Origin of the sequence: Neoroseomonas oryzicola, assembly GCF_012163135.1 — a bacterium.
GTDB lineage: Bacteria > Pseudomonadota > Alphaproteobacteria > Acetobacterales > Acetobacteraceae > Neoroseomonas > Neoroseomonas oryzicola.
In genome coordinates, this window is record NZ_JAAVUP010000006.1 from 1 (window position 1) to 114,063 (window position 114,063).

99 protein-coding genes (1 of these 99 only partly in view) are annotated in these 114,063 nt (G+C 71.3%); 47 read left to right on the forward strand and 52 right to left on the reverse strand.

Annotation, left to right across the window (positions count from 1 at the left end; translation table 11 throughout):
• The 14 genes from GWK15_RS18080 to bchF form a co-directional block, all read right to left on the reverse strand.
• Positions 1-466 (reverse strand): aminotransferase class I/II-fold pyridoxal phosphate-dependent enzyme (locus tag GWK15_RS18080; protein WP_168042778.1); only part of this gene is annotated, 466 nt, incomplete at its 3' end.
• Entirely contained in the window at positions 463-1,308 is an 846-nt protein-coding gene (puhE, locus tag GWK15_RS18085; protein WP_168042779.1) for a putative photosynthetic complex assembly protein PuhE, read from the reverse strand. The genes puhE and GWK15_RS18080, both read right to left, overlap by 4 nt.
• Before the next feature lie 6 nt (positions 1,309-1,314).
• Entirely contained in the window at positions 1,315-2,388 is a 1,074-nt protein-coding gene (gene acsF / locus GWK15_RS18090; RefSeq protein WP_168042780.1) for a magnesium-protoporphyrin IX monomethyl ester (oxidative) cyclase, read from the reverse strand.
• Entirely contained in the window at positions 2,385-2,705 is a 321-nt protein-coding gene (locus GWK15_RS18095) for a hypothetical protein (protein ID WP_168042781.1), read from the reverse strand. Before GWK15_RS18095 ends, acsF begins: the two co-directional genes overlap by 4 nt.
• On the reverse strand, positions 2,702-3,145 hold the full coding sequence (gene puhC / locus GWK15_RS18100; protein ID WP_168042782.1) for a photosynthetic complex assembly protein PuhC: 444 nt from the start codon (positions 3,143-3,145) through the stop codon (positions 2,702-2,704). The genes GWK15_RS18095 and puhC overlap by 4 nt, the downstream gene beginning before the upstream one ends.
• A gap of 12 nt (positions 3,146-3,157) precedes the next feature.
• Complete coding sequence (gene puhB, locus GWK15_RS26370; RefSeq protein ID WP_168042783.1) at positions 3,158-3,808, reverse strand: photosynthetic complex putative assembly protein PuhB; 651 nt, start codon at positions 3,806-3,808, stop codon at positions 3,158-3,160.
• Positions 3,805-4,566: a photosynthetic reaction center subunit H gene (gene puhA / locus GWK15_RS18110; RefSeq protein ID WP_168042784.1), complete on the reverse strand. Its 762-nt coding sequence runs from the start codon at positions 4,564-4,566 to the stop codon at positions 3,805-3,807. The genes puhB and puhA overlap by 4 nt, the downstream gene beginning before the upstream one ends.
• Positions 4,567-4,582: 16 nt before the next feature.
• Complete coding sequence (locus GWK15_RS18115; RefSeq protein ID WP_168042785.1) at positions 4,583-6,022, reverse strand: PucC family protein; 1,440 nt, start codon at positions 6,020-6,022, stop codon at positions 4,583-4,585.
• Complete coding sequence (gene bchM / locus GWK15_RS18120; RefSeq protein WP_168042786.1) at positions 6,019-6,702, reverse strand: magnesium protoporphyrin IX methyltransferase; 684 nt, start codon at positions 6,700-6,702, stop codon at positions 6,019-6,021. The genes GWK15_RS18115 and bchM overlap by 4 nt, the downstream gene beginning before the upstream one ends.
• Entirely contained in the window at positions 6,702-7,595 is an 894-nt protein-coding gene (bchL, locus tag GWK15_RS18125; protein ID WP_168042787.1) for a ferredoxin:protochlorophyllide reductase (ATP-dependent) iron-sulfur ATP-binding protein, read from the reverse strand. Before bchL ends, bchM begins: the two co-directional genes overlap by 1 nt.
• Positions 7,592-11,164: a magnesium chelatase subunit H gene (locus tag GWK15_RS18130; protein ID WP_168042788.1), complete on the reverse strand. Its 3,573-nt coding sequence runs from the start codon at positions 11,162-11,164 to the stop codon at positions 7,592-7,594. Before GWK15_RS18130 ends, bchL begins: the two co-directional genes overlap by 4 nt.
• On the reverse strand, positions 11,139-12,677 hold the full coding sequence (gene bchB, locus GWK15_RS18135) for a ferredoxin:protochlorophyllide reductase (ATP-dependent) subunit B (protein WP_168042789.1): 1,539 nt from the start codon (positions 12,675-12,677) through the stop codon (positions 11,139-11,141). The genes GWK15_RS18130 and bchB overlap by 26 nt, the downstream gene beginning before the upstream one ends.
• A 3-nt stretch (positions 12,678-12,680) precedes the next feature.
• On the reverse strand, positions 12,681-13,970 hold the full coding sequence (locus GWK15_RS18140; RefSeq protein WP_168042790.1) for a ferredoxin:protochlorophyllide reductase (ATP-dependent) subunit N: 1,290 nt from the start codon (positions 13,968-13,970) through the stop codon (positions 12,681-12,683).
• Positions 13,967-14,539, reverse strand: a complete 573-nt coding sequence (bchF, locus tag GWK15_RS18145) for a 2-vinyl bacteriochlorophyllide hydratase (RefSeq protein ID WP_168042791.1) — start codon at positions 14,537-14,539, stop codon at positions 13,967-13,969. Before bchF ends, GWK15_RS18140 begins: the two co-directional genes overlap by 4 nt.
• Before the next feature lie 325 nt (positions 14,540-14,864).
• On the opposite strand from bchF, the gene GWK15_RS18150 reads away from it, so the two are divergent.
• From GWK15_RS18150 to hemC, 6 genes are all read left to right on the forward strand, one after another.
• Positions 14,865-15,719 carry a cobalamin B12-binding domain-containing protein gene (locus GWK15_RS18150; RefSeq protein ID WP_168042792.1) on the forward strand — a complete coding sequence of 285 codons (855 nt, stop codon included), beginning with the start codon at positions 14,865-14,867 and terminating at the stop codon, positions 15,717-15,719.
• A gap of 89 nt (positions 15,720-15,808) precedes the next feature.
• Positions 15,809-17,236 carry a transcriptional regulator PpsR gene (ppsR, locus tag GWK15_RS18155; RefSeq protein WP_168042793.1) on the forward strand — a complete coding sequence of 476 codons (1,428 nt, stop codon included), beginning with the start codon at positions 15,809-15,811 and terminating at the stop codon, positions 17,234-17,236.
• Positions 17,237-17,238: 2 nt separating this feature from the next.
• On the forward strand, positions 17,239-18,159 hold the full coding sequence (chlG, locus tag GWK15_RS18160) for a chlorophyll synthase ChlG (protein WP_168042794.1): 921 nt from the start codon (positions 17,239-17,241) through the stop codon (positions 18,157-18,159).
• Entirely contained in the window at positions 18,159-19,460 is a 1,302-nt protein-coding gene (locus GWK15_RS18165; RefSeq protein ID WP_168042795.1) for a BCD family MFS transporter, read from the forward strand. The genes chlG and GWK15_RS18165 overlap by 1 nt, the downstream gene beginning before the upstream one ends.
• Positions 19,461-19,471: 11 nt before the next feature.
• Positions 19,472-20,665, forward strand: a complete 1,194-nt coding sequence (locus tag GWK15_RS18170; RefSeq protein ID WP_168042796.1) for a geranylgeranyl diphosphate reductase — start codon at positions 19,472-19,474, stop codon at positions 20,663-20,665.
• A 26-nt stretch (positions 20,666-20,691) separates the two neighbouring features.
• Positions 20,692-21,729, forward strand: a complete 1,038-nt coding sequence (gene hemC / locus GWK15_RS18175) for a hydroxymethylbilane synthase (RefSeq protein WP_168042797.1) — start codon at positions 20,692-20,694, stop codon at positions 21,727-21,729.
• On the opposite strand, the gene ispH is transcribed toward hemC, so the two are convergent.
• The 3 genes from ispH to GWK15_RS18190 form a co-directional block, all read right to left on the reverse strand.
• Positions 21,730-22,713 carry a 4-hydroxy-3-methylbut-2-enyl diphosphate reductase gene (gene ispH, locus GWK15_RS18180; protein WP_209442286.1) on the reverse strand — a complete coding sequence of 328 codons (984 nt, stop codon included), beginning with the start codon at positions 22,711-22,713 and terminating at the stop codon, positions 21,730-21,732.
• Between the two features lie 12 nt (positions 22,714-22,725).
• A complete protein-coding gene (locus tag GWK15_RS18185) occupies positions 22,726-23,115 on the reverse strand; it encodes a hypothetical protein (RefSeq protein ID WP_168042798.1) in 390 nt (129 codons plus the stop codon).
• A 162-nt stretch (positions 23,116-23,277) separates the two neighbouring features.
• Positions 23,278-23,574 carry a hypothetical protein gene (locus tag GWK15_RS18190; protein ID WP_168042799.1) on the reverse strand — a complete coding sequence of 99 codons (297 nt, stop codon included), beginning with the start codon at positions 23,572-23,574 and terminating at the stop codon, positions 23,278-23,280.
• 51 nt (positions 23,575-23,625) lie between these two features.
• Here GWK15_RS18190 and GWK15_RS18195 point away from each other — a divergent pair, with 51 nt between their 5' ends.
• Positions 23,626-24,018, forward strand: coding sequence for a c-type cytochrome (locus GWK15_RS18195; RefSeq protein WP_168042800.1), 393 nt, complete (start codon positions 23,626-23,628; stop codon positions 24,016-24,018).
• Between the two features lie 6 nt (positions 24,019-24,024).
• Positions 24,025-24,498, forward strand: a complete 474-nt coding sequence (locus tag GWK15_RS18200) for a TspO/MBR family protein (RefSeq protein WP_168042801.1) — start codon at positions 24,025-24,027, stop codon at positions 24,496-24,498.
• A 12-nt stretch (positions 24,499-24,510) separates the two neighbouring features.
• On the opposite strand, the gene GWK15_RS18205 is transcribed toward GWK15_RS18200, so the two are convergent.
• The 3 genes from GWK15_RS18205 to GWK15_RS18215 form a co-directional block, all read right to left on the reverse strand.
• The gene (locus GWK15_RS18205; protein WP_168042802.1) at positions 24,511-26,484 is read right to left on the reverse strand and encodes a hydantoinase B/oxoprolinase family protein; all 1,974 of its coding nucleotides are present in this window, start codon (positions 26,482-26,484) and stop codon (positions 24,511-24,513) included.
• A gap of 5 nt (positions 26,485-26,489) precedes the next feature.
• The gene (locus tag GWK15_RS18210; RefSeq protein ID WP_168042803.1) at positions 26,490-28,532 is read right to left on the reverse strand and encodes a hydantoinase/oxoprolinase family protein; all 2,043 of its coding nucleotides are present in this window, start codon (positions 28,530-28,532) and stop codon (positions 26,490-26,492) included.
• A 90-nt stretch (positions 28,533-28,622) separates the two neighbouring features.
• Positions 28,623-29,543, reverse strand: a complete 921-nt coding sequence (locus GWK15_RS18215) for a LysR family transcriptional regulator (RefSeq protein WP_168042804.1) — start codon at positions 29,541-29,543, stop codon at positions 28,623-28,625.
• Positions 29,544-29,632: 89 nt separating this feature from the next.
• Here GWK15_RS18215 and GWK15_RS18220 point away from each other — a divergent pair, with 89 nt between their 5' ends.
• The 9 genes from GWK15_RS18220 (at position 29,633) to GWK15_RS18260 (ending at position 40,082) form a co-directional block, all read left to right on the forward strand.
• A complete protein-coding gene (locus GWK15_RS18220) occupies positions 29,633-29,932 on the forward strand; it encodes a (2Fe-2S)-binding protein (protein WP_168042805.1) in 300 nt (99 codons plus the stop codon).
• Complete coding sequence (locus tag GWK15_RS18225; protein ID WP_168042806.1) at positions 29,917-31,281, forward strand: NAD(P)/FAD-dependent oxidoreductase; 1,365 nt, start codon at positions 29,917-29,919, stop codon at positions 31,279-31,281. The genes GWK15_RS18220 and GWK15_RS18225 overlap by 16 nt, the downstream gene beginning before the upstream one ends.
• Positions 31,278-32,414, forward strand: coding sequence for an NAD(P)/FAD-dependent oxidoreductase (locus GWK15_RS18230; RefSeq protein WP_168042807.1), 1,137 nt, complete (start codon positions 31,278-31,280; stop codon positions 32,412-32,414). The genes GWK15_RS18225 and GWK15_RS18230 overlap by 4 nt, the downstream gene beginning before the upstream one ends.
• Entirely contained in the window at positions 32,411-33,394 is a 984-nt protein-coding gene (locus GWK15_RS18235; RefSeq protein ID WP_168042808.1) for a Bug family tripartite tricarboxylate transporter substrate binding protein, read from the forward strand. The genes GWK15_RS18230 and GWK15_RS18235 overlap by 4 nt, the downstream gene beginning before the upstream one ends.
• A 129-nt stretch (positions 33,395-33,523) precedes the next feature.
• Positions 33,524-34,816 (forward strand): 4-aminobutyrate--2-oxoglutarate transaminase, encoded by a 1,293-nt coding sequence (gene gabT, locus GWK15_RS18240; RefSeq protein WP_168042809.1) that lies wholly within the window; start codon positions 33,524-33,526, stop codon positions 34,814-34,816.
• A 54-nt stretch (positions 34,817-34,870) separates the two neighbouring features.
• Positions 34,871-36,493 (forward strand): ABC transporter substrate-binding protein, encoded by a 1,623-nt coding sequence (locus GWK15_RS18245; protein ID WP_168042810.1) that lies wholly within the window; start codon positions 34,871-34,873, stop codon positions 36,491-36,493.
• An 18-nt stretch (positions 36,494-36,511) separates the two neighbouring features.
• Positions 36,512-37,456 (forward strand): ABC transporter permease, encoded by a 945-nt coding sequence (locus GWK15_RS18250; RefSeq protein WP_168042811.1) that lies wholly within the window; start codon positions 36,512-36,514, stop codon positions 37,454-37,456.
• Positions 37,453-38,277: an ABC transporter permease gene (locus GWK15_RS18255; protein WP_168042812.1), complete on the forward strand. Its 825-nt coding sequence runs from the start codon at positions 37,453-37,455 to the stop codon at positions 38,275-38,277. Before GWK15_RS18250 ends, GWK15_RS18255 begins: the two co-directional genes overlap by 4 nt.
• Positions 38,277-40,082: an ABC transporter ATP-binding protein gene (locus GWK15_RS18260; protein WP_168042813.1), complete on the forward strand. Its 1,806-nt coding sequence runs from the start codon at positions 38,277-38,279 to the stop codon at positions 40,080-40,082. The genes GWK15_RS18255 and GWK15_RS18260 overlap by 1 nt, the downstream gene beginning before the upstream one ends.
• Here the strand turns inward: GWK15_RS18260 and GWK15_RS18265 are convergent.
• Both GWK15_RS18265 and GWK15_RS18270 read right to left on the reverse strand, forming a co-directional pair.
• Positions 40,063-41,340, reverse strand: coding sequence for an NAD(P)/FAD-dependent oxidoreductase (locus GWK15_RS18265; RefSeq protein WP_168042814.1), 1,278 nt, complete (start codon positions 41,338-41,340; stop codon positions 40,063-40,065). The genes GWK15_RS18260 and GWK15_RS18265 overlap by 20 nt on opposite strands.
• Before the next feature lie 7 nt (positions 41,341-41,347).
• Entirely contained in the window at positions 41,348-42,016 is a 669-nt protein-coding gene (locus tag GWK15_RS18270) for a haloacid dehalogenase type II (protein WP_168042815.1), read from the reverse strand.
• Between the two features lie 219 nt (positions 42,017-42,235).
• On the opposite strand from GWK15_RS18270, the gene GWK15_RS18275 reads away from it, so the two are divergent.
• From GWK15_RS18275 to GWK15_RS18290, 4 genes are all read left to right on the forward strand, one after another.
• On the forward strand, positions 42,236-43,090 hold the full coding sequence (locus GWK15_RS18275; protein ID WP_168042816.1) for a GNAT family N-acetyltransferase: 855 nt from the start codon (positions 42,236-42,238) through the stop codon (positions 43,088-43,090).
• Positions 43,090-44,016: a 2-hydroxyacid dehydrogenase gene (locus GWK15_RS18280; protein ID WP_168042817.1), complete on the forward strand. Its 927-nt coding sequence runs from the start codon at positions 43,090-43,092 to the stop codon at positions 44,014-44,016. Before GWK15_RS18275 ends, GWK15_RS18280 begins: the two co-directional genes overlap by 1 nt.
• A gap of 68 nt (positions 44,017-44,084) precedes the next feature.
• Complete coding sequence (locus GWK15_RS18285; protein WP_168042818.1) at positions 44,085-44,576, forward strand: Lrp/AsnC family transcriptional regulator; 492 nt, start codon at positions 44,085-44,087, stop codon at positions 44,574-44,576.
• Between the two features lie 132 nt (positions 44,577-44,708).
• Positions 44,709-45,425, forward strand: a complete 717-nt coding sequence (locus tag GWK15_RS18290; RefSeq protein WP_168042819.1) for an HAD-IA family hydrolase — start codon at positions 44,709-44,711, stop codon at positions 45,423-45,425.
• Between the two features lie 21 nt (positions 45,426-45,446).
• Here the strand turns inward: GWK15_RS18290 and GWK15_RS18295 are convergent, their stop codons facing one another.
• Complete coding sequence (locus GWK15_RS18295) at positions 45,447-46,730, reverse strand: NAD(P)/FAD-dependent oxidoreductase (RefSeq protein ID WP_168042820.1); 1,284 nt, start codon at positions 46,728-46,730, stop codon at positions 45,447-45,449.
• Between the two features lie 274 nt (positions 46,731-47,004).
• Between GWK15_RS18295 and GWK15_RS18300 the strand changes: the two genes are divergently transcribed.
• Positions 47,005-47,940, forward strand: a complete 936-nt coding sequence (locus GWK15_RS18300; RefSeq protein ID WP_168042821.1) for an NAD(P)H-dependent flavin oxidoreductase — start codon at positions 47,005-47,007, stop codon at positions 47,938-47,940.
• Here the strand turns inward: GWK15_RS18300 and GWK15_RS18305 are convergent.
• From GWK15_RS18305 to GWK15_RS18315, 3 genes are read right to left on the reverse strand one after another with little or no spacing between them, the layout of a single operon-like run.
• Positions 47,937-48,431, reverse strand: coding sequence for a MarR family winged helix-turn-helix transcriptional regulator (locus tag GWK15_RS18305; RefSeq protein WP_168042822.1), 495 nt, complete (start codon positions 48,429-48,431; stop codon positions 47,937-47,939). The two genes, GWK15_RS18300 and GWK15_RS18305, sit on opposite strands and share 4 nt — an antisense overlap.
• Positions 48,428-49,390, reverse strand: a complete 963-nt coding sequence (locus GWK15_RS18310; RefSeq protein WP_168042823.1) for a Bug family tripartite tricarboxylate transporter substrate binding protein — start codon at positions 49,388-49,390, stop codon at positions 48,428-48,430. Before GWK15_RS18310 ends, GWK15_RS18305 begins: the two co-directional genes overlap by 4 nt.
• Before the next feature lie 13 nt (positions 49,391-49,403).
• The gene (locus GWK15_RS18315; RefSeq protein ID WP_209442288.1) at positions 49,404-50,594 is read right to left on the reverse strand and encodes a CaiB/BaiF CoA transferase family protein; all 1,191 of its coding nucleotides are present in this window, start codon (positions 50,592-50,594) and stop codon (positions 49,404-49,406) included.
• Between the two features lie 135 nt (positions 50,595-50,729).
• On the opposite strand from GWK15_RS18315, the gene GWK15_RS18320 reads away from it, so the two are divergent.
• Genes GWK15_RS18320 through GWK15_RS18365 form a run of 10 tightly spaced genes read left to right on the forward strand, consistent with a single transcriptional unit; the run spans position 50,730 to position 60,516 of the window.
• Positions 50,730-51,890 (forward strand): acyl-CoA dehydrogenase family protein, encoded by a 1,161-nt coding sequence (locus GWK15_RS18320; RefSeq protein WP_168042825.1) that lies wholly within the window; start codon positions 50,730-50,732, stop codon positions 51,888-51,890.
• Positions 51,891-51,915: 25 nt separating this feature from the next.
• Entirely contained in the window at positions 51,916-53,100 is a 1,185-nt protein-coding gene (locus tag GWK15_RS18325) for a thiolase C-terminal domain-containing protein (protein WP_168042826.1), read from the forward strand.
• Positions 53,097-53,543, forward strand: coding sequence for a Zn-ribbon domain-containing OB-fold protein (locus GWK15_RS18330; protein ID WP_209442289.1), 447 nt, complete (start codon positions 53,097-53,099; stop codon positions 53,541-53,543). The genes GWK15_RS18325 and GWK15_RS18330 overlap by 4 nt, the downstream gene beginning before the upstream one ends.
• Positions 53,544-53,548: 5 nt before the next feature.
• Positions 53,549-54,001, forward strand: a complete 453-nt coding sequence (locus GWK15_RS18335; protein WP_168042827.1) for a MaoC family dehydratase — start codon at positions 53,549-53,551, stop codon at positions 53,999-54,001.
• Positions 53,998-54,879, forward strand: a complete 882-nt coding sequence (locus tag GWK15_RS18340) for an HpcH/HpaI aldolase/citrate lyase family protein (RefSeq protein WP_168042828.1) — start codon at positions 53,998-54,000, stop codon at positions 54,877-54,879. Before GWK15_RS18335 ends, GWK15_RS18340 begins: the two co-directional genes overlap by 4 nt.
• A gap of 15 nt (positions 54,880-54,894) precedes the next feature.
• Positions 54,895-55,758, forward strand: a complete 864-nt coding sequence (locus GWK15_RS18345; protein WP_168042829.1) for a MaoC/PaaZ C-terminal domain-containing protein — start codon at positions 54,895-54,897, stop codon at positions 55,756-55,758.
• On the forward strand, positions 55,755-57,275 hold the full coding sequence (locus tag GWK15_RS18350) for an acyl-CoA synthetase (RefSeq protein WP_338147283.1): 1,521 nt from the start codon (positions 55,755-55,757) through the stop codon (positions 57,273-57,275). Before GWK15_RS18345 ends, GWK15_RS18350 begins: the two co-directional genes overlap by 4 nt.
• A gap of 39 nt (positions 57,276-57,314) precedes the next feature.
• Positions 57,315-58,298: a Bug family tripartite tricarboxylate transporter substrate binding protein gene (locus tag GWK15_RS18355; RefSeq protein WP_168042830.1), complete on the forward strand. Its 984-nt coding sequence runs from the start codon at positions 57,315-57,317 to the stop codon at positions 58,296-58,298.
• 54 nt (positions 58,299-58,352) lie between these two features.
• Positions 58,353-59,318, forward strand: coding sequence for a tripartite tricarboxylate transporter substrate-binding protein (locus tag GWK15_RS18360; protein ID WP_168042831.1), 966 nt, complete (start codon positions 58,353-58,355; stop codon positions 59,316-59,318).
• A gap of 7 nt (positions 59,319-59,325) precedes the next feature.
• Positions 59,326-60,516, forward strand: coding sequence for a CaiB/BaiF CoA transferase family protein (locus GWK15_RS18365; protein ID WP_168042832.1), 1,191 nt, complete (start codon positions 59,326-59,328; stop codon positions 60,514-60,516).
• Positions 60,517-60,522: 6 nt separating this feature from the next.
• Here the strand turns inward: GWK15_RS18365 and GWK15_RS18370 are convergent, their stop codons facing one another.
• The 9 genes from GWK15_RS18370 to GWK15_RS18410 form a co-directional block, all read right to left on the reverse strand.
• The gene (locus tag GWK15_RS18370; protein WP_168042833.1) at positions 60,523-61,854 is read right to left on the reverse strand and encodes an NAD(P)/FAD-dependent oxidoreductase; all 1,332 of its coding nucleotides are present in this window, start codon (positions 61,852-61,854) and stop codon (positions 60,523-60,525) included.
• Positions 61,855-61,903: 49 nt separating this feature from the next.
• On the reverse strand, positions 61,904-63,418 hold the full coding sequence (locus GWK15_RS18375; RefSeq protein WP_168042834.1) for an ATP-binding protein: 1,515 nt from the start codon (positions 63,416-63,418) through the stop codon (positions 61,904-61,906).
• 125 nt (positions 63,419-63,543) lie between these two features.
• Complete coding sequence (locus GWK15_RS18380; protein WP_168042835.1) at positions 63,544-65,892, reverse strand: penicillin acylase family protein; 2,349 nt, start codon at positions 65,890-65,892, stop codon at positions 63,544-63,546.
• 60 nt (positions 65,893-65,952) lie between these two features.
• A complete protein-coding gene (gene prpF, locus GWK15_RS18385) occupies positions 65,953-67,134 on the reverse strand; it encodes a 2-methylaconitate cis-trans isomerase PrpF (RefSeq protein WP_168042836.1) in 1,182 nt (393 codons plus the stop codon).
• A 30-nt stretch (positions 67,135-67,164) separates the two neighbouring features.
• On the reverse strand, positions 67,165-69,777 hold the full coding sequence (gene acnD / locus GWK15_RS18390; RefSeq protein ID WP_168042837.1) for a Fe/S-dependent 2-methylisocitrate dehydratase AcnD: 2,613 nt from the start codon (positions 69,775-69,777) through the stop codon (positions 67,165-67,167).
• Positions 69,774-70,484: a GntR family transcriptional regulator gene (locus GWK15_RS18395; protein ID WP_168042838.1), complete on the reverse strand. Its 711-nt coding sequence runs from the start codon at positions 70,482-70,484 to the stop codon at positions 69,774-69,776. Before GWK15_RS18395 ends, acnD begins: the two co-directional genes overlap by 4 nt.
• Before the next feature lie 94 nt (positions 70,485-70,578).
• Positions 70,579-72,156, reverse strand: coding sequence for an ABC transporter substrate-binding protein (locus tag GWK15_RS18400; RefSeq protein WP_168042839.1), 1,578 nt, complete (start codon positions 72,154-72,156; stop codon positions 70,579-70,581).
• Positions 72,157-72,187: 31 nt separating this feature from the next.
• Positions 72,188-73,606 carry an amidase gene (locus tag GWK15_RS18405; protein WP_168042840.1) on the reverse strand — a complete coding sequence of 473 codons (1,419 nt, stop codon included), beginning with the start codon at positions 73,604-73,606 and terminating at the stop codon, positions 72,188-72,190.
• Positions 73,607-73,677: 71 nt separating this feature from the next.
• Positions 73,678-75,249 carry an ABC transporter substrate-binding protein gene (locus GWK15_RS18410; protein WP_168042841.1) on the reverse strand — a complete coding sequence of 524 codons (1,572 nt, stop codon included), beginning with the start codon at positions 75,247-75,249 and terminating at the stop codon, positions 73,678-73,680.
• A 103-nt stretch (positions 75,250-75,352) separates the two neighbouring features.
• Here GWK15_RS18410 and GWK15_RS18415 point away from each other — a divergent pair, with 103 nt between their 5' ends.
• Positions 75,353-76,786 (forward strand): amidase, encoded by a 1,434-nt coding sequence (locus GWK15_RS18415; RefSeq protein WP_168042842.1) that lies wholly within the window; start codon positions 75,353-75,355, stop codon positions 76,784-76,786.
• Here the strand turns inward: GWK15_RS18415 and GWK15_RS18420 are convergent.
• Together GWK15_RS18420 and GWK15_RS18425 are read right to left on the reverse strand one after the other, a co-directional pair.
• Complete coding sequence (locus GWK15_RS18420) at positions 76,783-78,027, reverse strand: aminotransferase class III-fold pyridoxal phosphate-dependent enzyme (RefSeq protein WP_168042843.1); 1,245 nt, start codon at positions 78,025-78,027, stop codon at positions 76,783-76,785. The genes GWK15_RS18415 and GWK15_RS18420 overlap by 4 nt on opposite strands.
• 16 nt (positions 78,028-78,043) lie before the next feature.
• On the reverse strand, positions 78,044-78,790 hold the full coding sequence (locus tag GWK15_RS18425) for a GntR family transcriptional regulator (RefSeq protein ID WP_168042844.1): 747 nt from the start codon (positions 78,788-78,790) through the stop codon (positions 78,044-78,046).
• Between the two features lie 80 nt (positions 78,791-78,870).
• On the opposite strand from GWK15_RS18425, the gene GWK15_RS18430 reads away from it, so the two are divergent.
• The 5 genes from GWK15_RS18430 (at position 78,871) to GWK15_RS18450 (ending at position 87,719) form a co-directional block, all read left to right on the forward strand.
• A complete protein-coding gene (locus tag GWK15_RS18430; RefSeq protein WP_168042845.1) occupies positions 78,871-81,180 on the forward strand; it encodes a penicillin acylase family protein in 2,310 nt (769 codons plus the stop codon).
• Positions 81,181-81,236: 56 nt separating this feature from the next.
• Entirely contained in the window at positions 81,237-82,019 is a 783-nt protein-coding gene (locus GWK15_RS18435; protein ID WP_245211740.1) for a protein-L-isoaspartate(D-aspartate) O-methyltransferase, read from the forward strand.
• Positions 82,016-84,397 (forward strand): spermine/spermidine synthase domain-containing protein, encoded by a 2,382-nt coding sequence (locus GWK15_RS18440; protein WP_168042846.1) that lies wholly within the window; start codon positions 82,016-82,018, stop codon positions 84,395-84,397. The genes GWK15_RS18435 and GWK15_RS18440 overlap by 4 nt, the downstream gene beginning before the upstream one ends.
• Before the next feature lie 174 nt (positions 84,398-84,571).
• Positions 84,572-86,137, forward strand: a complete 1,566-nt coding sequence (locus tag GWK15_RS18445; RefSeq protein WP_209442290.1) for an ABC transporter substrate-binding protein — start codon at positions 84,572-84,574, stop codon at positions 86,135-86,137.
• Between the two features lie 4 nt (positions 86,138-86,141).
• Positions 86,142-87,719, forward strand: a complete 1,578-nt coding sequence (locus tag GWK15_RS18450; RefSeq protein WP_168042847.1) for a GMC family oxidoreductase — start codon at positions 86,142-86,144, stop codon at positions 87,717-87,719.
• Here the strand turns inward: GWK15_RS18450 and GWK15_RS18455 are convergent.
• Positions 87,716-88,618: a LysR substrate-binding domain-containing protein gene (locus GWK15_RS18455; RefSeq protein WP_168042848.1), complete on the reverse strand. Its 903-nt coding sequence runs from the start codon at positions 88,616-88,618 to the stop codon at positions 87,716-87,718. The two genes, GWK15_RS18450 and GWK15_RS18455, sit on opposite strands and share 4 nt — an antisense overlap.
• Positions 88,619-88,723: 105 nt before the next feature.
• Between GWK15_RS18455 and GWK15_RS18460 the strand changes: the two genes are divergently transcribed.
• Entirely contained in the window at positions 88,724-90,379 is a 1,656-nt protein-coding gene (locus tag GWK15_RS18460) for a hydantoinase B/oxoprolinase family protein (RefSeq protein WP_168042849.1), read from the forward strand.
• Between the two features lie 5 nt (positions 90,380-90,384).
• The gene (locus tag GWK15_RS18465) at positions 90,385-92,484 is read left to right on the forward strand and encodes a hydantoinase/oxoprolinase family protein (protein WP_168042850.1); all 2,100 of its coding nucleotides are present in this window, start codon (positions 90,385-90,387) and stop codon (positions 92,482-92,484) included.
• Between the two features lie 51 nt (positions 92,485-92,535).
• Here the strand turns inward: GWK15_RS18465 and GWK15_RS18470 are convergent, their stop codons facing one another.
• The 4 genes from GWK15_RS18470 to GWK15_RS18485 are packed head-to-tail and all read right to left on the reverse strand — an operon-like array spanning position 92,536 to position 97,047.
• Complete coding sequence (locus GWK15_RS18470; RefSeq protein WP_168042851.1) at positions 92,536-93,498, reverse strand: tripartite tricarboxylate transporter substrate binding protein; 963 nt, start codon at positions 93,496-93,498, stop codon at positions 92,536-92,538.
• Between the two features lie 41 nt (positions 93,499-93,539).
• Complete coding sequence (locus GWK15_RS18475; RefSeq protein ID WP_168042852.1) at positions 93,540-94,298, reverse strand: SDR family NAD(P)-dependent oxidoreductase; 759 nt, start codon at positions 94,296-94,298, stop codon at positions 93,540-93,542.
• Positions 94,295-95,326 (reverse strand): zinc-dependent alcohol dehydrogenase, encoded by a 1,032-nt coding sequence (locus GWK15_RS18480; protein WP_168042853.1) that lies wholly within the window; start codon positions 95,324-95,326, stop codon positions 94,295-94,297. The genes GWK15_RS18475 and GWK15_RS18480 overlap by 4 nt, the downstream gene beginning before the upstream one ends.
• A 2-nt stretch (positions 95,327-95,328) precedes the next feature.
• On the reverse strand, positions 95,329-97,047 hold the full coding sequence (locus GWK15_RS18485; protein WP_168042854.1) for an acetolactate synthase catalytic subunit: 1,719 nt from the start codon (positions 97,045-97,047) through the stop codon (positions 95,329-95,331).
• A gap of 87 nt (positions 97,048-97,134) precedes the next feature.
• Here GWK15_RS18485 and GWK15_RS18490 point away from each other — a divergent pair, with 87 nt between their 5' ends.
• The gene (locus tag GWK15_RS18490; protein ID WP_168042855.1) at positions 97,135-97,815 is read left to right on the forward strand and encodes a GntR family transcriptional regulator; all 681 of its coding nucleotides are present in this window, start codon (positions 97,135-97,137) and stop codon (positions 97,813-97,815) included.
• Here GWK15_RS18490 and GWK15_RS18495 read toward each other — a convergent pair.
• Entirely contained in the window at positions 97,810-98,856 is a 1,047-nt protein-coding gene (locus tag GWK15_RS18495) for an L-idonate 5-dehydrogenase (RefSeq protein ID WP_168042856.1), read from the reverse strand. The two genes, GWK15_RS18490 and GWK15_RS18495, sit on opposite strands and share 6 nt — an antisense overlap.
• 196 nt (positions 98,857-99,052) lie before the next feature.
• Here GWK15_RS18495 and GWK15_RS18500 point away from each other — a divergent pair, with 196 nt between their 5' ends.
• Both GWK15_RS18500 and GWK15_RS18505 read left to right on the forward strand, forming a co-directional pair.
• On the forward strand, positions 99,053-99,640 hold the full coding sequence (locus GWK15_RS18500) for a PadR family transcriptional regulator (protein ID WP_168042857.1): 588 nt from the start codon (positions 99,053-99,055) through the stop codon (positions 99,638-99,640).
• Positions 99,640-99,933 carry a DUF2218 domain-containing protein gene (locus GWK15_RS18505; protein ID WP_168042858.1) on the forward strand — a complete coding sequence of 98 codons (294 nt, stop codon included), beginning with the start codon at positions 99,640-99,642 and terminating at the stop codon, positions 99,931-99,933. The genes GWK15_RS18500 and GWK15_RS18505 overlap by 1 nt, the downstream gene beginning before the upstream one ends.
• A gap of 6 nt (positions 99,934-99,939) precedes the next feature.
• On the opposite strand, the gene GWK15_RS18510 is transcribed toward GWK15_RS18505, so the two are convergent.
• Positions 99,940-100,725 (reverse strand): IclR family transcriptional regulator domain-containing protein, encoded by a 786-nt coding sequence (locus GWK15_RS18510; RefSeq protein WP_168042859.1) that lies wholly within the window; start codon positions 100,723-100,725, stop codon positions 99,940-99,942.
• Positions 100,725-101,708, reverse strand: coding sequence for a Bug family tripartite tricarboxylate transporter substrate binding protein (locus tag GWK15_RS18515; protein WP_168042860.1), 984 nt, complete (start codon positions 101,706-101,708; stop codon positions 100,725-100,727). Before GWK15_RS18515 ends, GWK15_RS18510 begins: the two co-directional genes overlap by 1 nt.
• A gap of 134 nt (positions 101,709-101,842) precedes the next feature.
• On the opposite strand from GWK15_RS18515, the gene GWK15_RS18520 reads away from it, so the two are divergent.
• From GWK15_RS18520 to GWK15_RS18535, 4 genes are read left to right on the forward strand one after another with little or no spacing between them, the layout of a single operon-like run.
• The gene (locus GWK15_RS18520) at positions 101,843-103,009 is read left to right on the forward strand and encodes an acyl-CoA dehydrogenase family protein (protein WP_168042861.1); all 1,167 of its coding nucleotides are present in this window, start codon (positions 101,843-101,845) and stop codon (positions 103,007-103,009) included.
• The gene (locus tag GWK15_RS18525) at positions 103,010-104,275 is read left to right on the forward strand and encodes an acetyl-CoA hydrolase/transferase family protein (RefSeq protein WP_338147284.1); all 1,266 of its coding nucleotides are present in this window, start codon (positions 103,010-103,012) and stop codon (positions 104,273-104,275) included.
• On the forward strand, positions 104,272-105,504 hold the full coding sequence (locus GWK15_RS26055) for a CaiB/BaiF CoA transferase family protein (RefSeq protein ID WP_211843984.1): 1,233 nt from the start codon (positions 104,272-104,274) through the stop codon (positions 105,502-105,504). Before GWK15_RS18525 ends, GWK15_RS26055 begins: the two co-directional genes overlap by 4 nt.
• On the forward strand, positions 105,501-106,673 hold the full coding sequence (locus GWK15_RS18535; RefSeq protein WP_211843985.1) for a CaiB/BaiF CoA transferase family protein: 1,173 nt from the start codon (positions 105,501-105,503) through the stop codon (positions 106,671-106,673). Before GWK15_RS26055 ends, GWK15_RS18535 begins: the two co-directional genes overlap by 4 nt.
• Here GWK15_RS18535 and GWK15_RS18540 read toward each other — a convergent pair.
• The 7 genes in view from GWK15_RS18540 to GWK15_RS18570 are tightly spaced (at most 42 nt apart) and all read right to left on the reverse strand, a layout consistent with a single transcriptional unit that may run on beyond the window.
• Positions 106,642-107,589, reverse strand: coding sequence for a Bug family tripartite tricarboxylate transporter substrate binding protein (locus tag GWK15_RS18540; RefSeq protein ID WP_209442291.1), 948 nt, complete (start codon positions 107,587-107,589; stop codon positions 106,642-106,644). The two genes, GWK15_RS18535 and GWK15_RS18540, sit on opposite strands and share 32 nt — an antisense overlap.
• Positions 107,590-107,630: 41 nt before the next feature.
• Positions 107,631-109,466 carry a CocE/NonD family hydrolase gene (locus GWK15_RS18545; protein ID WP_168042862.1) on the reverse strand — a complete coding sequence of 612 codons (1,836 nt, stop codon included), beginning with the start codon at positions 109,464-109,466 and terminating at the stop codon, positions 107,631-107,633.
• A 42-nt stretch (positions 109,467-109,508) separates the two neighbouring features.
• On the reverse strand, positions 109,509-110,477 hold the full coding sequence (locus GWK15_RS18550) for an ABC transporter ATP-binding protein (protein WP_168042863.1): 969 nt from the start codon (positions 110,475-110,477) through the stop codon (positions 109,509-109,511).
• Entirely contained in the window at positions 110,470-111,348 is an 879-nt protein-coding gene (locus GWK15_RS18555; RefSeq protein ID WP_168042864.1) for an ABC transporter permease, read from the reverse strand. Before GWK15_RS18555 ends, GWK15_RS18550 begins: the two co-directional genes overlap by 8 nt.
• Positions 111,345-112,286, reverse strand: coding sequence for an ABC transporter permease (locus GWK15_RS18560; protein ID WP_168042865.1), 942 nt, complete (start codon positions 112,284-112,286; stop codon positions 111,345-111,347). Before GWK15_RS18560 ends, GWK15_RS18555 begins: the two co-directional genes overlap by 4 nt.
• Positions 112,287-112,305: 19 nt before the next feature.
• Positions 112,306-113,847 (reverse strand): ABC transporter substrate-binding protein, encoded by a 1,542-nt coding sequence (locus GWK15_RS18565; protein ID WP_168042866.1) that lies wholly within the window; start codon positions 113,845-113,847, stop codon positions 112,306-112,308.
• Positions 113,848-113,867: 20 nt separating this feature from the next.
• On the reverse strand, positions 113,868-114,063 hold the end of the coding sequence (locus GWK15_RS18570; protein ID WP_245211741.1) for an ABC transporter ATP-binding protein. The gene runs 824 nt beyond the window's last position; only the last 196 of its 1,020 coding nucleotides appear in the window; the start codon falls outside the window, past its right edge; it ends in the stop codon at positions 113,868-113,870.

Here is a 114,063-nt window from a genome sequence, read left to right on the forward strand (position 1 = left end):
GGCGGTCGGCGCGGGAATGGCGCATCCCCTCGATCATCGAGGCGTGGTTCATCTCGTCCGAGACGATGACGCAGCCGGGGATGCGGGAGGCGAGCGTCGACAGTGTCGCCCAGTTGGACATGTAGCCCGAGTTGAACAGCAGGGCGGATTCGGTGCCGTGCAGCGCGGCGAGGTCGCGTTCGAGCAGGACGTGCTCGTGGTTGGTGCCGGAGATGTTGCGCGTCCCGCCCGCCCCGGCGCCGTAGCGATCCAGCGCGGCATGCATCGCGGCGAGCACCTTGGGGTGCTGCCCCATGCCGAGATAGTCGTTGGAGCACCAGACGGTGACCTCGCGCGCCGCGCCGGCATCGTGGCGGATCGCGCGCGGGTACTGCCCGGCCTGGCGCTCGATGTCGGCAAAGACACGGTAGCGGCCCTCGCGGCGCAGGCCATCGAGCTGCGAACGAAAATAGGCTTCGTAGTTCATGGCCTGCTCCCGTGGGGCTTGGAGACGGCGGCACGCGGCACGACGCCGCGCGACGGCACATGGAGGTCATCCGGAAAGGCAACCGGCCGCGCCGGAAGGATTCGTCGGTAGAGCGCCTCGGGCGGCACCGGCAGCACCATGAAGGCGTGCTCCAGCACCCCGAGCGCAATGAGGCTCGCCAGCAATGTATGGCCGGTCGCGGTCACCACGTCGCTTCCCGGCGCAGCCGCGGTGGCGATCAGGCCGACGCAGGCCGCGGTGCCACCCAGAACGGAGAACGGAAAGAGCGCGTTCATCCGGCGCCGCGCGAAATAGGTCTCGAGGTAGCGGAGATGCTCCGGCAGCATGGCCTCGCCGAAGTTGCGCACCCCGAGGAAGAGGTTGAGCTTCGCGCTCAAACGCATCGCCGCCAGGGCGAGAAAGGCCACCCCGCCATAGGGGTTCGGCGCGTCCAGCGTGATCAGCGCCACGACGACGCCGACGGCGACGATCGCCAGTTCATGCCACAGGATGACCGCGATCGCCGCCCGCAGGCGCACCCAGCCGCGCGCCTCCGGCGGGCAGGCCACGCGCCGCGGCCCCGTGACGAAGCCGGTCAGGAAGGCGATCTCTATCCACCCCCAGGCCAGGATCGCCGAGACGAGGCCGAGATAGACCGCGGCCAGGCTTCTCTCCTGCGCGCTCCAGGCGAGGCCGGCGACACCCGCCGCCAGCAGCGCCGTCGCGCCAAGCATCGTCCACCGGAAGGTGGCGCGCGGCAGCCAGTCGAGGCGCAGGATCAGGCCCGTGCTCCCCCACCAGAGGGCCACCGCGAACACCACCGGCAGAAGGTGCTCGACCATCGCGCGCTACCAGGTCGGCGCCAGGCGCACATCGGCCGGCAGCGCCTTGTGCCGGCCGGGCATCACCAGGAGCTGCAGGAACTGCGCCGCGGCACGCACGCCAAGGCCCGCACGCCGCACCGCGCCGCCGATGCCCTTGGCGCTCTTGGCCTCGAGCATCAGGTCGCTCGTCCGGCGCAGGCGCTCCATGCGCTTCAGGAAGGCCGGGTTGTCGACGTCGAGCGTGATGGGGAAGACCTGCTCGCAGATCTTCGCGGTTGTGCGGAAGACCCGCATGTCGTAGTCGGTCGGATCCATCCCCAGCGCCTCGTGGAAGGCCGGGCGCTGGTGGTCGCGCACGAACATCGTCGCGAAGACCGCGAGCTGGAAGAACTTGGCCCAGTACTTGTTCACGCCCTTCAGCAAGGAGGGGTTCGCGTGCATCAGCAGCGCGAAGGCCTCGCCGTGGCGGAACTCGTCGTTGCACCACTTCTCGAACCAATTGAAGATCGGGTGGAAGCGGCGTTCCGGATGGCGCTCGAACTGCCGGAAGATCGTGATGTAGCGCGCGTAGCCGATCTTCTCGGACAGGTAAGTCGCGTAGAAGATGAACTTCGGCCGGAAGTAGTGGTACTTCTTCGCCTTCGTCAGGAAGCCGAGATCCACGCCGATCCCGATATCCTTCAGGCTGTCGTTGATGAAGCCTGCATGGCGCGCCTCGTCGCGGCTCATGTAGCCGAACAGGTCCTTCATGTCCTGGTTCGTCACGCGCTTGCGGATCTCGGCATAAAGCACGCAGCCGGAGAATTCCGCGGTCACCGAGCTCACCAGGAACTCCAGCAACTCCTTCTGCAGCGGCTCGGGCAGCGCCTTCAGGTCGAAGTCGTCGAAGGCCTCGGTGCGGACGAAATGGCCCTTGTTCGGGTCGGAGCGGAACTCCTCCATCAGCGCGTCCCACTGGGCGCGCACCGGGCCGACGTCGATCGCGTCCATCGCCTTGAAGTCGGTGGTGTAGAAGCGCGGGGACAGGACCGTCTCGGTCAGCGCGTGCTGCGTCGCGGCGTTGACCGGGGCGCGGGGCGTGGGGGACACGGCGTTCATGTGGCCTCCTTGGGCTCGAAGCCGCAGTGATAGAGTTCGGTGAGTTCGAACAGCGCCTGGACCTCGGTCCACAGGCGCTCCAGTCCGTTCGCGCGGATCACGGTCGCGCGGCAGGTCAGGTGGCGTGTCTCGCCGAAGCCCACCTCGGTCGGGGCGCCGTGGACGATGACGCGATCGCCGGGGCGCAGGTCGATGCCCTCGGGGATGGCGTGGGCGTGCAGGCTGTCGAAGCTCTGCTCGATGTCCACGCTGCAGGTGATCTCGATCCGCCGGCGGCCGCCGAGGCCAAGCCGGGACAGGAGGCCCTCGCTGCTCATGGCTGGTTTCCTTCGCGGGTGAGGAGACGGGCAAAGGCCTCGGTCTGGCTCGGACCGAAGGCCTTGATGTCGATGCGCCGGCCGGTGGCCGGGTCATCCAGCGTCATCCGGCCATCCTGCCAGGTGACCAGGCGGAACGGCACTTCCGGCCCCTGCGCCTCGCGCATCCGTTCACGTGCCAGGCCACGCAGCGCGGCCCGCATGAAGCCGTTGGTGCCAGGCTCGAGCACGGCGAAGGGCGCGGTCGCCTGCGCATCGCGCACCGTCACCGCGCCGTCGGCGCGATCCTCGAAGACCAGGTCACGCTGCTGCACTGCCACGCCACGTTCGGGCGCCGGCGACGCGCCGATGAAGGCGACGCCGACGGTGACGCCCAGCAGGCCCGCCACGCCCAGCAGCGGGAGCCTCGGGAAGGTTCGGTCCGTGGCGTGGTGGGTCATGCTCGCTTCCTCCTAGGCTGCCGCGGCCGCTTCGGGCGCGGCCGCGCCGCCGGGGCTGTCGCTTGCGGCATGCAGCGCACGGGCCGGCATCGCGGCGGAAGCCGAGAGCGCCCGCGACAGGGCCTGCGCCGCGGCCTCGGCATCCGGCAGCGCGCGCAGGACGGGTGCGGGCTGACCGATCCGCCACATGCGCACATGCGGCCAGAGAGCGACGTAGGAGACACGGTGGCCCGGCAGCAGGCGCAGCAGGATGTCCCCGCTCCGGTCGCCCGCCAGGCGCAGGTCGGCGCTGCGGATCGCGGCGAAGGGGATGTTCACCGTCATCGGCAGCGCGACGCCGACGCGCATCACGATGCGGCGGTTGGTGATGGTGTAGAGCGTCGTGCGGCAGATGAAGCGCGACAGGACCGCGAGCACGACGAGCGCCACCATCCCGAAGGCCAGGATCCGCGCCGCGCCGAAGATGGCGAGGGTGGTGTCGACGCCCCATCCTTCCGCCAGGTGCCAGGCCGCGAGCAGGCCGAAGTAGAGCGCGAGCCACGGCAGGCGGAACCCGTGCAGGACGAAGCCGCGCCAAGCCGGTGCGCCCTGCCAGAGGATCGTCTCCCCCTCCGGCAGGAGCTCCGGCAGGCCGGGCACCGGCTCGTTGTCGTGCTCCCTCACAGCACCGGCCCCAGCCGCAGCGGCGTGGCGTAGAGATGGCCGGAGGCGAAGTAGGCCGAGATCCGGTCCTCCTCGCGCAGCGTGATCTGCTCGGGCTCGCGCGTCGTCGGCGCGGCGGCGAGCTGCCCGGCGGTCACCGAGGCGAGGTTCACGCGACCGCGGCGATGGTCGATGCGCGCAAGCGTCATGGGCACCAGGACACGGCGGCCGCCCTCCACCTCGACCTCGAGGTAGCGCAGCAGCATGTCCGACCGGTCGATCCAGGCATCGACGACCTTGCCGCCCGACGTGCGGTCGATGCCATAGACCGGCATGCCGCGCGGATCGGGATCCTCCGGCTCGAGCGAATAGGCCGGGGCGACGCGCAGCGGCACGATCTTCGGCACCGGGTCGTCGAACATCAGGTCCGGATGGTCGTCACGCATCGCATAGGCCGCGGGACCGACGCCGTCCTGCATCGGATCGCCGGTCGGCTCGAGCGGCGCGCCCGGGAAGCCCGCGACGGGCCGCGCGGCCGGCGGCGGCTCGGTCTCCGCGCGCGGCACCTGGATGCTGTGGCCGTTCGCCAGCTTGAATGTCTTGGGCGACGGCACGGCAGGGAAGCCCTGCACGGTCACGCGCTCGCCGCGGTCGGACTGCAGCGGGTAGCCTTCCCGCTTGTCCTCCCGGCGCAGGTAGAAGATCAGCCCGGCAAAGAAGATCCAGAACGCGTAGAGCGTGATCTGGGCCAGGTCGATGGAGCCGACGACGTTCCGCATGGCGTCCTCCTCGGTGTCACGTCACCGTCGGCGACTCGGCGAGGCCGAGCCGCGACGGATGTCCCGACCGGTTCTCTCGTGCCCAGCGCACGAGCGGACCGACCGCGATCAGGGTTGCAAACAGAAGCACGATCTCGATCAGGTAGACGGCGCCGTAGCCCGTGGCCGGGGAGGCGAGCGCCTCCCCCAGCGTCCCGTTGCGCGCCATGGCGCCGATGCCGTCGCGCAGCAGGCCGCCGAATGCGACGGCCGCGCCCGCGGTGGTCGCCTGCACGGCGCCCCAGGCGCCGAGGGCAAGGCCGACCTGCCCCTGCGGCGCCGCTTCCATGCAGGCCGTCAGCGTCGCATGGGCGAACAGCCCTGCGCCCATGCCGATGCCGAGCGTCGCCGCGCCGAAGACCGGCGCGCTGTCGAGCGGCGCGGCGAAGATCACCAGCGCGAAGGCCACCGCGCCGAGCAGCGCACCGCTGCCCGCGACGCGATAGGCATCCGCCCCCTGCCCGAGCACGCGCGCGCCCCACAGGAACCCCACCACGCCGCCGAAGGCGAGCAGCGCCGTCAGCACCGTGGTGGCCGCGACGCCCAGGCCGAGCACCTCTCCGCCATAGGGTTCGAGCAGCACGTCCTGCATCGCGAAGCCCGCCGTGCCGAAGGCGACGGCAACCAGGCGGCGCACCCACGGGCCATTGCCACGCAGATGCCGCCAGCTCTCGCGGAAGCCCGGCGCATCACCCCGGCCGCGCGTGCGCGACGGATCCCGCGCTTCCTGCTTCCACAGGGCGACGATGTTCAGCACCATGGAGGCGACCGCGGCCCCCTGGATCACCTGGATCAGCCGCAGCTGGCTGAACTGCGCGAGCAGCGCCCCGAAGACGAGGCCAGCGGCCAGCATCCCGACCAGCAGCATCACCGACAGCAGCGCCACGACGCGCGGCAGGCTGCGCGGCGGGGCGAGGTCCGCGGCCAGCGCCAGGCCGACCGTCTGCACCACATGCATCCCGACGCCCACCAGCAGGAAGGCCAGCGCCGCCGCGACATGCCCCGCCCAGACCGGCCCGTTGCTGTCGCCCGAGAGGATGATCAGCGCGAAGGGCATGATGGCGAGCCCGCCGAACTGCAGCAGCGCCCCGAACCACAGATACGGCACCCGCCGCCAGCCCAGCACCGAGCGATGGTTGTCCGAGCGGAAGCCGATCAGGGCGCGGAAGGGCGCAAACAGCAGCGGCAGCGCCACCATCGCCGCGACCAGCCCGGCGGGGACGTGCAGTTCCACGATCATCACGCGGTTCAGCGTGCCGATCAGCAGCGCCGCCGCGATCCCGACCGAGACCTGGAACAGCGACAGCCGCAGCAACCGGCCGGCCGGAAGCTCCGGCGTCACCGCATCGGCGAAGGGCAGGAACCGCGGGCCGAGCCGCGTCCAGGCCTGCGCGATGGCGATGCGCCGTCCGCTCATGCCGCCCGCACCTCCAGCCCCTGGGAGATGTAGAAGCCGCGCGCCACGCGGTGGCTGCGCCCAAGGCGATGCTTCGTCAGCAGGCCGGACAACCGCGCGTGGGAGACGGGCTCGATCGCGGGGGCACGGTTGCCGCGCGGGAACAACCGTCCGGCGGCGTGCATCGCGCTCAGCAGCGGCGTGCGCGGGGCGAATGTGAAGACCACCGATCCGTCGGCGCGGGCAGCGAGCTGCGCCACCGCCTCGGCCATGTCCTCGGCGCGGTAGTGGATCAGGCTGTCCATCGCGACCACGTGGTCGAAGCGGCCGAGCGCAGGATCGAGCATGTCGCCCACCAGGAAGCGCACGCTGCCCGCGCCATGCCGGCCGGCCGAACGTTCCTCGGCCAGCGCGACCAGCGTGGGCGAGATGTCCACCGCGACAACCGAAGCCCCGCGACGCGCAGCCTCCACCGCCAGCGCCCCGGTGCCGCAGCCGGCATCGAGCAGCCGCGCCCCGCGCAGGTCCTGCGGCAGCCACGACAGCAGCGTGTCGCGCATCTCCGTCCGGCCGGCACGCACCGTGGCGCGGATGCCATTGAGCGGTGCGTCGGAGGTCAGCCGCTTCCAGGCCTCGGCCGCGGTGCGGTCGAAATAGGTCTCGAGCTCGCCGCGGCGGGCGGTGTAGCTGGACGAGCGCATCAGTCGAACCCCAGCAGGTCGAAGATCTCGCGATCCTTGAGGGAGGTCGCCTCGATCGTCTCGGTACCCTCCCACAGGGAGGTCGCGAGGCGGATGTACTCCGCCTGGGCGGCCAGCACCTCGGGCGTCTCCTCCATCTCGAACAGCGTCGCCTTCTTCAGCCGCGAGCGGCGGATGGCGTCGAGGTCGGGGAAATGCGCCAGCGTCTTCATGCCGGTGGCGCGGTTGAAGCGCTCCACCTGGTCGGTGCCGGCGCTGCGGTTGACGATCACGCCGCCGAGCCGCACCGGGTAGTTCTTCTCCTTCGTCTTGATCGCCGCGACGATGCGGTTCATCGCGAAGATCGAATCGAAGTCGTTGGCCGCAACGACCAGCCCGCGATCGGCGTGCAGCAGCGGGGAAGCGAAGCCCCCGCACACCACGTCGCCCAGCACGTCGAAGATGACGATGTCGGTCTCGTCGAGGAGGTGATGCTCCTTCAGCAGCTTCACCGTCTGCCCGACGACATAGCCGCCGCAGCCCGTCCCCGCCGGCGGCCCGCCGGCCTCGACGCAGAGCACGCCGCCATAGCCCTCGAAGACGAAGTCCTCGCGGCGCAGCTCGTCCGAATGGAAGTCCACCGCCTCGAGCGCGTCGATCACCGTCGGCGCCAGGCGCTTGGTCAGCGTGAAGGTGGAATCGTGCTTGGGGTCGCAGCCGATCTGCAGCACGCGCTTGCCGATGCGGCTGAAGGCGACCGACAGGTTGGACGACGTCGTGCTCTTGCCGATCCCGCCCTTGCCGTAGATCGCGAAGACCCGCGCGCCGTCGATGCGCGAGGCAGGATCGAGATGGACCTGCAGGCTGCCCTCGCCATCGCCCATGCCGGGACGGGGCCGCATGACGACGCTCATGTGGCGGCTCCTTCGGCAATGCCTTCGAGGCGGTCCTCGATCTCGTCGCAGGCGCGGCGCAACGCCTCCATCATGGAGGCGTCGGGCTGCCAGTAGCGGCGCTCATGTGCCTCGATCAGGCGGTTGGCGATGCGCGCGGAGGCGGTCGGGTTCAGCGCGGCGAGGCGGCGGCGCATCTCCTCGTCGCACATGTAGGTCTGCGCCAGGTGCTGGTAGACCCAGGGTGCCACCGCGCCGGTCGTGGCCGACCAGCCCATGGTGTTGGTCACCTGCGCCTCGATGTGGCGCACGCCCTCATGGCCGTGGGCGAGCAGCGCCTCGAACCACTTGGGATTGAGCGCGCGGGTGCGGGTCTCGAGCGCGACCTGCTCGGCGACGGTGCGCACCTTGCCCTCGCCGCGGGTCTGGTCGCCGACGTAGGCGCTGGCCGCCTGGCCGCGAACCGACTGCACCGCGCGGCTGATGCCGCCCAGCGTGTCGAAGTAGTGATCGATGGTGGTGATGCCGAGCTCCACGGAATCGAGGTTCTGGTAGGTCGCTTCCACGGTGCCGAGCATGTGCGTCAGCACCGCGTCATGGCGCGCGGGGCGGCCGTTGAGGCCATAGGCGAAGCCCTTGCGCCGTCGCCAGGCCTCGCCGAGTTCGGCTTCGTCGGACCACGATCCGTTCTCGAGGATCATGTTGACGTTGGCGCCATAGGCGCCCTCGGCATTGCCGAAGACGCGCAGGCTCGCTTCCTCGATTGTGCCGCCATGCTGGGCCTGGAAGGCGAGCGCGTGCTTGCGCACGAAGTTCATCGCGGCAGGCTCGTCGGCCGAAGCGGCAAGGAAGGCGGCCTCCGCCAGCAGCTTGGTCTGCAGCGGCAGCAGGTCGCGGAAGATGCCCGACAGCGTGACCATCACGTCGATGCGCGGCCGCCCCAGCCGTTCCAGCGGCACCAGCCGCGCGCCGGAGAGGCGCCCGTAGCTGTCATGCCGCGGCTCGGCGCCCATCAGCCACAGCACCTGGGCGATCGGCCCGCCCTCGGTCTTGAGATTGTCGGTGCCCCAGAGCACGACGGCGATCGTCTCGGGCAGCGCGCCCCCGTCCTCGCGATGGCGGGCCAGCAGGCGCTCGGCCTGGCGGGCGCCGTCCTCGACCGCGAAGGCGGAGGGGATGCGGAAGGGATCGAAGCCGTGCAGGTTGCGCCCGGTCGGCAGCACGTCGGTGTTGCGCAGCAGGTCGCCGCCCGGTGCCGGACGGACATAGCCGCCGTCGAGCGCATGCAGCAGGCCCGGGATCTCATGGTCCTCGGCCATCAGCCGGTCGAGCGCCGCGCGCCGCTGTGGGTCGGTGACGCCGGCCGCGTCCAGCGTCTCGGCCCGCTGCGCCGCATCCGGCGGCGCGCCGACGACATGCAGCCCGTGCGGGATCAGCGTGTATTCCAGTTCCAGCAGCGTGTCGCCGAGACGCTCGATGGCGGCCTCTGCCTCCTCGCCCCAGGGCGGTTCCGCCGTGGCGAGGTCCACCGCCGCCGCCTGGGCCTGGATGAGGCCGGCCAGCGCCACGCGGGCCATCGGATCGGCACCGGGATCCATCGCACGCCACCGGTCGCGCGACGCCTTGAGTTCCATCAGCCCGCGATACAGCCCCGCCTGCGCCACCGGCGGCGTCAGGTAGCTGACCAGCGTCGCCCCGGCGCGCCGCTTCGCGAGCGAGCCCTCGGACGGGTTGTTCGACGCATAGAGATAGATGTTCGGCAGGTCGCCGATCAGCCGGTCGGGCCAGCAGGCGCCCGACAGCCCCGCCTGCTTGCCCGGCATGAATTCCAGCGCGCCATGCGTGCCGAAATGGAGCACCGCATGGGCGCCGAAATCCTCGCGGATCCAGCGGTAGAAGTTGGAGAAGGCGTGCGTCGGGGCAAAGCCGTGCTCGAAGAGCAGGCGCATCGGGTCGCCTTCCCAGCCGAAGGCCGGCTGGATGCCGACGAAAACGTTGCCGAAGCGCGCGCCGAGCACCATCAGCCCGCCGCCGTCGCTGTCATGCCGTCCCGGGGCCGGGCCCCATTGGCGCTCGATCTCGGCGAGGTGCGGCTCGCGGCGCACGATGTCATCGGCCGGGATGCGCGCGGCGACATTCGCGGCCGTGCCATGGCGGGCGGCGTTGCCTTCAAGGACGGCGGCGCGCAGCGCGTCCACGCTGTCGGGCACATCCACGGCATATCCGGCCTCGGCCATGCCGCGCAGCGTCCGGTGCAGGGATTCGAACACCGACAGATAGGCCGCCGTTCCCGTCGCCCCGGCATTGGGCGGGAAGTTGAACAGCACGATGGCGACGCGACGTTCAGCCCGCCGCGACCGCCGCAGCGCCACCAGGCGAGCCACGCGGCCCGCGAGGCGCGCGACGCGTTCCCCATGCGCCGCCATCTGCCCGTCCGCGCCCCGGCCCCCGAAGGTGAGCGGCGAGGTCGCGCCGTCGAGTTCCGGGATCGCGACCATCATCGTGGCCTCGACCGGCGTCAGGCCGCGCGTGTCGGAATCCCATTGCTGCAGCGTCTGGAATTCCAGCGCATGCGCGGCGATGTAGGGCACGTCGAGCCTCGCCAGCAGCTCCTCCGCCGCCCGCGCGTCGTTATAGGCCGGGCCGCCGACCAGCGAGAACCCGGTCAGCGACACCACGGCGTCGACGCTGGGCCGGCCATCTCGCAAGAAGAAGCGTTCCACCGCGGGGCGGGCGTCGAGGCCGCTCGCGAAGGCCGGCACGACGCGCAGGCCCTTGGCCTCGAGTGCGGCGATCACCCCGTCGTAATGCGCGACGTTCTCGGCGAGCACGTAGGAACGCATGACCAGCAGCCCGACGGTGCCCGTCGCCCCGGCCGCGGGCAGCGCCTCGATGCGCTCGGCGATGCGGCCCTTCGCGCGCGGGTGATAGAGCCCGACATCCGGATACTGCACCGGCGCCGCCACCTTCAGCCGGCCGGCGGTCTCGGCCACGTATCGGTTAGCCAGCATCCGGACCAGGTTCGCGATGTTGTCCGCGGTCCCGGCCAGCCAGTACTGCAGCGCCAGGAAGTACGCGCGCACATCCTGCGCCGTGCCGGGGATGAAGCGCAGCAGGCGCGGGATCTCCCGCAGCATCCGCATCTGGTCGCGGCCGGAGGAATGCGCGCCCTCCTTCCGCTTGCCGCGCAGCCGCTTCAGCAGCCCGGCGATGCCGCGCGCCTCGGCCGACATGTCGAAGCGGCCGAGCCGCGTCAGCCGCATCACCTCCCCGGCCGAGAGGCAGCACAGCATGGCCGCGCAGCCGTCCCGCCGCGCGGTCAGCGCCGGCAGCACTGCCCGGATGTGGTCCTCGAGGAACATCATCGTCGCGATGACCAGGTCCGCGCGGCCGATATCGGCGATGCAGGCCTCGAGCGCCGCCTCGTCCGACGCCCAGCGGTCGGCCGCGTGCATCGCCAGCGTCAGCCCCGGCATGTCCCGCCGTAGCGCCGCCTCCGCGTCCTGCACAACGCGCGCAAGGTGGCTGTCCATCGTCACCAGGACGACGCGCAGCGGGCGAGGCTCAGCGAGCGAAATGCGCTTTGGCATCGTAGAGCGTCTCGATGGTGATGGTCGCGAGGCCGCGTTCCGCGGCGAAGGCCTCCGTGTTGCGCCGCGCCTTGCCGCGGACGAAGAAGGGGATCTTGCGGAGTTCGCTCTCCGCGTCCTGCGCCCAGCGCACCACTTCGACGGCGGCCGGCACAGGCACCGGTGCGGCTACCGGCACGGGCGCCGGCGCGGCGGCCGCGCCGAGATGCGAGGCGCCGGCGTCGTCATGGAACTCGAAATCGTCGCGGAACATCCGCAGCAGGTGTTCCTCGAGGCCCATCATCAGCGGATGGACCCAGGTGTCGAACAGGACGTTCGCGCCCTCGAAGCCCATCTGCGGGGAATGGCGCGCCGGGAAGTCCTGCACATGCACTGGCGCCGAGATGACAGCACAGGGAATGCCGAGCTTCTTCGCGATGTGGCGTTCCATCTGCGTGCCGAGCACGAGCTCGGGCTGCGCCGCGGCGATCGCAGCTTCCACCGCCAGGTAGTCGTCGCTGATCAGCGCCTCGAGCCCGTACTCCCGCGCCGCCGCGCGCACGTAGCGCGCCTGTTCGCGGGAATAGGTGCCGAGGCCGACCACCTCGAAGGCGAGTTCCTTCGCCGCCACCCGCGCCGCGGCGATGGCATGCGTCGCATCGCCGAAGACGAAGACCCGCTTGCCCGTCAGGTAGTTCGAATCGACCGAGCGCGAATACCAGGGCAGCCGCGACGATTCGGCCGCGAGGATCGGCCCCGCGTCGACGCCGGCGAGGCCCGCCACCTCCGCGATGAAGTCCCGCGTGGCGCCGACGCCGATCGGCACCACCGTCGTCGCCTTCTGGCCGAAGGTGCGCGCCAGCCATTCCGCGGCGACGCCGGCGGTCTCGGGATAGAGCACGACGTTGAAGTCGGCCTCACCGAGCCGCGTGAGATCGGCCGGCGTCGCGCCCAGCGGCGCCACCACATTCACATCCACGCCGAGCCGCGCGAGCAGCCCGCGGATCTCGACCAGGTCGTCGCGATGGCGGAAGCCGAGCGCCGTCGGCCCGAGGATGTTGCAGGTCGGGCGATCGCCGCGCGGCGTGCTGCGCGGCTGCGCGAAGGCGCGGACCAGGCGGTACAGCGTCTCCGCCGCGCCCCAGTTCTCCTTGCGCTGGTAGGACGGCAGCTCGATCGGCACCACCGGCACCGGCAGGCCGAGCGTGCGGGCGAGGCCGCCGGGATCGTCCTGGATCAGCTCCGCCGTGCAAGAGGCCCCGACCAGCAGGGCCTGCGGCTGGAAGCGCGCGACCGCGTCGAGTGCCGCCGCCTTCAGCAGTTCCGCCGTGTCCCCGCCCAGGTCACGCGCCTGGAAGGTGGTGTAGGTGACGGGCGGGCGCCGGTCCCGCCGCTCGATCATGGTGAAGAGCAGATCCGCGTAGGTGTCGCCCTGCGGTGCGTGCAGGACGTAGTGCAGCCCCTCCATTGCGGTGGCGACGCGCATCGCCCCCACATGCGGCGGCCCCTCATACGTCCAGACCGCGAGCTGCATCGCCTAGACCTCCAGCCGCGCGCGGCGCGCGAGGGGGCGGACGAACAGCTCGGCCAGGTCGCCGGCCTGCTCGTAGCCCTGGATGGGGGAGAAGACGAGCTCGATCGACCACTTGGTCGCGAGCCCCTCGGCCTCCAGCGGATTGGCCAGGCCCAGGCCGCAGACCGTCAGGTCCGGCCGCTCGGCGCGGAAGCGGTCGAGCTGGTTCTCCACATGCTGCCCCTCGACGATGCGCGTGCCCGTCGGCAGCAGCGCGATCTCCGGCGCCATGTGGTCCCGATGGAGGTAGGGCGTGCCGATCTCGGTCGGCACCATGCCGAGCTCTCGCGCAAGAAAACGCGCGAGCGGCACCTCGAGCTGCGAGTCGGGGAAGAACCCCACTCGCAGCCCGTGGAGCCGCTCGCGCCGGGCAGACAGCGCGCGCTTGGCGCGTTGCTCCCCGAAGGCAGTGGCCTCGTGGAAGGCGCGGGGAGTTACGCCCCAGTCATCGGCCGCTGCGCGGAGCCAAAGCGTCGTCCCCTCGGCGCCGAGGGGGAAAGGTGCAGGGATGAGCCGGGCGCCGCGCTCCTCGAGCGCGCGGGCCGTCCCGGCGAGGAAGGGCTGGGCCATCAGGAAGCGCGTCCCGGGCCCGACCGCCGGCAGTTCCGTCGACAGGCGCGGCGGCAGGAAGCCGACCGGCCCGATGCCCATGGCGGCGAACAGGCGGCGGAACTGGTCCTCCACCACCTCGGCCAGCGCACCGACCACCATCAGGGCGGGCGCATCGTCCCGCGCGGCCGGCAGCTCCGGCACCAGCGCGGCGAGGCAGGCGTCCTCGCCCTCGGTGAAGGTCGTCTCGATGCCGCTGCCGGAATAGTGCAGCACGCGCACCTGCGGCAGGTGCCGCCGCGTCAGCCGACGTGCCGCCTCGGCGAGGTCGAGCTTGATGACCTCGGACGGGCAGGATCCCACCAGGAACAGCATCCGGATGTCGGGCCGGCGCGCGAGCAGCGTCCCGACGATCTGCTCGAGCGCCTCATTCGCGTCGGCGAGGCCGGCCAGGTCGCGTTCCTCGATGATGGCGGTGGCGAAGCGCGGCTCGGCGAAGATCATCACGCCGGCGGCCGACTGCAGGAGGTGCGCGCAGGTGCGGCTGCCGACGACGAGGAAGAAGGCGTCCTGGATCTTGCGATGCAGCCAGACGATGCCGGTCAGGCCGCAGAACACCTCGCGCTGGCCCCGCTCCCGCACCACGGCGGGCTCGCCGCAGCCCGCGGCGCCTGGCGACGCGGGCGATGCGGCGGCAACCGTCATGTCGCGCTGCCGAAGGATGCGGCGCTGGAGGGCGCCTCGCGCCGCGCCGCGCGCATCTTCAACAGGAACTGCGCCGCGTTGATCGCGTAGGCCGCATAGGCGGCGAGCGCGAGCAGCATCTGGCCATGCGCGCCGCCGATGCCGCCCAGCACCGCGCCGAGATAGGCGGTGTGCAGCGCGATCACCAGCATGCTGAACATGTCTTCCCAGTAGAAGGCGCGGGCGAAGAGGTAGCGGCCGAAGACCTCCTTCTCCCAGATCGCGCCGGTCACCATGATCGCGTAGAGCGCGAAGGTCTTGACGCAGACCGACACGGTGGCGGCGACGAAGCCCTCCCCGGTCGACAGGAAGCGCAGCACCAGCCCGAGGCTCACGAGGAACACCGCGAACTGGGCGATCGCCAGCACGCCCTGCACCCGCGTCCAGGGCGAGAGGTCCCGTCGCCGCCGCTGTTCGGGCGTGTAGACGGGCTGCCGGTCCCGATGGCGGGCGTAGCGACCGCTGCTGCAGGCCCAGGGGCTGCAGTCCAGGGCGTTGATGATCGGGTCAAGGAAACGAGTTGTAAGCATTGCTTGACAATGCTCCGTCAAAGGCGTCCGCTCGGACCGAAACGACCGGACGGCTCATTGGAGCGTCCGGCACGGGGGAAGAGATGCTCCGGGAGCTTCAAGTCTCCGCTGCGGCTCATTCCGCCCCTCCCCACGCTATCTGCGTTGAACCGACGCTAGGCCCCTCGGCAGCGAAGTGTCAAGCGAGATAGACGTTCGAAAATCTTGACACCGATCCGCGCCGGGTTTGAAGTCGCAACGGGAGGATGGAATGACCGAGAAGGCGTCAGCCGCGTTGCAGACCATCTCCACGGAGGATGGACCCCTGGAGGATCGCTCGCGCCCGATGGACTGGCCCACGGAGTCCGGGTTCGACGCCTTCCGTGCCTGCCTCACCCCCGATGCCGTCTCCCAGGCCCGCCGCTCGAGCGGCGTGCTGGCCCTGGCCGACATCATCGAGCGCGAGGTCATTCCGCGCCTGGTGCTCGCCCATCGGACCGCCCCGGCCTATGTCGACCGCGCCCCCGCCGCGCTGCCGACCGAGGAGGAGGTGACCACGCTGACCGCGCTCTCGGTGCGCGGCAACGCGGTCGACATCGCCGCCTATGTCGAGGGGATCCTCGGCCGCGACGTGCCGCTCGAACGCGTCTACCTCGACCTCCTCGCCCCCGTGGCGCGGCGTCTCGGCGCGATGTGGGAAGCGGATGCCTGCGACTTCGCGACCGTCACCATGGGGCTCTGCGCGCTGCAGCAGATCGTGCTCGACACCGGGCGCCGTGCCCGCGAGCCCTTCCATCGCCCGCGCGCCGACCGGCGCGCCGTGCTCGCCCCCGTGCCGGGGGAGCAGCATGGCTTCGGCCTGCTGCTGGTCGCCGAGTTCTTCCGCCGCTCCGGCTGGGAAGTCTGGAGCGGCACGGGCGCAGGCGAAGGCGAGATCGCCGCCAAGGTACGGGGCGAGAACTTCGCCATCGCCGGCTTCACCCTGTCCAGCGAGGACCGGGTGGGCGCGCTGGCCCAGTTGATCCTCGTCGTGCGGCGGGTCTCGATGAACCGCCGGATCGGCATCCTCGTGGGTGGAACGATCTTCCAGGGGCGCCCCGGCCTGGTGGCCGATGTGGGGGCCGATGCGACGGCTGCGGACGGGGCGGAGGCTGCCCTCCAGGCCGAAACCCTGATCGCCATGCGGGGCCTGCGGGCGTGAGTCCGTCAAGCGCCCCGAACACATGGAGTTGACCTTTGGGAGGAACGGATCGTCTAAGGAGTCCTCTGGCATGAAGGACGGGACGCAGAGTGAAGTCGTTCAAGGCTCCGAAGACTGCCCTGGGTCCGCTCGACGCGGAGGCAACGGCTGCGCTGGTCGCCGCCGCCGCGGACGTCGCCCTCGTGCTTGACGAGTCGGGTACCATCCGGGACGTCGCCTTCAGCAATGACGAGCTCTTCGGGGAGTTCGGCCGCGGCGAACGCTGGCTCGGCCGACCCTGGATCGAAACGGTCGCCCGCGACAGCCGCCCCAAGGTCGAGGACATGCTGCGCGACGGCCAGCACCCGGACCGGCCGCGCTGGCGCCACATCAATCAGCTGGGCGCCGGCGGCGTCTCCATACCCCTGCTCTATGCCGCCTGCGCGCTCGGCCAGCCGGGCCGGCGGGTGGTCTTCGGCCGCGACCTTCGTCCCCTGTCGCAGCTGCAGCAGCGCCTGGTCGAGGTGCAGCAATCGGTCGAGCGCGGCTATGCCCAGCTGCGCCAGGCCGAGACGCGCTACCGCCTGCTCTTCCAGACCGCCGAGGACGCGGTGCTGATCGTCGACGGCGACAGCGGCAAGGTGGCCGAGGCCAACCCCGCGGCCCAGCGCCTGTTCGGCCATGCCGCCCGCCGCCTGGTCGGCCGCCCGGTCGCCGAGGCCTTCGCCGCCTCGAGCCGCGAGGCGATCCAGGCCATGCTCGCCGCCCTGCGCAGCCTCGGCCGGGTCGAGGAATTCGAGGCCAGCATCGCCGACTCCACCCCGCTGCGCGTCGCGGCCACCGCCTTCCGCCAGGAAAACGGCCTCGTCTGCCTGCTGCGCCTGTCGCCGTCGGGGGATGCCGCGGAGACCGGCGGCCTGGCCCAGAGCGGCCGGATGCTGCTGCGCGTGGCGGAATCCGCCCCGGACGGCCTCGTCGTGACCGACGCCGACGGGAGCATCCTGACCGCCAACGCCGCCTTCCTCGACATGGCGCAGCTGACCGCCGAGGACCAGCTGCGCGGCATGACGCTGGAACGCTTCCTCGGCCGCCAGGGCCTCGAGGCCGAGGTGCTGGTGAGCAACCTGCGCACCCGCGGCGCCGTGCGTCTCTATGAAACCACGCTGCGCGGCGCGCTCGGCGCCTCGATCGAGGTCGAGATCTCGGCCGTCTCCGTCATGGATGGCGGGGAACGGCGCTTCGGCTTCTCCGTCCGTGACGTCAGCACCCGCCTGCGCCCGCCGCCTTCCGCCCCGGCCGTGCACGGCCGCACGGTGCAGGAACTGACCGACCTGATCGGCAAGGTGCCGCTGAAGGACCTGGTGCGCGAAGCCGCGGACGCGATCGAGCGGCTGTGCATCGAGGCCGCGCTCGAGATCACCCGGGACAACCGCGCCTCGGCGGCCGAGATGCTCGGGCTGAGCCGGCAGAGCCTCTACGCGAAACTCCACCGCTACGGCCTCGGCGACCTCGACGCCGAGACCAAGGACCAGAGGTAGCGATGCCCGCCCCGGCACCGGTTCCGACGGCGCCCGCGCAGCGGCGCGCCCAATGGCCGGCGCCGGCCGCGGTGCTGGAACTGCTCAAGCCCATCACCTGGTTCCCGCCCATCTGGGCCTTCGGCTGCGGCATCGTCGCGTCCGGCGCCGCGCTGTCCGAGGTCTGGCCGCGCGCCCTGCTCGGCCTGGTGCTGGCGGGCCCGCTGGTCTGCGGCATGAGCCAGGCGGTGAACGACTGGTTCGACCGCCATGTGGACGCGGTGAACGAACCGCAGCGTCCGATCCCCTCGGGCCGGCTGCCGGGGCGCTGGGGCCTGTGGATAGCGATCGCCTGGACGCTGCTCTCCCTGGGCGTGGGCTGGGCGCTCGGCCCCTGGGGCTTCGCGGCGACCGCGGTGGGCGTCGCCCTGGCCTGGGCCTACAGCGCGCCGCCGCTGCGCCTGAAGCGGGATGGCTGGCTGGGCAACGCCGCATGCGCGCTCTGCTACGAGACGCTGCCCTGGATCACCGCCGCCGCGGTGCTGTCCGGCGGCGCGCCCGATCCGCGGGTGGTGCTGGTCGCGCTGCTCTACGGGGCCGGCGCGCATGGCATCATGACGCTGAACGACTTCAAGTCGGTCGAGGGGGACCTCCGCTTCGGCATCCGCTCCCTGCCGGTGCAGCTCGGCCCGGATCGCGCCGCGCGGCTCGCCTGCGTGGTGATGGCAGTGCCGCAGGCGGTCGTCGTCGGGCTGCTGATCGCCTGGGGCGCGCCCTTCGCGGCGGCGGCGATCGGCGCCTCGCTGGCGGCGCAGGGCGCCTGCATGGCGCGGATGCTGCGCGACCCGCGCGGCCTCGCGCCCTGGTACAATGCGACCGGCATCAGCCTCTACGTGCTCGGCATGATGGCGAGTGCCGTCGCGCTGCGCGGGGGCGCGCCGTGATGCTCGGCTGGTTCGGCATCGTCCGGCTGGGCCTGGTGCAGACCGCGCTGGGGGCGGTGGTGGTGCTGACCACCTCGGCGCTGAACCGCGTCATGGTGGTGGAATACGCGCTGCCGGCGACGCTGCCCGGCGTGCTGGTCGGGCTGCACTACGCGCTGCAGATGCTGCGGCCGCGCATGGGGCATGGGTCCGATGTCGGGGGGCGGCGCACGCCCTGGATCATCGGCGGCATGGCGGTGCTCTGCCTCGGCGCCGTGCTCGCCGCCATCGCGACCGGGATGATGGGCGGCGCGCTGGTCCCGGCGATCGGGCTCGCGACCTTCGCCTTCCTGCTGGTCGGCGCGGGCGTGGGCGCGGCGGGGACGAACCTGCTCGTGCTGCTCGCCGCGCGGGTGGCGCCGGAACGGCGGCCGGCGGCGGCCTCGCTGGTCTGGATCATGATGATCGCCGGCTTCGTGCTGACCACCGCCATCGCGGGCCGCCTGCTCGATCCCTATTCGCCGGAGCGGCTGGTGACGGTCTCGGCCGGCGTCGCCGGCATCGCCTTCCTGCTCGCGGCCGTCGCGGTGGCCGGGATCGAGGGCCTCGCCGCGGCGGCCGACACGGCGCGCCGCCCGACCGCCTTCCGCGCCGCACTGGCGGAGGTCTGGCAGGAACGCGAGGCGCGGCACTTCACGCTGTTCGTCTTCGTCGCGATGCTCGCCTACAGCGCGCAGGATCTGGTGCTCGAGCCCTTCGCCGGCACCGCCTTCGGCATGTCGCTCGGCGAGTCGACGCGGCTCGCCTCGCTGCAGCATGGTGGCGTCCTGGCGGGGATGGTGCTGATCGCGCTGCTCGGCTCCTGGTGCCATGGGCGGCTCGCGGTGCTGCGCGGGATGATCCTCGGCGGCTGCCTGCTGGCGGCCGCGGTGCTGGCCGTCCTGGCCGGCGCCGGCTTCGCGCCGGAAGGCTTTCCGCTGCGCGCGGCCTATGCGGCGCTCGGCCTCGGCAACGGCATCTTCGCCGCGGCGGCCATCGCCGCGATGATGCAGCTCGCCTCGCGCGGCGCGCCGGGCCGGGACGGCGTGCGCATGGGCCTGTTCGGCGCCGCGCAGGCCATCGCCTTCGGCCTTGGCGGGCTCGCCGGGACGGTGATGCTCGATCTCGGGCGGCTCGCCACCGGCAGCGCGATCGGCGGCTATGCCGCGGTGTTCCTGGCCGATGCCGCGCTCTTCGTCGCCGCGGCGGCCATGGCCCCGCGCATCGGCCGCGCGGAGGCGCCGGGCCGTCGCACCTGGCCCAGCGCCGCATCGCCCGCCTGAGGAACCCTGCCATGACCCCGACCGGACTCGATGCGGACATTGTCGTGGTGGGGGGCGGGCCGGCGGGCGCTACCGCCGCGGACGACCTGGCGCGCGCCGGGCGGGCGGTCGTGCTGCTCGACCGCGCGGGGCGCATCAAGCCCTGCGGCGGCGCCATCCCGCCGCGCCTCGTGCGCGACTTCGATATCCCCGCCGATCTGATGGTCGCGCGGATCAGCGCGGCGCGGATGGTTGCGCCCTCGGCCCGCACCGTCGACATGCCCATCACCGACGGCGGCTATGTCGGCATGGTGGACCGCGACGTCTTCGACGAATGGCTGCGCGACCGCGCCGCATCCCACGGCGCCGAACGCCGCACCGGCACCTTCGAACGCATCCTGCACGACGCGGACGGCGCCACCATCGTCGAATACAGCACCAAGGACGGCGAGACCGTCCGGCTGCGCACGCGCTGCGTGATCGGCGCCGACGGCGCCCGCAGCGCGGTCGGCCGCCAATCCGTGCCGGGCGCCGAGCGCGTCCCCTGCGTCTTCGCCTACCACGAGATCCTGCGCACGCCCGACAACGCCCCGGCGCCCTACGATCCGAAGCGCTGCGACGTCTATTACCAGGGCCATCTCTCGCCCGATTTCTACGCCTGGATCTTCCCGCACGGGGAGACGATGAGCATCGGCACCGGCAGCGCACAGAAGGGCTTCTCGCTGCGCGGATCGGTCGGCGCGCTGCGCGCCGCGACGGGGCTCGATACCGCCGAGACCATCCGCCGCGAAGGCGCGCCCATCCCGCTCAAGCCGCTGCGGCGCTGGGACAACGGCCGCGACGTGATCCTCGCCGGCGATGCCGCGGGGGTCGTCGCGCCGGCCTCGGGCGAGGGCATCTACTACGCCATGCTCTGCGGCCGCCTGGTTGCCGAGGCAGCCGAGGAATTCTGCCGCAGCGGCAATCCGCAGGCGCTGCGCAGCGCGCGCAAGCGCTTCATGAAGGCGCATGGCCGCGTCTTCTGGGTGCTCGGGATGATGCAGTACTTCTGGTACTCCTCCGACCGCCGGCGCGAGCGCTTCGTCGCGATCTGCCAGGACAAGGACGTGCAGCGCCTGACCTGGCAGTCCTACATGAACAAGGAACTGGTGCGGCGGGACCCGCTCGCCCATGTCCGCATCTTCTTCAAGGACCTCGCCCACCTGTTCGGCCTCGTGAGGGCCTGAGGGGCGATGCAGGGGAACGCCACGCCATGATCGCCTTTCCCGCCGGCACGACCGAGGTCGCCGACCGTCCCCTCGCCCCGCCTCAGAATGGCGCCATGGTGCGCCCGCATGGTCGGCTGCTGCCGCTGCGCGTGGGCACGCGCGGATCGCCGCTCGCGCTGTGGCAGACGCGCGACTTCCTCGCGCGCATCACCTGCTTCTGCCCGGTGCTGCGCAACGCCCGCGCCTTCGAGGAACACGTCATCGCCACCTCCGGCGACCTCATCCAGGACCGCGCGCTCGCCGAGGTCGGCGGCAAGGGCTTGTTCGCCAAGGAGATCCACGAGGCGCTGCTCGACCGCCGCATCGATTTCGCGGTGCATTCGCTGAAGGACCTCGAGACGGCGCTGCCGCCCGGCATCGTGCTCGCCTGCACGCTGCGGCGGGAGGATCCGCGCGACGCACTGCTGCTCGGCGCGGGGTACGAGGCCGCGGTCGATCCCGCCCACCCCTTCGACGCGCTGCCGCATGGCGCGCTGATCGGCACCTCCTCCGCCCGCCGCCAGGCGCAGCTGCTGCATGCGCGGCCCGACCTGCGCGTCGCGCTGATGCGCGGCAACGTGCAGACGCGGCTCGGCAAGCTCGCGCGCGGGGAGGTCTCGGCGACGCTGCTCGCACTCGCCGGGCTGAAGCGCCTGGGACTCGAGGCGGAGGCCGACATCGCCATCGACGCCGAATGCATGGTGCCCGCAGCCTGCCAGGGCATCGTCGGCGTCACGGTGCGGGAGGACGATGCGGAACTGCGCGAGCTCCTCGCCGCCATCGAGGACCCGGTGGCGCGCGCGGTCTCCTCGGCGGAACGCGCGCTGCTCGCCGCGCTGGACGGATCCTGCCGCACGCCGATCGGCGGCCATGCGGTGCCGCTGCCGGGCGGGCGGCTGCGCCTGACCGGCCTCGTCGCGCGCACCGACGGGTCGTTCCTGCTGCGCCGGACGATCGAAGGCGGCTGGCGCGACGCCGTGGCACTCGGATGCGACCTCGGCGACAGCCTTCGGCGCGATTCCCCCGCCGACCTGTTCTGCTGATCAGGCGAGTCCGGCGGGCAGGCGGAATCGGATATCCTCCGTCACGCCGGCCTGTTCCTCCAGGCTGACCTCGGCCCAGTTCGACAGCGCGGCCGCGACGTCCTGCACCAGGTGCTCGGGGGCCGAGGCGCCGGCCGTGATGCCAACGGAACCGATGCCGGCGAACCATTCGGCGCGCAGCGCAGAGGCATCGGGGATCAGCCGCGTCGGCACGCCGCAATCCTCGCCGATCTCGCGCAGGCGGTTGGAATTGGAACTGTTCGCCGCGCCGATCACGAGCAGCAGCTCGACCTCCGCGGCCAGCGCACGCACCGCCGCCTGCCGGTTCTGCGTCGCATAACAGATGTCGCGCGTCTCGGGCCCGACCACGTCGTCGAAGCGGCCGCGGATGGCAGCGATGGTCGCGCGGGTGTCGTCGACGGAAAGCGTCGTCTGCGTCACGAAGGCGACACGACGGTCGCGCGGCAGTGGCAGGCGCTCCACCGCGGCGGCATCGGCGACGAGGTGCACCTCGCCCGGGATCTGGCCGACCGTACCGATCACCTCCGGATGGCCGGCATGGCCGATCAGCAGGATCGCGCGGCCGTCCGCGGCATAGCGGCGGCCTTCGACATGCACGCGCGTGACCAGCGGGCAGGTGGCGTCGATCACCGGCAGGCCGCGGCGCTGCGCGTCCTGCTCGACATCGCGCGGCACGCCATGGGCGCTGAAGATGGTCACGCGGCCGTCAGGCACCTCGTCGAGCGTCTCGACGAAGACGGCGCCCTGGCGCGCGAGGCTGTCGACGACATGGCGGTTGTGCACGATCTCGTGACGCACATGCACGCCGGGGCCGTGGCGGCGGATGGCGTGCTCGACGATGGCGATGGCGCGCTCAACCCCTGCGCAGAAGCCGCGCGGGCTGGCGAGCAGGACGCGCAGGGACGGCTTCGCGGCGCGGGAGAGTTCCGCGTCCGCCAGCCCGTCGCTGCGCAGATGTGTCATCCCGGCCTGACGTCAGTGCGCCAGGGAGGCGCTCCAGGCGCCCCGCACCGGCATGGCCGGCTGCCGCCGCTGCACCTCGTCGGCCAGCACACGGCGCAGCATGGCGATCTGCCCGTCGCCGAGGCTCGCAAGCCACAGCCGCGTGAAGCTCGCATCGTGCACCGGGTCGAGGACACGGCGCGGCAGGCCCATGCGTTCGGCGTGGTCGCGGATCTCGGCGGCGCAGGCGGGGCTGTCCGCTTCGACCGAGCGCAGCTTCCGCGGGTCGCAGGCGATGGTGGCGACGAAGGCGTCCAGCGCCTCATGCGCACGGGCAAGGGCTTCAGTCCCTGGCGCGCGGGCTGCGTCGTCGATCGCCGTCTTCAGGGCGTCGTAGGTCGACCGGTAGCTGGTCCTGCTCATGGCCGCGGGCCCTCCCCGTACCAGGCGGGCCGACGGGCCCCGACTGGTCCGAACGCGCATCCTCGATGGTGGTATCGAGCGCCGCACACCATCGAATGTCAATTTGAATTTACACGCTTGACGCGGATCATTGACAAACGGGTTCGCGTGCCAAATTCCTCATCAGTCTCGTGACTCCGCGCCAGCGCCGGGAAGCGCGCGAAGCCTTTGATGGAGGTCCGCGACATGCGCGATCAGCGCACCGGCGAGCGAAAGGCCCACCCAGCCCCACCACGCGTCCACCAGGGCCGCGCGCAGCGCGAGCGCGAGCATGACGCCCGGCAGGATCAGCGCGGCCACCTTGGCCATGCCGAGGCCGCGGCCCGTGCGCCACCGCCAGGCCAAAAGCCCGGCCGCTTCAAGCGCAAGGCAGAGCAGCACCAGATCGGCGACCTGCCCGCTGCGGATCAGTTCGGCCATCGGCGCTTCTCCTTCCTCCACTGACACGCAACGTCCACGGAAAAACACAACATGCGCAACGTCACGTCAGCTCTTCTCGCCACCGTCTTCCTCGCCGCCGCGCCGGCGATCGCCCAGGCCCAATCCGCCGGCGACGCCGAGGCTGGCCGCCGGGTCTTCAACCAGTGCCGTGCCTGCCACATCATCGACAACAACGGCCGCAATGCCGTAGGACCCAACCTGTTCGGCGTGGTCGGGCGGCGCGCCGCCTCGATCGAAAACTTCCGCTACTCGGCGAACATGCGCGAACTCGGCGCATCCGGACACGTCTGGACGGTCGAGAATCTTCGCGCCTACATCACCAACCCCAAGGCGGTGGTGCCGCAGGGCATCATGTCCTTCCCCGGGCTCCGGAACGAGACGCAGCTGAATGACCTTCTCGCCTTCCTGCAGACGCAGCACTAGCATCGCATGATGGAGATCGTCGCCCTGCTCGGCTTCATCGCCGCGGTCGCCGCGGTGGCGAGCACGGGCGCGTTCTTCCCGCCGGACAGCTGGTACCAGTCGCTGCGCAAGCCGCGCTGGTGCCCGCCGAACTGGCTGTTCGGGCCGGCCTGGACGATGCTCTACCTGATGATCGCCGTCTCGGGCTGGCTCGTCTGGCGGAAGGCCGGCCTCGCCGGCGCCGCCGGGGCCTTCACGATCTATGCGCTGCAGCTTCTGTTGAACGGCGCATGGTCCGGGATCTTCTTCGGCCTGCGACGGATGGACCTTGCCCTGGCGGAACTCGCGCTGCTGTGGCTCGCCATCCTCGCGACCATCGTGGCCTTCGCGACGCATGACGCGCTCGCCGCCTGGCTGCTGGTGCCATACCTCGCCTGGGTGACCTTCGCCGGCGCGCTCAACGCGGCCTTGCTGCGGGCGAATGCTCCCGCCCGCGGCTAGCAAAGCCGGCGGTCAGGCGTCGAGACCCGGATAGGCCTGCCGCAACCGCCCGAAGGCCTCCCGCACCGCCATGCCGCCCTCCCCGAGCGGGGCGTTCACCATGGCGAAGAGGTGCGTCTTCACGAAGAAGCGCCAATGCGTGGGCAGCGACCGCATGATCTCGGCCATCGCGGCGTAGCCTTCCGCGGTCCAGACCTGCTCATGCGCCTCGCGTTCCGGCCCGAAGTCGAAATGCGCGGCTGTGGTGGGGCAGGCGGCGCGCAGCACGGCGCGCAGGGTCGCGGTGGCCACCGCGTCGATCCCGCCGTCACGCACCACGACGCCGTAGTCCCGTTCGGCCGCCGCCGCCGACACATAGCCGCGCCGGACATCGATCAGCACGCGTTCCGGTTCGCGGTCGAGCGGACAGCCGCGACCACCGCCGCCCGGCGAATGGATGTGCAGCACGTCGCCGGGATCCATCGTCACCAGGTCGATGTTGCCCAGCACCTTCTCCCGCGCCGTGCCCGGATTCAGCACGAAGTCCGACGGCGCGCCCGCCTTGCCGCCCAGGATTCCCCAGGGGCGGAAGCGGCAGCGGTCGCGGTTGCGCGCGGTCACGCGCGAATTCGGCGCGAAGACGGTGAAGTCGAGCGCGGTAGCGAGTCCGCCCCGCCAGCGCCCCGCGCCCCCGGTATCCGGCATCAGCCCGTAGCGCAGGATGCGGATCGGCACCTCCGTCTCGGTGATCTCGACCGGCGTGTTCTTGAGGTAGGCGCTGTCCGCCCCCGACCCGTTGGTCCCATCACGCGTCGGCATGCCGCCGCCGCCGCCGACGATCGGGTTGATCGCCGCCAGCACCGTGCGCCGCGTGCGGTTGTCCGTCGTCATCACGTTCATGATGGAGGACGACCCCGCGGGCGCGGCCGGCATGCGGTCGGGCACGGCAAGGCCGAAGGCGCCGAAGATCAGGCTGCGCAGCCGCGCGCAGGTCAGGCTGCGCATCCCCACCGCGGCCGGGAAGGTCGGGTTCAGCGCCGTGCCCTCCGGCACGATGCAGGTGAAGGGCCGCGTCAGCCCCGCATTCAGCAGGATCTGCGGGTTCAGCGTGTAGAGCACGTAGAACACGCCGACCAGCAGCAGGGTATGCCGCGGATGGTTCCCGGTCGGCACGTTCAGCGCCGAGGTCAGCTGCGGGTCGGTGCCGGTGAAGTCGAGGATTGCCTCCTCGCCCCTGATCACCAGCCGCAGCGCGAGCCGCACCGGATTCCCGTTCGGCCCGTCCTCGTCGCAATAGTCCGAGAAAACGTATTCGCCATCGGGGATGGAGCGCAGCACCTCCCGCGCCTGGTGCTCCGCATAGTCGAGCACCCCGGCCAGGCCCGCGCGGAAGCCGTCCACGCCGAACTTCCGGATCATCGCACGCAGCTTGCGCTCCCCGGTGTTGAGCGCGCCGGTGAAGGCCTTGAGGTCGCCGAGGTTCTGCTCCGGCTTGCGCACGTTGAGCAGCATCACGCGCAGCGCCTCCTCGTTCAGCTCCCCGCGTCGGTACATCTTCATCGGCGGGAAGCGGATGCCCTCCTGGTGCACCTCGGTCAGCGAGCGGGAAAGCGAGGCCGGCACCGCGCCGCCCATGTCGGTGTTGTGGATGTGCCCGCCGGCCCAGGCGAGGATCTCGCCATCCTCGAAGATCGGCTTCCACATGTGCAGGTCGGGCACATGGGTCGCGAGGTAGCCGCTGTAGGGATCGTTGGTGAAGCCGATGTCGCCCGGCTCGTAGTCGTCGATCATGCCGATCGCCGCGCCGTAGTCGATGCCCGGATACCAGGTGGCGCCGAAATCCATCGGCACGGCCGCGACCTTGCCGCCGGGCTCGAGGACCTGGACGGTGAAGTCCTCCGTCTCCTTCACGAAGGTGGAATGCGCCGTGCGATAGAGCGTATAGGCCATGTTCTCGGCCGCGGCGCGCGCGTGGTTGGCGAAGACCTGAAGCGTGACCTTGTCCATGGCGCTCAGCCCTCCGCCACCAGATGGAGATTGCCCTGCGCATCGACCGAGGCGGCGAAGCCGCCGGGGATGCAGGCGGTGGAATCCTCCTGCGCCACGATCGCGGGGCCGTGGAAGGCATGGCCGTGGTGCAGCGCCGCGCGCAGAAAGAGCGGCACCTCCCGCCAGGCGCCGTCGAGCCAGGCGCGCACCATGCGCTCGGGCACGGGCGCGCCGTCGACGCGCGGCTCCTCGGGCCATTCGGGCGGCGTCGTCGCGCCGATCACGACAAGGCGCAGGTTCACCACCTGCACCGGCGCCTCGGCGTCGTGGAAGTCGTAGATGGCGTCGTGCTGACGATGGAAGGCGTCGCGCAGCGCATCGAGGTCGCCGCCCTCGATCCAGGACGGTTCCAGCGGCGCCTCGATCTCGAAGGACTGGCCGCGGTAGCGCATGTCGGCGGTCAGGCGGATCGCGGCGGGGCCGGCGTAATGCTGGTCCTCGCGCAGCCAGCGCTCGCCCTCGGCACGAAGGTCGCGCAGCGCGTCCTGCAGCGCGGGCAGGTTCGCCTCCTCGATGTCGAGGAACAGCGTCCGCACCACGTCGTTCTTCGCATCCGCGATCAGCCCGCCGAGCGCGCTCACCACGCCGGGCCGACGCGGGATCATCACCCGCCCGATGCCAAGCTCTCGCGCCAGCAGGCAGCCCAGCATCGGCCCCGCACCGCCGAAGGGCAGCAGGGTGAAGTCGCGCAGGTCGACGCCGTAGCGCGCGACCAGCTTGTTCACCTCGGCGAACATCGAGGAGATCGCGACATCGACGATCGCCTCACCCGTCTCCTCGGGGCTGCGGCCGAGCTGCACCGCAAGGCGGCCGACGACCTCCGCCGCCTTGGCGCGATCCATCGAGACCGAGGCATAGGCGAGCGGCACATGGCCGAGCAGACCGCAGACCGCCATCGCGTCGGTGATCGTCGCGCGATCCCCGCCGCGCCCGTAGCAGGCGGGGCCCGGTGTCGATCCCGCGCTCTCGGGCCCCACCTTCAGCATGCCGAAGCCGTCGACGGTCGCGATCGACCCACCGCCATCGCCGATGGAGGAGACGGAGACGCTCGGCACATGCAGCGGGAACTCGCCGATCAGTTCGCCGGTGCCGAACTGCGGCTCGCCGTCCAGGATCAGCGCCACGTCGGCGCTGGTGCCGCCGATGTCGAGCGTCAGCGCGCGGTCGATCCCGGCGTTGCGCGCCAGGAAGGCCGCGCCCATCACGCCCGACGCGGTGCCCGACAGCAGCATCGACACGCAGGACGACCGTCCAAGCCCCGCGCGCATGATCCCGCCATTCGACTTGGTGATCATCGGCGTCGCGGCGACGCCGCGCGCCGCCAGCGCGGCCTCGAGCGAGCCGAGGTAGCGATCGACGCGCGGATGGACGTAGCCGTTCAGGATGCCGGTGGTGGTGCGCTCGTATTCGCGGATCACCGGCCAGATCTCGGCGGCGCCGAAGACGAACAGGTCGGGCGCAGCCTCCCGGAGGATCGCCCGCGCCGCGCGCTCATGCGCCGGGTTCCGGTAGGCATGCAGGAAGGAGACGATGATGCCCTCGGCGCCCGCCGCCCGCGCCTTCGCTGCGGCTTCGCGCACCGCGGCTTCGTCGAGCGGCTCGGCCTCGCTGCCGTCCGCCAGGATGCGCCCGCCGACGCCGAAGATGCGGTCGCGCGGGATCAGCTGCTCCGGCCGGGCGCAGAACAGGCTGTACATCTCGGGCATGCGCAGGCGCGCGAGCTCCACCACGTCCTCGAAGCCCGCATTCGTCACCAGCGCGAGCGGCGCGCCCTTGCGCTGGATGACCGTGTTGATGCCGACCGTCGTGCCATGGACGAAGGCGGTGACGGCGGCGGGGTCGAGGCCATGGCGGTCCTGCAGCAGGCCGACGCCTTCCAGCACCTCCCGCCCCGGCTCGTCCGGCGTGGTCAGCACCTTCAGCGTGTGCATGCGCCCCGAGGAGTCCTCGAGCGCGCAGAAATCGATGAAGGTGCCGCCGATGTCGACGCCGATCCGCCAGCCCATGGGCCGAGATGCCTCCGTGATGCCGGTCCAGCACGCCCGCGCGCGGCCGCCCTGTCCAAGAGGAATTCGGCGTCCGGCGATAAGCGGGGCTTATGCCGGGCTCAGCAGCCCCCGCGCCGCGGGCTCGGCGGCATAGGCGGCGAAGGCGGTGCGCAGGCCGCGCCGCAGCCGGTCCTGCTGGTGCGACAGCGGCCGCCGGCTGCCGGTCAGCACCGCGATGGGCAATCGCACCAGCGGGCGGAAGGGTCGCACCACCAGCCCCGGATGGCTCAGCCACGGGATCAGCCCGTCCACCAGCGCCACCCCGATGCCCTGCTGCACGAAGGACAGCGCGATGATGGACACGTCGATCTCGACCTGGGTGCGGTAGGCCAGCCCCGCGCGGCCGAATTCCTGCGCCAGCAGCTGCCCCGGCAGACTGTCCGGGCGGTAGGAGATCAGCGTCTCCTCCGTCAGGTCGGCGGGTCCGATCGCCTTGCGGCGCGCGAGCCGGTGCCCGGCGGGCAGGACGCAGACGGTCTCGACATGGCCGATCGTCTCGGCCTGGACCAGCGGCGTCGCGACGTCGCTCATCGCCACGCCAAGGTCGGCATCGCCGCGCCCGAGCATCTCCGCGGCCACCTGGACCGGCACGACATAGGCGGACAGCCGCACGCCCGGCATGGCGGCGCGGAATTCCGCCAGCGCGCGCGGCAGGAAGGACAACGACGGCGGCGCGGAGGCGACGAGGCGCACCGATCCCGCCACGCCGTCGCGCAGATCCGTCGCGAACCGCCGGAAGCCCTCGATGTCGCGGTGCAGGCGCTCGGCCTCGGGGTAGAGCTGCAGCGCCTCGGGCGTCGGCACCAGGCGGCCGCGCAGCCGGCGGAACAGCTTGTAGCCAAGCCGGTCCTCGGCATGCAGCAGCAGCTGCGACAGCGCCGGCTGGGAGACGTTGAGCGCCTGCGCCGCCCCGGTGAGGGTGCCGAGGCGCATGATGGTGCGGAAGACCTCGATCTGCCGGGCGTTCATGCGCCGATCCTCGGCCCATAGGGCGGGCTTATGCAACAGGACCGATTGCCGATTGGACAGCCGGCGCGCGGCACGACGAGCCTTCCACCATGACAGGACTGCTTCATCGCGTCGGCGAGACGCAGCGGCGCGCCGTCCGCATCCGCGTGGACGGCGCGGAGGTGAGCGCGCTCGAGGGCGACACGCTGCTCGTCGCGCTGCTGACCAGCGGCGCGCGGCTGCGGGAAAGCGAGTTCGGCGACGGCCCGCGCGCCGGCTTCTGCCTGATGGGCGCCTGCCAGGATTGCTGGGTCTGGACCGAGGATGGCGGCCGCCTGCGCGCCTGCTCGACGCCGGTCGCGGAGGGAATGCGCGTGGTCACGCGGGGGGCGCCATGGCCGGCCCCGTGATCGTCGTCGGTGCCGGCCCCGCCGGCATCCGCGCCGCCGAACGCCTGGTCGAGGCCGGGCTGCGGCCCGTGCTGATCGAGGAATCCGCCCGCGACGGCGGCCAGATCTACCGCCGCCAGCCCGAGGGCTTCACCCGCCCGCACGAGGCGCTCTACGGGTCCGAGGCCGCCAAGGCCCGCGCGCTGCACGCGGCGGCCGAAGCGCTGCGCCCGCGCGTCGACTGGCGCCCGGAGACGCTGGTCTGGGCCGCGCGCGACAACGCGCTGCTGGTGAACGCCGCCGGGCGCAGCGAAAGCCTGCCCTACGCGGCCCTGATCCTCGCCACCGGCGCGACGGACCGCGTCATGCCGCTGCCCGGCTGGACGTTGCCCGGCGTCACGACGCTCGGCGGCGCGCAGATCGCGCTCAAGGCGCAGGCCTGCACCATCGGCGCGCGGCCGGTCTTCCTGGGTACCGGGCCGCTGCTCTACCTGGTCGCCTGGCAGTACTTGAAGGCCGGCGCGGCGGTGCAGGCGGTGCTCGACACCAGCCCCTTCATGAAGCGCGTCGAAGCCCTGCCCTGGATGCTGGCGCGGCCGGGCCTCGTCGTGCGGGGCTGGACCTATACGCGCGACCTGCAGAAGGCGGGCGTCCGGATCGCGACGGGCATCATGCCGGTCGCGATCGAAGGCGATGACCGCGCCGCCGCGGTGCGCTGGCGCGACGCGACGGGACAGGACCACCGCACGGAGTGCGATGCGGTCGGCATCGGCTACGGGCTGCGGTCCGAGACGCAACTCGCCGACCTCGCGCGCTGCGCCTTCGCCTTCGACGCCGGGGCGCGGCAATGGCTGCCGGTCGCCGACGAGGACGGGCGGGCGGGCGTGCCCGGCGTCTACCTCGCCGGCGATGGGGCCCAGGTGCGCGGCGCGGATGCCGCGGAACTCGCCGGGCGGCTTGCCGCCTGCGCCGCGCTGCGCGACCTCGGCACCGCGGTGGACGAGATCGAGATGGTCACGCTGCGCCGGCGCCTCGCGCCCATGACGCGCTTCCGCCGCGGGCTGGAACGCGCCTTTCCCTGGCCGGCGAATCTCGCCGCCGCCCTGCCGGACGAAGCGCTGGTCTGCCGCTGCGAGGCGATCACCGCCGGCACGCTGCGCCGCGCCGGCGGCGAATACGGCGCGCCGGAGGTCAACCGCGCCAAGGCCTTCTCGCGCACCGGCATGGGGCGCTGCCAGGGCCGCATGTGCGGCCTCGCGGCAGCCGAGGTCCTGGCCGCGGCGCGCGGCGAACCCATCGAGGCCGTGGGCCGCCTGCGCGGCGCCGCCCCCGTCAAGCCGCTGCCCGTGGCGACGGAGGCCGCGCCATGACCCGCGCCGACGTCATCATCGTGGGCGGCGGGCTCATGGGTGCGGCGACCGCCTTATTCCTCCGCCAGCGCGGGGTCAGCGTCATCCTGCTGGAACGCGACCTGGTCGGCAGCCATGCCAGCGGGACGAATTTCGGCAACGTCCGCCGCCAGGGGCGCTTCCTGCCGCAGCTGCCGCTCGCCAACCGCTCGCGCGAGATCTGGGGCCGCCTGCCCGAGGTCATCGGCGAGGATGCCGAGTTCCTGCCCTCCGGCCATCTGCGCGTTGCCTTCTCCGACGCCGCGATCGGCAAGCTCGAGGCCTATGCGCGGGACGCCCGGCCCTATGGGCTCGAGCTCGAGCTCATCACCGGCAATGCGCTGCGGGCGCGGTTCCCGTTCCTCTCGCCCGAGGCGCGGATGGCGTCCTATTCGCCGCTCGACGGGCATGCCAATCCGCGCCTCGCCGCGCCGGCCTTCGCCCGCGCCGCACGCCGCGCCGGGGCGGAGGTGCAGGAACGGACGGAAGTGCTGTCCATCGCGAAATCCGCCGAGGACTTCCTGGTCGAGACGCCGGCCGGCACGTTCCGTGCGCCGATCCTGCAGGTCTCGTCCGGCGCCTGGGGCGGGCGCATGGCCGAGGCCTTCGGCGAACCGGTGCCGATCACGCCGCGCGGCCCGCAGATGGGCGTGACCGAGCCGGTGCCCTACCGCATTGCCCCCGTGCTCGGCGTCGCGAGCGACGTGACGGAGGAAGGCGTCTACCTCCGCCAGGTCGAGCGGGGGAACATCGTCTTCGGCGGCGGGCTGCGCAGCGAGGCCTCGCTCGATACGAAGCGCGCCAGGCTGGACCCGGTCAACACGCTGCGGCAGCTGCCCTACCTCGCGCGGCTGCTGCCCGCGGTGCGCGCGCTGTCGGTCATCCGCACCTGGAGCGGCGTCGAGGGCTACATGCGCGACGACATCCCGGTGATGGGGCCGAGTGCGAAGGTGCCGGGCCTGTTCTACGCCTTCGGCTTCTGCGGCCATGGCTTCCAGCTCGGTCCCGGCGTCGGCGCCACCATGGCCGAGCTGATCGCGACGGGCAGCCCCGGCGTGCCGATCGATCCCTTCCTGATCTCCCGCTTCGCCGCCTCCGAAGGAGACCCGCGATGACCCCTTTCCGCCGAGGGCTCCTTCTCGCGGCCGCCGCGGCGCCGGCGCTGGTGCGCCCCGCGATGGCGCAGGGCACCTGGCCGTCCCAGCCGGTGCGCATCATCGTCCCCTTCGGCCCCGGCAGCGGCACCGACGTCACCATCCGGCTGCTGGTGCCGAAGATGACGGAGTTCCTCGGCCAGCCGCTGGTGATCGAGAACCGCCCGGGCGCGGGCAGCACCATCGGCACCGACATGGTGGCGAAGGCGCCGCCGGACGGGTCGGTCTTCGTCCATGCGACGCTGTCCTCGACCGGCATCGCCGCCGCGCTGTACCGGCGCCTGCCCTATGATCCGCTGCGCGACCTCGCCCCCGTCGCGGCGACGGTCTTCGTGCCCCTGGTCCTCGCCGTCACAACGCGCGGCTGGGACATCACCAATCCGGGGCAGCTGATCGCGACCCTGCGCGGGGCGCCCGACCGCTACCAGTATGGCAGCAACGGCATCGGCGCGACCGGGCACCTGGCCAGCGCGAACTTCGTCACCCGGATCGGCGCCAAGGCCGTGCACGTGCCCTATCGCAGCGGGGCCGAGACCATCACCGCCCTGGTCGCCGGGCAGATCCAGTTCATGCACGACATCACCGGGCTGCTGCTGCCGCACCACCAGGCGGGCACGGCGCGCTGTCTGTTCGTCACCTCCGAGCAGCGTTCCCCGGTGATGCCCGACGTGCCGACGATGAAGGAGGCCGGGGTGCCCGACTACCCGGCCTATTCCTGGTTCGGCCTGTTCGGCCCGGCCGGCACGCCGCGGCCGATCCAGAACCGGATGTCGGCCGCCGTGCAGCATGCCCTGGCCGACCCGGCGGTGTCGGAGCGCCTCGCCGCCCTCGGCACGCCATCGATGCCTGGCTATGGGCCGGATCGCTTCGCCGCCTATGTGCGGGCCGAGACGGAGCTCTGGGGCCCGCTGGTCCGCGCCTCGGGCGCCGAGGCGGACTGAGCGCGGCAGATGATTCTGCCGGGGAGCCGCCGCACAACACGCAACTCTCCCAAGCACGGCCCCGTTTGAAGCGGATCGCGCCGCAGGCGCCCTCCTAGGCTTGCCGGATCACCCAGGACCGGTGGCACCATGCTCGAGACGCGCGACAGGACCGCAACGCTGATCGAGGAACGCACGCGCCACGTGCCGCGCGGCGTGCTGACGGCCCATCCCATCGTTCTGGAACGCGCGCAGGGCGCCGAGGCCTGGGACGTGGACGGGCGGCGCTACCTCGATTTCGTCGGCGGCATCGGCGTGCTGAACCTCGGCCACAACCACCCGCGCGTGGTGGGCGCGGTGCAGGAACAGCTCGGTCGCATCACCCACGCCGCCTTCCAGGTCGCGGCCTACCCATCCTACCTCGATCTCGCGCGGCGGCTCTCGGCGCTGGTGGGCGGCGGTGAGGCCTATAAGGCGGCCTTCTTCACCTCGGGCGCCGAGGCGGTGGAAAATGCCGTCAAGATCGCGCGCGCCCACACCAATCGGCCGGCGGTCATCGCCTTCCGCGGCGGGTTCCACGGGCGGACGCTGCTCGGCACCACGCTGACCGGCATGAGCGCGCCCTACCGCCAGAATTTCGGCCCCTTCGCGCCGGAGATCTTCCACACGCCCTTCCCCAACCCGTATCGCGGGGTCAACGGCGCGGATGCACTCGCCGCGCTGGAAGACCTCTTCGCGACCGAGGTCGCTCCGGAACGGGTCGCGGCGATCCTCATCGAGCCGGTGCAGGGCGATGGCGGCTTCCTGCCGGCGCCGCCCGGCTTCCTGCAGGCGCTGCAGGATCTCGCGCGCCGGCACGGCATCGTGCTGATCCTGGATGAGATCCAGAGCGGCTTCGGCCGCACCGGCAAGCTGTTCGCCTTCGAACATGCCGGCCTCCGCCCCGACCTGGTGACGGTGGCAAAGAGCCTCGCGGGCGGGCTGCCGCTGTCGGGCGTCGTCGGCCGCGCGGAGATCATGGACGCGCCGACGCCAGGCGGCCTCGGCGGCACCTATGGCGGCAACGGCCTCGCCTGCGCCGCCGCGCTCGGCGTGCTCGACGCCTTCGAGCAGGACGGGCTGCTGGCGCGCGCCGAGGTGCTCGGCACGCGGCTGCGCGCCGGGTTGCAGGCGCTGCAGCAGCGCTACGCCCCGATCGGGGAGGTGCGCGGCCTCGGCTTCATGCTGGCGATGGAGATCGTCGCCGACCGCGCCTCGCGCAAGCCGGACGCCGACATGGCCCAGCGCATCATCGATGCCGCGCGGGACGAAGGGCTGCTCGTGATCAAGTGCGGCGTCCACCGCAACGTGATCCGCTTCCTCGCGCCGCTGGTGACGACGGACGCGCAACTTGACGAAGGGCTGGATCTTCTGGACCGCGCCCTGGCGCGGAGCGCAGCATGAGACCGGGATGACATAACGCACCGGTGGCATACCGCCGGCATTGAGGAGGCAGGGATGACGAAAAGGACTGACGGGCCGCTCGCCATGCTGGGCGCGGCGGATGAGGCGCGGGTGCTCGATGCGGTGCGCCGCGGAGCGTCGCGGCGCGAGATGCTGGCGATGCTCGGCGCGGGGGGCATGGCGGCGGCGACGGCCGGCGGCATCCTCGGCGCGGCGGGCCAGGCCGTGGCGCAGGAACCACGGCGCGGGGGGCGCATCCGGGTCTCGGGGACATCGACCTCGACCTCCGACACGCTCGATCCGGCGAAGCAGTCGCTGTCGACCGACTATGCCCGCTGCAACATGTTCTACAACGGGCTGACGACCTTCGACGGCAGCCTGACGCCGCAGCCGGCGCTGGCGGAATCCTGGGAGCAGGACCGCGCGACGGTCTGGACCTTCAAGCTGCGTCGCGGCGTCACCTTCCATGACGGCAAGCCGCTGACCTCCGAGGACGTCGTCTTCTCGCTGAACCGGCACAAGGATCCGGCCACCGCCTCGCGCGCGCGTTCGCTCGCGATGCCGATGCAGGAGATCGTCGCGACCGGCCCGAACGAGGTGAGGATCACCCTCGACGCGCCGAACGCCGACCTGCCGGTGGTGCTGGCGACCTTCCACTTCCACATCATCAAGGCGGGCACGACCGACTTCGCCACCGCCATCGGCACCGGCCCCTTCCTCTGCCGCGAGTTCCAGCCCGGCGTGCGTTCCATCGGGGTTCGCAACCCGAACTACTGGCGGGAGAACAAGCCCTATCTCGACGAGGTCGAGTTCATCGGCATCCCCGACGAACAGGCGCGCGTGAACGCGCTGCTGTCGGGTGACGTGCAGCTGATCGGCGGCGTCGATCCGCGTTCGGTCCGCCGCATCCAGCAGACCCAGGGCTATTCGGTCTTCGAGACCAAGTCCGGCTACTACACCAATCTCATCATGCGGCTGAACGAGGCGCCGGGGAACAACCCGGACTTCGTGCTGGCCATGAAGTACATGTTCGACCGGGCGCAGATGCGCACCGCGATCCTGCGCAACTACGGCGTCATCGGCAACGACCAGCCGATCGACCCGACCAACCGCTTCTACTTCCCCGGCCTGCCGCAGCGGCCCTTCGACCTCGACCGCGCACGCTTCCATTTCCAGAAGTCGGGCGTGGGCAGCACGACGCTGCCGGTGGTGTGCTCCCCGGCGGCGCCGAACTCGGTCGACATGGCGCAAGTGCTGCAGCAGACCGGCCAGCGCATCGGCATGAACCTCGAGGTGCGGCGCGTGCCGTCGGACGGCTACTGGTCGAACCACTGGTTCAAGCACCCGATCGGCTTCGGGTCGATCAACCCGCGGCCCTCGGCCGACATCCTGCTCACGCTCTTCTTCAAGTCCGACGCGGCCTGGAACGAGAGCGCCTGGCGCAACCCGCAGTTCGACCAGCTGCTGGGCGCCGCGCGGGCCGAGACGGACGAGGCGAAGCGGCGCCAGATGTATGCCGACATGCAGGTGATGATCCACAACGAGTCCGGCATCGGCATCCCGGTCTTCCAGAGCCTGCTCGACGGCCATTCGTCGAAGCTCAAGGGCCTCGGTGCGATCCCGGTCGGCAACCTGATGGGCTTCGACTTCGCCCAGCATGTCTGGCTGGAGTCCTGAGGTGACGGGCGCGCGGCCATGCTGAGGCTGGTCGCGGCGCGGCTCGGCCTCGGCATCGTCTCGCTCTTGCTGGTCTCGCTCGCGATCTTCGCGATCACCAGCCTGCTGCCGGGCGATGCCGCCGAGGAGCTGCTCGGACAGTATGCGACGCGCGAGACGGTGGCCGGGCTGCGCGCGCAGCTCGGCCTCGATCTGCCCGGCCATGTCCGCTACCTGCACTGGCTCGGCGGGCTCATCACCGGGGATTTCGGGCGCTCGCTCGCGAACGGCGTGCCGGTGGCGCAGCTGATCGGGTCGCGGCTGCCGAATTCGCTGATGCTGGCGGCGGCGACGGCGGCGGTCTCGGTTCCGCTCGCGCTGACGATCGGCATCACCGCGGCGATGTGGCGGGGCGGCGCCTATGACCGCGCCGTGTCGATGCTGACGCTGTCGGTCGTCTCGGTGCCGGAATTCCTCGTCGCCACCGCGGCGGTGATCGTCTTCGCGGTACACCTGCGCTGGCTCTCGGCGCTGTCGGCGGCAACCGACATCACCTCGGTCGCGCAGTTCTTCCGCGTCTTCGCGCTGCCGGTCTTCTCATTGTGCTGCGTCATCATCGCGCAGATGGTGCGCATGACGCGCGCGGCGATCATCGACCAGCTCCGCGCGCCCTATGTCGAGATGGCGGTGCTGAAGGGCGTCGGGCCGTTCCGCGTCGTGCTGCGCCACGCCCTGCCGAATGCGATCGGGCCGATCGCCAATGCCGTGGCGCTCAGCCTGTCCTACCTGCTCGGCGGCGTCATCATCGTCGAGACGATCTTCAACTACCCGGGCATCGCCAAGCTGATGGTCGACGGCGTCGCGACGCGCGACCTGCCGGTGGTCCAGGCCTGCGCCATGATCTTCTGCGCGGCCTACCTGGTCCTGGTGACCACGGCCGACGTCGTCGCGATCCTCGCCAATCCGCGGTTGCGCCACCGATGACGGGGATCCTCCGCCGCCTCTCCATCGGGGGCATCGTCGGCCTCGTCATCCTGGGCTTCTGGGTGGCGATGGCGGTCTTCGGCCCGGCGGTCGCGCCGCACGAGGCCGGTGCCATCGTCGACATGGACGTCTTCCTGCCGGTCAGCGCCGAGTATCCCTTCGGCACCGACTATCTCGGCCGGGACATGTTCAGCCGGGTCCTGCACGGGGCGCGCTACACCGTCGGCGTCGCCCTGGTCGCCGCGCTGATCGCGAGCGGATCGGGCCTGCTGCTCGGCATGTGCGCGGCCGTCTGGGGCGGGCTGGTGGACGGGTTCATCAGCCGGGCGCTCGACACGCTCATCTCCATCCCGAGCAAGATGTTCGCCCTCGTCGTCGTCGCCGCCTTCGGATCGTCCGTGCCGGTGCTGATCCTGATGGCGGGCATCATCTACACGCCGGGCGCCTATCGCATCGCGCGGTCGCTCGCCGTCACGGTCAATGCGCAGGACTTCGTCACCGTCGCCCGCGCGCGGGGCGAAGGAACGCTCTACCTGGTGCGGGAGGAAGTGCTGCCGAACATCATCGGTCCCGTGCTGGCCGATTTCGGGCTGCGATTCGTCTACATCGTCCTGCTGCTGGCGGGGATGAGCTTCCTCGGCCTGGGCGTGCAGCCCCCGAATGCCGACTGGGGATCGCTGGTGCGGGAGAACATGGCCGGCCTGCACGAAGGCGCCCCGGCGGTGCTGATGCCCGCCTTCGCCATCGCCTCGCTCACCATCGGCGTGAACCTCGCCATCGACGTGCTGAGCGGCGGCCGCCGCGCCGGCGAGGCCGGCTGATGGCCCCGCAGCTGGAGGTCCGGGACCTCGAGGTCCGCGCCCGCAACGCGGCGGGGGAGGAGGTGCCGATCGTCCGCGGCGCCTCCTTCGCGCTCGAGAAGGGGGAAGTCCTCGCGCTCATCGGTGAATCGGGCTCGGGCAAGACGACGATCGCGCTGTCCCTGCTCGGCTATGCGCGGCCGGGCTGCCGCATCGCCGGCGGCAGCATCCGGCTCGGCGAGACCGACGTGCTCGCCCTGTCCCGCCGTGAGCTGCGGCACTTCCGCGGCCGTCGCGTCTCCTATGTCGCGCAGAGCGCGGCGGCCGCCTTCAACCCCTCCCGCACCGTCATGGCGCAGGTGACGGAGATGGCGCTGCTGCACGGCGTCGCGAGCCGGGAAGCCGCGGAGAGACGCGCCGTCGATCTCTTCCGCGCCCTCGCGCTGCCGGACCCGGAGGGCATCGGCGCGCGCTACCCGCACCAGGTCTCCGGCGGGCAGCTGCAGCGCCTGATGGCGGCGATGGCGCTGATCGCCGAGCCCGAGCTGGTGGTGCTGGACGAACCGACCACGGCACTCGACGTCACCACGCAGATCGAGGTGCTGCGCGCCTTCAAGCAGGTGGTGAAGGGCAGCGGCACGACGGCGGTCTATGTCTCCCACGACCTCGCGGTCGTCGCGCAGATGGCCGACCGCATCCTGGTCCTGCGCAACGGGGAGATGCAGGAGACGGGCCCGACGGCGCGCATCCTCGCGGCGCCCGAGAACGCGTACACGCAAAGCCTGCTCGCCGCCGCCGACCCGGTGCCCCGCGGCGCCGAGGCGCCCCCCGAGACGGAACCGCTGCTGACGGTGCGCGGCCTGTCGGCCGGTTACGGGCGCACCGGCGCCGACGGCATGCCCGCCGTGCCCGTGCTGCGCGACATCGACTTCACCATCCGCCGCGGCTCCTCCCTCGGCGTGATCGGCGAATCCGGCAGCGGCAAGAGCACGCTCGCGCGCGTCATCGCCGGCCTGCTGCCCGCCGCGCGGGGGGAGGTGCTGCTCGACGGCCAGGCGCTGCCGCCGGCGCTCGCGCAGCGCACGCCGTCGCATCTGCGGCGCATCCAGCTGGTGTTCCAGAGCGCCGATACCGCGCTCAACCCGCGCCGCAGCGTCGCGGGCATCCTCGGCCGCCCCATCGAGTTCTTCCACGGGGCGCGGGGGGCGGACCGCGACCGCCGCGTGCGCCGCCTGCTGGACCTGGTGCAGTTGCCCGCCGCCCTGGCCGACCGCCATCCGGGCGAACTTTCCGGCGGGCAGAAGCAGCGGGTGAACCTCGCCCGCGCCCTCGCCGCCGAGCCGGACCTGATCCTCTGCGACGAGGTCACCTCCGCGCTCGACACCGTGGTGGGCGCGGCGATCCTCGACCTGATGGACGAGCTGCGGCGCGAACTGGGCCTGTCGACCATGTTCATCAGCCACGACCTGCACACGGTGCGGTCGGTCTGCGACGAGGTGATGGTGCTCTATGCCGGGGAACGCGTGGAGGCCGGCAGCCGCCGCGCGATCCAGGAAGCGCCCTGGCATCCCTACACCGAGTTGCTGATCTCCTCGGTGCCCGAGCTGCGCCAGGGCTGGCTCGAGGAACGCGGCAGCGTGCGCGGACCGGAGGTGACGGAGACTTCCAAGCCCGCCTGCGCCTTCTTCCCGCGCTGCGGCCTTGCGATCCCGGGCACCTGCGACCTCGTCGCCCCGCCGCGGCGGATGCTCTCGAAGGGGGCGGAGATCCTGTGCCACCGGGAAGAGGCGGACCTCCTCCGCGCGGCTATTCCAGCCGGTCCTTGAGGCTGTACCAGGCGCCGACCAGCGGCAGGAACCATGGCGTTCCGTAGTTGAAGGCGATCGCCGGCCAGTCGAGGGCGCGGAACGGATTGGCCTCGCGCTCGCCGGCCATCACCTTCGCCATCTGCTGGCCCAGATGCACCGACATCTGCGCGCCGTGGCCCGACATGCCCATGGCGTAGAACAGCCCGTCCTGCTCGCCGGCGCGCGGCAGCCTGTCCTCGGTCATGTCGACCAGGCCGCCCCAGCAATAGTCGAGCCGCACGTCCTTCAGCTGCGGGAAGGCGGCGCGCAGCTGGGCGCGCAGCACCTCGCCGCTCTTTGCATCCTCGGTGGGATTGGACATCGCGAAGCGCGCGCGACCGCCCCAGATCAGCCGGTCGTCGGGCGAGATGCGGAAGTAGTTGCCGATGTGCTTCGTCGTCGTCGCGGTGCGCCGCGTCGGCATGATGCTGTCGAGCATCGCGGGCGGCAGCGGCTCCGTCACGACGATGAAGGACCCGACCGGCACGATGCGGCGGCGGAACCAGGCGAAGGGGCCCTGACGGCTCGGCCCCGTCGCGACGAGCACCTGCGCGGCTTCGATCGTGCCGCTCGGCGTCGTGACGCGGTGCGCGGCGCCGCTGAGGCGCTGCAACGCCGTGACCGGCGCCTCCTCGAAGATCCGCGCCCCGGCCCGTACTGCGGCATCGGCGATGCCGGCGCCGAAGCGGCCCATGTGCATCATCGCGCTCTTGCGATAGAGCAGCCCGCCGAAGAAGGCGTCGGAGCCGACCTCGTCGCGGATCCGCTCGCGCGGCACCAGCTCGGTCTGCGGGTCGCAGTCGCGGTTCAGCACCTCGAAGCTGCGGGCGAGCTTGTCGTAGTGCGCCGGCTTGGCCGCGAGCTTGATCTTGCCGCTGCGGCGGAAGTCGCACTGGATCTGCTCCTCCCGCACGATGCGCTCGACCGTGTCGACCGCGTCGTCGAAGGCGCGATAGAGCGCGCGGGCCTGCTCCACCCCGAGGCTCGCCGCCAATCCCGCGTAGTCGTGGGAGGTGCCGTTGTTGACGTGCCCGCCGTTGCGCCCCGAGGCGCCCGCCGCGACCCGCCCCGCTTCCAGCACGACGACCGAGGCGCCGCGGCGCGCCAGCGCCAGCGCCGCGGACAGCCCGGTGAAGCCGCCGCCGATCACCGCGACGTCGGCGCGCCCCTCCACCGGCCCCGCCGCCGCGCCGGCGAAGGGCGTCGAGGATTCGAGCCAGTAGGAGGCGAGCTTCATGGCGCCCTCACACGCCGATCAGCTGCGCGAGGCCCTCGATGCTCGTCGCCTGGTGGGCGCCGTAATAGGGGATCTCGGGCTCGTAGCCGCGGTTGATGTACAGCTTGTGCGTCACGCCAAGACCGTAGGCCGGGATCAGGTCGTAGCGGTAGCTCGCCGAGACGTGCAGCACGTCCTCAGGCCCGCAGCCGAGCATGTCGAACATGTACTCGAAGGCCTGCATGCGCGGCTTGTAGGCCTGCGCCTGCTGCGCCGTGTAGACCTTGTGGAAGGGCGCTTCGAGCAGCGCGACATTCTTCAGGATCTGGTCGTCCGAGGCATTGGACAGCACCACCAGCGGAACGCGCGCGGCGACGCGCTTCAGTGGCTCCGGCACGTCCGGATGCGGGCCCCAGGTCGGGACCGCGTCGTAGATCGCCTGGCCATCGGCCTCGCGGAACGGGACGCCGTGGCGCTTGCAGGTTCGCTCCAGCGAGGCCTTGAGCACGTCGACGTACGGCTTCCAGGCGCCCAGCACCTCGTCGAAGCGGTACCAGCCGAAATCCTTCAGGAAGGCGTCCATGCGCTCCGCCGGGACGCGGTCGGCCATGAGGCCGCGCGTGACGTCGCCGACCCGGAACCAGGTCAGCGTCCCATAGCAGTCGAAGGTCACGAACTTCGGCCGGATCACGCTCATCGCGGGCACTCCCAGGTCTCTGCATCGCCATGCTATGCGGCCCGCGGGCGCAGGGAAGTCGCTGCATGCGCCCGCGCGGCGCAGATCATGCCGTTTGCGCGTGGCCGCACGGCAGCGGCTGCCTGCGCGGCGAAGTGGAAAATCCCGAATCGCGACGACATTCGGAAGCCCATGCTTCGCAGGGCGGTCCAGCCTCGCGGTGCCGGACGGAGGATGAGGATGAAGGCGAAGGTGGCACTGCAGCCGCTGATGCGGGCGCTGGTCCCGGGGGATCTCGTGGCGGCGCAGGGCTTGTCGGCCGCCGTCGCCTGGCCCCACCGCGTCGAGGACTGGCACTTCGCCCTCGCCCTCGGGGAGGGCTTCGCGCTCGAGGCCGGCGGCCGCCTGGTGGGCACCGCGATGTGCTGGCCCTTCGGGCCGGACTGGGGAACGCTCGGCATGGTCATCGTCGCGCCGGACCTGCAGGGACGCGGCCTGGGCGGGCGGCTGATGGATGCGGTGATGGCCGGCCTCGGCGCGCGGGGCATCCAGTTGCACGCCACCCCGGCGGGCGAACCGCTCTACGCGCGGCTCGGCTTCGCGCCGACCGCCACGATCCGCCAGCACCAGGGCGCCGCCTTCAGCGTCGGCTTCCATGCCCCGCGCGCGGGGGAACGCCTGCGCCCGGCGGGGCGCGCCGACCTCGCGGTGCTCGCCGCGCTCGACACCGCCGCGACCGGCATGGCGCGCGGCCAGCTGCTCGCCGCCCTGGTCGAGGATGCGGAAGGCATCGTGCTCGACCGCGACGGGGTGGCGAGCGGCTTCGCCATGCTGCGCCGCTTCGGCCGCGGCAAGGTGATCGGCCCGGTGATCGCGCCGGACCCGGAGGCCGCGCGGCTGCTGGTGGCGCACTGGCTCGGCCACCGGCAGGGCGAGTTCATCCGCATCGACGTGACCGAGGATTCCCTGCTCTCCCCCTGGCTCCAGGATGTCGGCCTGCCGGAGGTCGACACCGTCACGCGCATGGTCCGCGGCCGCCCGCCGGCGCCGGCGGCCGTGCGCTCCTTCGCCCTCGTCAGCCAGGCGCTCGGCTGATGGCGTTCCTCTACAAGGCGGACCCGGTCCTCGGCCGCGAATGGGCGCGGCTTTTCGCCGAACGCCGGCCCGACCTGCCCTTCCACATCTGGCCCGAGACCGGCAATCCGGCCGCGATCCGCTACATGGCGGCCTGGGTGCCGCAGCCCGACGTCGCGACGCGCTTCCCGAACCTCGAGGTGATGTTCTCGACCGGCGCGGGTGTCGACCAGTTCGACCTCTCGACGCTGCCGCCCGGCGTGCCGCTGGTGCGCATGATCGAACCCGGCATCATCGACGCCATGGTCGAATACGCGACCATGGCCGTGCTCGCGATCCATCGCGACATGCCCGACTACCTCAACCACCAGCGCGAGGGTGCCTGGCGGAAGATCCGCGTGCGGCGCGCGGCGACGCGGCGGGTCGGCATCCTGGGCCTGGGCGAGCTCGGCCGCGCGGTGCTGGCGGCGCTGGCCCCCTTCGGCTTCGCGCTGTCGGGCTGGAGCCGGTCCCCGCGCGCGGTGCCGGGCGTCACCTGCCACGCGGGCGCCGCGGCGCTGCCGGGCTTCCTGGCCGGTTGCGACATCCTGGTCTGCCTACTGCCGCTGACGGACCAGACACGCGGCATCCTGAACCGGGACCTGTTCGCGCGGCTGCCGAAGGGCGCCGCGCTGGTGAACACCGGGCGCGGGGGACATCTGGTGCAGCAGGATCTGCTGGCGGCGCTCGACTCCGGGCAGCTGTCCAGCGCCATCCTCGACGTGACCGACCCCGAGCCGCTGCCGCAGGGCCACCCCTTCTGGACCCATCCGCGCATCTGGCTGACGCCGCACATCGCCAGCATGACCCAGCCCGAGACGGCGGTGGAGGCGGTGCTCGCCAACCTCGAACGCCATGAGCGCGGCGAACCCATGGCCGGCGTGGTCGACCCGGCCCGCGGCTACTGACCCTGCGGCGGTGCTTGTCATCGCGCCGCCGCAGATCCTACCGTCCGGTCCAGGGAGATTTCACCGCGATGGACCCGGGCCTGCCGAAGCTGGACCGCATCGACCTGCGCATCCTCGCGCATCTGCAGAAGAATGCGCGGGTGACGAATGTCGAGCTCGCGGACGCGGTGGGCCTGTCCGCGAGCCCCTGCCTGGTGCGCGTCAAGCGGCTCGAGAAGGCGGGCTACATCCTCGGCTACGGCGCCGACATCTCGATGCGGAAGCTGGGCGACACCACCTCGATCTTCACCGAGGTGACGCTCGCCGACCACCGGATGCAGGATTTCTCCCGCTTCGAGACGGCAATCCGCGGCGTCGACGAAGTGCTCGAATGCCATCTGGTCAGCGGCGGCTACGACTATATGCTGAAGTTCCTCACCCGCAGCATCCAGCACTACCAGGAGATCATCGAGGAGCTGCTGGCGCGCAACATCGGCATCGAGAAGTACTTCAGCTACGTCGTCATCAAGTCGGTCTTCGTGAAGCGGCACTACCCGCTGGAGAAGTTCTTCGACACCTGACCGCAGGGGATCCTGCCGCGGCCGGGCCGCGATACGGGATCATGCGCCGCCGCGGTCCCCGCTTCGCGCCGGCGCTGCCGCCGGGCGGCGCGCAGAGTGACGACATCGTATCCAGGAACGAGGAAGCATCCCATGGCGGAGCGTGAACCGAAGGTCCTGACCTTCGACGTGGTCGGCACCATCATCGACTTCGAGGCGGGGCTGCTCGCCTATCTGCGTGGCGCCTGCGGCGCTGCGGCGGAAAAGGTGACCGACGCCGCCATCCTCGACGCCTATCGCCTGTCGCGCGGGTCGAAGGAGGCCTGGCGCTTCCCCGACGACCTCGAACGGGTCTACGGGGAGATCGCGCCGCAGTTCGGCCTGCCGGCCGATGCGGCCATCGCCAAGGGCTTCGCGCAATCGGCCCGCGACTGGCCGCCCTTCGCGGATTCGATCGAGGCGCTGCAGCGTCTCGGCCGGCGCTACAAGCTCGTCGCCATGACCAATGCGGCACGCTGGGCGCTGGACCTGATGTCCGCGCGGCTGGGCCATCCCTTCCACGACACGGTCACGGCGGACGAGGCGCTCTGCGAGAAGCCCGACCCGCAATACTTCGCCTTCACCCGCGGGCGGCTGAGCCGCGACGGCTTCACGCAGGCCGACATCCTGCATGTCGCGCAGAGCCAGTACCACGACATCGGCGTGGCCAGGCGCCTCGGCTACACGGTGTGCTGGATCGAACGGCGCATGGGCATGAAGGGGGCCGGCGGCACCATCGCCGCGGAACGCACCGAGCCGCACTATCACTTCGCGACGCTGCGGGAACTCGCCGACCATGCCGAGGCCGGACGGCTGGTGATGCGGACCTAGAGCCGTTTCCGTTCGCCTGCGCTACAGACCCAGGCGATCCCGGATCCGCCCTTCCATCACCTTCGCCATGACGCCCATGCGCCAGAAGCGATGGAAGGCGATGGGGCGGATCCCGGTGACCGGCATCGCGATGTCGCCCGCCGGCGTGCCGGAGACGAGCCGCGCGATCTCCCCGCCCATGGCCGTCGCCAGCGCGACGCCGCGCCCGTTGTAGCCGAGGCACGCATAAAGACCCGGCGCCGGCGCGTGGATGTGCGGATAATGGTCCTTCGTCATGGCCAGCTGGCCGTTCCACCCATGCGTCCACGTCGCGCCGCGCAGCTGCGGCCAGAGCGTTTCCGCATAGTCGATCAGGTATTGCACCGACCGGTGGTCGGCGATCGGCCGCTGCGGGCCGCGCCCGCCGATCAGCAGCCGTCCTGCCTGGTCGACCCGCAGATACACGGTGATGTGCCCGCTTTCGTAGAGCGATCCGCGGTGCGGCATGATGCCCGCCACGATCCCGGGGTCGAGCGGCGCGGTCGCGGCGATCGAGCTGAACACCGGCACCACTGATTCCCGCAACCCCGGCCACAGCCCGTCCGTGTAGCCGTTGGTGGCGAGCACGACATGGTCGGCGCGCACCGTCCCCGTCGGGGTGGTGGCGTGCCAGGACCCCGCCTCGCGCCGCAGCGAGGTGACGCGCGTGTGGCCATGCACGATCGCGCCGGCGCGCTGCGCGGCCCCGGCCAGGCCGCGCGCATAGTCGAGCGGCTGGACGTCGCCCCCGCTCGCATCCAGCATCACCGCGAGGTAGCGGTCATGCCCGGTCGCGGCGCGGGCCGCCTCCCCTTCCAGCAGCGTCACCGGCATGCCGCGCCGGATGCCCTGCTCGGCGGATCGCCGCACGCCATCCGCATGGCGGGGCTGATAGGCGGCGCGCATCGTCCCGCCCTGCCGCGCATCACAGGCGATCTGCCAGCGGCGGATCAGCCCGAAGGTGGTCTCCGGCGCACCCCAGGCGAAGCGGACCATGCGCGCGCCGAGCTCCGGCCCGAAGTCGCGCTCGACCTCGTCCGGATCGAACTTCAGGCCAGGGTTCACCTGCCCGCCATTGCGCCCCGAGGCACCCCAGCCCGGCTCCGCGGCCTCGAGCACCATGGTGCGCGTGCCTGCCTCGGCCAGGTGCAGCGCGGTGGACAGCCCGGTGAAGCCCGCGCCGACCACCAGCACATCGACCGAGGCATCGCCGTCGAGCGGCGGCGTATGGGGCGCCGGGCGCGCGGTCGCGGCATAGAGGCTCGGCGGCAGGGTCGGTGCGGTCATCGGTCAGCCCGTCGGCAAGGCGTTCACACGGAGCACGCGCGTCACCATGCCCGCAGCCTCGGAGGATGCGGCACGGCCGGTCGCCGCGAAAGTCCCGGTCTCTGCTGTCCCGCCGCAGATCGCCCGCTGGCTCCTTCCGGCCCGGCGCTGCGTGCGCCGCCGGTCCACCGGTTCCCCACCGAATCGCGATCGCCTAGGCTCGGCTTCCAGAGGAAACGGTGCAGGCGGGCTGTCGCAGGACACGCCTTCCGCGCGACAGGAGAACGGAACGCCGATGCCCATTCCCGCGATCTTCGAGGGCCGCCTGTCCGTGCCCGTCGTCGCCTCGCCGCAATTCCTCGTCTCGGGGCCCGACTATGTGGTGGAGGCCTGCCGGGCCGGGGTAGTCGGCACCTTCCCCGCCCTGAACCAGCGCACCACCGAGGGCTACGACGCCTGGCTCGCGCAGATCGGAGAGCGCCTCGCCGCCATCCCGCGTGCCGCGCCCTTCGGCATCAACCTGATCGTCCACAAGTCCAACGCGCGCCTCAAGGACGACCTCGCCGCGACGGTGCGGCACAAGGTGCCGCTGGTGATCACCTCCCTCGGCATCGTGCCCGAGGTGATCGCCGCGGTGCAGTCCTATGGCGGCCTGGTCTTCCACGACGTGACCAACATGCGCCACGCGGTGAAGGCGATCGAAGGCGGGGTGGACGGGCTGATCGCGGTCTGCGCCGGTGCCGGCGGCCATGCCGGGCGGCTCAGCCCCTTCGCGCTGCTGCCGGAACTGCGCGCGATCTACGCGGGCCCGCTGCTGATGGGGGGCGCGATCTCGACCGGGCGGCACATCGCCGCGGCGCTCATGCTCGGCGCCGACATGGCCTATATGGGCACGCGCTTCATCGCGGTGCGCGAAAGCATGGCCGTGCAGGCGCACAAGGACATGGTGGTGCAGGCGAAGGCCGCCGACATTGTCTACACGCCCGCCATCAGCGGGGTGCACGCCAACTTCCTTCGCGCGAGCATCGCAGCCGCGGGCCTCGATCCCGACAACCTGCCCGAGGCCGCCGGCACCCATGTCGGCGACCATGACAAGCGCCCGTGGAAGAACATCTGGTCGGCCGGGCAGGGCGTTGGCGCGATCGAGGACGTGCCCTCGATCGCCGAACTCGTCGCCCGGCTCGGCGCGGAGTATCGCGCCGCGCTGCGCGAGGCCGCCGCCGCGGCCTAGAGGCTTTCCCCGCGCAGCCTGGCGCCGAGCCGGCTGCGCAGCGCGGTGAGGACGCGATCCGCGGCCTCGACATCCTCGCGCGGCAGGCCGCGCAGCAAGGTCTCGTTCAGTTCGCGCCCGACCGCGATCATGCGGTCGAGCACGCGCCCGCCCCGCGCGGTGAGATAGACGCGGTTCAGCCGCCGGTCCGAGGCATCCGGCCGGCGGGACACCAGGCCCGCCGCCTCGAGCCTTGCGGCCATCGCGCCAGCGGCCACCTTGCCCAGCCCCAGCACGCGCGCGAGTTCCGCCTGCGTCATGCCGCCCGCCGGGTCATGCCGCGTGAGCTGCGCCAGCGCCCACCACTGCGCGCGCGTGACGCCATGCGGCTTCATCGCCTGGTCGAACACGGTCTGCCGCAAACGGGAGACATCGTGCACCAGGAAGCCGATGCGGAACTCGCTGCTGCCGCGCGTGGCGCGGATCCGGGGCGCGTCGGCCGCGCGGCTCATTCGCGCGGAAGGCCCGCGGCCTGGGCGATGCGGCCCCATTGCTCGATCTCGCGGGCCTGGAAGCGCGCGAGATCCTCCGGCGTACCGGTCGAGGAGACGAGACCAAGGCCGAGCGAGTACCGGCGGCCCTCCTCGCTGTCGAGCACGGCGCGGATCTCGCGGTTCAGTCGGGTGATCGCCGCCTCCGGGCTGCGCGACGGCAGGAAGACCGCGACCCAGGAGGCAAAGTCGTAGCCGGGCACGCCGGCTTCCTGCAGCGTCGGAACGTCAGGCAACATCGGGATGCGCTGCGCCGGCGTGACGCCGAGCGCGCGCAGCGTGCCCGCGCGGACATGCTCGCCCGCCGAGGCCAGGTCGCTCACCATGAAGTGCAGCCGGCCCGCGAGCAGGTCGGTCACCGCCGCGGGCGTGCCGCGATAGGAGATACGTTCCGCCGAGATGCCCGTGATGCTGATCAGTAGCTGCGCCGCGGCCAGGCTGCCGATGTTGCCGGTCCCGTAGTTGAGGCTGTTCCCCCGCGCCTTGGCCTCCGTGATGAAGCCCGCCACGTCGGTCGCCGGAAAGTCGGCCCGGACCATCAGCACCAGCGGGGCGATGCTGGTCAGAGTCACCGGCGCGAAGTCGCGGACCGGATCGTAGCCGGGCTCGCGCATCAGGTGCACGGCCGCGGCATGGGTCGAGTTGGTGGCGAAGAGGAAGCTGTGCCCGTCCGGCGCCGCGCGCGCGGCCTGCCGCGCGGCGATGGCGCCGTTGCCGCCCGTGACGTTCTCGACGACGACCGGCTGGCCCAGGCTGCGCGAGATGCGCTCCGCGACGAAGCGCGCCACGCCATCCGTCGCGCTGCCGGGCGGAAAGGGAACGATGGCGCGCAGGGGTCGCGTGGGGAAGGCGTCGCCGCCCTGCGCCTGAGCGGCGAAGGGCAGCAAGGGCGTGGCGAGGACGAGCCTTCGTCCGATCATCGGGACCTTCCTCTCACGACGTGCCGAGCGCGCCGGCGGCGCGCAGCCCGGCGATCTCGTCTGCACCGAAACCATAGGATGCCAGGGCCTCGGCCGAATGCTGGCCGAGCATCGGCGGCGGCGATCCGACTGTCCGCTTCCTGCCGTCGAACTGGATCGGCTGCGCCATCGTCTTCAGTGGGCCGAGCTGCGGGTGGTCGTAGTCCATGACCATGCCGCGCGCGGCCATGTGCGGATGCGCCAGCATGTCGGCGATGGTGTTCACCGCCGCGCAGGGGATGCCGATGCGCAGGCAGAACTCCACCCAGTCATCGGCACGGCGCGTGGCGACGATCGCCTGCAGGACGGCCACGGTCTCGGCGAAGTTGGCCACCCGGTCGGCATTGGTGCGGAAGCGTGGATCCTCGGCCAGTTCCGGACGCTCGACGCCGGCGGTGAAGCGGCGCCAGAGATTGTCGTTGGCGATGCCGATCAGCACCGGCCGGTCGGCCGCGTCGAAGGCCTGGTACGGGCAGAGAGATTCATGGCCGGACCCGCACTTCTCCGGCAGGCTCCCCTTCTCCCAGAAGATCTGGAAGTTGTAGCCGAGCAGCGCCGCGGCGGTCTCGAACAGCGAGACCTCGAGCCGGCATCCCTGTCCGGTGCGATGGCGTTCCAGCAGCGCGGCGAGAATGCCGGAGAAGGCATTCATCCCCGTCGACTGGTCGATCGGGGAGAAGGGGCTGCGCGCCGGGCCGCCGCCGCGCTCACCCGTCATCGCCATGATGCCGCTGAAGGCCTGTAGGATGACGTCGTAGCCGAGCCCGTCCTTCAGCGGCCCGGTCCGCCCGAAGCCGGAGATGGAGCAGTAGACCAGGCGCGGGTTCAGCGCGCGCATCTCCTCCGCCCCGATGCCCAGGCGGTCGGCGACGCCCGTCGCATAGGATTCGATCAGCACATCCGCCTGCGCGGCCATGCGGCGTGCGGCGTCGCGCCCCGCCTCGGTCTTGAGGTCGAGCGCGAGCGACTTCTTGTTGCGGTTCGCGCTGAGGAACACCGCGCCGACACCGCCGCGGAAGGGTGGCCAGCCGCGCGTGTCGTCGCCGCCGCGCGGCGGCTCGATCTTCGTCACCTCGGCACCGAGATCGCCCAGCCACTGCGCACAGAGCGGCCCCGCCAGCACCTTGGAGAAATCCAGGACGCGGATCCCTGCGAGCGGCGTCACGCGCGGCACCCTGCGGCAAAGGCTCGCGTGCCGAGCGAAAGGCCCAACTCCATGCGCTTCCCCCGCGACTGCTTGCACGATGATCGTACGCATGCTTACCATTTGCAAGCGAACGAGAACGATCGAGGAAACGGCATGCTGGACCGGCCCCGCACGGTGCTGAGCCCGGATCACGAGATGTTCCGCACCTCCGTGCGCCGCTTCGTGGAGTCCGAGTTGGTTCCCCATGCCCTGGCTTGGGACGAGGCCGGCATAGTCCCGCGCGAAGCCTGGCTCAAGGCCGGCGAGGCGGGACTGCTGTGCTGCGACGTCGCGCCCGACTATGGTGGTCCCGGCGGCGATTTCGGCCACTGCGCGGTGGTGACCGAGGAACTAGCGCGCGCAAACCTCTCCGGCCCCGGCTTCGTCGTGCATTCGGACATGGTCGCGACCTACCTCGCGAAGTTCGGGTCCGAGGCGCAGAAGCGCCGCTGGCTGCCGGGCATGGTCGATGGCTCGCTGATCGGCGCCATCGCGATGACCGAACCCGATGCGGGCAGCGACCTCAAGGGCATGCGCACACGGGCCGTGGCGGATGGCGACCACTACGTTATTCGCGGGCAGAAGACCTACATCTCGAACGGCCAGAACGCCGACATCGTCATCACCGCCTGCAAGACGGACGCGAATGCCGGTGCGCATGGCGTCAGCCTGATCGTGATCGAGACGAAGACGCCCGGCTTCCGGCGCGGCCGTAACCTCGCCAAGATCGGCATGAAGGCGCAGGACACCTCGGAACTGTTCTTCGACGAGGTACGCGTGCCGATGGAGAACCGCCTCGGCGCCGAGGGCCAGGGCTTCGGCATGCTGATGACGAACCTCGCGCGCGAACGCCTGGTGCAGGCGGTGCGCGGCACGGTGCTGGCCGAGGAAGCGATCCGCTGGACCATCGATTACACCCGCGACCGCAAGGCCTTCGGCCGCACCATCGCCGACTTCCAGAACACCCGCTTCGTGCTGGCGGAACTCGCCACCAAGACCGCCGCAGCGCGCGCACTGACCGACCGGCTGATCGGACTACAGATGGACGGCACGCTCGACCCGGTCGAGGCCGGCATGGCGAAGCTGTTCTGCACCGACCTGCAATGCGAGGTGCTGGACCGCTGCCTGCAACTGTTCGGCGGCGCGGGCTACATGGTGGAAACGCCGATCGCGCGGGCCTGGGCGGATGCGCGCGTGACGCGCATCGCCGGCGGCGCGGCGGAAGTCATGAAGGAGATCATCGGCCGGCGCCTGTTCCAGGATGCCGCCCGATGACGCAGGATCGGAGGACAAGGCGCCGATGAGCGAGCGCACATTGCGCGGCAAGGTGGCGATCGCCGGCATCGGCGAGACCACCTACTACAAGCACGGGCAATCCCCCGATGCGGAGTTCAAGCTGGCGCTGCAGGCGATCCTCGCCGCATGCGACGACGCCGGCATCGACCCGAAGGAAGTCGACGGCTTCGCCTCCTATGGCGACGATCGCTCGGACGCGCCGCGACTGGCGGCCGCACTGGGCATCAAGGAACTGCGCTTCTCCAACATGCATTGGGGCGGCGGGGGTGGCGGCGTCGCGGCCTCGGTCGCCAATGCCGCGGCGGCGGTGCATTCGGGCATGGCGAATTGCGTCATCGCCTTCCGCTCGCTCGCGCAGGGGCAGTTCGCGCGCTACGGCCGCAGCCGGCTCGGTGCGGCGGCGATGGGGGATGACGCCTTCCTCGCGCCCTATGGCCTGATCTCCCCGGCGCAGCGTTTCGCCATGAAGATCACCCGCTTCATGAGCGACCATGGCATCCGGCACGAGGCGCTGCGCGCCATCGCCATGGCCTCCTACCACCATGCCCAGTCCAACCCGCGCGCGGTGATGTACGGACGGCCTCTGACGGAGGAGAAGTACGACGCCTCCCGCTGGATCATCGAGCCCTTCCATCGCCTTTTCGACTGCTGCCAGGAGAATGACGGCGCCGGCGCGGTGCTGGTGGTGCCGGCCGATCGCGCGAAGGACCTGCCGCACAAGCCGACCTATCTGCTCGGCACCGCGCAGGGCGGGCACCACCGCAGCGCGGCGCCGGTGCACAACGCGCCGGACTATGCGTCTGCGCACTTCCCCACCGTCGCGAAGAACATGTGGGCCATGGCGAAGCTCGGCCCGCAGGATGTCGACGTCGTGCAGGCCTATGAGAACTTCACCGGCGGCGTGCTGCTCTCCCTGGTAGAGCACGGCTTCGTCGACCCGAAGAAGGCGAACGAGTTCCTGGTGCTCGAGAACCTGCTCGCGCCGAGCGGGAAGATGCCGATGAACACCAGCGGCGGGAATCTCGCCGAGTGCTACATGCACGGGCTCGAGATGGTGAACGAGGCCGTCCGCCAATTGCGCGGCACCGCCAACAACCAGGTCGCCGGCGCCGAGGTCGTCGCCGTCCTCGGCGGCCCGATGGTGACGCCCGTCAGCAGCCTGGTCCTCGGCACGGAGGCGACCCTGTGAGCACGACCACGAAGCGCGCCCTGCCCGATGGCCTGCCCGCGCCCGACCAGCCGCCGCTGACCAAGCCCTATTGGGACGGCACGCGCGCCGGCAAGCTGGTGATCCAGCGCTGCAAGGGTTGCGGCGCGCATCAATGGGGGCCCGAATGGGTCTGCCATCGCTGCCACTCCTTCGACCTCGGTTGGGAGGAAGTGGCGCCGACCGGCCGCATCTGGTCCTGGCAGCGGCCGCATCACCCCGTCCACCAGGCGCTGACGGGCTTCGGACCCTACACCATCGTGCTGGTGGAACTGCCCCATGCCGGCAATGTCCGCATGGTCGGCAACCTGATCTGTGAACCGACCGCGCCCGTGGAGATCGGCGCAGAGGTCGAAGCGGTGTTTGAACCGCATGACGAAGCGGACCCGCCCTATACGCTGGTCCAGTGGCGCCTGAAGGACTGAGGACGATGGCAGGACTGTATTTCGAGGAGTTCGAGGTCAGGCAGGTGTTCCGGCACGCGATCCGCCGGACGATCACCGAGACCGACAATGTCTGGTTCTCGGCGATCACGCACAACCCGGCGGCGCTGCATCTCGACGAGGAATACGCGAAGGGCACCGAATTCGGCACGCGCATCGTCAATTCCTGCTTCACGCTGGGGCTGATGGTCGGCATCTCGGTGGGCGACACGACGCTCGGCACCACCGTCGCCAATCTCGGCTGGGACGAGGTGCGCTTCCCGAAGCCGCTGTTCCACGGCGACACCATCCGCGTGGAATCCGAGGTGCTGTCGAAGCGCCCGAGCAAGTCGCGTCCTGGCCAGGGCATCGTCGAGTTCATGCACCGCGCCTACAACCAGCATGACGTGCTGGTGGCCCACTGCCGCCGCCAGGCGCTGATGCTGAGCAAGCCGGCATGATCCGCTCCTGGCTCTTTGTCCCGGCGGACAGCGAGCGCAAGCTCGCCAAGGGCGGGGAGAGCGGCGCGGATGCGCTGATCCTGGACCTCGAGGATTCCGTCGCCGCCACGCGGCGCCCCGTCGCGCGGGGCATGGTGGTGGACTACCTCGCGGCACATGCGGGTGCCGCGCGGCGGCCGCAGCTCTGGGTACGCATCAATCCCCTCGACGGCGAGGGCCTGACCGACGCAGCGGCCGTGGTGCGTGCGGCGCCGGATGGCCTCGTCGTGCCGAAGGTGAACGGGCCGGACGATCTGCTGCGCCTGTCGCATTGGCTGGACGCGCTGGAAGCGCGCGACGGTCTCGCTCTCGGTGGCATCAAGCTGCTCGCGGTGGCGACCGAAACCGCGGCCGCCGTGCTGCGCCTGTCCGAATACGCGAAGGTCGCGGTGCCGCGCCTCGCCGCGCTGACCTGGGGGGCGGAGGACCTGCCCGCCGCGCTCGGCGCCAGCACCAACCAGGATCCCGCGGGCGGCTATGCGCTGACCTATCGTCTCGCGCGCTCGGCCTGCCTGCTCGCGGCGGTGGCCGCCAATGTGCAGCCGATCGACACGCTCGAGGTGGACTTCCGCGACGAGGCCGCGCTGCGCGCCGCCTGCGCCGATGGCCGCCAGCAGGGCTTCACCGGCAAGATCGCCATCCACCCCGCGCAGGTCGGCCCGATCAACGAAGGCTTCCGCCCGACGGCCGAGGAGGTCGCCCATGCGCGTCGTGTCGTCGCGGCCTTCGCGGCGAATCCCGGCATCGGCACGGTGGGGCTCGACGGGAAGATGATCGACATGCCGCATCTGCGCCAGGCGCAGCGCGTGCTCGCCGCCGATGCGGCGTTCCAGGCCTGACGGGGGAAGCGACGCATGGCGATCGACTACGACAAGCTGAAGAACCGGAGCTTCGCCGATATCGAGCAGGCCTACGGCATCAAGGACACGATGCTCTACGCGCTCGGCCTGGGCCTCGGGCAGGACCCGATGGATCCGAAGCAGCTGCGCCATGTCTATGAGGAAGACCTCGTCGCCCTGCCCACCATGGGCGTGGTGCTGGCGACACCAGGGTTCTGGGTGAAGGAACCCGATACCGGCGTCGACTGGCCCAAGGTGCTGCACGGCGAACAGGGGCTGACCATCCACAAGCCCTTGCCGCCGCAGGGCCGGGTCGTCAGCAGGTTCCGCATCGACGAGATCATCGACAAGGGCGCCGGCAAGGGCGCGCTGATGTACACGACGCGCGAACTGCGCGACGTCGCGACCGGCGAGTTGCTCTGCAGCCTCACCAGCACCTCCTTCCTGCGCGGCGATGGCGGCTTCGGCGGTCCGAGCGGCCCGATCCGCCAGCCGCATCCCGTGCCCGAGGGCACGCCCGATGCATCCTTCGACTGGACGGTCGGCCGCCACGCCGCGCTGCTCTACCGCCTGAACGGCGACTACAACCCCGTCCATGCCGACCCGAAGGCCGCCGCGAAGGGTGGCTTCGCGCAGCCGATCCTGCACGGGCTCTGCTCCTACGGCGTTGCCGGCTGGGCCGTGATGAATCTGGTCTGCGACGGCGACGCATCGCGGCTCCGGCGCTTCGACCTGCGCTTCACCGCGCCGGTCTACCCGGGCGAGACGCTGCGCACGGAGGTCTGGAATCAAGGCCCAGGTGTGGCCGCCTTCCGCGTGCGCGTCCCGGCACGGGACGTCATCGCGCTGAACAACGGCCGGGCGGAATACCTGCCGTGACGGCGCCGGCGGTCATCGTCAGCGGTGACCGCCAGGTCACCCGCGACGCGCTGATGGCCCGCGTTCGGCGTGCGGCGACGGGGTTCTCGGCGCTCGGCGTCGGTCCCGGCGACTGCGTCGCGCTGCTGCTGCGCAACGACTTCTCCTTCCTCGAGGCGAGCCTCGCCGCGACGACACTCGGCGGCTACGCGGTGCCGATCAACTGGCACTGGAAGCCGGACGAGGTCGCCTACCTCCTGCGCGACTGCGAGGCGCGCATCGTCGTCGTGCACGCCGACCTCGCGCACCTGCTGTCGGAAGCCCCGGAGGGGCTGACGATCCTCGTCGTTCCCACGCCGCCCGAGGCCGCCGCCGCCTACGGCATCCCGCCCGGGCAGCACCCCGCGCCCGGCGAGGACTGGGACGCCTTCATCGCCCGCCACGCCGAATGGGACCGTCCGCCCCAGCCGGCGCGGGAGAGCATGATCTACACCTCCGGCACGACCGGCCGGCCGAAAGGCGTGCGCCGCCAGCCGCCGACGCCCGAACAGGCCGCTGCCACCGCGCGCAACCGCGCGCAGATCTATGGCCTGGTTCCCGGCATCCGCGCGCTGGTGCCGGGGCCGATGTATCACTCGGCGCCGAACGGCTTCGGCCTGCGCGCCGTGCCGTTGTCCGAAGTGCTGGTGCTGATGCCGCGCTTCGACCCGGAGGAGACGCTCGCGCTGATCGAGCGCCACCGCATCACCACCGTCTTCCTCGTCCCCACCATGATGGTGCGCCTGCTCCGCCTGCCGGAGGAGGTGAAGCGCCGCTACGACCTCTCCTCGCTGCGCCACGTCACCCATGCGGCCGCACCCTGTCCGCCCGAGGTGAAGCAGGCGATGCTCGACTGGTGGGGCCCGGTCATCCACGAGTTCTACGGCGCGACCGACCTCGGCGCGCCGACCGCCTGCACGCCGGAGCAATGGCTCGCGAAGCCGGGCACCGTCGGCACGCTGACCGAAGGCGCGATCGTGAAGATCCTCGGCGCGAATGGCGAGGAATGCCCCGTCGGCGTGCCCGGCGAGATCTTCGCCAGCGTCGCCTACATGCCGGACTTCACCTACAACAAGCGCGACGGCGAACGGCGCGCGGTGGAACTCGGCGGGCTGATCACCGTCGGCGATGTCGGCTACTTCGACGCGGACGGCTACCTGTTCCTCTGCGACCGCAAGCGGGACATGGTCATCTCCGGCGGCGTGAACATCTACCCCGCCGAGATCGAGGCCGTGATGATCGGCATCCCAGGCGTGCTCGACTGCGCCGTCTTCGGCATTCCGGATGCGGAGTATGGCGAGAGCCTCTGTGCCGCGGTGCGCGCCGCGCCGGGCACCACGGAAGCCACGATCCGCGAGGCGCTGAAGGCGAAGCTCGCCAACTTCAAGGTACCGCGCGTCATCGACTTCCACGACGAATTGCCGCGCGACGATTCCGGCAAGCTGCTCAAGCGCAAGCTGCGCGAACCCTACTGGCAGGGAGCCGGCCGCGCCATCTGACGACACCGCGCCGGGAGCGCGCGAACAGGGAGGTCCAGCATGAACCGCATCGCCACCCCACGCCGCGCCCTGCTTGCCGCGGGCCTCGCGCCGCTGCTCGCCCCGCGCCTCGGCCGCGCGCAATCCGCCTTTCCCGGCACCAGGCCTGTCAGCCTGATCATCCCCTATGCCGCCGGCGGCATCCCCGACGTCTTCGGCAATGCCGTCAACCAGGGGCTGCAGGAACGGCTCGGCGGCACCTTCGTCATGGATCACAAGCCGGGGGCGAGCACGACGCTCGGCACCCGCCAGGCCGCCCGCGCACGGCCGGACGGCTACACCATGGTCTTCGCGGGGAACGCGACCTTCACCATCACGCCCTTCGTGCTGCGCAGCGCGGGCTACGATCCGTCAAAGGACTTCACCTGGCTCGGCATGACCGGCATCGCCGTCTACCTGTTCGTCGCGCATCCGCGCTGGGAGAGCCTCGATCAGCTTCTCGCCGCCGCGAAGCGCCGGCCGAACGAGATCTCCTATGCCACCTGGGGCGTCGGCTCCTCGGCGCATCTCGGCACCTTCGACCTCGCGCGGCGCGCGGGGGTCGAGATGATCCACGTCCCCTACAACGGCACCGCCGCCGCGCTGGTCGACGTGTCGAGCGGCCGGGTCGACTTCATGCTCAGCACCCTCGCCCCGGCGCGGCCGCACATGGAGGCGGGGCGCGTGCGCGCGCTCGGCATCGCGACGGCGCAGCGCTTCCGTCCCCTGCCCAACCTGCCGACCGTCGCGGAACAGGGCTATCCCGGCTACGTCGTGCCCAACTGGACCGGCATCGCCGCACCCGCGGGCCTGCCCGACGGCATCGCGACGCAGCTCGAAACGGCCCTCGCGCAGACCTTCTCGGACGAGGCGCTTCTCACGCGGCTGGAACCGCTCGGCATCACCGCCTCGCCGACCGGCGCGCGGGCCATGCGGGAACAGGTCGCGAAGGACCTCGCGGAGAATGCGGAACTGGTGCGTCGCGCCGGGATCACCCCGGAATAGACGGACCGCGGCGGACGGACGTAGCCTGCGCCCGCCATCCGGGGAGGACTCATCGTGAAGATCACGCGACGCAACGCGCTCGCCGCCGCCACACTGGCCCTTCCCACCGCTGCGCTGGCCCAGCCGCGCACCTGGCCGAACCGCCCGGTGCGCATCATCATCCCCTACGCGCCTGGCGGGCCGGTGGAGATCCCCGGCCGCTTCCTCGCCGAACACCTCTCGGCACGGCTCGGCCAGCCCTTCATCGTCGAGACGCGCCCCGGCGCCGGCGGTGCGGTCGGCACCAAGCAGGTCATCGCCACCACGGACCAGCACACCCTGGCCATGGTGACCGGCGCCGTCGCCATCCAGCCGGCCGTGCAGCCCGACATCGGCTACGACCCGGTGAACGACCTCCTACCCATCTCCCTCGTCTCGGAAGCGAGCATGGGCTTCATGGTGCGCCCCAACGCGGCCTTCCGCGACCTGCCGGCGCTGATCGCCGCGGCGAAGGCCGCGCCGGGGCGGATCACCTACGGTTCCTCGGGCAACGGCACCACCACGCACATGGCGGCGGCATTGTTCGGCGCGCGGGCCGGCATCAACTGGCAGCACGTGCCCTATCGCGGCGGCGGGCAGCTCATCAGCGGCTTCCTCGCGGGCGACGTGGACGTGATGAGCGGCGACCTCGCGACGCTGCTGCCGCATGTGCAGGAAGGACGCGGCGTGCTGCTCGGCGTGACCTCGCCGGATCGCGTGCCCGTGGTGCCGAACGTGCCTTCGATCGCCGAGGTCGTACCCGGCACTGGCATCACCATCTGGTTCGCGCTCTTCGCCCCGCGCAACTTCCCCGAGGAGGCGACGGCGCGCCTCGTCGCCGAATTCGCGCCGCTGCGCAGCGGTTCGCCGCTCGGCGAACGCATGGCCGCGACCGGCGGACGCCTGCTGCTGACCGGACCTGCGGAACTCTCCGAACGCCTGCGCCGCGAACTCCCGCTCTGGCGCCAGGTCGTCGCCGAGGCCGGCATCCGCCCCGAGTGACGCATCCATGATTCCGCTTCTGCCCGGCCTTCGCGTCCTCGACCTCACCAGCGTCATCTACGGCCCGCTGATCGGGCAGGTGCTCGGCGACCTCGGTGCCGAGGTCATCAAGGTCGAGGGACCGGAAGGCGACCTCGCGCGCGGCATCCAGCCCCGCGGCCCGCAGGGCGACAGCGCGATGTTCGTCTGCAACAACCGCAACAAGCGCAGCGTCGTGCTCGACCTCAAGACCCCCGCGGGATGCGAGGTCTTCAGCCGTCTGCTGCGCTGGGCCGAGGTCTTCGTCCACAACATGCGCCCCGCCGCGATCGAGCGGCTGGGCTTCGGCTTCGACAAGGTCGCGGCGATCAATCCGCAGATCATCTACTGCGCCGCCGTCGGCTTCGGCAGCGGCGGCCGCTATGCCGGGCGGCCGGCCTTCGACGACGTGATCCAGGCGGCCGGCGGCATCGCCGCGCTGCCCTCCTATCGCGGGCAGGACCCCGCCTATGTGCCCGGCGTGATGGCGGACAAGGTCGCCGCACTGACCGCGACCTATGGCGTGATGGCCGCGATCGCCGCGCGCGGCCGCGGCATGGCGGGCCCGATCGAGGTCGAGGCCGCGATGTTCGAATCGGTCGCCGCCTTCGTGCTGAACGAACACCTGGCCGCCGCCGCCTTCGGCGGCCCGCCCGAGATCGCCGGCTATCACCGCATGTTCGCCGCCGATCGCCGGCCCTACCGCACGCAGGATGGCTGGATCGCGGCCCTTCCGTACACCGAGCAGCAATGGCGCCGCCTGCTGGACTTCACCGGCCGGCGCGACGTGCTCGAGGCGCCGTGGTTCGCCGATCCCGGCGAGCGCAGCGCCCATATCGCCGAGCTCTACACCGTGCTGGCCGAGGAGATGACCCGCCGCAGCACCGCCGACTGGCTGCAGGCGCTGCAGGACCTCGACATCCCGCATGCGCGCGTCAACCGGCTCGAGGACCTGCTGACCGATCCGCACCTGCAGGACGTGGATTTCTTCGCACCCAACGGCAGCGGCCTCGCGCGATCGGCGCGACAGCCGGTGTCCTACCCCGGCCTCGCCGCGCAGCCGGATCGTCCGGCACCCGTACTGGGCGCGGATACCGAAGAGGTCGCGCAGATGCTCGGCTACGACGCATCCGCTGTTGCCGCGCTGCGCGCCGCCGGCGCCTTCGGGAAGGCAGGCTGACCGCGATCAGCCGACATCCTTCACCCGCCAGCCATCCAGGCGGTCGCGCAGCTGGTAGGCGGTGCCCACCAGCGGCATGAACCACGGATTGCCGGTGTAGAAGGGCCGCGTCGGAAAGGTCAGGCGGGTGAAGGCGGACACGCTGTTCCCGCCCCCCATGATCTGCTGCGCCGCGACGCGCCCGAAATGCGTCATCGCGACCACGCCGCTGCCGTTGCAGCCCATCGCGTAGCGGATGCCGTCATGCACGCCGACATGCGGCATCATGTCGAAGGCGAAGGCGACATTGCCGAACCAGCCATGGGTGATGCGCACGCCGGCGAGGTCCGGGATGAGGTCCACCATGAAGCGGTGCAGCCGCACGGAGGCACGGCGCGCATCGTTGTCCACGAAGCTCGCCCGGCCGCCGAACAGGATGCGCGTGTGGTCCGGCGAGGGCCGGAAGTAGTAGAGGATCTTCTTGGTGTCGCCATAGACGCGCAGCTTCGGCAGCGCGGCGCGGACGCGCTCCTCCCCGATCGGCTCGCTCGCGATCATGTAGCTCGCGACCGGGATCAGGCGGCGGCGATGCCACGGCGCAGCCGGACCTGTGTAGCCGTTCGTCGCCATCATCAGGTGCCGCGCGCGCAGCCTGCCGCGGTTCGTCTCGACCACGAAGGCGCCATCCGCCTGCCGTGTGGCGCCGCGGTACTCCACGCCGCCGATCAGCATCGCACCAGCCCGCGCCGCGGCCTGCGCGAGCGACCGTACATACTTCCCCGGATGCACCGAGGCCGCGCGGAGCAGCAGCATCCCGCCATGGTAGCGATCGGTCGCGATCTCCTCGCGCACGCGCCCGCGGGGCAGCAGGAAGGCTTCCTCGCTGCCGGTCGCGTTGATCATCTCGGCGCGGCGCTTCAGCGCCTCCATCGCCTTGGGCGCGTGCGCGCCGACGAAGCGGCCGCAGCGCACGTATTGGCAGTCGAGGCCCTCGCGCGCGACCAGCGCCTCGAAATCCTCGAAGGCCTGCTCGCCCTCGGCCGCGAGTTCCGCGACGAAGGTCGCGCCGAAGGTCTCGACCAGGTCGGATCGGACCTTGCCCAGGCTGCCCGCCCCGCTCAGCGCCCCGCCATTGCGCGAGGACGCGCCCCAGCCGATCGCCTCCCGGTCGATCACCAGCGCCTTCACGCCGTTGCGCCCGAGCTCGAGTGCCGTCGCCAGCCCAGCGATGCCGCCGCCGACGACCAGCACCTCCACGGCATCCGGCAACGGCGCCTGGGCCGGCGTGGGCGGCGCCTCCTCCCACCAATAGGGGCGTTCGACGAAGCCGGGGGCGAAGGGATCGGATGCGGTGCTCATGCCGCCGCCAGCCTGCCACAGCCGGGCGGCGCTGCATCCTGCCTTTCGGTCAGGCGGCGCGGATGCCGTCGGACGGCGCGTTCGGATCGCCCGGCGCGGTCTCCCAGCCGAGGCCCACGATCGCCACCACACGCCGTCCGCCACGGTCCGCGCGACAGACGATGCAGGATTGCTCCTCGAGCCAGGTCAGCAGCCGCCGCGCGCGTCCGGCCGATCGGCTGCCATAGGCGAGCGCGATGGCACCGTCCGGCGGGCAGGGCTCGCCCGCCAGCGCGGTGCGCGCGAGCAGCAGGTACACACCCTGCGCGTCCTCGGGCAGCGCCTCCGCGCGCTCGACCGCGCGCGGCCAGTCGGTGCCATCCATCGCGCGCATGTCGACACCCGCGCGCGCGATCGCGAGCATCCGGCGGAAGGCCGGCAAGTCGGGCGGCGGCCCGCCGATCTCCTGAATCCGGCAGCGCACCTGGAAATCCTGGTAGAGCACCGCCGAAGGACGGAACGGCGCCTCGGGATCGGCGAGGATCTGCCGCAGCACCTCGGTCAGCACCTTCTCGCGCTCCGCGGCTTCCTCGGGCGTCGGCGGCGGGGCCTCCGGCGCCTTGGCGCCGCGCGCCTGCGGCGGCTGGAACTGCGCGAGCTGCTGCAGGATGTCCGGCGCGGGCGCCCGCGGCTGGCGACGCGGGCGCGGCGGCAGCGCCGCCTCGGCCTCCGGCATGCGCAGGATCATGTCGCGCGCTTCCTCCAGCGCGGTCGCATCCGGCGGCGGCACCAGGCGCGGGCCGCCGCTGCGCGAGCTCGTCTCGACGGCCCCGATCCGCACCGGCAGCGGCCGCCGCGACACTGCCGGCCCGAGCGCGATGAAGTTCCCGCGCGGCAGGTCGCGGAACATCTCCGCCTGGCGCCGCTCCATGCCGAGCAGATCGGCCGCGCGCGCCATGTCGATGTCGAGGAAGGTGCGCCCCATCATGAAGTTCGAGGCCTCGGCCGCCACGTTCTTCGCGAGCTTCGCCAGGCGCTGCGTCGCGATGACGCCCGCGAGGCCGCGCTTGCGGCCGCGGCACATCAGGTTCGTCATCGCACCGAGCGAAAGCCGCCGCGCCTCATCCGACACGTCGCCGCCCGAGGCAGGGGCAAACAACTGCGCCTCGTCCACCACCACCATCGCCGGCGTCCAGGCGTCGCGCTCCGCGTTGAACAGCCCGGACAGGAAGGCTGCGGCCAAGCGCAGCTGTTCCTCCACCTCCACATGCTCGAGGTTGAGGACGACCGAGACGCGATGCTGGCGCACCACCTCCGCCGAACGCTGCAGGGATGCCTCGGTATGCTCCGCGACGTCGACGACGAGATGGCCAAAACGCTCGGCGAGAGTGACGAAATCCCCTTCCGGATCGACCACGACCTGCTGGACCCAGGGCGCGCTCTGTTCCAGCAGGCGCCGCAGCAGATGCGACTTGCCCGATCCGGAATTGCCCTGCACCAGAAGGCGCGTGGAAAGCAGTTCCTCCAGGTCGAGGACCACCGCCTCCCCGGCGGTGCCGAGGCCCATGTCGACACTGATCGTCATTCACACACCCGGCGCGTCATTCGACCCGATTCCCGCCGACGCGCGGCGGGCAGCGATGGATGGTCCTATCGTCGTTTGAACGGCGGATAAAGCGGGCCGAGTCGCTTGTCGGCAGGCCCGGCCGGTCAAGCCGCTTTCAGCACCCCGGGCAGCAGCCTGATGCGCGATTCGGTCGCCGCCTCCACCGCCGCGCGGCTGTAGAGCATCGGTACGTAACGATCCTCTGCCCAGAGCCGGAACAGGTCGCAATAATGCGGGCTCGCGGGATCGCCGGACTGGCCGGGCGCGTTGATCGTCCAGCTCGCATCCCAGTTGCCGACGTCGAGCACCATCCGCCAGGACACGCCCGACATGACCCGGAAGTCGCTGCCGCGATAGCCGTTATTGTTGATCGTCAGGTTCGATCCGGCCTTCGGCGCCGGTCCGACATCGAGCCGCGCCGCGAGCTCCGGCGGTGCCAGGCGCGACAGCGGATGGCTGAAATAACCCTGATGGATGCGGCCCCAGCTCCAGCCTCCGGTGTCCTCCCCCATGCGCTGCCGCGCCTCGGCCCATGCGGCGGCGAGGGTGTCGAGCAGCAGCGCATCGCGCGCCGCCTTGGGATCGGCGCCGAAGCCCGGATCCGTCGCGGCCTCGAGCAGCTCCAGATAGAGCTGCGTGTCCGGCACGCTCACCAGCGGCGCGAGGCCCGCGGGCCCCAGCCGCTTCGGGATGCCGGGCATGAGATGGTTGGTGAACCAGATCTCGAACAGCGCCGCCGGGCCGCTGCCGGCCGTGAGGCGATGGTCCCAGCCCGCGAGGAAGGCGCGCGCCTCCGCCGCCGCCTCGCCCCGCGCCGCGGTGAGCAGCGCGCCGAGCCGCCGCGCCGGCACGCTCAGCACGTCGGTCTGCAGCGCCAGCGTCTCCTCGACCGACCAGCGCTTCTCGCCCGTGAGCGACTCCGACAGGCGCGCATAGCGGGCGACGTCGGTCCATTCGAAGCCGGTCTTGTGGCGCCTGTAGTCGAATTCGGGCGGCAGGTTCATCTGGTTGGCGGACCCGACCCAGCCGGCGGCCGGATCGTTGGTGCCCGGCAGGGTCGAGGCCTGGATCGTCCCCGCCCACTCGTACCGCCCGTCGCCCGGCACGGGCAGCAGCCCGTCCCAGTTCGGGCGCACGGGAATCTTCGCCGCCGCCTGCCAGGCGATATGCCCGTCGACATCGGCGACGACATGATTCGTCGAGGGCGCGCCCCAGCCTTCGAGGGCGTCGCGATACTCCGCGACGTTGCGCGCGGTGAGGTAGGCGAGGCTCGCCATATAGGCCGCCGTGCCGGGCTCCCACCACACGCTGCGCAGCGCATAGGCGCGGCGCGCCGCGCGATCGACATGCAGCACCGGGCCGTGGCGCGTGATGCGCAGTTCCGTCGCCACCGCGTCCCCGTCGCGTACCGGGATGTGCTCCGTGACCACGCGCATCCGCTCCCATCCCTCGCCGTAGCGATAGAGATCGGGATCCGCCTCGTTCAGCTCATAGACGTAGAGGTCTTCCTGGTCCGACGGATGGATGGTCAGCGAGAAGGCCAGCCGGTCGTTGTGCCCGAGGCTGACGCCCGGGATCGCCGGTTCCCCTGCCCCGATCACGTCGAGCCCCGGCGCCGAGAGATGCGCGACGTAGCGCAGCGAAGGCTGGTCGTGCACGCGATGCGGATCGCTCGCGAGGATGGCGCGGCCGGTCGTCGTGCGCGACGGCGCCAGCGCCCAGTTGTTGCTGCCCCACTCGCCGGCCTCCGCCAGCATCTGCGCCGGATCCGCACCATCGATCGGATGCGGTTCGCAGCCGAGCAGATAGGTGCGCAGCACCTCGGGCGGAATGGCGTGCGGTTCGAAGCCGTCGGGAAGCTGCAGCCGCCATTCCGGCTGCAGCCCCTTGTGCAGGCGGTCGGCCTCGATGCCGAAGCGCGCGATGATGTTCGCTCGCGTCACCTCGGAATCGAGGTTGCGGACGCGGGCATGGGCGCGGCATCGCACCACGTCCTCCGGCGCCCAGCGTGCGGGCCGTGTGCCGAGCAGGCGGAACTCCAGCGGCAGGCGCGAAGGCTCGCGCTCCACCAGGTCGACATAGGCGTTGATGCCGGCGACGAACGCCGCGGTGCGCGCCTCCGCCTCGGCGCCATAGCAGGCCCATTCGGCCGCCATGTCGCCGCGATACAGCAGCAGCCGCGCGGCGCGGTCGCGCTCGACATAGGCCGGGCCGAGATCGCCCGCCATCAACCCGAGTCCGCGCTTGCGCCACAGGTCGATCTGCCAAAGCCGGTCGCGTGCGGCGTTGAAGCCCTGCACGAAGAAGGCATCGCGCTGGGACGCGGCGTAGATGTGCGGGATGCCCCAGCGATCCACCAGGATCTCGGCTTCCGCGCCCAGGCCGGGGAGCGTCAGCGTTTCGCTCGCCGCGGACCGCTGCCCATCCCCAAGGTCAGCGACGGATCCGGTCATGTCACGCATATCCCCTGCACGGCGAAACCCAGTCGTGCAGGGGCGGCGGCGCCGCGTCAATCACCCCGCGAAGGGGACGTGCACGCGGCCTTCCATCAGCACGCGCGCGCTGCGGCTCATGATCGCCTTGGTGACGGTCCATTGGCCGTTCACCTGCTGCGCCTTGGACCCCACGCGCAAGGTGCCGGACGGATGGCCGAAGCGCACCGCCTCGCGCTCGCCGCCGCCGGCCGCGAGGTTCACCAGCGTGCCCGGCACGCAGCCCGCGGTCGCGATGGCGACGGACGCCGTGCCCATCATCGCGTGGTGCAGCTTGCCCATCGACATCGCCCGCACCAGCAGGTCCACATCGCCGGCGCCGATCGCCTTGCCGCTGGAGGCAACATAATCCTTCGGCGGAGCGACCCAGGCGACCTTCGGCGTGTGCTGACGCCCGGCGGCCTCCTCGACCGACTTGATCAGGCCCATGCGCACCGCGCCATGCGCGCGGATCGTCTCGAGCTTCGCGAGCAGCGCCGCGTCGCCGTTGATGTCGTCCTGCAGTTCCGTGCCGGTGAAGCCCAGTGCATCCGCGTTGAGGAAGATCGTCGGGATGCCGGAATTGATCATGGTCGCCTGGAAGGTCCCGACGCCCGGCACCTCCAGCGTGTCCACCAGGTTGCCGGTGGGGAACATCGACCCGCCATCGCTGTCGTCGGCCGGGTCCATGAACTCCAGCTGGACCTCGGCGGCGGGGAAGGTCACGCCATCGAGCTCGAAGTCGCCGGTCTCCTGCACCTCGCCATTGGTCATCGGCACGTGGGAGACGATGGTCTTGCCGATATTCGCCTGCCAGATGCGCACGATCGCGGTGCCGTCGCGCGGGATGCGCGCGGGATCGACCAGGCCGTTGCGGATCGCGAAGGGCCCGACCGCGGCCGAGAGATTGCCGCAATTGCCCGACCAGTCGACGAAGGGCTTGTCGATCGACACCTGACCGAACAGGTAGTCGACGTCATGGTCCGGCCGCGTGCTGCGGCTGAGGATGACGGTCTTGCTCGTGCTCGACGTCGCCGCCCCCATGCCGTCGGTCTGCTTGCCATAGGGATCGGGGCTGCCGATCACGCGCAGCAGCAGCCGGTCGCGTGCGGGACCGGGAACGCGCGCCACCTCGGGCAGGTCCTCGAGCACGAAGAACACGCCCTTGCTGGTGCCGCCGCGCATGTAGGTGGCAGGGATCTTGATCTGCGGTGTGAAACCCATGGTCGTTTCCTGCGATCTCGGCGTTCGGGGTCAGCTCGCCTGGCGGCCCTGCGGCGCCGCCTCGGCTTCCAGGAAGTCCTGCGCGAAGCGCTGCAGCACGCCGCCGGCCTCGTAGATCGAAACCTCCTCGGCGGTGTCGAGCCGGCAGGTGACCGGCACCTGCGTCGTCGTGCCGTCGCGGCGATGGATCACGAGCGTGAGGTCCGCGCGCGGCGTGCGCGCGCCCGTCACGTCATAGGTCTCGGTGCCGTCGAGGCCGAGCGTGAGCCGGGTGGTGCCCGGCTTGAACTCCAGCGGCAGCACGCCCATGCCGATGAGGTTGGTGCGGTGGATGCGCTCGAAGCCCTCGGCGACGATGGCTTCCACGCCCGCAAGCCGCACGCCCTTCGCCGCCCAGTCGCGCGAGGAGCCCTGGCCGTAATCGGCCCCCGCCACGATGATCAGCGGCTGGCGGCGTTCCATGTAGGTCTCGATCGCTTCCCACATGCGCATGACCTTGCCGTCCGGCTCGACGCGCGCGAGGGATCCCTTGCGCACGCTGCCGTCCTCCTTGCGCACCATCTCGTTCATCAGCGTCGGGTTGGCGAAGGTCGCGCGCTGCGCCGTCAGGTGGTCGCCGCGATGGGTGGCGTAGGAATTAAAATCCTCCTCCGGTAGGCCCATGCGTGCCAGGTACTCGCCCGCCGCGCTGTCCAGCAGGATGGCGTTCGACGGCGAGAGATGGTCGGTGGTGATGTTGTCGCCGAGCACCGCGAGCGGGCGCATGCCGCGCAGCGTGCGTTCCCCTGCCAGCGCGCCTTCCCAATAGGGCGGGCGGCGGATGTAGGTGCTCTGCGGCCGCCAGTCATAGAGCGGGCTGACCTTCCGCCGCGCGCCCTTGTTGCCGAACATCGGCGCGTAAACCTTGCGGAACATCTCCGGCTTCACGGCCGCGGCGACGACGGCGTCGATCTCCGCATCGCTCGGCCAGATGTCCTTGAGCCGGGTCTCCTTGCCGTTCGCATCCACGCCGAGAACGTCGCGCTCGATGTCGAAGCGGATGGTCCCCGCGATGGCATAGGCCACGACCAGCGGCGGCGAGGCCAGGAACGCCTGCTTCGCGTAGGGATGGATGCGCCCGTCGAAGTTGCGGTTCCCCGACAGCACCGCGGTCGCATAGAGGTCGCGGTCGATGATCTCCTGCTGGATCTTCGGATCCAGCGCACCCGACATGCCGTTGCAGGTTGTGCAGGCGAAGGCGACGACGCCGAAGCCGAGCGCCTCCAGGTCCTCGGTCAGCCCAGCCTCATCGAGGTACAGCGCCACCGCCTTGGACCCCGGCGCGAGCGAGGACTTCACCCAGGGCTTGCGCGTCAGTCCCGCGCGGCGGGCGTTGCGCGCCAGCAGGCCAGCCGCAATCACATTGCGCGGGTTGGACGTGTTGGTGCAGGAAGTGATGGCCGCGATGATCACCGCGCCATCCGGCATCAGGCTGCCTTCCTGCGTCACCGGCGCCGCGATTCCGCGCGCCGCGAGGTCCGAGACCGGCAGGCGGCGATGCGGGTTCGACGGCCCGGCCAGGGTGCGCACCACGGTGGACAGGTCAAAGCGCAGCACGCGTTCATACAGCGCCTTGGCCAGCGTGTCGGACCACAACCCGGCGGCCTTGGCGTAGGTCTCCACCAGCTTCACCTGCGCGTCCTCGCGCCCGGTCAGACGCAAATAGTCGATGGTCTGCTGGTCAATGGAGAACATAGCGGCGGTCGCACCGTATTCCGGCGCCATGTTCGAGATCGTCGCGCGATCGCCAAGCGTCAGGCTCGACGCGCCGGGCCCGTAGAATTCCAGATAGGCGCCGACGACCTTTTCCTTGCGCAGGAACTCGGTCAGCGTCAGCACGATATCGGTCGCCGTGATGCCGGGCTGCGCCTTGCCGGTCAGCTCCACGCCCACGATGTCCGGCAGCCGCATCCAGGACGCCCGGCCGAGCATGACGTTCTCGGCCTCGAGCCCGCCGACGCCGATGGCGATGACGCCGAGCGCATCGACATGCGGCGTGTGGCTGTCGGTGCCGACCAGCGTGTCGGGGAAGGCGACGCCGTCCTGCGTGTAGATGACCGGCGACATCCGCTCCAGGTTGATCTGGTGCATGATGCCGTTGCCGGGCGGGACGATCTCCATGTTCTCGAAGGCGTGGCGCGTCCACTCGATGAAGTGGAAGCGGTCCTCGTTGCGGCGATCCTCGATGGCGCGGTTCTTCGTGAAGGCGTCCTTCTCGAAGCCGGCATGCTCGACGGCGAGCGAGTGGTCGACGATCAGCTGCACGGGCACGACCGGGTTCACCTTGGACGGGTCGCCGCCCTTCTCAGCGATCGCGTCGCGCAGGCCCGCCAGGTCCACCAGCGCCGTCTGGCCGAGGATGTCGTGGCAGACCACGCGCGCGGGATACCAGGGGAAGTCGACGTCGCGCTTGCGCTCGATCAGCTGCTTCAACGCATCGGTCAGCAGCCCCGGCTCGCAGCGGCGCACCAGGTTCTCCGCCAGCACGCGGGAGGTATAGGGCAGCCCATCATAGGAGCCGGGCGCGATCGCCTCGACGGCGGCGCGCGCGTCGAACCAGTCGAGGCCCGTTCCGGGCAGGGGCTTGCGGTATTGCGTGTTCATGGCTCGCTCCCCGCCGGGCTGGCCCCGGCGATCTGTCGTTCGATGTTGAGGCGGGATGCGCGGATGTGCCGGCGCATCAGCATCTCGGCCAGTTCGCCGTCGCGCTCGGCGATGGCGTCCAGGATGCGGTGGTGCTCGGCGAAGGCCTGGCGCGGCCGGTTCGGCAAGGTCGAGTACTGGATGCGGTACATGCGCGCGAGCTGGTAGAGCTCGTCGCACAGCAGCCGGATCAGCATCCCGTTTCCGCTGCCCTGCACGATCCGGTAGTGGAAGTCGTAGTCGCCTTCCTGCTGGTAGTAGCCGCGCCCAGCCTGGAAGGCCTCGTCGCGCTCATGCGCCTGCAGCACGTTGCGCAAATCCTGGATCTGCTCCGGGCGCATGCGTTCGGCCGCCAGGCGGCAGGCGCTGCCTTCCAACGCCTCACGGATCTCATACAGCTCGCTCAGTTCCTGCAGGCTCAGCGAGACGACGCGCGCGCCCGCATGGGGCACCCGGACCAGCAGCTTCTGCCCTTCGAGGCGGTGCAGCGCCTCCCGCAGCGGCCCTCGGCTGATGCCATAGGCGCGCGCGAGCTCGGGCTCGGAGATCTTGCTGCCCGGGGCGATGTCACCCCGGACGATGGCCGACTGCAGCTGGCGAAAGGCATGGTCCGAGAGCGTCTCGCCCTCGGCCGCAGCCTCGATCGGCAGTGTCAGCGCCTTGTTCATGTGTCGACAATCCGGCGGGATCGACCCGAAACCGGGCCGCAGATGACCCCTTCAGGGCCAGATTGTCAACAATAAGTCCCCGAGGGGCGCCGCCTCACCCCTTCCGGATGTTGTGGAACAGCGGGAAGCCGTTGAGCATTCCGGTGATGCTCCGCCGGAAGGCGAAGGGCTGCATCCAGGCGCCGGTCGGGATGTAGGGCACGTCCTCCCAGGCCTGGACCTGGATGTCGCGGGTGATGCGTTGTTGCGCCTCGAGCGTGCCGGCATCCATGAACTCGTCGCGCAGCGCCTCGATGCGCGCGGAGGTCGGCCAGCCGAAGGGCCCGTTGCGGCCAAGGCCGCGCACATAGGATTGCGTCGCCGGCGAGGTCGCGATGATGCCGGGGATGTAGTTGCACCACACGCTCCAGCCGCCGCGGTCCAGGCCCTCGCGATTGTTCAGCCGCGGCAGCACCGTGCCCCAGTCGAGCGCCTGGTAGTCGAGGTTGATGCCGACCTTGCGGAACATGTCGGCGGCGAGCTGGCTCATCGCATTCAGCGACGGCAGGTCGGTCGGCACGACGAAGACGACGCGCTCGCCCTTGTAGCCCGCGGCCTCGAGGTCCCGCTTCACCTTGTCGAAGCTCCGCGGGCCGGCCATCACCTCGAGCCCCGCCTCGGTCGCGAGCGGGCTGCCGGGCAGGAAGAAGCCGCAGCGGTCGTTCCACAGCGACCGCTCCTCCCCCATCACGGCCTGCATGTATTCGGTCTGGTTCACGCCGGCGAGAAAGGCGCGGCGGATCGCCGGATTGTCGAAGGGCGGCACCAGGTGGTTGAAGCGGATCATGCCCATCAGGCCGCCGCGTTCCTTCGCCTCGACCAGGATGTTGCGGTTGCGGCGCAGCAGCGGCAGCAGGTCGGGCTGCGGCTGCTCCCACCAGTCCACCTCGCCCGATTGCAGTGCGGCGGCGGCGGTCGCGGCGTCGGGCAGCGTCACCCACTCCACGCGGTCGACGTAGGCGATCTTGGGTCCGGCCGCGAAGCTCGGCGTGCCGGAGGATCGCGGGACGTAGCCGGTGAACTTCTCATAGACGTTGCGCGCGCCGGCGACACGCTCGCCGGCGATGTAGCGGAACGGCCCGCTGCCCACCATCTCCGTGACCTGCACGTTGACCGGCGTGGAGGCCAGACGTTCCGGCATCACCGGACAGAAGGCGGACGGCTTGGCGAGCGCCGACGGCAGCAGCGGGAAGGGCTTCTTCAGCCGGAACTGGATCACCTTGTCCGACGGCGCGCTCAACTCCTCGGTCGCCGCGCGCAGCGTCTGCCCGAAGGCGTCGGTCTGCATCCAGCGATTGATGCTGGCCACCGCGTCGCGCGCCAGCACCGGCGTGCCGTCGTGGAAGCGCAGCCCCTCGCGCAGCGTCAGCTTCCAGGTCTTGCCGTCATTCTCGATGACATGCCCCTCGACCATCTGCGGCTGCGGCATGAAGCTGTCGTCGAGGCCGTAGAGCTGGTCGAAGACGAGGAAGCCATGGTTCCGCGTGACCAGGCCGGTCGTGAAGACCGGGTCGAGCAGCGCGAGATCCGCCTGCGGCACGAAGCGCACCGTGGTGCGCTGCTGCGCGCCCGCCGGGGCGGAGAGCGAGGCGGCACCAGCCGCGGCGGTGGCAAGGAAGTCGCGACGCTTCATGGCACTCACTCTCCGCTGTTGGCTGAAGGTTCTATTGCGCGAGGGGCGGCCTGTGCTGCGCCCAGGGGCGGGCTTCCTCGAAGGCGGCGGATGCCTGCAGCACGCCGAGGTCGTCGAAGCGCCGCCCGACGATCTGCAGCCCGACCGGCAGGCCGGCGGGCGTGAATCCGCAGGGCACGCTCGCCGCCGGGCTGCCGGACCAGTTGAAGGGGTAGGAGAACTCCGCCCACATCAGCCAGTCCCATTCATGCTGCGGCCAGTGCTCGGGCTGCAGCCGGTCGGCGGGGAAGGCGGCGACGCTCACCGCCGGTGAGAGCAGGAAATCGTAGCCCTCCATGAATTCGTGGATCTTCTGGATGTAGTCGAAGCGGCGCAGGCGCATCTGCATGAACTGCGACGCGGAGAAGCCCGAGGCGTATTTGATCATCGCTACGAAGCCAGGATCCATGCGGCTCTCGAACTCCGGCAGGCTGGCGATGCGGCCCGAGAAGGTGGCCGGCCAGAAGAAGCGCACCAGCTCGGGGCCGAGCGGGCCCCAGGACGGCGTCACCTCCTCGATCTCAGCGCCCATCTCCGCGAAGACCTTGACCGCGCGTTCGACGACCTCGGCGACCTCCGGGTCGACGCGCGCATGCCCCAGGTCGCGGGTGTAGGCGATCCGCCTGCCCTTCATGCTCGCGCCCCTGAGCGCGCCCGCATAATCCTGCGGTGGCGTCTCGAGCGAGGTGCAGTCCCAGGGATGCGGCCCCGCCATCGCCTGGGTCATCAGCGCCGCGTCCTCGACCGTGCGCGTCAGCGGGCCGATATGGGTGGCGAGGTCGTTGTTCGACATCGGCCAGTTGGGCACGCGCCCATGCGTCGGCTTCAGCCCATAGACGCCGGAGAAATGCGCCGGCATCCGGATCGACCCCGCCCCATCGCCGCCCTGGTGCAGCGGCCCGTAGCCGCAGGCCGCCGCGACACCAGCGCCAGAGGACGACGCGCCGGCATTCAGCCCCTTGCCCCAGGGATTGTGCGTGATGCCCGAGATCTGCGCCTGGCTGACGCCCTTCCAGCCCCATTCACCGGCCGAGGTCGTCTTGCCCATCATCATGCCGCCGGCCGCGAGCAGCCGACTGACGCAGGGCGCATCCACGTCCGGGATGGTGCCCTGCAGGATGGCGGTGCCGAAATCCGTCTGCACGCCCTTGGTGTGCTGCAGGTCCTTGATGGTGACGGGAATGCCTTCGAGCAGCCGCGGCGCGTCGCATTGCATGAAGACCTGTTCCGAGCGCCGCGCCGCCGCCAGGGCATGGTCCGGCGTCAGGCGCATCATGGCGTTCACGCGCGGCTCGATCGTCTCCATGCGCGCGAGGACGGCCTTGGCCACCTCCACCGGCGAGAGCTTGCGCGCCCGGTACAGCGCGCCGAGGTCCCGCACGCCGAGATAGCCGATCTCATCCAGGTCCATGGTCCAGCCTCACTTGCGCGCGGAGATGTTCGGCCCGCAACCGCCGGTCCGGCAAGTCACGGCCTGGCGCGTCACGCCTTCTCGACGTTCCAGAACATCGGGAAGGAGGATTCGATCAGCCCGCTCAAGGACGACCGATAGGCCGCCGGGATGGTGAACTGCCCCCACATCACCGCCGGCGTCAGCGCATAGGACAGGCGCTGGATCTCCGCCGCGATGCGCTTGCGGTCATCGGCGGCTTCGGTGTCGACGAACTGCCGCATCAGCGCAGGGATGCGGTCGTCGCACGACCAGCCAGGATAATCGGCGCAGGTGTTCGCGGTGTAGAAGTGCGTCAGCGGGGACATCATGTCGACGCCGTTCGAGTAGACCGAGAACATGCTCCATCCATCGCGCCGCGCGCGCCGGGCGAGCACCGTGCCCCAGTCCATCACCTGCTCGTCCACCGTGAAGCCCGCCTGCTTCATGTTCTGGATCAGCACCGCCGCCGCGACCTGGGAGATGGACCCGCCGACGCCGAGGAAGATGACCGGCTGCCCGCGATAGGAGGTGCGCGCGAGCTCCGCCTTGGCCTGCTCGACCGACAGCCGCGCGAGCTCCGCCCCCGCATCGGTCGTCAGCGGCGTGCCGCACATCCAGAAGGAATTGCACGCCGTGCGGAAACGCGGCGGGATGCCGATCGCCTGCAGCGCGCCGTCCTGGTCCGCGAGCTTCCACAGCACCCGCCGCACCTCCGGATCGTCGAAGGGCGCGAAGGCGTGGTTGAGGCGATAATTGCCCTGGAACTGGTGCAGCCCGCCCAGCGAGAGCAGCCGAACGTTCCGCGCCCGCTCCAGCCGGTCGATCATGTCGAAGGGCACGTATTGCTGGTAGTCGATCTCGCCGGCGATCAGCGCGGTCGCCGCGGTCACCTGGTCCGGCATGACGCGCAGCGCGATGCTGTCGATCTTCACGCGCTTGCCGCCGGCGAGGAAGTCCGGCGCTTCCTCGCGCGGCACGTAGCCGGCGAAGCGATCGAGCACCATGACGTTGCCCGGCCGCCAGAGATCAGGGCGGAAGCGGAAGGGCCCGGACCCGACGATCTCGGTGATGCGCTGGTCGGCCGGCGTGCGCGCGATCCGCTCGGGCAGGATGAAGGGCACCGGCGCATTCGGCTTTCCCAGGATCTCGAGCACCAGCGGGAAGGGGCGCTTCAGCGTCAGCTCGATCGTGCGCGCATCCTTGGCCACGAGCCCGGCCTGCGCGTCGCGCAGCATCCGCCCCAGCGCGTCCTTCGGCATCCAGCGTTCCAGCGAAGCGACGACATCGGTCGCCGTGACCGGCTGGTTGTCGTGGAACTTCAGTCCGGGGCGCAGCGTGAAGGTCCAGGTCAGGCGGTCGGCGGATACCGTGTGCCCTTCGGCCATCTGCGGTTGGATGCGACCCTGGCCGTCCATCGCGAACAGCGTGTCGAAGATGTGGAAGCCGAAGGTCCGCGTTATCGCTGCGGTGGTCATGTAGGGGTCGAGGATGACCACCTCGGATTCCAGCACCACGTTAAGCTGGCGTTCTGCGCGCGCCTCGCGCGGGCGGATGATGCCGGAGGCAGTGATCGCGGCGCCGCCCGCAAGGACCCCGCGGCGGCTGGTTTCCATGACGGACATTCTTCCTTCCTCTCCGCGGCGGCGGGTCGGTGCCTCGCCTTTCGATATATCCTATGCCAGCCTGCACCCTGACATTGGCACGGCGCAAGGAGGATTCGCGACCATGGCCGACACCGAACTGCTCTTCATGCCGGCCACGCGTGCCGCCGCGCTGATCAGCCGCAAGGCGCTCTCGCCCGTGGAACTGACCCGCGCCGTGCTCGGCGCGATCGACCGCGAGCAGCCGCGGATCAACGCCTTCGTCACCGTGCTGCACGACCAGGCGATGGACGCCGCGCGCAAGGCGGAACAGGCGGTGATGGACGGCGCGCCGCTCGGCCCGCTGCACGGCGTTCCCGTGCATGTGAAGGACCAGGTCGACACGGCCGGCGTCCGGACCACGCATGGTTCGGCGATCTTCGCCGACAACGTTCCGGCCCGCGACGACGTCACAGTGACGCGGCTGCGGGAGGCGGGATCGATCCTGCTCGGCAAGACCACCATGTCGGAGTTCGGCCACAAGGGCCTGACCGACGGGCCCGCCTTCGGCACCACGCGCAACCCCTGGGACCTGTCGCGCACCACCGGCGGGTCCTCGGGCGGCGCGGCGGCCGCGGTGGCGGCGGGGCTGGGGCCGCTCGGCCTCGGCACCGACGGTGCGGGATCGGTGCGCATCCCGGCAGCCTGCTGCGGCGTCGTCGGGCACAAGGCGACGCTCGGCAGCGTGCCGTGGGAAGCCTCCGCCGACACCTTCGCGAACAACGTCTATGCCGGGCCGCTGACGCGCACGGTGACGGATGCGGCGGTGATGCTCTCGGTCATCGCGGGGCCCAGCGGGCGCGACGCGCAGAGCCTCCGCGGGCCTGGCCTCGCGCCCGTCTCGCCATCATGGATCGGCGGCGACCTGCACGGGCTGCGCATCGGCTACATCCCGCGCGCCTGCAATGCCCGCGTGCAGATGGAGATGGCGGCGAACACCATCGCCTCGCTCGAAGCCTTCGTCGCGCGCGGCGCGCTCGTCGAGGAAGTCACCGACGCCATCGACTGGATGGAGTTCCCCGGCCGCATCATGTACCAGGCCGGCTTCGCGGTTTCCTGCGCGCAATACCTGCCGGAATGGCACAACCGGATGGACCCGGTGCTGCTCGCCTTCATGGAACGCGGCGGCACGTTCTCGCTCAAGGAATTCCGCGAGGCACAATTCGCCCGCACCCGCCTGTTCCGCGCCATCCAGGCCCTGTTCGACCGCTACGACGTCCTCGTCACGCCGACGCTGACGCGCACCGCCCTGCCCGCGGATTTCGACGCCGCCAATGACGAGGTCGTGGTCGAGGGCGAGAAATGCGGCATCACCCGCCAGGGCTGGTCCAGCTACATGTATCCCTTCAACCTCACCGGCCATCCGGCGCTGTCGGTGCCCTCAGGCTTCGCCGCAGACGGCCTGCCGACCGCGGTGCAGATCGTCGGCCCCTGGGGGCGGGACATGGACGTGCTGCGCCTCGGCGCCCTGCTGGAACAGGACCGTCCCTGGGCGCAGCACCGCCCGCCATTGGCCTAGCCGAGCCGCGCCACCGCCGCGAAGCCCGCATCGGCCGCCTGCAAGGCGCGGTCGATGTCGGCCTCGGTATGCGCGCAGGAGAGGAACATGTTGTGCCGCGGGTGGAAGTAGGCGCCCGCCTCGAGCGCCGCGGAGCAGAAGGCGTTGCCGAGGCGGGAGCCCTCGTCGCCCTCGAACAGCACCAGCGGCATCTGCGCTGGGCCGGACTGGCGGATCGTCACGCCGTGTCGCGCCGAGAGCGCATCGAGCCCCGTGCGCAGCCGCTCCCCCATCGCGCGCATCCGCGCCGGGCCGTCGATGCGGTGCAGCTCCTGCAGCGTCGCGAGGGCGGCCGCCATCGGCACCGCCGCGCACCAGAAGGACCCGGTCGTGTAGACCTTGGTCACCGCCTCGCGGAACCGCTCCGCGCCCGTGACGGCCGCCAGCGCATGCCCGTTCGCGATCGCCTTGCTGTAGGCCGCGAGGTCCGGCCGCACGCCGACCGTCTCCCAGGACCCGCCGAGGTCCAGCCGGAATCCCGCGCGCACGTCGTCCAGGATCAGCGCCGCGCCCTCGCGGTCGCAGATCTCGCGCAGCGCCTGCGCGAAGGCGGGATCGGGCAGTTCCAGCGCGCGCGCCATGTCGTGGCGGAAGGCGGTGACGATGATCGCCGCGAGGTCGCCCTTCGCCTGCTCCGCCGCCGCCTGCACCGAGGCGACGTCGTTGTAGTCGTAATAAGCGATATGCGCCCGGTCCTCGGCCGTCACGCCGGCGCGCGACGGCGAGCACCACGGCACCGCCCCGTGATAGGACCCGCGCGCGACCAGCACCTTGCGCCGCCCCGTGCCGGCGCGCGCGATGGTCACGCAGGCCGTCGTCGCATCCGTCCCGTTCTTCTCCAGCAGGCACCAATCGGCATGCGGGATGGTGGCGACCAGCATCTCGGCGAGGTCCACCAGCACCGGCGCCGGGCCGTTCATGCAGTCGCCGAGTGCCGCCTGGCGCCGCGCCGCCTCCTCCACCGCCGGATGATGGTGGCCGAGCACCACCGGCCCCCAGGCGCACATGAAGTCGACCACCTCCCGCCCATCCACGTCCCACAGCCGGCAGCCCTCGGCGCGCGCGAAGTATTGCGGGTAGCCGGCCGGCAGGTTGGCGGCGTTGAGGTGCCCCCAGAGCCCGCCCGGGATGACCTGGCGCGCGCGGTCCCGCAGCGCGGCATCGCGATGGTTGCGCGGGGTCGGCGAAGCGGTGTCGTCCATGGGGTGTTCCAATGGGTCAGCGGGGGCGGGGCGCGGCGGCCTCGAGCGCGGCGAGGTGCCGCACCAGCCCCTCCCCGCCCTCGATCATGTCCGCGACGACAGCGGCGCGCGTCGCCGCGGCATCGCGCGCGCGCAGCCCGTCGAGGATGTCGAGATGCCGGTGCCGTCCCGGATAGGTCGGCCGCGCATGCGGGTAGAGGTGGTTCAGCATCGGCCCGTTGCGCAGCCAGATGCCTTCGATGACGGCGAGCAGTTCGGGCATCGCCGACGCCCGATACAGGCCATGGTGGAAGCGCCAGTTGGCGCGGATCGCCGGCGCGGCCTCGCCGGCCTCCTCCGCGCGCACCAGCTCGGCATGCGCGCGTTCCAGGGCACGGATCTCGGCATCCGAGATGCGCTGCGCCGCGTGCTCGGCGGCCAGGCCCTCGAGCGCCGCGCGCACCTCGCGCAATTCGAGGTACTGCGCCAGCGTCAGCCCCGCGACGGTGATCGCCTTGGCCTGTTCCATGCGCAGCGCGCGCTCGCGCACCAGCTGCATCACCGCCTCGCGCACCGGCGTCTCGGATACGCCGAGCGCCTGCGCCAGGTCGCGGATCTTGAGCCGCTGCCCCGGCTGCATCCGTCCTTCCAGCAGCGCCATGCGCAATTCGCCATAGACGCGCCCGGTCAGGTTCTCCCGCCCGACGGGCGTGAGGAAGTCGAGCCCACCCTCGTCCTTCCCGCGGGAAGGCCGGGCGGCGCGGCGGGGGCGCTCGGCGGTCATAGCGGTTCATCGTATTTGATATATCGACGGCAAGGCAATGCCGCGCGATGCTGCCCCGATCCACCAGGGAAACGCCTTCCATGCCGCCTGCCCCCGGCCCTGAGACGCTCCGCGCCGCCCTGCCCCCGCTCGACGGCCGGCTGCGCCTACCGGGGCTGGCGGCACCGGTCGAGGTGCTGCGCGACGGCTGGGGTATCCCGCATATCCGCGCCGAGGGCGGCCAGGTCGACGCCTTCCGCGCCCAGGGCTTCGTCCACGCGCAGGACCGCCTGTTCCAGATGGAGCTCAACCGCCGCCGCGCCCTCGGCCGCGCGGCGGAATGGCTCGGCGCCGGCGCGGCGGAAGGCGACATCCTGGCCCGCCGCCTCGGCATGGAGGCCGCGAGCCGGCGCGACTACGCCGACCTCGGCGGCGAGGGGCGGGCGATGCTCGACGCCTATGCCGCCGGGGTGAATGCCTTCATCGAATCCGGCGCACCGCCGGCCATCGAATATGTGCTGCTCGACGCGACGCCGGAACCCTGGGAAGGCTGGCACTGCATCGCCGTGATGCGCCGGCTCGGCCTGCTGATGGGGTCGGTGTGGTTCAAGCTGTGGCGCGCCGCGGCGCTGCCCGTGGTGGGTCCCGAGAACGCGCTGAAGCTGCGCTACGACGATGGCGGGCGCGACCTGCTGCTCATCCCGCCCGGCGTCGAGGCGAAGCGCTGGACCGCGACCATCGCGGACCTCCAGCCCGCCATCGCCGCCCTGCTCGGCACCGAGGCGATCGACGCCACCGGCGGCGGCAGCAACAACTGGGCGGTCGCCCCGGCGCTCAGCGCCACCGGCCGTCCCGTCGTCGCCGGCGACCCGCACCGCGTCTTCGAGATCCCGAACATGTACGCGCAGGGTCACCTCGCCTGCGCCGATTTCGACGTGATCGGCCTGACGGTCCCCGGCGTGCCGGGCTTCCCGCATTTCGCCCACAACGGCCGCGTCGCCTGGTGCGTCACGCATGCCTTCGTCGACATCCACGACCTGTTCGTCGAGCGCTTCGACCCAGGCGCGCGCCATGTTGCCTTCCGCGACGGCTGGCTACCGGTGGCCCGACGCCAGGAGACCATCGCGATCCGCGGCGCCGAGCCGCGTGCCTTCGAGGTGGTGGAAACCCATCACGGCCCGATCATCGCCGGCGATCCGGCCTCCGGCACCGCCATCGCGCTGCGCTCCGTGCAGTTCGCCGAGACCGACCTCTCCTTCGACTGCCTGCCGCGCATGTTGCGCGCCGACGGCGTGGAGACGCTGTTCGAGGCGACGCGCGGCTGGGGCCTGATCGACCACAACCTGGTCGCCGGCGACACCACGGGCCGCATCGGCCACCTGGTGCGCGCCCGCCTGCCGCGCCGCCCGCGCAGCAACGGATGGCTTCCCGTGCCCGGCTGGACCGGCGCGCATGAATGGGATGGCTGGATCCCGCACGAGGAGATGCCGCGCGTGATCGATCCGCCGCTCGGGCTGATCGTGACCGCGAACAACCGCGTCGCCGCCGATGACAGGCCGGACTACCTCTGCACGGATTGCCATCCGCCCTACCGCGCGCAGCGCGTCCTCGCGCGGCTGCAGGCCGCGCCGGAGGCGCGCGGCGTCGAGGGCGCGGCGGCCGTGCATGCCGACACGCTCTCGCTCAACGCACTGCTGATCCGCGACCGCCTCGCCGCGCTGCCCGCGCCGGGCGACGCTGCCGCCGCCGTATTGCGTGACCGGCTGCTCGCCTGGGACGGGCGGATGGAGGCCGGCAGCAGCGCGCCGACCGCCTATATCGCCCTCCGCCGCGCCCTGACGGCGATCCTTGCCGAGCGCAGCGGGCTCGGCGCGCTCGCCGGGACGCCGCTGCTCTCGGTCTCGCCGGGCGTGCCGCCGATGAACCAGCTCTGGTGGGCGCTGCCCAACCTGCTGCGGGATGGCGACGCGGCGCTGCTGAACGGCTGGGACTGGCCGCAGGCCATGCAGGACGCCCTGGCGCGCGCGGCGCGCGAGGACACCTCGCACCCCTGGGGCGCGGTGCACCGCCCGCGCTTCACGCACCCGCTCTCGCCGATGTTCCCCGACTGGGCGCCGCTGCTCGACCCGCCGGCCCTGCCGTTGGGCGGCGACACGGACACCGTGCTCGCCAACGGCTTCATGGCCGCGGCGGGGCCGGTCGCCGCCTATGGCGCGCTCGCCCGCTACGCCTTCGACGTCGGCGCCTGGGAGAACAGCCGCTGGACCGTGTTCCACGGCGCCTCCGGCCATCCCGGCAGCCCGCATTATGCGGACCAGCACGCGGTCTGGGCGGGCACGGCGATGGTGCCCATGACCTATGGCTGGGACGCGCTGCGCCGCACCGCGCCATGGCGGCAGGAGCTCGCCTGAACCCGGCGCGAGCGGGCGATTGACGCGCGGCCGCGCACCGGCGCAGCCTGACGCGCATGTCCAACGCCGGGACCAATCGCCCCGAAGCGGGCCTGCCGCCGCTGGGCCGACGTGCCGCGGCGCTGACATCCGCATCCCTGCTCGCCGCGCGCCCGGCGCGGGCGCAGGATGCCTTCGCCAATCCGCGCGAGAACATGATCGGCATCATCGCCCAGCACGCCCGCAACGCGGCGAACGTGCTGGACGGGCAGACCGCGATCGACCCGCGCGTGCTGGCCGCGATGCGCCGCGTGCCGCGCCAGGCCTTCGTGCCGCCGGCGCTCGAGGCCAGCGCCTATGACGACCGCCCGCTGCCGATCGGCTACGGCCAGACCATCTCCCAGCCCTTCATCGTCGCGCTGATGACCGACATGCTCCGCACCGCGCCGGGGCAAACGGTGCTCGAGATCGGCACCGGGTCCGGTTACCAGGCCGCGATCCTCGCCGAGCTGGTCGCGACGGTGCACAGCATCGAGATCGTGGCGCCGCTGGCCGACGAGGCCGAGCGCCGGCTCCGCCAGCAGCGCATCCGCAACGTCACCGTCCATCGCGGGGACGGCTATTACGGCGTCCCCTCGGCCGCGCCCTTCGACGGCATCATGGTCACCGCCGCCGCGTCGGTCATCCCGCCGCCGCTGCTCGACCAGTTGCGGCCCGGCGGGCGGATGGTGATCCCAGTCGGCGGCGCCTTCGCCCTGCAGCACCTCGTCATCGTGGAGAAACTGCCCGGCGGCCAGATCCGGACGCGGCAGACCCTGCCGGTGAACTTCGTCCCCTTCGTCCGCAGCGGGAGCCGGTGAGGCCGGACCTCCTCGCCGTCGCCGTCGTCTCCGCCGGTGCGCTCGCCTTCGAGGTTCTGCTCGCGCGGCTGCTCGCCATCGTCCACTGGCATCACTTCGTCGGCATGGTGATCAGCCTGGCGCTGCTCGGCTACGGCGCCAGCGGCAGCGTGCTGACCGCGCTGCAGGACCGGCTGCGCCCGCATGCCGCGCCTGCCTTCGCCGTATGCGCCCTGCTGTTCGGCGCCGCCGCACTGGCCTCCGTCGCGATCGCCGAGGCGCTGCCCTTCAACGCCCTCGAGGTCCTGTGGTCGCCCCGGCAATGGCTGTGGCTGGCGCTGCTCTACCTGCTCTTCGCCGTGCCCTTCGCCTTCGCGGCGGCCTGCACCGGCCTTGCCCTCGCCTGCGTCGACGCACCGGTCGGCCGGATCTACCGCGCCGATCTGCTCGGCGCCGGCGCAGGCTGCCTGCTGGCCGTCGGGTTGCTCGACCTCCTGCGCCCCGACCAGGCCTTGCCCGCCATCGCGGCCGCCGGTCTCGTCGCCGCGGCGATCGTGCTGGCAGGCGCCCATCGCCGACGCGCCGCCGCCGGCGCGCTGATCTGCGGCGCCGCCTTCGGCATCGCGGCGGCGTCCGGCTGGCCCGGACTGCACATGTCCCCCTTCAAACCGCTGCCTCAGGTGCTGTTGGTCGAAGGCACGAGCGTCGTCGCCGAACGCACCAGCCCGATCGGCCTGGTGCAGGTCGTGCGCAGCGAACGCATCCCCTTCCGCAGCGTGACCGGCCTCAGCCTCGCGAACCGGCAGGAGCCGGCGGAACAGCTCGGCCTCTTCATCGACGGCGAGGGACCGACGCCCGTCACGCGATTCACCGGAGACTTCGCGCCGCTTGCCTATCTCGATGCGACGCTCGCCGCCCTGCCCTATCGCATGGCCGAACGGCCGCGCCGCGTGCTGCTGCTCGGCCTCGGCGGCGGCAGCGACCTGCTGCTCGCGCTCCGCCACGGCGCCGAGACCATCGACGTCGTCGAACCCGACGACGGCGTCGCGAGCCTGCTGCGCGGGGACCTCGCCGCCTTCGCTGGCGGCATACTGGACCGTCCCGAGGTCGCGCTGCATGTCGAGACCGCGCGCCGCTTCGCCGCGCGACAAGGCGCCGCCTACGACCTGGTCGTGATGGACGCCTCGCCCGGCCGTGGCGGCGCACTCGCCGAGACCTTCCCGCTGACGGTCGAAGCCTTCGCCGCCTATCTCGGTCGCCTGGCGCCGGAGGGCGTGCTCGCCCTCCCCCACGCCCTGCGGTTGCCACCGCGCGACAGCCTGAAGCTCGTCCTCACCGCGCTCGAGGCACTCGAACGCCTCGGCGCGCGTGAGCCCGCCCGGCATCTCGCCCTGCTCCGCGCCTGGGACAGCGTGATCCTGCTGGTCCGGCGCGCGCCCTTCGATGCGGCGCAACTCGCGGCGCTCGATCGCCTCGCCGAGGCGCTCAACTTCGACCTCGGCTGGCACGCCGCCATGCCGCGCGAGGCCGCGGACCGCTTCAACCTGCTCGGCGCACCGGTGCTGTTCGACGGCGTCGCCGCGCTGACGGGCCCCGATCGCGCCGGCTTCGTCGCCCGCTACGCCTTCGACATCCGCCCCGCGACCGACGACCGCCCGTACTTCCAGGATTTCTTCCACTGGCGCGCCCTGCCGCTGCTCTGGACAGCGGTGCGATCCGGCAACGCGGGGCTGCTCGACTGGGGCTGGCCGGTGCAGGTGGCGACGCTGGCCATCGCCGTCCTGTCGGGCCTGGTGCTGATCCTGCTGCCCGCGCGCGTGCTGGCCGGGCGCGTCAGTGGCCGCGCGGGGCGCAGCACCGCCGCCTATTTCCTGCTGATCGGCGCCGGCTTCATGTTCGTCGAGATCGCGGTGATGCAGCGCCTGGTGCTGTTCCTCGGCGATCCCGTCCACGCCTTCGCCGTCACCCTGGCCGCCTTCCTGGTCTTCGCCGGGCTGGGCAGCGGCTGGGCTGCGGGGCCGCGACGTCAGGGTGCGGCGGCACGCCTGCCCTGGATCGCCGTCGGTGCCATCGCAACGCTCGCCGCGGCGCACGGCATCGCGGCGCGATGGCTGTCGCTCCCGGATGCGCTCGACGCCATCCCGCGGAGCCTGCTCGCGGCCGCGGCGATCGCGCCGCTGGCCTTCGCGATGGGCGTGCCCTTCCCGGCGGTCCTGGCACGCCTCAAGGCAGGGTCACCGGCCCTGGTGCCCTGGGCCTGGGGCGTGAATGGCTGCGCGTCGGTGGTAGCCGCCGCGCTCGCCGCCCTCGTGGCGACGAGCTTCGGCGCGCAGGCCCTGATGATCCTCGGCGTGGTGGCGTATCTGTTCGCGGGGCTCGCGCAGCAGCGCATTCCCTAGGCGCGCGCCGGCGCCCTGCCCCGCCTTTCGACGCTGTGCGCCGATCGCGGTCGCCGCTGCCCGCGCCTTCGGCAGATCCGGTCCGGCGCCTGCCTGTCGTGGCTCCGGAGATCCTTGCTGGCGTTCCCGCAGCATGATCCGATGACGTCGCACCACGATCGCCGGAGGTCCCTCATGATCGCACGCCGTTGCAGACGACTGCTCCCGCTCCTCGGCCTGCTCGGCGCGATGGCGCCGGCGCAGCCGCGGACGCAGACGCTGACCGCCGTGCTGGAAGCCGAGATCGTCACCCTCGATCCGCACTTCACGCCCGCCTACATCACGCGGACCTTCGGCTACATGGTGTTCGACACCCTCTTCGCGATGAACGCGGCGGGGGAGGTGCGGCCGCAGATGGTGCAGTCCTGGACGACCTCGCCCGATGGCCTGACCTGGACCTTCACCCTGCGCGACGGCCTGAAGTGGCATGACGGCACCGACGTGACGGCGGGCGACGTCGTCGCCTCGCTGCAGCGCTGGTTCACGCGCAGCGCGCTCGGCGGCCGGCTCGGCCGCGCCACGGGCTCACTCGAGGCGCGCGACGCGAAGACCTTCGTGCTGACCCTGCGCGAACCCTTCGGCCTGGTGCTCGAGACCCTCGGCACCACCTCCTCCCCCGGTCCCTTCATGATGCCCGCGCGCCTCGCGCGCACCCCGGGCACCGAGCGCATCCCCGAGATCGTCGGCTCCGGCCCCTTCGTCTTCCGGCGCGAGGACCATCGCCCCGGCGACCGCATGCTGCTCCGGCGCAACGCGGCCTATGTGCCGCGGTCCGAACCGGCGGATCACCTGGCCGGCGGCAAGGTGGTGCGCATCGATGCGCTCGACATCCGCGTGGTGCCGGACGGCGCCACCGTGGTCGCCGCCATGCGCGCGGGCGAGATCGACTACATGCAGTACGCGCCCTTCGACATGCTCTCGGCCCTGGAACGCGACCGCCGCGTCCGGCTGGTGAACTTCAGCGGGCTCGAGCAATTCACCGGCCATTACCGCACCAATGCCGCCTCCGGCCCCTTCGCCGACCCGGCGGTCCGGCGCGTCCTGCTCCATCTCGTGGACCAGGGCGAGGTGATGGCCGGCTTCGGCCTCTCGGACCGCTACGCCCGCACCTGCAACGCCTTCTTCATCTGCGGGTCGCCCTATGAGAGCGACGCCGGCACCGAACCGATGCGCAGCCCGTCGATCGAGGCGGCGCGCGAGGCCCTGCGGCGGACGAACTACAACGGCGAACCCGTCGTGGTGCTGGTCGCAAACGACCTCGAAGCCGCGAAGATCTCCTCCGAGATCCTCGCCGACCGGCTGCGCCGCGCCGGCTTCACCGTCGACATGCAGGTGATGGACTGGGCCTCGGTGCTCGCCCGCCGCACGCGGCGCGAGGGCTGGAGCGTTTTCGGCGTGCACGCGCTCGGCGTCGACCTGCACAACCCGCTGACCAACTCGGTGATCGGCTTCAACTGCACCAACGCGACGACCGGCGGCTTCCACTGCGAGGAACGCCTCACGCCCCTGTTCAACGCCTTCGCCGCCGCGCCGACCCTCGCCGAGCGCCAGCGCATCGCGGCCGAGATCCAGCAGATCGTCTATGAGCGCGCGATCGCCGTGCCCTGGGGCCAGTTCGCCCAGCCGGCGGCCCACCGCGCCCAGTTGCAGAACCTGATCCCTTCGGCGATTCCTCTCTTCTGGAACGTGGAGAAGCGGTAGCCGCATGTATGACGTGATCGTGGTGGGCGCCGGATCCGCCGGCGCCCCGCTCGCCGCGCGGCTGTCGGAGGACCCGCGCCGCCGTGTCCTGCTGCTCGAGGCCGGGCGCGACTGGCGCGCCGCCGAGGCACCGCACGCACTCCGCAGCGCCAACATCATTCCCTTCATGCACCACCCCGCCCACCAGGCCGACTGGCAATGGCCGGGGCTGATGACGCGCCGCACCGCCGCGCAGGAACCGCGATTCTACTGGCGCGGCAAGACCATGGGCGGCTGCTCCACGGTCAACGCCCAGATCGCGATCCGCGGCGTCCCCGCCGCCTTCGATGCCTGGGCCGAAGCCGGCTGCGAAGGCTGGTCCGCCGCGGACGTCCTGCCGGTCTTCGACGCTATCGAGGACGATTCCGAAACCGGCACCGCCCCGGGCACCCGCCAGGGTGGGCCGTTGCCGGTGTGGCGCATGCCGCCCGATCGCTGGGGCGCGGTGGACCGCGCATTGCGTGACGCCGCGCTGGCCGATGGCTATCCCTGGAAGGCCGACCTGAACGCACCCGAGGGCGAGGGCGTCTCCTGCTACCCGATCAACCTCCGCGACGGGCAGCGCGTCACCACCAATGACGGCTACCTCGAACCCGCCCGTGGCCGCGGCAACCTCGAGATCCGCGGCGAGGCAATGGTCGACCGCGTGCTGTTCGACGGCCGCCGCGCGCGCGGCGTGCGCGTGCGCTTCGGCAATGGCGCCTGGGAGGAGATCGCGGCACGCGAAGTCGTGCTCTGCGCCGGCGCCATCCACAGCCCGACCATCCTGATGCGTTCCGGCATCGGTGCCGGCGCCGACCTCGCGGCGCTCGGCATCCCCGTGCTGCACGACCTGCCCGAGGTCGGACGCAACCTGATGGACCACCCCATCATCCGCGCCACCATCGCGCTGAAGCCGGACCATCGTTCGCGCGGGCGCGACGCGCGCCACACCAACTGCTGCGTGACCTACAGCAGCGGCCTGGGCGGCGGCGGCGAGCGCGACATGATCATGATCGGCTTCAACCACCGCGGCCTGACCGAGGATGACGAGCCCGCCGCCTCCGGCGCCATCGGCCTGTCGGTCTACGACGCCTTCTCGCGCGGCTTCGTGCGGCTGACCTCGGCCGACCCGGAAGCCCAGCCGGTGGTCGAGGAGAACATGCTCGACGATGCCGCCGACCGGCTGCGCATGCGCGACGGCGTTCGGCGCCTCGCGCGCCTCGCCGCGCTGGACCCGCTGAAGGCCATCGCGGAGCGCATCACCTTCTGCGAGACGTCGCTCAGCCTGCCCGAGGCCGCCGCGCTGCCCGAGGCCGAGCTGGACCGGCTGATGCTGCAGGAAGCCGCCGACATCCAGCACGCGGCGGGAACCTGCAGGATGACCGCGCATGAGGACCCGCGCGGCGTGGTGGACCCCGACCTGCGCGTGCGCGGCGTCGAGGGGTTGCGCGTGGCGGACGCCTCCATCATGCCGACCGATTGTCGCGCCAACCTGCACTTCACCTGCGTGATGATCGGCGAGATGCTGGCGCGGCGGATGCGGCGCGAAAGCCGGGCTTAGCCCGGCTCGCGGTTCTGCGCGGTCAGCGACGCCAGCGTCCGCAGCAGCGTCCCGCCGCCGCGCCGCCGGTGCGCCAGCCAGATCCGTGACACCGCCGCCGGGCTCGCGATCGGCAGCACGCGCAGTTCCGGCAGGCTGAGCCGGCACAGGCAGCGCGGCAGGATCGAGATGCCCATCCCCGTGCCGATCAGCGCGAGGATGGAGCCGTTCTGGTTCGCCTCCTGCTCGATGCGCGGTTCGAAGCCGGCGGTCGCGCAGATCGCCGCGACATGTTCATGCAGCGCGCTGTCGGACCGCGGCGAGAAGTGGATGAAGGGCTCCTCGGCCAGTTCCTCGAGCGGCACGGGCTTCTCCCCGCGCGCCAGGCGATGGCTGCGATGGACGACGAGCATCATCGGCTCGCGCATCACCTCGAGCAGCGCGATGCCGGGCGGCACCTCGGGCCGCGTGGCGTAGCGGAGATAGGCGATCTCGAGGCTGCCGGCCGCGAGCTCCCGCACCGCCGCGTAGACCGCACGTTCCCGCAGCACCAGCCGCACCCGCGGATGCTGCCGCCGGAAGCCGAGGACCGCCGCTGCCACCGGCTCGGCCAGCAGCGCCGAGGGGAACAGCCCCACGGTCAGCTCCCCGATCTCCCCGCGATGGGCGCGCGCCGCGGTCTGGCGCGCCCGGTCGGCCTGGTCGAGCGTCGCCCGCGCCTCGGCCAGGAACAGCCGCCCGGCCTCGGTCAGCGCCACATTGCGGCTGCTGCGGTCGAACAGCCGGACCTGCAGGTCTTCCTCCAGCGCGCGGATCTGCTGGCTCAGCGGCGGCTGGGAGATGCCGAGGCGTTCCGCCGCACGGCTGAAATGCAGCTCCTCGGCGACGACGACGAAGTACCTGAGGTGCCGGAGTTCCATGCATCCATTCGTAGAAGATATGGATTTCAACTCAAGTCATATTGGATGCCTTCGCACGCCCCTTCCTAAACTCGTGGCGCTACCGCAACGCGCTGGACGGACAGGATGAGCGACGCCACCCCGGACGCCTTCGACCCCATCACCCTCGAGATCTACTGGAACCGGCTGATCTCGGCCGCCGACGAGGCCGCGACCGGCCTGCTGCGGACGGCCTTCTCGACCATCGTGCGGGAGTCGAACGACTTCGCGACGGTGCTCATGGACCGCAACGGCAACTCCGTCTCGGAGAACACCGGCGGACTCGCCTCCTTCTCCTGCATCCTGCCGCGCACGACGAAGGACTTCCTGACCCGCTTCCCGGCCGAAACCTGGAAGCCCGGCGACACGATCGTCACCAACGATCCGTGGCTCGCGACCGGCCACCTGCCGGACTTCACCGTGGTGACCGGCATCTTCCACCGCGGGAAGCTGGTCGGCTTCTCCGGCTCGATCTCCCATTCCCCCGATGTCGGCGGTGCCCTGTGGTCGGCCGATTGCCGCGAGATCTTCGAGGAAGGCATCCGCATTCCGCCCTCCCGCCTGCTGCGCGAGGGCGCGTGGAACCAGCAGCTGCTGGACATTCTCCTCGGCAATGTCCGCGTGCCGCGCCAGGTCCTGGGCGACCTGCAGGCGCAGGTGGTGGCGGCCGAGGTCGGCGCGCGCCGCGTCGCCGAATTCCTCGAGGATACCGGCCTGCCCGACCTGCAGGGCCTCTCCGCCGCACTGAGCGAACGCGCCGACCGCGCCATGCGCCGCGCCATCGCCGAGGTCCCCGACGGCACCTGGCATTCCGAGATCACCGCCGACGGCTTCGACGACAAGCACACCCGCATCGTCTGCAAGGTCACGGTGCGGGGCGACACGATGCACATCGACTATGCGGGCACCTCCCCGCAGATCGATCGCGGCATCAACTGCGTGATGAACTACACGCACGCCTATTCGGTCTATCCGGTGAAGTGCGCGCTCGATCCCTTCACGCCGCGCAACGAGGGCTCCTACCAGGCGATCACCGTCGCCGCGCCGGAACGCAGCATCCTGAACCCGCTCTATCCCGCACCTGTCAGCGCGCGGCAGTTGACCGGGCACCTGCTGGCGGGCGCGATCTACCAGGCGCTCGCGCAGGTCATCCCGAACAAGGTCATCGCCGATTGCGGCGGCGCGCCGACCATGCGCGCGCTGTTCAGCGGCACCCGGCCGGATGGCGACAGCTTCTCCCAGGTGCTCTTCGCCTCGGGCGGCATGGGCGCCTGCCCCCACAAGGATGGCATGTCCGCCACCGCTTTCCCCACCAATGTCGGCGCCGGCTCCATCGAGGCCTATGAGAGCGTCGCCCCGATCATCGTGCGCAAGAAGCGCCTGCGCGTGGATTCCGGCGGCCCGGGCACCTTCCGCGGCGGGCTCGGGCAGGAGATCGAGTTGCAGCTCGACACCGACGCGCCGGCGCGCCTGTCGCTGCTGTCCGATCGCCACCAGAACCCCGCCGGCGGCATCCTCGGCGGGCTGCCGGGCGGCCCCTCGGTCATCGCCTTCGGCGACGGGACCAAGCCGCACCCGAAGTCCCGCACCTCCATCGGGCCGCGCGAATCCGTGCTGCTGCTCTATGCGGGCGGCGGCGGCTATGGCGACCCGAAGAAGCGCGCGCGTGAAGCGGTGATGGAAGACCTCCGCCACGGCTACATCTCGGCCGCAGCGGCCAAGACCATCTACGGCGTGGAGTGACGCGCATGACCACCACTGCTTCCGCGCGCGTCGGCGTCGATGTCGGCGGCACCTTCACCGACCTGGTGCTGCACGACCCGGTGCGCAACATCGTCCGCACCGGCAAGCTGCTGACCACGCCGGACGATCCCTCCGAGGCGATCCTCAACGGTATCGCGCGCATCCTGCGCGAGGCCGAGCTCAAGCCCGAGGACGTACACAGCGTCATCCACGGCACGACCCTGGTGACCAACACCATCATCGAGCGCACCGGCGCCACGGTCGGCCTGCTGACCACGGAAGGCTTCCGCGACAGCATCGAGATCGGGCGCGAGACGCGCTACGACCTCTATGACCTCTTCCTCGAAACCCCGGCACTGCTGGTCCCGCGCGCGCGGCGGCTCGAGATCCCCGAGCGCATCGCCTCGGACGGCCGCATCCTCCTGCCGCTGGACGAAGCCGCCGTCGTCGCCGCCACGAAGCAGCTGGTCGAGGCCGAGGGTGCCGAAGCCATCGCCGTCGGCTTCCTCCATTCCTACCACAGCCCGCAGCACGAAAAGCGCGCCGGCGAGATCATCCGCGCGCTCTATCCGAACCTGCCGGTCTCGCTCTCGGCCGAGGTCGCGCCCGAGATCCGCGAGTTCGAGCGCATCTCCACCGCCTCCGCCAACGCCTATGTGCAGCCGCTGATGGCCCGCTACCTCGATCGCGTGCAGACCACGCTGCAGTCGACCGGCTTCCGCGGGCACCTCTACATCATGCTCTCGGGCGGCGGCATCACCACGGTGCGCGAGGCGAAGGACTTCCCGATCCGCCTGATCGAATCCGGCCCCGCCGCCGGCGCCATGGCGTCCGCCTTCATCTCGCGCCTCACGGGGCTCGAGCATGTCGTCTCCTTCGACATGGGCGGCACCACGGCGAAGATGTGCCTGGTCGACCACCACGAGCCGAACCACAAGTTCGACTTCGAGGCCGGCCGCGTCCGCCGCTTCCAGAAGGGCTCGGGCCTGCCGCTGAAGGTCTCGGTCGTCGACATGATCGAGATCGGCGCCGGTGGCGGTTCTCTCGCGCGCATCGATCCCGGCTCGGGGCTGATGAAGGTCGGGCCGCGCAGCGCGGGCGCCAAGCCCGGGCCGGTCTGCTACGGCCGCGGCGGCACCGAACCCGCCGTGACGGATGCCGACCTCGTGCTCGGCCGCCTCGACCCCGCCTACTTCCTCGGCGGCGAGATGGCGCTGAACCTCGACCCCGTCCGCCGCGCCTTCGAGACACGCATCACTGCCGAGACCGGCATCGCCGTCGAGCAGGCCGCGCTCGGCGTGCAGCGGATCGTCGACGAGACCATGGCCTCGGCGACGCGCATGCACCTCGCCGAAAAGGGCAAGGATCCGCGCCGCTACACCATGATCGCCTTCGGCGGCGCGGGGCCCGTCCACGCCTGGAACCTCGCGCGGCTGCTCAAGATCAAGCGGCTGGTGGTGCCGCTCGGCGCCGGCGTCGCCTCGGCGCTCGGCTTCCTCGTCGCCCCGCCGGCGACCGACATGGTGCGGTCCTACGTCGCGCGGCTGGAACGCATCGACTGGACGCGAGTGAACGCCCTGTTCGCCGAAATGAAGGCCGCGGGCAGCGCCCTGCTGACCGAGGCCGGCGCCACCCCCGGCAGCATCACCTTCAGGCCCGTCGCCGAGATGCGCCATGTCGGCCAGGGCTTCGAGATCCCGGTGCTGCTGCCGGGCCTCGAACTCTCCGACGCCGACCTGCCCACGATCCGGGAACGCTTCTTCGCGGCATATCGCGACCGCTTCGAACGCGTGGTCGAGGAGAGCCCAATCGAGGCGCTGAGCTGGCGCCTGTCCTGTTCCGCGCCCGGCTGGACCATCGACCTCGCCGGCGCCGTGCCGCGCACGGCCGAGGCCGGCCCCGCCGCGCCGCGCACGCAGCGCCGCGTGCTGTTCGAAGGCGCCGGCTGGCTCGATTGCCCGGTCTATGATCGCTACGCACTGCGCGCCGGGGCGCGGATCACCGGCCCGGCGCTGATCGAGGAACGCGAATCGACCTGCGTCGTCGGCCCCGGCAGCGAGGTCGTCGTCGACGACTTCCTGAACCTGGTCATCGACGTCACCTAGCGGCATACGCCGGGCGACGCAGGATCGCCCGGCGGCCCGCCCGCGAAAGCGCTATGGCTTCGCCATCCCGGCACGGCGCAGGATCGGGCCCATCTGCTCCGCGCCACGCGCCAGCAGCGCCTCGTACTCCTTCCCCGGCAGCGCCTGCGGGTCGACGCCGGTCGCACCGATCTGCTCGGCCACCGCGGGGTCGCGCAGCGCGGCGAGCGACGCGGCCTCCAGCCGCTCCAGCACCGGCCGCGGCGTGCCGCGCGGCACCGCGATGCCGAGCCAGGAATCGATCTCCACCTCGTAGCCCGCCTCCCGCATCGTCGGGACGTCGGGGAATTCCTGCCAGCGCATCGGGCTGGCCGAGGCCAGCAGCCGTAGCTGCCCCGCCCGGATCTGCGCCACCACGTCGGACGGATTCTGCACGATCACGTCGACCTGGCCGCCGAGCAGCGCCGTCACCGTCTCGGCGCCCGAGCGATACTGCACCTGCTCGAACTTCCCGCCCGTCAGGCGGCCGAGCTCGAACATCGCGAGGTTGTTCGGCGCCGAGGGCGCGCCGACGAAGAGCCCGTTGCCCTGCTTCGCCGCACGCACCAGGTCATCGAGCGTCCGGTGCGGCGAATCCGCGCGCACCGTCACGCCGTAGCGGAACCGCCCATACCCCGCGACGAAGTCGAAGCTGCCGATGGTGTAGGGCACGTCGCGCACATGCGGCTGGATCGCGACGGTCGAATAGGTGACGACGCCGATCGTATAGCCATCAGGCCGCTGCGTCGCGACGAAGGCCGGCCCGATCGTGCCTTCGGCGCCGGGCCGGTTGACCACGACGACGGGCTTGCCGAGTTGCCGTTCCAGACCGCGCGAGAAGGCACGCGCCGAGACGTCGGTGTTGCCGCCGGCGCCGTAGTTGACGACCAGCTGGATCTCGCGCTCCGGCCAATCGGCGCGCGCGGCGCCGGCACCGGCCACGGCCATGCCGGCCGCAAGCGCCGGCAGATGCCGGCGGCGCAGGGTGATGCTCATGAACGTTCTCTCCCGTGCTGCAGAACTCGTCGTGGGCCGGCTCAGGGCATGTAGCTGCCGCCGCCGACGTCGATGGTGGTGCCGGTCAGGTAGGCCGCGGCGTCGGAGGCGAGAAAATGCACCACCTCCGCCACCTCCTCCGGCTCGCCGAGGCGCCCGAGCGGGATGCGCTGCAGGAAGGCCTCGTTCATCCCGGGCGCGGCGCCGGCGACCATGTCGCTCATGATGCGGCCCGGCGCGACGCTGTTGACCGTGATGCCGAAGGGGCCGAGCTCCGCCGCCAGGTTGCGCGCGAACCCCATCAACCCGGCCTTGGAGGTGCCGTAATAGGCGCCGGTGATCGTGCTCGGCACATGCGCCGCCTGGCTCGTCATCATCACGATGCGCCCCCAGCCGCGCGCCTTCAGCACCGGGATCGCCTGGCGCGACAGCAGGAACGGCCCGGTCAGGTTCACCGCCAGCACGCGCTGCCATTCCTCGAGCGGGATCTCCTCGACCATCCGCTTGCGGCCATCGACCTTGGGCGAGATGCCCGCGTTGTTCACGACGACGCCGAGCCGATCCCACCAGTCGCCCAGCACCTGCGGCAGCGCCGCGATCGCGGCCTCATCCGCGACGTCGAGGCGAATGGCGCGGGCCGCATGCCCCTGCGCGACGATGGCAGCGGCGGTCTCCTCCACGCGGTCGAGCACATCGGCCAGCACGACCGGATGCCCGGCCGCGGCCAGGCGCTTCGCGATGGCTGCGCCCAGCCCGCGTGCGGCGCCGGTGACGATGGCGACGCGGTCGGCATTGCTCATGGGATCAGGATCACCTTGCTGGCCGCGCGCTGCCGCGCGAGTTCGAAGCCTTCGAGCCCGCGGTCGAGCGGCAGGCGGTGCGTGATCATTGGCCGATAGGCTTCCGGCTCCCGCGCGAGCAGCGCGATGACACGCTCCCAGGTCCGCGGTTCGGACCCGTGCGACGCCCGCAACTGGTGCCGGTTGCGCACGAAGACGGTCAGCGGCAGCGACAGCGGCGCCGCATGGATGCCGGCGACCACCAGCACGCCCTCCCGCTTCAGGACCGGCAGGGCGTCGGTGATGGACGGTGGATGGCCGGTCGCTTCAAGAACGACGTCCACCGGCTTGCCGCCGGTCAGCGCCAGCACTTGCTCCGCCAGCGGCCCTTCCGCGACATCCACGATGTCGTGGAAGCCGAGTTGCCGCAGCACGGCATAGCGCGGCTGGTCCGCGCGCCCCGCCACGATCACGCGCCCCGCGCCCGCGGCGCGCGCCATCAGCGCCAGCCCCTGCCCGATCGTACCCGGCCCCAGCACCAGCACCGTGTCACCGAGGCCGACCTCGCCCACCAGCACCGCCTCGCCCGCGACCGCCAGCGGTTCCACCAGCGCGCCGAGTTCCGCGTCCACCGCCTCGGGCAGCGGCAGCACGTTGCCCGCCGGCACGTTCACCTGCGCCGCGAAGCCGCCATCCGTCGTCAGGCCGAGCGTCAGCCGCTCGCCCCGCGCGCGCGGGTCGCCCGGCCAGGCGATGCTGCCGTCGCCGCGCACGACGCGCGGATGCACCGACACGCGGGTGCCCGTCGCGACCGCCGCACCCGGCCCCGCCGCCACCACGCGCCCGGCGAACTCGTGCCCCATCGTCAGCGGCAGGTAGGGCACCATGTGCCCGTAGCCGTCCGTCCATTCATAGGCGTGGACATCGCTGCCGCAGATGCCCACCGCCTCGACGCGCACCGTGACCTCGCCCGGGCCGGGGGCGCCAGGCTCGGACACCTCCAGCGCCTCGAGCCCGAAGCCGGCCTGCGTCTTGCGCAGCGCGAGCATGGTCAGAACGGCTCCGGATACCCGCCATACATGGTCAGCGGCGGCTTGCCGTCCGGGTCCGTCATCACCTCGATCAGCGTCGGCTTGCCGGAGGCGAAGGCCGCGTCGAGCGCCGGGCCGACCTCCTCGCCGCGCGCCACGCGCACCCCGGCGATGCCGCAGGCGCGTGCGATGGCCGCGTGGTCCACCTCGGCGAAGTCGCAGGCGATGGTGTGGTCGCCGAACTTGGTGTCCTCGGCATGCTTCTGGAAGCCGAGGATCCCGTTGTTCAGCACCACAACCGTGACCGGCAGATCCAGCCGTCGCAGCGTCTCGAGCTCCGCCCAGGAATGCCCGAACCCGCCGTCGCCGCACAGGCACACCACGCGGCTGCCAGGGGCCGCGACCTGCGCCCCGATCGCCATCGGCACGCCCCAGCCGAGACCAGCCAGCCCGCGCGGCGTCAGGAACCGCTGCCCCGCGCGCTTCGCGGTCATGTAGATGTTGATCCAGTTGGACGAATAGGACGCGTCCGCGACCATGATGCCATCCGCGGGCATGCGCTTGTCGATCTCGGCCGCAACGCGCTCGGGGCGCACCGGCCCGCCGTCGCGCGTCGTCACGCCGGCGACGAGCGTGCGCCAACCCTCGACGGCCTTGGCGATCTGCGCCTCGACCTGCGGCCGCGCCGCGGCGCGCGCGGCAAGGTCCTGCCGCAGCATCGCCTGGCGCAGCGCCGCCAGCGTCAGCTTCGCATCGCCGGCGAGGCGCAGCGCCTCGTAGTTGCGCCCGATCTCGGAGGAATCCGGATCGATGTGGATGTAGCGCGCGTCGCGCGGATACAGCGTCCAGGAATCCGTGCCGTTCTGGTTGGTGCGGTTGCCGACCAGCAGCACGACATCGGCCTCGGCGACCATCGCGCGCAGCTCATGCGCCCGCGCGCCGCGCCCGAGCGTATTGCCCATGACGCCGATGGACAGCGGATGCGTCTCGTCGACGCTGCCCTTGCCCATGAAGGTCGTCGCGACCGGCAGGTGCGCATCCTGCTGCAGCGCCGCCAGCTCATCGGCCGCGCCCGAGATGTGCACGCCGCCGCCCGCGATCACCACCGGCCGCGCCGCCGTGGCGAGCAGCGCCGCCGCCTCCTCGATGCGCGCCGGATCGGCCAGGGTGCGATCGAGCGGGAACTCGCCCAGGAAGGCGCGCCGCCGCGACGCCGCCGCGGCCTTCTCGATCAGCAGGTCCGCCGGCAGCAGCAGCACCGCCGGCCCCGGCCGCCCCGAGGTCGCGGCCGTGAAGGCCATGTCGACATAATCCTCGAGCCGATCGGCCCGGTCGATGCGGCGGACGAACTTCGCCACGCCTTCGAACAGCTTGAAGTGGTCGAATTCCTGGAAGGCGTTCTTGTCGGTCGTGTCGCGCGTGACCTCCTGGACCAGCGCGAGGACCGGGATGCTCGCCTTCAGCGCCTCGGCCAGCGGCGGCACCAGCAGCGTCGCCGCCGGGCCGTTCTGCGCCGTCACCACGCCGACGCGGCGCGATATGCGCGCATAGCCGTCGGCCATGGCGCCGCCCATGTTCTCCTGCCGGTAGACCGTCTGGCTGATGCCGGCATGCGGTGCCGCCAGGTGGAAGGCGGACGGCAGGCTCTGCCCGAAGGTCGTGACCACGCCGTGGCGGGCGAGCGCCTCGGCCAGGCGCAGCGCGACATTCGCATTGGCGATGGGACTGGTATCCGGCATCTGGGCGTCTCCGGGGATCGAATGTTATTTGCTATAGCAAACGGCAAGTCGCTTGACAGGTCAACCTCGCCGCCCGGAGAAGCACTGATGCCCCCCGACGCGACCTTCGCCCCGGTCGACCGCGACGAAACCCTCGCGGAGAAGGTCTATGCGCGCCTGCGCAGTGCACTGGTCGGCGGGCGCTTGGTACCGGGGCAGAAGCTCGTGCACCGGCAATTGGCGCAGGACCTCGGCGTCAGCCCGACCCCGGTGCGGGAAGCGCTGCTGCGCCTGGTCTCGGAAGGCGCGCTCGACCTCGATGCACGGGGCATCGCCTGGGTGCCGCGCCTGCCGCGCGACCGCTACGCCGAGATCATGGAACTGCGCGAGGAACTCGAAGGCCGCGCCGCCGCCCGCGCCGCGACCCTTGCCACGCCCGCCGACATCGCCGCCCTGCGCGCCATCCATGCCCGCCTGATGAAAGGCCGGCGCGCGGAGGACGGCGCCATCGTGCTGGCCGAGAACGAGCGTTTCCACTTCGGCGTCATCGCCATCGCGCGCATGCCGGTGCTGCAGCGTGTGGTGGAGAATCTCTGGACCCAGGTCGGCCCGACGATCAGCCTGCTGTCCTCGGTGCCGCGGAAGATCTCCCCCGCCGGCCATCCGCACGACGACCTGCTGAAAGCGCTGGAAGCCCGCGACCCCGCCGCCGCCCGCGCGGCGGTGGAACGCGACCTGCGCGAGCATGCGGCGATCGTCGCGCCGCTGCTCGATCCCGCGGCGTCATAGCCCGAAGGCGATTTGCACCTTCATCGAGGCGCGGCGATCGGCGGCGAGGTCGAAGGCCGCCTGGGCATCGGCCAGCGGCCGGGTCGCGGTGATCAGCGGCCGCACGTCGATCTCGCGCCGCGCGATCAGCCCCGCGGCACGCTCGAATTCCGGATGGAACCGGAAGGAGCCGGCCAGCCGCAGCTCCTTCGCCACCACGAGGTTCATCGGCACGTCGAAGGCGCCGCCGATGCCGACCTGCACGATGGTCCCGCGCGGACGCACACAGGCGATCGCCTGGGCCAGCGCGCGCGGATTGCCGCTGCATTCGACCGCGAGGTCGAAGCGCCCCTTGTCCTTCTCCTCCGCCGCCAGCGCATCCCGCTCGGCGGCGACGTTCACCGCCGCCGACGCGCCGAGCCGCCGCGCGAATGCGAGCGGTTCGTCCACCACATCCGTCACCGTGACCTCGGCCGCGCCGGCATGCTTGAACGCGAGCAGCACCACGCCGCCGATCGGCCCGAAGCCGGTGACCAGCGCGCGCTTGCCGCGCACCTCGCCCGCCTGACCGACGGCATGCAGCGCGACGGCGAGCGGCTCGCTCATCGCCGCCTCCCCGATCGAGACGACATCGCCCACCGGCACGCATTGCCGCGCCGCGACCACCAGCCGGCGCCGGAAGCCGCCCTGGACGTGCGGCATGCGCATCGCACTGCCCCAGAAGCGCATCTCGAGGCAGTGCTGCGGTTCGTCGCGCGCGCAGTATTCGCAGGTGCCGCAGGGGTGGGAGGGATTCACCGCCACCCGGTCCCCGGGCTTCAGCCCTGCGACGCCGGCGCCAAGCGCCGCGATGGTCCCGGCGACCTCGTGCCCCAACACCATCGGTTCGCGCACGCGCACCGTGCCGAAGCCGCCATCGAGGTAGTAGTGCAGGTCCGACCCGCAGATCCCGCCGGCGCCGATGTCGACCAGCACCTCCCCCGCGCCGGGGGCGGGCAGGTCCACCGCCTCGACGCGCAGGTCGCGTTGGCCGTGGATCACGCAGGCTTCGGTCGTCGTCATGGCGCTTCCCCCAAGGCCGGGCAAAGCCGGTCCTCTCGCGCACCATGATCGCGCAGCCGCGCGGGGAGATCGAGGCGCAGCGTATCGACGAACTCACGTTCTTGTGAAATGCGGCACCCTGTTTTCGAGACAATCTCGATATATCTGATAATTCGTCATATCGAAATACAGTCGATATGCCTCAACTGGAGACCATATGCACCACGGACACCACCATCCCCGCCACCGCCACAGCCACCCCGACTGCCGCTTCGCGCGCCGCGAGGACGGGCCGGACGGCCATCGCTACGGCCATCGCTGGGGCCGCGGGGGCGGACGCAGCGGCCTCGGCCGCTTCTTCGCCCATGGCGACCTGCGCCTCGTCATCCTCGGCCTGATCGCGGAGAAGCCGCGCCACGGCTACGAGATCATCAAGGCGATCGAGGAACGCGTCGGCGGCGCCTACAGCCCGAGCCCCGGCGTCATCTACCCGACGCTGACGCTGCTCGAGGAACTCGGCTACGTCACCGTCACCGCCGAGGAGCCCGGCGGCCGGAAGTCCCACGCCATCACCGAACAGGGCCGCGCCTTCCTCGAAGCCAACCGCCCCGCGCTCGATGCGCTGCTCGCCCGCATGGACGCGGCCGGCGAAGTCGGCGGGCCCGCGCCGCAGATCCTGCGAGCGATGGAGAACCTCAAGCTCGCCCTGCGCCTGCGCATGGCCCGCGGCCCGCTCAGCACCGCGGAAGCCGAGGCCGTCGCCGCGGCGCTCGACGCCGCCGCCACGGCGGTGGAGCGCAGCTGATGGCGACCTCGGAAGCCCGCGTCGCCACCGCCTCCGCGCGCCGCTACCTCGGCCAGCTCTGCAAGCACTTCCAGCACAGGCTGCCGGTCACGCTGGAGGAGACCACCGGCGGCATCGCCTTCCCCATGGGACGCTGCGACGTCGCCGCCGAAGATCGCACGCTGGTGCTGCGCGCGAGCGCGACGACAGCCGAGGATCTCGCGAAGCTCGAGGACGTCGTCGCGCGCCACCTGGTGCGCTTCGCCTTCCGCGAGGAACTCGCGATCGACTGGGCCCGTGCCCCGGCCGCCTGACGGCTTCTAGGGCCGATGCCCGAGCTGGCGCGACAGGTCGCGCCCGGCCTGCCGCACGCGCCGCGCGAGGCTGGCGAGCTTCGGCTGCACCCGCGCCAGCGGACCGGCCAGCACGATCGCCGCCACGACCTCCCCGCGCGCATCGAAGACCGGCGCGGCGATGCCGACGACCCCGTCGGTCGATTCCCCGAGCGTCACCGCATAGCCCTGCTCCCGCACCTCCGCGACGATGCGGCGCAACGCGCGGCGATCGGTGACGCTGGTCGGCGTCTCCGCCGTCAGCCGGGCGCTGCGCAGGAAGGCCTCCGGCCACGGCGGCGGCAGGTAGGCGAGCATGACGCGGCCCGAGGCCGTGCAATGGATCGGCCGCAGGTCGCCCACCGTCGCGGCGAAGCGCAGCGCGGTGCGGCTCTCGACCTTGTCCGTGTAGACCATCGCGCTGCGATCGGGGGTGAGCACGGCGAGCATCGCCGTCTCCCCCGTGCCTTCGGCCAGCGCCTCCAGCGCCGCGCGCCCGGCGCTGCCGAAGCCCGGCGCCTGTCCGGCGAGAATGGCACGCGCCAGGCCGAAGGCCTCCGGCCCCAGCCGCCACGCGCCCTCGGCCTGCACCGCGTATCCCGCCGTGGCGAGCCCCCGCAGCAGCCCGAGCAGCGTCGTCTTCGGCGCCCCCATGGCCTGCGCGAGCGAGGCCAGCGTAGCACCCTGCGGCGCCGCCGCCAGGCAGTCCAGCAACTGCACGACGCGCCCGACCGAGCGCGGGCCGCTCGCGGCCTCGGGCGCGGCATCGGGCACTATTGCGGCTCGATGCCCGCGATGCGGACGTACTCGCCCCAGACGCGCATCTGGTCGCGGAGGTATTGCGCGAACTGCTCCGGCGTCTGCGCGAAGGGCAGGAAGCCGAGCTGCCGCAGCCGTTCCTCCGTCGCCGGCCGGCGCAACACCGCGTTCAGCGCCTGGTTGGCCCGCGCGATGATCGGCGCCGGCGTCGCGCGGGGCGCCGAGATGCCGAACCACACCGTGATGTCGAAGCCCGGCACCACCGTCGCGACCGGCGGCACGCCCGGGGCGAGCGGCGTCGGGTCCTTGCCCGACTGCGCGAGCGCCCGCACCCGCCCGGCCTGCGTCTGCACCAGGCCGTTCGCGAGATCCGTGAAGGTGCAGTCGATGCGCCCGGCGGATACGTCGGTCAGTGCCTCGGCCCCGCCGCGATAGGGCACGCCGGTCAGCCGCGCGCCGGCCGCCCGGGCCAGCACCTCGGTCATGATCTGGCTGCTGGCGTTGCCGTAGCTGAAGGTCAGCCCGTCCGGCCGCTGCCGCGCCCGATCGAGGAAGCCGCGCAGGTCGGTATCCGGTGCATTCGGCCCGACGACGAACAGGTAAGGCGCCTCGGCGATCGACCCGACATGGGCGAAGTCGTTGACCGGGTCGAAGGGCATCCGCTTCAGGATGTGCGGGTTCACCGAGGCCGCGCTGGTGCTGATGATGACCAGCGTGTGCCCGTCCGGCGCGGCCTGCGCCACCGCCTGCGTGCCGACGATGCCGTTGCCGCCCGCGCGGTTGTCCACGATCACGGGATGGCCGAGTTCCTGCGACAGCGGCTCCGCGAGCACGCGCGCCAGCACGTCCGTCAGGCTGCCCGCCGGGAAAGCGACCACCAGTCGGACCGGCCGGTCCGGCCATTGCGCGCGCGCCGCGCGCGGCAGCATCAGCAGTGCCGGCGCCGCGAGCGCCGCGCGGCGCCCCATCCCGGTCGCAATGGTCCCGTCCTTCGTCATGCCCTGACCTTCCTCCGTGACATTGTTGTTCGTATATTCGAACGCATTGTGAAATTTCCGAACGTTGGCGTCAATCCCGGCATTGACAGGGCGGGGCGGTTCTGGCCCTTCTCGATCCATCTCGGGGAACGTCCATGGCATTCGAACTGACGGCCGAGCAGGCCGAGATCCGCGACCAGATGCTGAAGCTCTGCGCCTCCTTCGGCGACGAGTACTGGCTGCGCAAGGACCGCGAAGGCACCTTCCCCGAGGAATTCCACGCCGCCATGGCCAAGGGCGGCTGGCTCGGCATCGCGATGCCCGAACAGTATGGCGGCGGCGGCCTCGGCATCACCGAGGCCGCGGTGATGATGCAGGCGGTGGCCGAGAGCGGCGCCTGCATGACCGGCGCCTCCGCCATCCACATGAACATCTTCGGGCTCAACCCGGTCATCGTCTTCGGCACCGAGGACCAGAAGCAGCGCGCCCTGCCGCCGCTCATCGCCGGCACCGACAAGCCCTGCTTCGCGGTGACCGAACCCGATGTCGGCCTCAACACCACGCAGCTCAAGACGCGGGCCGAGCGCAACGGCGACCACTACGTCGTGCGCGGCCAGAAGATGTGGATCAGCACTGCGCAGGTCGCGAACAAGATGCTGCTGCTGGCGCGCACCACGCCGATCGACGAAGTGAAGCGCAAGACCGACGGCCTGTCGCTCTTCTACACCGACATCGACCGCGCCAAGGTCGAGATCCGCCTGATCGAGAAGATGGGCCGCCACGCCGTCGATTCGAACATGGTCTTCTTCGACGGGCTCGAAGTGCCGGTCGCCGACCGCATCGGCGAGGAAGGCAAGGGGTTCCGCTACATCCTGCACGGCATGAACCCCGAGCGCATCCTGATCGCGGCCGAGGCCGTGGGCATCGGCCGCGCCGCGCTGCGCAAGGCGACCGACTACGCGAAGGAACGCCGCGTCTTCGGCCGCGCCATCGGGCAGAACCAGGGCATCCAGCATCCGCTCGCGCGCTGCTGGGCGCATCTCGAAGCCGCGAACCTGATGGTGATGAAGGCTGCCGCGCTCTACGACGAGGGCAAGGAATGCGGCGCGGAATCCAACGCCGCGAAGTACCTCGCCGCCGAAGCGGGTTTCTCCGCCGCCGAGACCGCGGTGATGACCCATGGCGGCATGGGCTACGCCCAGGAATACCATGTCGAGCGCTACCTGCGCGAAAGCCTGATCCCCCGCATCGCGCCGGTCAGCCGCGAGCTCATCCTGAGCCACATCGCCGAGCGCGTGCTCGGCCTGCCCAAGTCCTACTAGGTGCCGCGCCGGCTCGACCCGGCGGCGCCGGACCTGGCCGGCCTCATTCGCCCCGGCGACCAGGTCCTCTGGGGCCAGGTGACGGCCGAACCTCCGACCCTCGTCGACGCGATGGTCGCGCAGCGCGACGCCCTCGGCCCCTTCTCGGTGTTCCTCGGCACCGGCATGGGCCGCGCGCTGCGACCCGAACACGCCGACCACATCCGCATGACCGGCCTCGGCGGCCTCGGCACCGCGCGCGCGCTGGCGAGCGCCGGCGTGCTCGACGTCCTGCCCGTCCATGGCGGCCAGGCCGGCCGCCTGATCGCACAGGGCCGCATCCGCTGCGACGTGGCGCTGCTGATGCTCTCCCCGCCCGGACCGGATGGCCGGCACAGCCTCGGCTGCGTGGTGGACTACGTGGATGCCGCCATCGCCGCCGCGCGCACCGTGATCGCGGAAGTCAGCCCGCGCGTCCCCTACACCTTCGGCCACGACACGATCAGCCCGGACCGCATCGACGCGATCCTCGAGACCGACCGCGCACCCTACGTCACCCAACCATCCCGCATCGGTGACGCCGGCCGCGCCATCGCCGCCCATGTCGCCGCGCTGATCGAGGACGGCAGCACCATCCAGACCGGCCTTGGCGAACTGCCCGAAGCGATCCTTGAAGGTCTCTCCGGTCATCGCGACCTCGGCCTGCATTCCGGCATCCTCGGCGATGCCGGCATGGCGCTGATCCAGCGCGGCGTGCTGACCAACGCGCGCAAGCCGCTCGACACCGGCCGCAGCGTCGCGACCACGCTGGTCGGCAGCGAGGCCCTCTACGCCTTCGCCCATCGCAACCCGGACGTGCTGGTGCGATCCTGCGGCTACACCCATGCGGACGCGGTGCTGGCGCAACTGCCGCGCCTCGTCGCCATCAACTCGGCGGTCGAGGTCGATCTCACCGGCCAGGTGAATGCCGAGCAGGCCGGCCGTGCGATCGTCGGCGGCATCGGCGGCCAGGCGGATTTCGCCCGCGCGGCATCGCGCTCGCAGGGCGGCTGTTCCATCATCGCGCTGCCGGCCCGCGCCTCGGGCGGGGCCAGCCGCATCGTCGCGCGGCTGTCCGGCCCTGTGACGACGCCGCGCGCCGATGTCGACGTGGTGGTGACGGAATTCGGCGCCGCGGACCTGCGCGGCTGCACGCTGTCGGAACGCCGCCGGCGCCTCCTCGCGATCGCCGCGCCCGAGGCGCGCGAGGGGCTGGACCGCGCAGTGCGGGAGGAAGGATCGGAATGACGCAGCAGACCAAGGACATGCCCGGCCGCGGCTTCGGCGCGCTGGCCGGCATCCGCGTGCTGGACCTGACGGCCGTGCTGATGGGTCCCTTCTGCACGCAGATCCTCGCCGACCACGGCGCAGAGGTGATCAAGGTCGAAAGCCCCGAAGGCGACACGACGCGCCAGCTGCCGGTCTCCCGGGCGCCGGGGCTGGGGGCGATGTTCTACAATCTCAACCGGGGCAAGCGCGGCCTGGCGCTCGACCTGAAGCGCCCCGAGGCGCGTGCCGCCCTGCTGCGCCTCGCGGAATCCGCCGACGTCTTCATCCACGCCATGCGATCGGACGCGATCGCGCGCCTCGGCCTCACCTATGCCGACATCGCGGCGGTGAACCCGCGCATCGTCTATGCGAATGTCTACGGCTTCTCGCGCCGCGGGCCCTATGCCAAGGGCCCGGCCTATGACGACACCATCCAGGCGATGTCGGGCATGGCGGCGCTGCAGGGGCGGATGCTCGGCGCGCCGTCCTATTCGGCGACGCTGGTCGCGGACAAGGTCTCGGGCCTCACCGCGCTTTACGCCGTGCTGATGGCGCTGCTGCACCGCGCCCGCACCGGCGAGGGCCAGGAGATCGAGGTCGCGATGTTCGAGACCATGGCGAACTTCGTGCTGACCGATCACATCAACGGCGCGTTGTTCGATCCGCCGGAGGGCGAGCCCGTCTATTCGCGCGCCGCCTCCCCCAACCGCCGTCCCTACCGCACCTCGGATGGCTGGGTCGCGGCGCTGATCTACACCGACAAGCATTGGCGCGCCTTCCTCGACGTCGCGGGCCAGCCCGCCTGGGCGAAGGACCCGCGCTTCGCCACGCTGAAGGACCGCGCCAAGGTGATCGACGAGGTCTATGCCCGCATCGGCGAGACGCTCGTCGCGCGCAGCACCGCCGAATGGCTCGACGCCTTCGCCCGCGCCGAGATCCCGGCCGCCCCCGTCAACGAGACCTCCGCCCTGCTGCGCGACCCGCATCTCGAGGCCGTCGGCTTCTTCACCGCGCAGGAAACCCCGCTCGGCACCGTCCGATTCCCGGGCATGCCGGCCTGGTTCTCCCGCACCCCCGGGCAGATCACCAACCCCGCACCGGCGCTCGGCGCCGACGGCCGCGCCGTGCTGGCCGAAGGCGGCTTCACCGAGGCCGAGATCGACGCCCTGCGCGCCTCCGGCGCCCTTGTCCTGCCGGAGGCGTCGTGAGCGCGCCGCGCCAGGGCCCGCTCGCCGGGATCAAGGTGGTGGAGCTCGCCGGCATCGGGCCGGCGCCGATGTGCGCCATGCTGCTCGCCGATCTCGGCGCGACGGTGCTGCGCATCGACCGTCCGGAGCCGCCAGAACTCGGCATCCCGCGCCCGCTGCGCCACAATCTGATCCTGCGCGGGCGGCCCTGCCTCGCCCTCGACCTCAAGCGTCCCGAAGGCCGCGACCTGGCGCTGCGCCTGATCGAGGAATCCGACGCGCTGATCGAAGGCTTCCGCCCCGGCGTGACCGAGCGCCTCGGCCTCGGTCCGGAGGACTGCCTCGCGCGCAATCCACGCCTCGTCTACGGCCGCATGACCGGCTGGGGCCAGCACGGGCCGCTCGCCCAGGCCGCGGGCCACGACCTCAACTACATCGCGCTGACCGGCGCGCTGGATGCGATCGGCCGCGAGGGGCAGCCCCCGACGCCGCCGCTCAACCTCGTCGGCGATTTCGGTGGCGGGTCGATGTATCTCGCGGTCGGCATCCTGGCGGCGATCATCTCGGCCCGCACCACGGGGCGGGGCCAGGTGGTCGACGCCGCCATCGTCGACGGCACCGCCCATCTGATGACCGGCTTCCACGGCCTGCTCGCCGCCGGGCTGTTCAACGCACAGCGCGGCACAAACCTGCTCGACTCCGGCGCGCCCTTCTACGATTGCTACGAATGCGCGGACGGACGCTGGGTCTCGATCGCGCCCATCGAAGGCCGCTTCCACGCGGAGCTGCTGCAGCGCCTCGGCATCGATACGGCAGACTTCCCCGCGCAATCCGACCGCGCCCGCTGGCCCGAGGCGCGCGCGCGCCTCGCCGCCGCGATCCGCACGCGTACGCGCGACGAATGGTCCGCGCTGCTCGAAGGCACCGATGCCTGCTTCGCGCCAGTGCTGAGCATGGCCGAGGCCGCGCAACACCCGCACATGCAGGCGCGCGGCACCTATCTGGAGGTCGATGGCGTCGTCCAGCCCGCCCCGGCGCCGCGCTTCAGCCGCACGCCGCCGGACACGCCGACGCCGCCGCAGCCGGCCGATCCGGCCTCGGCCGCCGCAGCGCTGGAAGCCTGGCTGCCGGCAGAGGAGATCGCCGCGTGGCTCGCCGCTATTCCAGCCGCAGCCCGCGCGCCTGGATGAAGGCGCCCCACACGCGGCTTTCCTCCTCCAGCCGCGCGCGGAGTTCCGCCGCCGTCGAGAACAACGGCTCGAGATCCGCGGCATCGAGCCGCGCCCGCACGCCCGGATCCATCAGCGCCGTGCGCGTCGCGGCGTTGAGCCGCTGCACCGCCGCGTCCGGCATCCCCGCCGGCCCGACCAGGGCGAACCAGCCCGGGCAGATCGGGCCCGGATAGCCGGCCTCGGCCTGGGTCGGCACCTCGGGCAGCACCGGCGTCCGCGCCTCCCGCACCACCGCCAGCGGCACCACCTGTCCGCCACGGATCAGCGGCAGCGCGATGCCCAGCACCGCCGTCATCGCATCCACCTGGCCCGAGGCCACGGCCGTCATCGCCTGCGGCGACCCGCCGAAGGGCACATGCGTCATTTTCACGCCGGCGCGCTCGGCCAGCATCTCCATCGCGAGATGCGTCGTGTTGGCGATGCCGGCGGAGGAGAAGGTCAGCTTCTCCGGTTCCACGCGCGCCTTGTCGATCATCTGGCGCAGCGTGGTGAAGCCGCTCTGCTTGCTCGCGATGACGACGAAGGCGGTGTTCGTCACCGGCGCGATGTAGGTGAAGTCCTTGAGCGGATCGTAGGGCAGGTTGCGATAGAGATGCTGGTTGAAGGCCACCATCGACACGCCCGGCAGCATCAGCGTCTGCCCGTCGGGCCGCTGCTGCTTCACATAGGTCGCGGCGATCGATCCGTTCGCGCCGGGGCGGTTCTCCACCACGATCGGCTGGCCGAGCTCGCGCGCCATGATCTCGGCCATCGAGCGCAGGATGATGTCGCCCGAGGACCCAGCCGCCTGCGGCATGACCACGCGGATCGGCCCCGAGGGCGACCAAGCCTGCGCCGAAGCAAGCCGCGGCACCAGCAGCGGCAGGACAGGCAAGGCACGTCGTGTCAGTTTCATCATTGGTCGGCCCCCGGCAATCAGGCGGTCAGTCTGGACGGCGCGGCGGCGGGGCGCCAGGGCAGATGCAGGCGCGACGCGCCCTGCCCCGTCACCACCGTCAGCAGCGGCGGACGGCCATGCGGATGCTGGCCGATATGGTCGGCGTCGGTGCCGCTGACCGACAGGCGGACACGGCTGCCGCGCGCGAAGGTCCAGCCGGTCGGCAGCAGCGGGACGCGGATCGTCTCCGCCACGCCCGGCACCATCGGCCGCGCATCGGCGCGCGCGAAGCTGCGCCAGGGCCAGGTGCAGACATACTCCGGGGGATGCGGCGCCTCGGCGCGATGGATCAGCCGCAGCAGGCCCTCGGTCACGTAGCGCACGGTGCCGTCGGCCTCGACCTCGCTCAGATAGACCATCAAGGAGGCATCGGGCTCGGAACTCGCGACGGTCAGCTCCGCGATGGCATGCCCGGTCAACGCCATGGCATCGTCCAGCGACGCGGTGGTCCAGCTCGTCAGCCGCGCTTCGCGCGCCTGCCAGTCGGTATGGTAGGCGCGCGCATCGATGGCGGCGATGCGCTCATAGCGCGTGCCCGAGCCACTGCCCCAGCGCGGATCGGTGCGATGTGCGACCTGGCCCGGCGCATCGTCGAAGCCGCCGCCGGCGCCGAGCGCAAGCGTCGTCGCCTCGCCATGCAGCGGCCATTGCGCCGCCGCCTCCCAGGTCTCGGCATGCTGGTGGAAGACGTGCACCGGCGCCTCGGCGGCGAGGCCCGTCTGGCGCTCCATCAGGTATTCGTCGAAGAAGCGGATCAGTTCCGCGACGAGCGGGAAATCCGGCGTCTCCCCCGCCCGCCAGGGCGAGGTGTTGATCCGCGCCCCATGGTCCCACGGCCCCAGCAGCAGGTGTCGCCGGTTCCCCGCCATGGTCAGGTAGCGCGCGATCGCCGCATTGGCGTAGCCCGCCCCGTCCATCCAACCCGAGACGCAGTAGATCGCGACCTCCGGACGGATGCCCTGCCGGTAGTGGTAGGGCGAGATATTCGCGACCGTGAAGGACGGATCGTAGGGCAACGCCTCGTCGCGATAGGGGAAGCCGCCGATGAAGGCCGGCTGGCGCACATTGCCCGCATGTTCCTCGAGCGCCGCGCGCAGCAGGCTGCCATCCGTGTCCTCATCCACCGGTGCCGGGCCGCAGAGCGCCGGATCGGCGAAGTAGGACACGCGGCGCAGCATGTCGCGCCGGTCCTGGTCCATCGCGACCATCAGGTCGTCGTAATCCTGCGCGAGTGCCGAGAGCAGGATGCCGCCCGGCCAGTAATGATCCGACCAGGTGTCCCACACCGCGAACAGCGGCGCGATCGCCTTGACGGAGGGATGCCCCGTCGAGGCCAGGAAGTCGCTCGCCGCGCCCGGATAGGAGATCCCCGTCGCGCCGAGCCGCCCGTCGCTCCAGGGCTGCGCCGCCATCCAGTCGGCGATGATCGCGCTGTCCGCGCGTTCGCGCGGGGAGCGGAAACTGTCGCGCGTGCCGAAGCTCGCCCCCGTGCCGCGCGCATCGACGACGACGAGCGCATAGCCGCGCGGCACGAAGGCATCGCGGAACTTCGCGGCGTTGGGGCAGGCTTCCGCCGTCGCACCGGGCGCCAGCGCGAAGCGCCGGTAATAGGGCGTGTGGATCAGGATCGCCGGCAGCGGCCCCGTCGCACCTTCCGGCAGCCAGACATCGACGGCAATGCGCACCCCGTCGGGCATCGGCACGTAGCAGGATACCTGCGGGCGGGGTGGCAGCGCATACTCGGCGGGACGGTTCGCGAGATAAGCGCTCGGCGGCACGCGCCAGGCGCTGCCATTGGTGTCGGTATCGGCCATGGCGCGAGGGTGGCCTCGCACCCGCGTCGCGTCAAACGGCCATCAGCCGTGCAGGTGGCACGCCACGCCGCCGCCGCCCGCGGCGGAGGTCCAGCGCGGCGCCGTGGTCGAGCACACCGGCATCGCCTGCGCGCAGCGCGGATGGAAGGGGCAGCCTGGCGGCGGGTTCGCCGCGGAGGGAATCTCTCCCACGATACGTGGCAGCACGCCGCGCTGTGCCGGGTCCGGCACGGGCGAGGCCTCCCGCAGCATCTTCGCGTAGGGGTGCAGCGGATCGGCCAGCACCCGGCCCGACGGCCCTTCCTCCACGATTCGGCCGAGATACATCACCGCCACGCGGTCGCAGAACCAGCGCACCACGGACAGGTCGTGGCTGACAAACAGGAAGGACAGCCCGCGCCGTTCGCGCAACTGCTTCAGCAGCAACAGCACCTGCGCCTGCACCGAGACGTCGAGCGCGCTGACCGGCTCATCCGCCACGATCAGCTCCGGTTCCAACGTCAGCGCGCGCGCGATGCCGATGCGCTGCCGCTGCCCGCCGGAGAATTCATGCGGCAGCCGATCCAACGCGCCCGGCGGCAGCCCCACCTCCTCGAGCAGCGCGGCGGCCCGGTCGCGCGCGTCGCGTCCCGTGGCGATGCCATGCACCCGCATCGGCTCCATCAGCGCGGACCCGATGGTCTGACGCGGATCGAGCGAGGAATAGGGATCCTGGAAGACGATCTGCATCTTCCGCCGCAGCGCCTTCAGCGCCGAACCGCGCGCCGAGCGCACATCCTGCCCGCGATAGGTGACCTGCCCCGCATCGGGTTCGATCAGCCGCAGCAGCGCGCGCGCCGCCGTGGACTTGCCGCAGCCGGATTCACCCACCAGGCCGAAGGCCTCGCCCGGCGCGATGGTGAAGGAGACATCCTCCACCGCGCGCACGATCACGGTGCGCGGGCGGGGGAACCCCTTGCGCTGCACGAAGTGCTTGCGCAGGCCCTGGACGGAGAGGAGCGGCTCACTCATTGCGCAGCTTCGGGTCGGTGGCGTCGCGCAGCCCGTCGCCCACCATGTTGAGACCGAGCACCAGCAGCAGGATCGCCATGCCGGGGAAGATCGCGAGCCAGGGGCTGTCGAGGATGTTCTCGAACCCGTCGCGCGTCATGCCGCCCCAGGTCGGCGTCGGCGGCTTCACGCCAAGACCGATGAAGGACAGCGACGCCTCCACGCGCACCGCCGTCGCCATCCAGAGCGAGGCCATGACCATCACCTCCGGCAGGATGTTCGGCAGGATGTGGCGGAAGATGATGCGCAGGTGGGAGTAGCCGAGCGCGTGCCCTGCCTCGACGAAGGCGCGTTCCTTCAGCGCGAGCGTCGGCGCGCGCGCGATGCGCGCAAAGGGCGCGATGGCGGTCAGCGCGATCGCCACAACCAGGTTCACCAGGTCCGGCCCCAGCAGCGCCACCACGATCAGGCCCAGGATCAATGAGGGGAAGGACAGCAGCACGTCCATCACCTGCATCACGAACAGGTCGAACCGCCCGCCGATATAGCCGGACACCATGCCGATCGACCCGCCGATGACGCAGGCGACCGCAATGGCCCCGAGCGAAACCGTCAGCGAGATCTGCGCTCCCCACAGCAGGCGCGACAGGATGTCCCGCCCGAACTGGTCGGTGCCGAGCGGATACTCCCCACCCGGCGGCGCGAGCCGGCTGATGATGTCCTGTTCCGCCGGATCATGCGGCGCGATCCAGGGCGCGAGGATGGCGGCCAACAGGATCACGAGGCAGATCACAGCCCCGACCAGCGTCGTCGGATTGCTGCGCGCCTTCCCCAACGCCTTGCGCCAGCCGGACACGCGCTGGATGGCGGGGGCTTCGGCGGTCGCGCTCATGCCTGTTTCACCCGCGGGTCCATCACGCCGTAGAGCAGGTCGGTCACCAGGTTCACCACGACGATCAGGAAGCAGTAGATCACCATCAGCCCCTGCAGCATGGCGTAGTCACGCTGGTTCAGCGCGCCGACGATGATCTTCCCCAGGCCCGGCCGGTTGAAGACGATCTCGGTCAGCACCGAATTGCCGATCAGGATGCCGACATACAACCCGACGACGGTGACGACCGGCAGGGAGGCATTGCGTAGCCCGTGCACCCAGACCACGCGCCGCCAGGGCACCCCCTTCGCGCGCGCGGTGCGGATGTAGTCCTCGCCCAGGGAGTGCAGCATCGCGCTGCGCGTCACGCGCGTGATGTAGGCCGCCATGGTCAGCCCCAGCGCCACCGCCGGCAGCACCACCTTGTGCAGCCGGTCGCCGAAGTCGGACAGGTCGGCATTACCGATCACCGGGAACAGCCGCCAATGCAGCCCGAACAGCAGCAGCAGGTAGATGCCGGACACGAAGACCGGGAAGGACAGGCCGAGCAGCGACAGCAGCCGCGCCGCCACGTCGATCGCGCGATTGCGGTGCAGCGCCGCCCAGATGCCGACCGGCACGCCGACCACGACGCCAAGGACCATCGACGCCAGCGTCAGGTCGATGGTGTGCGGCAGCACCGCGCCCACTTCCTCGAGGATCGGCCGGCCGGTGACGAGCGAGGCGCCGAAATTCCCCGTCAGCGCATTGCTGACGAAGGTCCAGTACTGCACCCACATCGGCTGATCGAGGCCGAGCCGCGTGCGCAGCGCCGCGGCGGCCTCGGCCGTCGCCTGGTCGCCCAGAATCACCAGCGCCGGGTCGCCGGGCACGATGCGGACGATGATGAAGACCACCGTCAGCACCGCGAGCAGCGTCGGCACGGCCGCGAGCAGCCGCTTGGCGACGAACCAGATCATCGGCCGCCCGCGCCGCCCCTCACCGCAGCCGCGAGGCTTCGGTGATCTGCGGGCCGAGGCTCAGCGAGCCGCGGAGCTGATAGCCGTAGTCGACATTGTCGCGACGGGCGAAGACCAGCAGCGTCTCGATCAGCGGGATGCCGCAGACATTCTCCACCAGCTTGCGCTGCGCCGTCGCCCAGAGCCGGAGCTGTTCGGCCCGATCGGTCGAGACCCGCGCCGCGTCGATCTCGGCATCGGCCATGCCGCAATGCGAGAAGTTCGTCACGGCGGTCGGCGTGCCGACGATGCTGCGCGAATGGTAGAACTGCGTCAGGTAGATGTCCGCGATCGGGAATCGCGCCGCCGAGTAGTAGACCAGCGGCGAGAGATTCTGTCGGATCTGCTGGTGAAAGGTCGCGTGCTCGACCACCTGCAGGTCGAGCGTGATGCCCGCGCGGCGCAGCTGCTGTTGGATCACCTGCATCGCCGCCAGCATCTCCGGCAGCTGGGTGTGCACCACGCGCACCGTCAGCCCGTTCGGATACCCGGCCTCGGCCAGCAGGGCGCGGGCTCGGTTCAGGTCATGCGGCAGCAACCCGTTGTCCGCCGTGAAGCCGAGGTAGCCGCGCGGCACCAGCGACTGCCCCTCGCGGCTGGTGTCCTGGCCGCGCCAGCGCACCAGCTCCGCCCGGTTCACCGCCATCGCAAGCGCCTGGCGCACGCGGATGTCGTTGAACGGCGGCTGGGTGACGTTGACGTTGATGATGGCGAGCTCGGCCGGCTCGAACACGTCGACCGTGACGCCCTGCTGCTGGCGCACCCGGTTGACCCAGGTCTGGTCCGACCGCCCGTAGTTCAGGTCGAGCTCGCGGTTCTGGAAGGCCAGGTCACGCGAGGCGTCCGAGGGGATGAAGCGGTAGGAGATCCGCGCGATCTGCGGCGCGCCGCGGAAATAGGCCGGGTTGGCGACGAACTCCGCGCTCTGGTTCGGCGTCACGCGCTCCAGCGCGAAGGGCCCCGTGCCGATCGGCGCGCGGTTGAAGCCGTCGCCCCGCTCCTCGACCGCGCGGCGGGAGACGATGAAGCCGCCGGCATAGTTGGTGAGGATGCCGAGCAGGTTCGGCACGTTCTCCTTCAGCACGATGCGCACGGTGTAGGGATCGACCGCCTCGACCGTCTCGATGGCGCGCAGGTCGGCGCTGAAGGCGCTGGTCTGGGCATTCGCCGCCTTGCGCAGGCTGAACACCACGTCATCCGCGGTCAGCTCGCCGTAATTGCCGTGGAAGCGCACGCCGCGGCGCAGGTGGAAGGTCCAGGTGCGGCCATCGGCGCTGGTCTCCCAGCGCTCCGCCAGGTCGGGCTCGATCGCGGCGGCGTCGATCGATCCGGGCGGGAAGCGCACCAGCCCGTTGAACATCCAGGGCATCGGCACGCGATCGATGGTCGAGACGGCGAAATGCGGATCAAGCCGTCCCATGTCCTGCGCCGCCATGCCCACGCGCAGCGTGCCCTGCTGCGCCATCGCCGCCGGCGCGACCATGGCGAAGGCCGCCGCCAGCAATCCCGCGCGAAGTTTCATTGTCCCAGTCTCCCTGTTCGTCATCGGGTATCCTGCGCCGCAACGCCCGCGGCCTCGAAGGCGGTTGCGCCGGTGGCGACATGGCAGCGCACGCGATGCGCCGCGCCGACATGCGCCAGCACCTGCGGCGCCTCGCAGCCCGCGCGCTTGTCCGCGCAGCGGGAGGCAAAGGCGCAGCCGACCGGCATGGCGTCCAGTGGCGGCACGCGCCCGGGG

Bases quoted from the DNA above. Each gene is read 5' to 3' on its own strand.
- GWK15_RS18095 (WP_168042781.1), bottom strand. From the start codon at position 2,705: ATGAGCAGCGAGGGCCTCCTGTCCCGGCTTGGCCTCGGCGGCCGCCGG.
- GWK15_RS18245 (WP_168042810.1), top strand. From the start codon at position 34,871: ATGACGAAAAGGACTGACGGGCCGCTCGCCATGCTGGGCGCGGCGGAT.
- GWK15_RS18205 (WP_168042802.1), bottom strand. From the start codon at position 26,484: ATGGACAAGGTCACGCTTCAGGTCTTCGCCAACCACGCGCGCGCCGCG.
- GWK15_RS18455 (WP_168042848.1), bottom strand. From the start codon at position 88,618: ATGGAACTCCGGCACCTCAGGTACTTCGTCGTCGTCGCCGAGGAGCTG.
- ispH (WP_209442286.1), bottom strand. From the start codon at position 22,713: ATGACACATCTGCGCAGCGACGGGCTGGCGGACGCGGAACTCTCCCGC.
- GWK15_RS18520 (WP_168042861.1), top strand. From the start codon at position 101,843: ATGGCATTCGAACTGACGGCCGAGCAGGCCGAGATCCGCGACCAGATG.
- GWK15_RS18335 (WP_168042827.1), top strand. From the start codon at position 53,549: ATGGCAGGACTGTATTTCGAGGAGTTCGAGGTCAGGCAGGTGTTCCGG.
- GWK15_RS18140 (WP_168042790.1), bottom strand. From the start codon at position 13,970: ATGACGGTTGCCGCCGCATCGCCCGCGTCGCCAGGCGCCGCGGGCTGC.
- bchF (WP_168042791.1), bottom strand. From the start codon at position 14,539: ATGCTTACAACTCGTTTCCTTGACCCGATCATCAACGCCCTGGACTGC.
- GWK15_RS18200 (WP_168042801.1), top strand. From the start codon at position 24,025: ATGATGGAGATCGTCGCCCTGCTCGGCTTCATCGCCGCGGTCGCCGCG.
- GWK15_RS18400 (WP_168042839.1), bottom strand. From the start codon at position 72,156: ATGAAGCGTCGCGACTTCCTTGCCACCGCCGCGGCTGGTGCCGCCTCG.
- GWK15_RS18515 (WP_168042860.1), bottom strand. From the start codon at position 101,708: ATGACGAAGGACGGGACCATTGCGACCGGGATGGGGCGCCGCGCGGCG.
- GWK15_RS18290 (WP_168042819.1), top strand. From the start codon at position 44,709: ATGGCGGAGCGTGAACCGAAGGTCCTGACCTTCGACGTGGTCGGCACC.
- GWK15_RS18465 (WP_168042850.1), top strand. From the start codon at position 90,385: ATGACCACCACTGCTTCCGCGCGCGTCGGCGTCGATGTCGGCGGCACC.
- GWK15_RS18565 (WP_168042866.1), bottom strand. From the start codon at position 113,847: ATGAAACTTCGCGCGGGATTGCTGGCGGCGGCCTTCGCCATGGTCGCG.
- GWK15_RS18305 (WP_168042822.1), bottom strand. From the start codon at position 48,431: ATGAGCCGCGCGGCCGACGCGCCCCGGATCCGCGCCACGCGCGGCAGC.
- GWK15_RS18210 (WP_168042803.1), bottom strand. From the start codon at position 28,532: ATGGGCTGGCGGATCGGCGTCGACATCGGCGGCACCTTCATCGATTTC.
- GWK15_RS18405 (WP_168042840.1), bottom strand. From the start codon at position 73,606: ATGGACCTGGATGAGATCGGCTATCTCGGCGTGCGGGACCTCGGCGCG.
- GWK15_RS18395 (WP_168042838.1), bottom strand. From the start codon at position 70,484: ATGAACAAGGCGCTGACACTGCCGATCGAGGCTGCGGCCGAGGGCGAG.
- GWK15_RS18375 (WP_168042834.1), bottom strand. From the start codon at position 63,418: ATGACGATCAGTGTCGACATGGGCCTCGGCACCGCCGGGGAGGCGGTG.
- GWK15_RS18250 (WP_168042811.1), top strand. From the start codon at position 36,512: ATGCTGAGGCTGGTCGCGGCGCGGCTCGGCCTCGGCATCGTCTCGCTC.
- GWK15_RS18415 (WP_168042842.1), top strand. From the start codon at position 75,353: ATGGCCGACACCGAACTGCTCTTCATGCCGGCCACGCGTGCCGCCGCG.
- GWK15_RS18185 (WP_168042798.1), bottom strand. From the start codon at position 23,115: ATGAGCAGGACCAGCTACCGGTCGACCTACGACGCCCTGAAGACGGCG.
- GWK15_RS18445 (WP_209442290.1), top strand. From the start codon at position 84,572: ATGATCGCACGCCGTTGCAGACGACTGCTCCCGCTCCTCGGCCTGCTC.
- puhE (WP_168042779.1), bottom strand. From the start codon at position 1,308: ATGGTCGAGCACCTTCTGCCGGTGGTGTTCGCGGTGGCCCTCTGGTGG.
- GWK15_RS18365 (WP_168042832.1), top strand. From the start codon at position 59,326: ATGATTCCGCTTCTGCCCGGCCTTCGCGTCCTCGACCTCACCAGCGTC.
- GWK15_RS18435 (WP_245211740.1), top strand. From the start codon at position 81,237: ATGTCCAACGCCGGGACCAATCGCCCCGAAGCGGGCCTGCCGCCGCTG.
- GWK15_RS18355 (WP_168042830.1), top strand. From the start codon at position 57,315: ATGAACCGCATCGCCACCCCACGCCGCGCCCTGCTTGCCGCGGGCCTC.
- puhC (WP_168042782.1), bottom strand. From the start codon at position 3,145: ATGACCCACCACGCCACGGACCGAACCTTCCCGAGGCTCCCGCTGCTG.
- prpF (WP_168042836.1), bottom strand. From the start codon at position 67,134: ATGGGTTTCACACCGCAGATCAAGATCCCTGCCACCTACATGCGCGGC.
- GWK15_RS18130 (WP_168042788.1), bottom strand. From the start codon at position 11,164: ATGCCAAAGCGCATTTCGCTCGCTGAGCCTCGCCCGCTGCGCGTCGTC.
- bchB (WP_168042789.1), bottom strand. From the start codon at position 12,677: ATGCAGCTCGCGGTCTGGACGTATGAGGGGCCGCCGCATGTGGGGGCG.
- GWK15_RS18495 (WP_168042856.1), bottom strand. From the start codon at position 98,856: ATGACGACGACCGAAGCCTGCGTGATCCACGGCCAACGCGACCTGCGC.
- acsF (WP_168042780.1), bottom strand. From the start codon at position 2,388: ATGAACGCCGTGTCCCCCACGCCCCGCGCCCCGGTCAACGCCGCGACG.
- GWK15_RS18460 (WP_168042849.1), top strand. From the start codon at position 88,724: ATGAGCGACGCCACCCCGGACGCCTTCGACCCCATCACCCTCGAGATC.
- GWK15_RS18195 (WP_168042800.1), top strand. From the start codon at position 23,626: ATGCGCAACGTCACGTCAGCTCTTCTCGCCACCGTCTTCCTCGCCGCC.
- chlG (WP_168042794.1), top strand. From the start codon at position 17,239: ATGCCCGCCCCGGCACCGGTTCCGACGGCGCCCGCGCAGCGGCGCGCC.
- GWK15_RS18380 (WP_168042835.1), bottom strand. From the start codon at position 65,892: ATGACCGGATCCGTCGCTGACCTTGGGGATGGGCAGCGGTCCGCGGCG.
- GWK15_RS18300 (WP_168042821.1), top strand. From the start codon at position 47,005: ATGCCCATTCCCGCGATCTTCGAGGGCCGCCTGTCCGTGCCCGTCGTC.
- GWK15_RS18425 (WP_168042844.1), bottom strand. From the start codon at position 78,790: ATGACCGCCGAGCGCCCCCGCCGCGCCGCCCGGCCTTCCCGCGGGAAG.
- GWK15_RS18265 (WP_168042814.1), bottom strand. From the start codon at position 41,340: ATGAAGCTCGCCTCCTACTGGCTCGAATCCTCGACGCCCTTCGCCGGC.
- GWK15_RS18310 (WP_168042823.1), bottom strand. From the start codon at position 49,390: ATGATCGGACGAAGGCTCGTCCTCGCCACGCCCTTGCTGCCCTTCGCC.
- GWK15_RS18545 (WP_168042862.1), bottom strand. From the start codon at position 109,466: ATGGCCGATACCGACACCAATGGCAGCGCCTGGCGCGTGCCGCCGAGC.
- GWK15_RS18230 (WP_168042807.1), top strand. From the start codon at position 31,278: ATGACCCGCGCCGACGTCATCATCGTGGGCGGCGGGCTCATGGGTGCG.
- acnD (WP_168042837.1), bottom strand. From the start codon at position 69,777: ATGAACACGCAATACCGCAAGCCCCTGCCCGGAACGGGCCTCGACTGG.
- GWK15_RS18550 (WP_168042863.1), bottom strand. From the start codon at position 110,477: ATGAGTGAGCCGCTCCTCTCCGTCCAGGGCCTGCGCAAGCACTTCGTG.
- GWK15_RS18260 (WP_168042813.1), top strand. From the start codon at position 38,277: ATGGCCCCGCAGCTGGAGGTCCGGGACCTCGAGGTCCGCGCCCGCAAC.
- GWK15_RS18220 (WP_168042805.1), top strand. From the start codon at position 29,633: ATGACAGGACTGCTTCATCGCGTCGGCGAGACGCAGCGGCGCGCCGTC.
- GWK15_RS18225 (WP_168042806.1), top strand. From the start codon at position 29,917: ATGGCCGGCCCCGTGATCGTCGTCGGTGCCGGCCCCGCCGGCATCCGC.
- GWK15_RS18325 (WP_168042826.1), top strand. From the start codon at position 51,916: ATGAGCGAGCGCACATTGCGCGGCAAGGTGGCGATCGCCGGCATCGGC.
- GWK15_RS18340 (WP_168042828.1), top strand. From the start codon at position 53,998: ATGATCCGCTCCTGGCTCTTTGTCCCGGCGGACAGCGAGCGCAAGCTC.
- GWK15_RS26055 (WP_211843984.1), top strand. From the start codon at position 104,272: ATGACGCAGCAGACCAAGGACATGCCCGGCCGCGGCTTCGGCGCGCTG.
- GWK15_RS18475 (WP_168042852.1), bottom strand. From the start codon at position 94,298: ATGAGCAATGCCGACCGCGTCGCCATCGTCACCGGCGCCGCACGCGGG.
- GWK15_RS18235 (WP_168042808.1), top strand. From the start codon at position 32,411: ATGACCCCTTTCCGCCGAGGGCTCCTTCTCGCGGCCGCCGCGGCGCCG.
- GWK15_RS18190 (WP_168042799.1), bottom strand. From the start codon at position 23,574: ATGGCCGAACTGATCCGCAGCGGGCAGGTCGCCGATCTGGTGCTGCTC.
- GWK15_RS18480 (WP_168042853.1), bottom strand. From the start codon at position 95,326: ATGCTCGCGCTGCGCAAGACGCAGGCCGGCTTCGGGCTCGAGGCGCTG.
- GWK15_RS18270 (WP_168042815.1), bottom strand. From the start codon at position 42,016: ATGAGCGTGATCCGGCCGAAGTTCGTGACCTTCGACTGCTATGGGACG.
- GWK15_RS18555 (WP_168042864.1), bottom strand. From the start codon at position 111,348: ATGAGCGCGACCGCCGAAGCCCCCGCCATCCAGCGCGTGTCCGGCTGG.
- GWK15_RS18320 (WP_168042825.1), top strand. From the start codon at position 50,730: ATGCTGGACCGGCCCCGCACGGTGCTGAGCCCGGATCACGAGATGTTC.
- bchL (WP_168042787.1), bottom strand. From the start codon at position 7,595: ATGAGCGTCGTCATGCGGCCCCGTCCCGGCATGGGCGATGGCGAGGGC.
- GWK15_RS18450 (WP_168042847.1), top strand. From the start codon at position 86,142: ATGTATGACGTGATCGTGGTGGGCGCCGGATCCGCCGGCGCCCCGCTC.
- GWK15_RS18215 (WP_168042804.1), bottom strand. From the start codon at position 29,543: ATGAACGCCCGGCAGATCGAGGTCTTCCGCACCATCATGCGCCTCGGC.
- GWK15_RS18470 (WP_168042851.1), bottom strand. From the start codon at position 93,498: ATGAGCATCACCCTGCGCCGCCGGCATCTGCCGGCGCTTGCGGCCGGC.
- GWK15_RS18345 (WP_168042829.1), top strand. From the start codon at position 54,895: ATGGCGATCGACTACGACAAGCTGAAGAACCGGAGCTTCGCCGATATC.
- GWK15_RS18285 (WP_168042818.1), top strand. From the start codon at position 44,085: ATGGACCCGGGCCTGCCGAAGCTGGACCGCATCGACCTGCGCATCCTC.
- GWK15_RS18295 (WP_168042820.1), bottom strand. From the start codon at position 46,730: ATGACCGCACCGACCCTGCCGCCGAGCCTCTATGCCGCGACCGCGCGC.
- hemC (WP_168042797.1), top strand. From the start codon at position 20,692: ATGATCGCCTTTCCCGCCGGCACGACCGAGGTCGCCGACCGTCCCCTC.
- GWK15_RS18560 (WP_168042865.1), bottom strand. From the start codon at position 112,286: ATGATCTGGTTCGTCGCCAAGCGGCTGCTCGCGGCCGTGCCGACGCTG.
- puhA (WP_168042784.1), bottom strand. From the start codon at position 4,566: ATGCGGAACGTCGTCGGCTCCATCGACCTGGCCCAGATCACGCTCTAC.
- GWK15_RS18150 (WP_168042792.1), top strand. From the start codon at position 14,865: ATGGACTGGCCCACGGAGTCCGGGTTCGACGCCTTCCGTGCCTGCCTC.
- GWK15_RS18370 (WP_168042833.1), bottom strand. From the start codon at position 61,854: ATGAGCACCGCATCCGATCCCTTCGCCCCCGGCTTCGTCGAACGCCCC.
- GWK15_RS18505 (WP_168042858.1), top strand. From the start codon at position 99,640: ATGGCGACCTCGGAAGCCCGCGTCGCCACCGCCTCCGCGCGCCGCTAC.
- GWK15_RS18420 (WP_168042843.1), bottom strand. From the start codon at position 78,027: ATGGACGACACCGCTTCGCCGACCCCGCGCAACCATCGCGATGCCGCG.
- GWK15_RS18275 (WP_168042816.1), top strand. From the start codon at position 42,236: ATGAAGGCGAAGGTGGCACTGCAGCCGCTGATGCGGGCGCTGGTCCCG.
- GWK15_RS18280 (WP_168042817.1), top strand. From the start codon at position 43,090: ATGGCGTTCCTCTACAAGGCGGACCCGGTCCTCGGCCGCGAATGGGCG.
- GWK15_RS18485 (WP_168042854.1), bottom strand. From the start codon at position 97,047: ATGCCGGATACCAGTCCCATCGCCAATGCGAATGTCGCGCTGCGCCTG.
- gabT (WP_168042809.1), top strand. From the start codon at position 33,524: ATGCTCGAGACGCGCGACAGGACCGCAACGCTGATCGAGGAACGCACG.
- GWK15_RS18255 (WP_168042812.1), top strand. From the start codon at position 37,453: ATGACGGGGATCCTCCGCCGCCTCTCCATCGGGGGCATCGTCGGCCTC.
- GWK15_RS18430 (WP_168042845.1), top strand. From the start codon at position 78,871: ATGCCGCCTGCCCCCGGCCCTGAGACGCTCCGCGCCGCCCTGCCCCCG.
- GWK15_RS18410 (WP_168042841.1), bottom strand. From the start codon at position 75,249: ATGTCCGTCATGGAAACCAGCCGCCGCGGGGTCCTTGCGGGCGGCGCC.
- GWK15_RS18500 (WP_168042857.1), top strand. From the start codon at position 99,053: ATGCACCACGGACACCACCATCCCCGCCACCGCCACAGCCACCCCGAC.
- GWK15_RS18490 (WP_168042855.1), top strand. From the start codon at position 97,135: ATGCCCCCCGACGCGACCTTCGCCCCGGTCGACCGCGACGAAACCCTC.
- GWK15_RS18170 (WP_168042796.1), top strand. From the start codon at position 19,472: ATGACCCCGACCGGACTCGATGCGGACATTGTCGTGGTGGGGGGCGGG.
- GWK15_RS18165 (WP_168042795.1), top strand. From the start codon at position 18,159: ATGCTCGGCTGGTTCGGCATCGTCCGGCTGGGCCTGGTGCAGACCGCG.
- bchM (WP_168042786.1), bottom strand. From the start codon at position 6,702: ATGCGCTCGTCCAGCTACACCGCCCGCCGCGGCGAGCTCGAGACCTAT.
- GWK15_RS18115 (WP_168042785.1), bottom strand. From the start codon at position 6,022: ATGAGCGGACGGCGCATCGCCATCGCGCAGGCCTGGACGCGGCTCGGC.